This is a genomic window from Mesorhizobium kowhaii (assembly GCF_042431665.1).
GTDB lineage: Bacteria > Pseudomonadota > Alphaproteobacteria > Rhizobiales > Rhizobiaceae > Mesorhizobium > Mesorhizobium kowhaii.
The window spans coordinates 1-108,981 of the sequence record NZ_JBHLYT010000007.1 but is presented as its reverse complement, the minus strand read 5'-3'; the positions used below and the strand labels follow the sequence as shown (position 1 = coordinate 108,981).

Annotated in this window: 117 protein-coding genes and 1 pseudogene (1 of these 118 only partly in view); 70 read left to right on the top strand and 48 right to left on the bottom strand. The window is 62.9% G+C overall.

From position 1 onward, the window contains the following. From ACFFNA_RS09015 to ACFFNA_RS09005, 3 genes are all read left to right on the top strand, one after another. Nucleotides 1–246, top strand: partial view of an HD domain-containing phosphohydrolase gene (locus tag ACFFNA_RS09015; RefSeq protein WP_378917507.1) — the end only. 1,332 nt of this gene lie to the left of the window's left edge; only the last 246 of its 1,578 coding nucleotides appear in the window; the start codon falls outside the window, past its left edge; it ends in the stop codon at nt 244–246. Nucleotides 247–337: 91 nt separating this feature from the next. Next, the gene (locus ACFFNA_RS09010; protein WP_378917505.1) at nt 338–610 is read left to right on the top strand and encodes a hypothetical protein; all 273 of its coding nucleotides are present in this window, start codon (nt 338–340) and stop codon (nt 608–610) included. A gap of 72 nt (nt 611–682) precedes the next feature. Then, the gene (locus ACFFNA_RS09005) at nt 683–1,798 is read left to right on the top strand and encodes a substrate-binding protein (RefSeq protein WP_378917503.1); all 1,116 of its coding nucleotides are present in this window, start codon (nt 683–685) and stop codon (nt 1,796–1,798) included. A 155-nt stretch (nt 1,799–1,953) separates the two neighbouring features. On the opposite strand, the gene ACFFNA_RS09000 is transcribed toward ACFFNA_RS09005, so the two are convergent. Then, nucleotides 1,954–3,336: an FAD-binding oxidoreductase gene (locus tag ACFFNA_RS09000; RefSeq protein WP_378917501.1), complete on the bottom strand. Its 1,383-nt coding sequence runs from the start codon at nt 3,334–3,336 to the stop codon at nt 1,954–1,956. A gap of 220 nt (nt 3,337–3,556) precedes the next feature. Here ACFFNA_RS09000 and ACFFNA_RS08995 point away from each other — a divergent pair, with 220 nt between their 5' ends. Both ACFFNA_RS08995 and ACFFNA_RS08990 read left to right on the top strand, forming a co-directional pair. Then, the gene (locus ACFFNA_RS08995; RefSeq protein ID WP_378917500.1) at nt 3,557–4,102 is read left to right on the top strand and encodes a cupin domain-containing protein; all 546 of its coding nucleotides are present in this window, start codon (nt 3,557–3,559) and stop codon (nt 4,100–4,102) included. Then, entirely contained in the window at nt 4,047–4,565 is a 519-nt protein-coding gene (locus ACFFNA_RS08990) for a helix-turn-helix domain-containing protein (RefSeq protein ID WP_378917709.1), read from the top strand. The genes ACFFNA_RS08995 and ACFFNA_RS08990 overlap by 56 nt, the downstream gene beginning before the upstream one ends. A gap of 124 nt (nt 4,566–4,689) precedes the next feature. Here the strand turns inward: ACFFNA_RS08990 and ACFFNA_RS08985 are convergent, their stop codons facing one another. Beyond that, nucleotides 4,690–5,670 carry a quinone oxidoreductase family protein gene (locus tag ACFFNA_RS08985; RefSeq protein ID WP_378917498.1) on the bottom strand — a complete coding sequence of 327 codons (981 nt, stop codon included), beginning with the start codon at nt 5,668–5,670 and terminating at the stop codon, nt 4,690–4,692. Nucleotides 5,671–5,767: 97 nt separating this feature from the next. On the opposite strand from ACFFNA_RS08985, the gene ACFFNA_RS08980 reads away from it, so the two are divergent. Further along, complete coding sequence (locus tag ACFFNA_RS08980) at nt 5,768–6,181, top strand: winged helix-turn-helix transcriptional regulator (RefSeq protein WP_378917496.1); 414 nt, start codon at nt 5,768–5,770, stop codon at nt 6,179–6,181. A gap of 56 nt (nt 6,182–6,237) precedes the next feature. Here the strand turns inward: ACFFNA_RS08980 and ACFFNA_RS08975 are convergent, their stop codons facing one another. Further along, a complete protein-coding gene (locus ACFFNA_RS08975) occupies nt 6,238–6,843 on the bottom strand; it encodes an NADPH-dependent FMN reductase (protein WP_378917494.1) in 606 nt (201 codons plus the stop codon). Nucleotides 6,844–6,932: 89 nt separating this feature from the next. On the opposite strand from ACFFNA_RS08975, the gene ACFFNA_RS08970 reads away from it, so the two are divergent. Further along, a complete protein-coding gene (locus tag ACFFNA_RS08970) occupies nt 6,933–7,301 on the top strand; it encodes a winged helix-turn-helix transcriptional regulator (RefSeq protein WP_167458361.1) in 369 nt (122 codons plus the stop codon). A 273-nt stretch (nt 7,302–7,574) separates the two neighbouring features. Here ACFFNA_RS08970 and ACFFNA_RS08965 read toward each other — a convergent pair whose 3' ends face one another. Together ACFFNA_RS08965 and ACFFNA_RS08960 are read right to left on the bottom strand one after the other, a co-directional pair. Further along, complete coding sequence (locus tag ACFFNA_RS08965; RefSeq protein WP_378917492.1) at nt 7,575–7,970, bottom strand: acyl-CoA thioesterase; 396 nt, start codon at nt 7,968–7,970, stop codon at nt 7,575–7,577. Nucleotides 7,971–8,060: 90 nt separating this feature from the next. Then, entirely contained in the window at nt 8,061–9,002 is a 942-nt protein-coding gene (locus tag ACFFNA_RS08960; RefSeq protein ID WP_378917490.1) for a phosphoribosylaminoimidazolesuccinocarboxamide synthase, read from the bottom strand. 171 nt (nt 9,003–9,173) lie between these two features. Between ACFFNA_RS08960 and ACFFNA_RS08955 the strand changes: the two genes are divergently transcribed. The 3 genes from ACFFNA_RS08955 to ACFFNA_RS08945 are packed head-to-tail and all read left to right on the top strand — an operon-like array spanning nt 9,174 to nt 12,912. Further along, entirely contained in the window at nt 9,174–10,790 is a 1,617-nt protein-coding gene (locus ACFFNA_RS08955; protein ID WP_378917488.1) for a GMC family oxidoreductase, read from the top strand. Beyond that, nucleotides 10,787–11,998, top strand: coding sequence for a mandelate racemase/muconate lactonizing enzyme family protein (locus tag ACFFNA_RS08950; RefSeq protein WP_378917486.1), 1,212 nt, complete (start codon nt 10,787–10,789; stop codon nt 11,996–11,998). Before ACFFNA_RS08955 ends, ACFFNA_RS08950 begins: the two co-directional genes overlap by 4 nt. Further along, entirely contained in the window at nt 11,995–12,912 is a 918-nt protein-coding gene (locus tag ACFFNA_RS08945) for an NAD(P)-dependent oxidoreductase (protein WP_378917484.1), read from the top strand. Before ACFFNA_RS08950 ends, ACFFNA_RS08945 begins: the two co-directional genes overlap by 4 nt. Nucleotides 12,913–12,992: 80 nt before the next feature. Here ACFFNA_RS08945 and ACFFNA_RS08940 read toward each other — a convergent pair whose 3' ends face one another. Next, complete coding sequence (locus ACFFNA_RS08940) at nt 12,993–13,931, bottom strand: diacylglycerol/lipid kinase family protein (RefSeq protein ID WP_378917482.1); 939 nt, start codon at nt 13,929–13,931, stop codon at nt 12,993–12,995. A gap of 698 nt (nt 13,932–14,629) precedes the next feature. On the opposite strand from ACFFNA_RS08940, the gene ACFFNA_RS08935 reads away from it, so the two are divergent. The 4 genes from ACFFNA_RS08935 to ACFFNA_RS08920 all read left to right on the top strand — a co-directional run bounded on the left by ACFFNA_RS08935 (nt 14,630) and on the right by ACFFNA_RS08920 (nt 17,926). Beyond that, nucleotides 14,630–15,064 carry a DUF4383 domain-containing protein gene (locus tag ACFFNA_RS08935; RefSeq protein WP_095090901.1) on the top strand — a complete coding sequence of 145 codons (435 nt, stop codon included), beginning with the start codon at nt 14,630–14,632 and terminating at the stop codon, nt 15,062–15,064. Nucleotides 15,065–15,071: 7 nt separating this feature from the next. Continuing rightward, a complete protein-coding gene (locus ACFFNA_RS08930) occupies nt 15,072–16,202 on the top strand; it encodes a hypothetical protein (RefSeq protein WP_378917480.1) in 1,131 nt (376 codons plus the stop codon). A gap of 15 nt (nt 16,203–16,217) precedes the next feature. Further along, a complete protein-coding gene (locus ACFFNA_RS08925; protein WP_378917478.1) occupies nt 16,218–17,216 on the top strand; it encodes an alpha/beta fold hydrolase in 999 nt (332 codons plus the stop codon). Nucleotides 17,217–17,404: 188 nt separating this feature from the next. Further along, nucleotides 17,405–17,926: a hypothetical protein gene (locus ACFFNA_RS08920; protein ID WP_378917476.1), complete on the top strand. Its 522-nt coding sequence runs from the start codon at nt 17,405–17,407 to the stop codon at nt 17,924–17,926. 5 nt (nt 17,927–17,931) lie between these two features. Here the strand turns inward: ACFFNA_RS08920 and ACFFNA_RS08915 are convergent, their stop codons facing one another. From ACFFNA_RS08915 to ACFFNA_RS08905, 3 genes are all read right to left on the bottom strand, one after another. Then, on the bottom strand, nt 17,932–18,555 hold the full coding sequence (locus ACFFNA_RS08915) for a hypothetical protein (RefSeq protein WP_378917474.1): 624 nt from the start codon (nt 18,553–18,555) through the stop codon (nt 17,932–17,934). A gap of 121 nt (nt 18,556–18,676) precedes the next feature. Continuing rightward, nucleotides 18,677–20,299, bottom strand: coding sequence for an FAD-binding oxidoreductase (locus tag ACFFNA_RS08910; protein WP_378917472.1), 1,623 nt, complete (start codon nt 20,297–20,299; stop codon nt 18,677–18,679). A 323-nt stretch (nt 20,300–20,622) separates the two neighbouring features. Further along, entirely contained in the window at nt 20,623–20,865 is a 243-nt protein-coding gene (locus ACFFNA_RS08905; RefSeq protein ID WP_111542916.1) for a DUF1344 domain-containing protein, read from the bottom strand. Between the two features lie 441 nt (nt 20,866–21,306). On the opposite strand from ACFFNA_RS08905, the gene ACFFNA_RS08900 reads away from it, so the two are divergent. Continuing rightward, nucleotides 21,307–21,801 (top strand): YegJ family protein, encoded by a 495-nt coding sequence (locus ACFFNA_RS08900; RefSeq protein ID WP_378917470.1) that lies wholly within the window; start codon nt 21,307–21,309, stop codon nt 21,799–21,801. A 6-nt stretch (nt 21,802–21,807) separates the two neighbouring features. On the opposite strand, the gene ACFFNA_RS08895 is transcribed toward ACFFNA_RS08900, so the two are convergent. Further along, on the bottom strand, nt 21,808–22,776 hold the full coding sequence (locus tag ACFFNA_RS08895; RefSeq protein ID WP_378917468.1) for a hypothetical protein: 969 nt from the start codon (nt 22,774–22,776) through the stop codon (nt 21,808–21,810). Between the two features lie 65 nt (nt 22,777–22,841). Beyond that, complete coding sequence (locus ACFFNA_RS08890) at nt 22,842–23,900, bottom strand: CapA family protein (protein ID WP_378917466.1); 1,059 nt, start codon at nt 23,898–23,900, stop codon at nt 22,842–22,844. A 164-nt stretch (nt 23,901–24,064) separates the two neighbouring features. Here ACFFNA_RS08890 and ACFFNA_RS08885 point away from each other — a divergent pair, with 164 nt between their 5' ends. Continuing rightward, nucleotides 24,065–25,321 carry a hypothetical protein gene (locus ACFFNA_RS08885; protein ID WP_378917464.1) on the top strand — a complete coding sequence of 419 codons (1,257 nt, stop codon included), beginning with the start codon at nt 24,065–24,067 and terminating at the stop codon, nt 25,319–25,321. Here ACFFNA_RS08885 and ACFFNA_RS08880 read toward each other — a convergent pair. From ACFFNA_RS08880 to ACFFNA_RS08870, 3 genes are read right to left on the bottom strand one after another with little or no spacing between them, the layout of a single operon-like run. Next, complete coding sequence (locus ACFFNA_RS08880; protein WP_378917462.1) at nt 25,318–26,250, bottom strand: hypothetical protein; 933 nt, start codon at nt 26,248–26,250, stop codon at nt 25,318–25,320. The genes ACFFNA_RS08885 and ACFFNA_RS08880 overlap by 4 nt on opposite strands. Then, nucleotides 26,250–28,952: a hypothetical protein gene (locus ACFFNA_RS08875; protein WP_378917460.1), complete on the bottom strand. Its 2,703-nt coding sequence runs from the start codon at nt 28,950–28,952 to the stop codon at nt 26,250–26,252. The genes ACFFNA_RS08880 and ACFFNA_RS08875 overlap by 1 nt, the downstream gene beginning before the upstream one ends. Before the next feature lie 49 nt (nt 28,953–29,001). Beyond that, complete coding sequence (locus tag ACFFNA_RS08870) at nt 29,002–29,871, bottom strand: protein-L-isoaspartate O-methyltransferase family protein (RefSeq protein ID WP_378917458.1); 870 nt, start codon at nt 29,869–29,871, stop codon at nt 29,002–29,004. A gap of 515 nt (nt 29,872–30,386) precedes the next feature. Between ACFFNA_RS08870 and ACFFNA_RS08865 the strand changes: the two genes are divergently transcribed. The 5 genes from ACFFNA_RS08865 (at nt 30,387) to ACFFNA_RS08845 (ending at nt 37,769) form a co-directional block, all read left to right on the top strand. After that, on the top strand, nt 30,387–32,018 hold the full coding sequence (locus ACFFNA_RS08865; RefSeq protein WP_378917456.1) for a DUF2778 domain-containing protein: 1,632 nt from the start codon (nt 30,387–30,389) through the stop codon (nt 32,016–32,018). Nucleotides 32,019–32,148: 130 nt separating this feature from the next. After that, nucleotides 32,149–35,172 (top strand): excinuclease ABC subunit UvrB, encoded by a 3,024-nt coding sequence (gene uvrB / locus ACFFNA_RS08860; RefSeq protein WP_378917454.1) that lies wholly within the window; start codon nt 32,149–32,151, stop codon nt 35,170–35,172. A 304-nt stretch (nt 35,173–35,476) separates the two neighbouring features. Beyond that, nucleotides 35,477–37,003, top strand: a complete 1,527-nt coding sequence (locus ACFFNA_RS08855) for an ABC-F family ATP-binding cassette domain-containing protein (RefSeq protein ID WP_378917452.1) — start codon at nt 35,477–35,479, stop codon at nt 37,001–37,003. A 111-nt stretch (nt 37,004–37,114) separates the two neighbouring features. After that, nucleotides 37,115–37,501, top strand: a complete 387-nt coding sequence (locus ACFFNA_RS08850; protein WP_378917450.1) for a nuclear transport factor 2 family protein — start codon at nt 37,115–37,117, stop codon at nt 37,499–37,501. Nucleotides 37,502–37,595: 94 nt separating this feature from the next. Next, on the top strand, nt 37,596–37,769 hold the full coding sequence (locus tag ACFFNA_RS08845) for a hypothetical protein (protein ID WP_378917448.1): 174 nt from the start codon (nt 37,596–37,598) through the stop codon (nt 37,767–37,769). A gap of 16 nt (nt 37,770–37,785) precedes the next feature. Here ACFFNA_RS08845 and ACFFNA_RS08840 read toward each other — a convergent pair whose 3' ends face one another. Then, nucleotides 37,786–38,400, bottom strand: coding sequence for a glutathione S-transferase (locus ACFFNA_RS08840; protein ID WP_378917707.1), 615 nt, complete (start codon nt 38,398–38,400; stop codon nt 37,786–37,788). A 238-nt stretch (nt 38,401–38,638) separates the two neighbouring features. Between ACFFNA_RS08840 and ACFFNA_RS08835 the strand changes: the two genes are divergently transcribed. Together ACFFNA_RS08835 and ACFFNA_RS08830 are read left to right on the top strand one after the other, a co-directional pair. Further along, nucleotides 38,639–39,061, top strand: a complete 423-nt coding sequence (locus tag ACFFNA_RS08835) for a VOC family protein (RefSeq protein ID WP_111542907.1) — start codon at nt 38,639–38,641, stop codon at nt 39,059–39,061. A gap of 114 nt (nt 39,062–39,175) precedes the next feature. Beyond that, nucleotides 39,176–39,529, top strand: coding sequence for a DUF1428 domain-containing protein (locus ACFFNA_RS08830; RefSeq protein ID WP_378917446.1), 354 nt, complete (start codon nt 39,176–39,178; stop codon nt 39,527–39,529). 3 nt (nt 39,530–39,532) lie between these two features. On the opposite strand, the gene ACFFNA_RS08825 is transcribed toward ACFFNA_RS08830, so the two are convergent. Both ACFFNA_RS08825 and ACFFNA_RS08820 read right to left on the bottom strand, forming a co-directional pair. Beyond that, nucleotides 39,533–41,167, bottom strand: coding sequence for a tetratricopeptide repeat-containing sulfotransferase family protein (locus ACFFNA_RS08825; protein ID WP_378917444.1), 1,635 nt, complete (start codon nt 41,165–41,167; stop codon nt 39,533–39,535). A gap of 302 nt (nt 41,168–41,469) precedes the next feature. Then, entirely contained in the window at nt 41,470–41,661 is a 192-nt protein-coding gene (locus ACFFNA_RS08820; RefSeq protein WP_111542904.1) for a hypothetical protein, read from the bottom strand. 316 nt (nt 41,662–41,977) lie between these two features. Here ACFFNA_RS08820 and ACFFNA_RS08815 point away from each other — a divergent pair, with 316 nt between their 5' ends. The 6 genes from ACFFNA_RS08815 (at nt 41,978) to ACFFNA_RS08790 (ending at nt 45,103) form a co-directional block, all read left to right on the top strand. Then, on the top strand, nt 41,978–42,184 hold the full coding sequence (locus ACFFNA_RS08815; protein WP_023809797.1) for a cold-shock protein: 207 nt from the start codon (nt 41,978–41,980) through the stop codon (nt 42,182–42,184). Nucleotides 42,185–42,332: 148 nt separating this feature from the next. After that, nucleotides 42,333–42,602, top strand: a complete 270-nt coding sequence (locus ACFFNA_RS08810; protein WP_095090880.1) for a hypothetical protein — start codon at nt 42,333–42,335, stop codon at nt 42,600–42,602. After that, on the top strand, nt 42,599–42,901 hold the full coding sequence (locus ACFFNA_RS08805; protein WP_111542903.1) for a hypothetical protein: 303 nt from the start codon (nt 42,599–42,601) through the stop codon (nt 42,899–42,901). The genes ACFFNA_RS08810 and ACFFNA_RS08805 overlap by 4 nt, the downstream gene beginning before the upstream one ends. Before the next feature lie 41 nt (nt 42,902–42,942). Then, nucleotides 42,943–43,080, top strand: coding sequence for a hypothetical protein (locus ACFFNA_RS08800; protein ID WP_167458359.1), 138 nt, complete (start codon nt 42,943–42,945; stop codon nt 43,078–43,080). A 100-nt stretch (nt 43,081–43,180) separates the two neighbouring features. Next, entirely contained in the window at nt 43,181–43,399 is a 219-nt protein-coding gene (locus ACFFNA_RS08795; RefSeq protein ID WP_111542902.1) for a hypothetical protein, read from the top strand. Nucleotides 43,400–43,549: 150 nt separating this feature from the next. Continuing rightward, nucleotides 43,550–45,103, top strand: a complete 1,554-nt coding sequence (locus ACFFNA_RS08790; protein WP_378917441.1) for an EAL domain-containing protein — start codon at nt 43,550–43,552, stop codon at nt 45,101–45,103. Nucleotides 45,104–45,177: 74 nt separating this feature from the next. Here ACFFNA_RS08790 and ACFFNA_RS08785 read toward each other — a convergent pair whose 3' ends face one another. Further along, nucleotides 45,178–45,588, bottom strand: coding sequence for a Kazal-type serine protease inhibitor family protein (locus tag ACFFNA_RS08785; protein WP_378917439.1), 411 nt, complete (start codon nt 45,586–45,588; stop codon nt 45,178–45,180). A 510-nt stretch (nt 45,589–46,098) separates the two neighbouring features. Here ACFFNA_RS08785 and ACFFNA_RS08780 point away from each other — a divergent pair. From ACFFNA_RS08780 to ACFFNA_RS08770, 3 genes are all read left to right on the top strand, one after another. Beyond that, a complete protein-coding gene (locus tag ACFFNA_RS08780) occupies nt 46,099–46,311 on the top strand; it encodes a cold-shock protein (protein ID WP_006202520.1) in 213 nt (70 codons plus the stop codon). A 347-nt stretch (nt 46,312–46,658) separates the two neighbouring features. Then, nucleotides 46,659–46,871 carry a cold-shock protein gene (locus tag ACFFNA_RS08775; protein WP_013530020.1) on the top strand — a complete coding sequence of 71 codons (213 nt, stop codon included), beginning with the start codon at nt 46,659–46,661 and terminating at the stop codon, nt 46,869–46,871. Between the two features lie 188 nt (nt 46,872–47,059). Continuing rightward, a complete protein-coding gene (locus tag ACFFNA_RS08770) occupies nt 47,060–47,482 on the top strand; it encodes a BA14K family protein (RefSeq protein ID WP_111542899.1) in 423 nt (140 codons plus the stop codon). A 174-nt stretch (nt 47,483–47,656) separates the two neighbouring features. Here the strand turns inward: ACFFNA_RS08770 and ACFFNA_RS08765 are convergent, their stop codons facing one another. The 3 genes from ACFFNA_RS08765 to ACFFNA_RS08755 form a co-directional block, all read right to left on the bottom strand. Further along, on the bottom strand, nt 47,657–48,295 hold the full coding sequence (locus ACFFNA_RS08765) for an MBL fold metallo-hydrolase (RefSeq protein ID WP_378917436.1): 639 nt from the start codon (nt 48,293–48,295) through the stop codon (nt 47,657–47,659). A 220-nt stretch (nt 48,296–48,515) separates the two neighbouring features. Then, nucleotides 48,516–48,833: a hypothetical protein gene (locus ACFFNA_RS08760; protein WP_111542897.1), complete on the bottom strand. Its 318-nt coding sequence runs from the start codon at nt 48,831–48,833 to the stop codon at nt 48,516–48,518. Between the two features lie 145 nt (nt 48,834–48,978). Next, nucleotides 48,979–49,872: a branched-chain amino acid aminotransferase gene (locus tag ACFFNA_RS08755; RefSeq protein WP_378917434.1), complete on the bottom strand. Its 894-nt coding sequence runs from the start codon at nt 49,870–49,872 to the stop codon at nt 48,979–48,981. Between the two features lie 248 nt (nt 49,873–50,120). Here ACFFNA_RS08755 and ACFFNA_RS08750 point away from each other — a divergent pair, with 248 nt between their 5' ends. The 4 genes from ACFFNA_RS08750 (at nt 50,121) to ACFFNA_RS08735 (ending at nt 54,053) form a co-directional block, all read left to right on the top strand. After that, nucleotides 50,121–50,654, top strand: a complete 534-nt coding sequence (locus tag ACFFNA_RS08750; RefSeq protein WP_167392346.1) for a MarR family winged helix-turn-helix transcriptional regulator — start codon at nt 50,121–50,123, stop codon at nt 50,652–50,654. Beyond that, nucleotides 50,641–51,360 carry a response regulator gene (locus ACFFNA_RS08745; RefSeq protein WP_111542894.1) on the top strand — a complete coding sequence of 240 codons (720 nt, stop codon included), beginning with the start codon at nt 50,641–50,643 and terminating at the stop codon, nt 51,358–51,360. Before ACFFNA_RS08750 ends, ACFFNA_RS08745 begins: the two co-directional genes overlap by 14 nt. A gap of 49 nt (nt 51,361–51,409) precedes the next feature. Further along, nucleotides 51,410–52,822: an ATP-binding protein gene (locus tag ACFFNA_RS08740; protein ID WP_378917432.1), complete on the top strand. Its 1,413-nt coding sequence runs from the start codon at nt 51,410–51,412 to the stop codon at nt 52,820–52,822. A 208-nt stretch (nt 52,823–53,030) separates the two neighbouring features. Next, nucleotides 53,031–54,053, top strand: a complete 1,023-nt coding sequence (locus ACFFNA_RS08735) for a glycosyltransferase family 4 protein (RefSeq protein WP_378917430.1) — start codon at nt 53,031–53,033, stop codon at nt 54,051–54,053. 158 nt (nt 54,054–54,211) lie between these two features. On the opposite strand, the gene ACFFNA_RS08730 is transcribed toward ACFFNA_RS08735, so the two are convergent. Next, nucleotides 54,212–54,529, bottom strand: a complete 318-nt coding sequence (locus ACFFNA_RS08730) for a hypothetical protein (protein WP_378917428.1) — start codon at nt 54,527–54,529, stop codon at nt 54,212–54,214. On the opposite strand from ACFFNA_RS08730, the gene ACFFNA_RS08725 reads away from it, so the two are divergent. Continuing rightward, the gene (locus ACFFNA_RS08725; RefSeq protein ID WP_245445667.1) at nt 54,522–55,409 is read left to right on the top strand and encodes a hypothetical protein; all 888 of its coding nucleotides are present in this window, start codon (nt 54,522–54,524) and stop codon (nt 55,407–55,409) included. The two genes, ACFFNA_RS08730 and ACFFNA_RS08725, sit on opposite strands and share 8 nt — an antisense overlap. A 196-nt stretch (nt 55,410–55,605) precedes the next feature. Here the strand turns inward: ACFFNA_RS08725 and ACFFNA_RS08720 are convergent, their stop codons facing one another. The 3 genes from ACFFNA_RS08720 to ACFFNA_RS08710 all read right to left on the bottom strand — a co-directional run bounded on the left by ACFFNA_RS08720 (nt 55,606) and on the right by ACFFNA_RS08710 (nt 57,118). Beyond that, nucleotides 55,606–55,965, bottom strand: a complete 360-nt coding sequence (locus ACFFNA_RS08720) for a tRNA-binding protein (protein ID WP_111542890.1) — start codon at nt 55,963–55,965, stop codon at nt 55,606–55,608. A 26-nt stretch (nt 55,966–55,991) separates the two neighbouring features. Then, nucleotides 55,992–56,492 carry a type III secretion system chaperone family protein gene (locus tag ACFFNA_RS08715; protein ID WP_006202532.1) on the bottom strand — a complete coding sequence of 167 codons (501 nt, stop codon included), beginning with the start codon at nt 56,490–56,492 and terminating at the stop codon, nt 55,992–55,994. A 323-nt stretch (nt 56,493–56,815) separates the two neighbouring features. Continuing rightward, the gene (locus ACFFNA_RS08710) at nt 56,816–57,118 is read right to left on the bottom strand and encodes an accessory factor UbiK family protein (RefSeq protein WP_378917424.1); all 303 of its coding nucleotides are present in this window, start codon (nt 57,116–57,118) and stop codon (nt 56,816–56,818) included. A gap of 164 nt (nt 57,119–57,282) precedes the next feature. Between ACFFNA_RS08710 and ACFFNA_RS08705 the strand changes: the two genes are divergently transcribed. From ACFFNA_RS08705 to ACFFNA_RS08670, 8 genes are all read left to right on the top strand, one after another. Then, complete coding sequence (locus ACFFNA_RS08705; RefSeq protein ID WP_378917422.1) at nt 57,283–57,543, top strand: type II toxin-antitoxin system ParD family antitoxin; 261 nt, start codon at nt 57,283–57,285, stop codon at nt 57,541–57,543. Further along, nucleotides 57,515–57,841 carry a type II toxin-antitoxin system RelE/ParE family toxin gene (locus tag ACFFNA_RS08700; RefSeq protein WP_378917705.1) on the top strand — a complete coding sequence of 109 codons (327 nt, stop codon included), beginning with the start codon at nt 57,515–57,517 and terminating at the stop codon, nt 57,839–57,841. The genes ACFFNA_RS08705 and ACFFNA_RS08700 overlap by 29 nt, the downstream gene beginning before the upstream one ends. Before the next feature lie 81 nt (nt 57,842–57,922). Continuing rightward, nucleotides 57,923–58,777, top strand: coding sequence for a prolipoprotein diacylglyceryl transferase (lgt, locus tag ACFFNA_RS08695; RefSeq protein ID WP_378917420.1), 855 nt, complete (start codon nt 57,923–57,925; stop codon nt 58,775–58,777). Beyond that, complete coding sequence (locus ACFFNA_RS08690) at nt 58,774–59,862, top strand: class I SAM-dependent methyltransferase (protein WP_378917418.1); 1,089 nt, start codon at nt 58,774–58,776, stop codon at nt 59,860–59,862. The genes lgt and ACFFNA_RS08690 overlap by 4 nt, the downstream gene beginning before the upstream one ends. Nucleotides 59,863–59,995: 133 nt before the next feature. Continuing rightward, nucleotides 59,996–60,790 (top strand): peptidoglycan editing factor PgeF, encoded by a 795-nt coding sequence (pgeF, locus tag ACFFNA_RS08685; RefSeq protein ID WP_378917416.1) that lies wholly within the window; start codon nt 59,996–59,998, stop codon nt 60,788–60,790. Continuing rightward, nucleotides 60,790–61,941, top strand: coding sequence for a M24 family metallopeptidase (locus ACFFNA_RS08680; protein WP_378917414.1), 1,152 nt, complete (start codon nt 60,790–60,792; stop codon nt 61,939–61,941). The genes pgeF and ACFFNA_RS08680 overlap by 1 nt, the downstream gene beginning before the upstream one ends. A 43-nt stretch (nt 61,942–61,984) precedes the next feature. Beyond that, nucleotides 61,985–62,599, top strand: a complete 615-nt coding sequence (locus ACFFNA_RS08675) for a hypothetical protein (RefSeq protein WP_111542884.1) — start codon at nt 61,985–61,987, stop codon at nt 62,597–62,599. A gap of 155 nt (nt 62,600–62,754) precedes the next feature. Next, nucleotides 62,755–63,690 (top strand): ribose-phosphate pyrophosphokinase, encoded by a 936-nt coding sequence (locus tag ACFFNA_RS08670; RefSeq protein ID WP_019860650.1) that lies wholly within the window; start codon nt 62,755–62,757, stop codon nt 63,688–63,690. Between the two features lie 36 nt (nt 63,691–63,726). On the opposite strand, the gene ACFFNA_RS08665 is transcribed toward ACFFNA_RS08670, so the two are convergent. Beyond that, complete coding sequence (locus tag ACFFNA_RS08665; RefSeq protein ID WP_378917411.1) at nt 63,727–64,623, bottom strand: SDR family oxidoreductase; 897 nt, start codon at nt 64,621–64,623, stop codon at nt 63,727–63,729. Nucleotides 64,624–64,748: 125 nt separating this feature from the next. Between ACFFNA_RS08665 and ACFFNA_RS08660 the strand changes: the two genes are divergently transcribed. Further along, on the top strand, nt 64,749–65,723 hold the full coding sequence (locus ACFFNA_RS08660) for an AraC family transcriptional regulator (protein ID WP_378917409.1): 975 nt from the start codon (nt 64,749–64,751) through the stop codon (nt 65,721–65,723). A 15-nt stretch (nt 65,724–65,738) separates the two neighbouring features. On the opposite strand, the gene ACFFNA_RS08655 is transcribed toward ACFFNA_RS08660, so the two are convergent. After that, entirely contained in the window at nt 65,739–66,617 is an 879-nt protein-coding gene (locus tag ACFFNA_RS08655; RefSeq protein ID WP_378917407.1) for an AraC family transcriptional regulator, read from the bottom strand. Between the two features lie 154 nt (nt 66,618–66,771). Between ACFFNA_RS08655 and ACFFNA_RS08650 the strand changes: the two genes are divergently transcribed. Both ACFFNA_RS08650 and ACFFNA_RS08645 read left to right on the top strand, forming a co-directional pair. Further along, nucleotides 66,772–68,016: an MFS transporter gene (locus ACFFNA_RS08650; RefSeq protein ID WP_378917405.1), complete on the top strand. Its 1,245-nt coding sequence runs from the start codon at nt 66,772–66,774 to the stop codon at nt 68,014–68,016. Between the two features lie 227 nt (nt 68,017–68,243). Beyond that, a complete protein-coding gene (locus tag ACFFNA_RS08645; RefSeq protein ID WP_378917403.1) occupies nt 68,244–68,993 on the top strand; it encodes an SDR family oxidoreductase in 750 nt (249 codons plus the stop codon). Between the two features lie 69 nt (nt 68,994–69,062). Here the strand turns inward: ACFFNA_RS08645 and ACFFNA_RS08640 are convergent, their stop codons facing one another. Further along, the gene (locus ACFFNA_RS08640; RefSeq protein ID WP_378917400.1) at nt 69,063–69,926 is read right to left on the bottom strand and encodes an alpha/beta fold hydrolase; all 864 of its coding nucleotides are present in this window, start codon (nt 69,924–69,926) and stop codon (nt 69,063–69,065) included. A gap of 152 nt (nt 69,927–70,078) precedes the next feature. Here ACFFNA_RS08640 and ACFFNA_RS08635 point away from each other — a divergent pair, with 152 nt between their 5' ends. Then, on the top strand, nt 70,079–70,507 hold the full coding sequence (locus tag ACFFNA_RS08635) for a MarR family winged helix-turn-helix transcriptional regulator (protein ID WP_378917398.1): 429 nt from the start codon (nt 70,079–70,081) through the stop codon (nt 70,505–70,507). A 222-nt stretch (nt 70,508–70,729) separates the two neighbouring features. Here the strand turns inward: ACFFNA_RS08635 and ACFFNA_RS08630 are convergent, their stop codons facing one another. After that, nucleotides 70,730–72,724, bottom strand: a complete 1,995-nt coding sequence (locus ACFFNA_RS08630; RefSeq protein ID WP_378917703.1) for a putative bifunctional diguanylate cyclase/phosphodiesterase — start codon at nt 72,722–72,724, stop codon at nt 70,730–70,732. Nucleotides 72,725–73,030: 306 nt separating this feature from the next. Between ACFFNA_RS08630 and ACFFNA_RS08625 the strand changes: the two genes are divergently transcribed. From ACFFNA_RS08625 to ACFFNA_RS08595, 7 genes are all read left to right on the top strand, one after another. Further along, a complete protein-coding gene (locus ACFFNA_RS08625) occupies nt 73,031–74,065 on the top strand; it encodes a class I SAM-dependent methyltransferase (RefSeq protein WP_378917396.1) in 1,035 nt (344 codons plus the stop codon). A gap of 165 nt (nt 74,066–74,230) precedes the next feature. Then, on the top strand, nt 74,231–74,872 hold the full coding sequence (locus ACFFNA_RS08620) for a 50S ribosomal protein L25/general stress protein Ctc (protein ID WP_111542875.1): 642 nt from the start codon (nt 74,231–74,233) through the stop codon (nt 74,870–74,872). Nucleotides 74,873–74,895: 23 nt separating this feature from the next. Continuing rightward, on the top strand, nt 74,896–75,636 hold the full coding sequence (gene pth / locus ACFFNA_RS08615) for an aminoacyl-tRNA hydrolase (protein ID WP_378917394.1): 741 nt from the start codon (nt 74,896–74,898) through the stop codon (nt 75,634–75,636). A 200-nt stretch (nt 75,637–75,836) separates the two neighbouring features. After that, nucleotides 75,837–76,940 (top strand): redox-regulated ATPase YchF, encoded by a 1,104-nt coding sequence (gene ychF / locus ACFFNA_RS08610; protein ID WP_111542873.1) that lies wholly within the window; start codon nt 75,837–75,839, stop codon nt 76,938–76,940. 273 nt (nt 76,941–77,213) lie between these two features. After that, on the top strand, nt 77,214–78,188 hold the full coding sequence (gene corA / locus ACFFNA_RS08605; protein ID WP_378917392.1) for a magnesium/cobalt transporter CorA: 975 nt from the start codon (nt 77,214–77,216) through the stop codon (nt 78,186–78,188). A 124-nt stretch (nt 78,189–78,312) separates the two neighbouring features. Further along, complete coding sequence (locus tag ACFFNA_RS08600; protein ID WP_378917390.1) at nt 78,313–78,783, top strand: MaoC family dehydratase; 471 nt, start codon at nt 78,313–78,315, stop codon at nt 78,781–78,783. After that, entirely contained in the window at nt 78,780–79,250 is a 471-nt protein-coding gene (locus ACFFNA_RS08595; protein WP_378917388.1) for a MaoC family dehydratase, read from the top strand. The genes ACFFNA_RS08600 and ACFFNA_RS08595 overlap by 4 nt, the downstream gene beginning before the upstream one ends. 40 nt (nt 79,251–79,290) lie before the next feature. Here ACFFNA_RS08595 and ACFFNA_RS08590 read toward each other — a convergent pair whose 3' ends face one another. The 6 genes from ACFFNA_RS08590 to petA form a co-directional block, all read right to left on the bottom strand. Next, a complete protein-coding gene (locus tag ACFFNA_RS08590; RefSeq protein ID WP_111542869.1) occupies nt 79,291–79,836 on the bottom strand; it encodes an adenine phosphoribosyltransferase in 546 nt (181 codons plus the stop codon). A 9-nt stretch (nt 79,837–79,845) separates the two neighbouring features. Then, nucleotides 79,846–80,991: an alpha-hydroxy acid oxidase gene (locus ACFFNA_RS08585; RefSeq protein ID WP_378917385.1), complete on the bottom strand. Its 1,146-nt coding sequence runs from the start codon at nt 80,989–80,991 to the stop codon at nt 79,846–79,848. A gap of 168 nt (nt 80,992–81,159) precedes the next feature. After that, nucleotides 81,160–81,855, bottom strand: a complete 696-nt coding sequence (locus tag ACFFNA_RS08580; protein ID WP_378917383.1) for an acid phosphatase — start codon at nt 81,853–81,855, stop codon at nt 81,160–81,162. Nucleotides 81,856–81,984: 129 nt separating this feature from the next. After that, nucleotides 81,985–82,857: a cytochrome c1 gene (locus ACFFNA_RS08575; protein WP_111542867.1), complete on the bottom strand. Its 873-nt coding sequence runs from the start codon at nt 82,855–82,857 to the stop codon at nt 81,985–81,987. Nucleotides 82,858–82,884: 27 nt separating this feature from the next. Continuing rightward, nucleotides 82,885–84,186 (bottom strand): cytochrome b, encoded by a 1,302-nt coding sequence (locus tag ACFFNA_RS08570; RefSeq protein WP_111542866.1) that lies wholly within the window; start codon nt 84,184–84,186, stop codon nt 82,885–82,887. A gap of 16 nt (nt 84,187–84,202) precedes the next feature. Further along, nucleotides 84,203–84,763 carry a ubiquinol-cytochrome c reductase iron-sulfur subunit gene (petA, locus tag ACFFNA_RS08565; RefSeq protein WP_111542865.1) on the bottom strand — a complete coding sequence of 187 codons (561 nt, stop codon included), beginning with the start codon at nt 84,761–84,763 and terminating at the stop codon, nt 84,203–84,205. A 260-nt stretch (nt 84,764–85,023) separates the two neighbouring features. Between petA and ACFFNA_RS08560 the strand changes: the two genes are divergently transcribed. From ACFFNA_RS08560 to ACFFNA_RS08550, 3 genes and pseudogenes are all read left to right on the top strand, one after another. Next, a complete protein-coding gene (locus tag ACFFNA_RS08560) occupies nt 85,024–85,299 on the top strand; it encodes a type II toxin-antitoxin system Phd/YefM family antitoxin (protein ID WP_111542864.1) in 276 nt (91 codons plus the stop codon). Beyond that, nucleotides 85,299–85,658: pseudogene (locus ACFFNA_RS08555) on the top strand (type II toxin-antitoxin system VapC family toxin); the annotation flags it as partial. The gene ACFFNA_RS08560 and the pseudogene ACFFNA_RS08555, both read left to right, overlap by 1 nt. Nucleotides 85,659–85,727: 69 nt before the next feature. Beyond that, a complete protein-coding gene (locus ACFFNA_RS08550) occupies nt 85,728–86,072 on the top strand; it encodes a cupin domain-containing protein (protein WP_378917701.1) in 345 nt (114 codons plus the stop codon). A 58-nt stretch (nt 86,073–86,130) separates the two neighbouring features. On the opposite strand, the gene ACFFNA_RS08545 is transcribed toward ACFFNA_RS08550, so the two are convergent. From ACFFNA_RS08545 to ACFFNA_RS08525, 5 genes are read right to left on the bottom strand one after another with little or no spacing between them, the layout of a single operon-like run. Further along, entirely contained in the window at nt 86,131–86,442 is a 312-nt protein-coding gene (locus ACFFNA_RS08545; protein WP_378917380.1) for a DUF6665 family protein, read from the bottom strand. Between the two features lies 1 nt (nt 86,443). Next, entirely contained in the window at nt 86,444–86,911 is a 468-nt protein-coding gene (locus tag ACFFNA_RS08540; protein WP_111542861.1) for a GNAT family N-acetyltransferase, read from the bottom strand. A gap of 4 nt (nt 86,912–86,915) precedes the next feature. Continuing rightward, nucleotides 86,916–88,799 carry an ABC transporter ATP-binding protein gene (locus ACFFNA_RS08535; RefSeq protein WP_111542860.1) on the bottom strand — a complete coding sequence of 628 codons (1,884 nt, stop codon included), beginning with the start codon at nt 88,797–88,799 and terminating at the stop codon, nt 86,916–86,918. A gap of 10 nt (nt 88,800–88,809) precedes the next feature. Then, the gene (locus ACFFNA_RS08530) at nt 88,810–90,693 is read right to left on the bottom strand and encodes an ABC transporter ATP-binding protein (protein WP_378917378.1); all 1,884 of its coding nucleotides are present in this window, start codon (nt 90,691–90,693) and stop codon (nt 88,810–88,812) included. 28 nt (nt 90,694–90,721) lie between these two features. Then, nucleotides 90,722–91,279, bottom strand: coding sequence for a hypothetical protein (locus ACFFNA_RS08525; RefSeq protein ID WP_378917376.1), 558 nt, complete (start codon nt 91,277–91,279; stop codon nt 90,722–90,724). A gap of 284 nt (nt 91,280–91,563) precedes the next feature. Here ACFFNA_RS08525 and ACFFNA_RS08520 point away from each other — a divergent pair, with 284 nt between their 5' ends. Together ACFFNA_RS08520 and soxR are read left to right on the top strand one after the other, a co-directional pair. After that, nucleotides 91,564–92,022 (top strand): tRNA (cytidine(34)-2'-O)-methyltransferase, encoded by a 459-nt coding sequence (locus ACFFNA_RS08520; RefSeq protein WP_378917374.1) that lies wholly within the window; start codon nt 91,564–91,566, stop codon nt 92,020–92,022. 219 nt (nt 92,023–92,241) lie between these two features. Beyond that, on the top strand, nt 92,242–92,712 hold the full coding sequence (gene soxR / locus ACFFNA_RS08515) for a redox-sensitive transcriptional activator SoxR (RefSeq protein ID WP_378917372.1): 471 nt from the start codon (nt 92,242–92,244) through the stop codon (nt 92,710–92,712). An 87-nt stretch (nt 92,713–92,799) separates the two neighbouring features. On the opposite strand, the gene ACFFNA_RS08510 is transcribed toward soxR, so the two are convergent. Next, a complete protein-coding gene (locus ACFFNA_RS08510; RefSeq protein ID WP_013529975.1) occupies nt 92,800–93,057 on the bottom strand; it encodes a hypothetical protein in 258 nt (85 codons plus the stop codon). A 115-nt stretch (nt 93,058–93,172) separates the two neighbouring features. Here ACFFNA_RS08510 and hemF point away from each other — a divergent pair, with 115 nt between their 5' ends. The 3 genes from hemF to ACFFNA_RS08495 all read left to right on the top strand — a co-directional run bounded on the left by hemF (nt 93,173) and on the right by ACFFNA_RS08495 (nt 95,073). Next, entirely contained in the window at nt 93,173–94,087 is a 915-nt protein-coding gene (hemF, locus tag ACFFNA_RS08505) for an oxygen-dependent coproporphyrinogen oxidase (RefSeq protein WP_111542856.1), read from the top strand. Between the two features lie 312 nt (nt 94,088–94,399). Then, on the top strand, nt 94,400–94,660 hold the full coding sequence (locus ACFFNA_RS08500; RefSeq protein ID WP_095091696.1) for a DUF1344 domain-containing protein: 261 nt from the start codon (nt 94,400–94,402) through the stop codon (nt 94,658–94,660). Nucleotides 94,661–94,887: 227 nt separating this feature from the next. Further along, on the top strand, nt 94,888–95,073 hold the full coding sequence (locus ACFFNA_RS08495) for a DUF1059 domain-containing protein (protein WP_111542855.1): 186 nt from the start codon (nt 94,888–94,890) through the stop codon (nt 95,071–95,073). A gap of 62 nt (nt 95,074–95,135) precedes the next feature. On the opposite strand, the gene ACFFNA_RS08490 is transcribed toward ACFFNA_RS08495, so the two are convergent. The 3 genes from ACFFNA_RS08490 to ACFFNA_RS08480 are packed head-to-tail and all read right to left on the bottom strand — an operon-like array spanning nt 95,136 to nt 97,659. Continuing rightward, nucleotides 95,136–96,401, bottom strand: a complete 1,266-nt coding sequence (locus tag ACFFNA_RS08490) for a CCA tRNA nucleotidyltransferase (protein ID WP_378917368.1) — start codon at nt 96,399–96,401, stop codon at nt 95,136–95,138. Continuing rightward, nucleotides 96,398–97,030 carry a CoA pyrophosphatase gene (locus ACFFNA_RS08485; protein WP_111542853.1) on the bottom strand — a complete coding sequence of 211 codons (633 nt, stop codon included), beginning with the start codon at nt 97,028–97,030 and terminating at the stop codon, nt 96,398–96,400. The genes ACFFNA_RS08490 and ACFFNA_RS08485 overlap by 4 nt, the downstream gene beginning before the upstream one ends. Beyond that, on the bottom strand, nt 97,030–97,659 hold the full coding sequence (locus tag ACFFNA_RS08480; RefSeq protein WP_111542852.1) for a DUF1285 domain-containing protein: 630 nt from the start codon (nt 97,657–97,659) through the stop codon (nt 97,030–97,032). Before ACFFNA_RS08480 ends, ACFFNA_RS08485 begins: the two co-directional genes overlap by 1 nt. A gap of 142 nt (nt 97,660–97,801) precedes the next feature. On the opposite strand from ACFFNA_RS08480, the gene ACFFNA_RS08475 reads away from it, so the two are divergent. The 4 genes from ACFFNA_RS08475 (at nt 97,802) to ACFFNA_RS08460 (ending at nt 104,726) form a co-directional block, all read left to right on the top strand. After that, complete coding sequence (locus tag ACFFNA_RS08475) at nt 97,802–98,806, top strand: AAA family ATPase (RefSeq protein ID WP_111542851.1); 1,005 nt, start codon at nt 97,802–97,804, stop codon at nt 98,804–98,806. Continuing rightward, a complete protein-coding gene (locus ACFFNA_RS08470) occupies nt 98,806–99,768 on the top strand; it encodes a DUF58 domain-containing protein (protein ID WP_378917366.1) in 963 nt (320 codons plus the stop codon). The genes ACFFNA_RS08475 and ACFFNA_RS08470 overlap by 1 nt, the downstream gene beginning before the upstream one ends. Continuing rightward, nucleotides 99,765–102,584, top strand: coding sequence for a DUF4159 domain-containing protein (locus tag ACFFNA_RS08465; protein ID WP_378917364.1), 2,820 nt, complete (start codon nt 99,765–99,767; stop codon nt 102,582–102,584). Before ACFFNA_RS08470 ends, ACFFNA_RS08465 begins: the two co-directional genes overlap by 4 nt. A gap of 63 nt (nt 102,585–102,647) precedes the next feature. Next, the gene (locus ACFFNA_RS08460) at nt 102,648–104,726 is read left to right on the top strand and encodes a hypothetical protein (RefSeq protein WP_378917362.1); all 2,079 of its coding nucleotides are present in this window, start codon (nt 102,648–102,650) and stop codon (nt 104,724–104,726) included. A gap of 2 nt (nt 104,727–104,728) precedes the next feature. On the opposite strand, the gene clpS is transcribed toward ACFFNA_RS08460, so the two are convergent. From clpS to ACFFNA_RS08440, 4 genes are all read right to left on the bottom strand, one after another. Beyond that, a complete protein-coding gene (clpS, locus tag ACFFNA_RS08455; protein ID WP_111542847.1) occupies nt 104,729–105,034 on the bottom strand; it encodes an ATP-dependent Clp protease adapter ClpS in 306 nt (101 codons plus the stop codon). Nucleotides 105,035–105,171: 137 nt separating this feature from the next. Further along, nucleotides 105,172–105,537 carry a hypothetical protein gene (locus tag ACFFNA_RS08450; RefSeq protein WP_111542846.1) on the bottom strand — a complete coding sequence of 122 codons (366 nt, stop codon included), beginning with the start codon at nt 105,535–105,537 and terminating at the stop codon, nt 105,172–105,174. A 217-nt stretch (nt 105,538–105,754) separates the two neighbouring features. Further along, nucleotides 105,755–105,988, bottom strand: a complete 234-nt coding sequence (locus tag ACFFNA_RS08445) for a hypothetical protein (RefSeq protein ID WP_111542845.1) — start codon at nt 105,986–105,988, stop codon at nt 105,755–105,757. 39 nt (nt 105,989–106,027) lie between these two features. Beyond that, nucleotides 106,028–106,330, bottom strand: a complete 303-nt coding sequence (locus ACFFNA_RS08440; RefSeq protein ID WP_111542844.1) for a hypothetical protein — start codon at nt 106,328–106,330, stop codon at nt 106,028–106,030. 233 nt (nt 106,331–106,563) lie between these two features. Between ACFFNA_RS08440 and ACFFNA_RS08435 the strand changes: the two genes are divergently transcribed. Next, entirely contained in the window at nt 106,564–107,280 is a 717-nt protein-coding gene (locus tag ACFFNA_RS08435; RefSeq protein WP_378917359.1) for a response regulator, read from the top strand. Next, entirely contained in the window at nt 107,277–108,683 is a 1,407-nt protein-coding gene (locus ACFFNA_RS08430; protein WP_378917357.1) for an ATP-binding protein, read from the top strand. Before ACFFNA_RS08435 ends, ACFFNA_RS08430 begins: the two co-directional genes overlap by 4 nt. Nucleotides 108,684–108,981: the final 298 nt, after the last annotated feature.

The following is a 108,981-nucleotide window of genomic DNA, read 5'->3' as shown; positions in this document are numbered from 1 at the left end:
CAGCAGTCGCGCCGGGTTTTGCCGCGGGCGCTAGCCGGCATGACGCCGCGCGAGATCGAGGTGCTGCGCCTGATCGCCGCCGGGCTCACGGCGAAGGAGGCGGCACGCAAGCTCGATATCTCGCCCAAGACCGCGGACCACCATATCCAGAGCGTCTATTCCAAGATCGGCGTGACCACACGCGCCGCGGCCGCGCTCTATGCGGTCGAGCACGGCCTTATCCGACCGGGCGAAACGCAGGCATAGGGAATCCACCCCATGTGCACCCGCTCCGGGGCGCGCATCGTGATCCTGTCGACGGACCAATGGTGGCCGCGACTGACAAGGAGGAAATCAGATGCTTCTCGCAACGACCAAAGTGGCTGATGTCGACCACTTCATCCGTATCTTTTCGACCAAGGGCGCCGACAAGCGCCGGCTGCACGGCTCGAACGGCGCAACCGTCTTCCGCGACCCCAGCGAGCCCGACCGCGTCTGGGCGATCTTCGACTGGGACGCCGAGGGCTGGAAGAATTTCGTGTCGGATCCGGAGGTGCCCGCGATCCTGCAGGAAGCTGGCCATCTCGGCAAGCCGCAGGCGGCGCTGCTGCTTGGCCACTATGAGGCCTGAGGTCCCGCACTGCGCGCCGTTTGCCGCCCGGCGGCGGCGCGCCCGACGAACCCCCAGATTTGGAGAAATCAAATGGATCCGAAACCCATCAAGATCGGCCTTATCGCCGAACTCACTGGCCCCTTGTCTTTCATGGGCATCGCAAATGCGAACCTCACCACCATGCTGGTCGACGATATCAACGCCAGCGGCGGCTTGCTCGGCCGGCCGCTGGAGCTTGTCATCGAGGATGGCGAAACCATAGACGGCGTCGCCAAGGCAAGAACCGCGAAACTGATAGACGTCGACAAGGTCGATGTGGTCGTCGGCGGCATCTACAGCTCGACCCGCCAGGCCATCAAGAGCGAGGCGGTTACGCGGGGCAGGACGCTCTACATCTACACCGAGCAGTACGAGGGACAGGAAAACGATCCCCTGATCTTCTGCACGGGGCCTGTGCCCGCACAGCAGGTTGAACCGCTGATACCATGGCTCATGAACAGCACCGGCGCGAAAAGGTTTTATTTGCCGTCGGCCGACTACATCTGGCCCCATTTGCTGAACAAGGCCGCGAGCCGGGTGGTGCGCGCCAATGGCGGCGAGATCGTCGGTGAGGAGTATTTTCCGCTGGATACCGTCGATTTCCGGCGGACGGTGCAGCAGATCATGGCGAGCGGCACCGACGTGGTTTTCAACACCATCGTTCCGCCGGGCCTGACACCGTTCCTCGAAGAACTGCACAAGGCCGGTTTCGGCAAACGCGGCGGCAAGATCGTCTGCACCTACTTCGACGAGAACTTCTTCAATCTGGTGCCGTTCGAGCAGATCGAGGGCCTCTACAGCTGCCTCGACTACTACCAGGAACTCGACGATCCGTTCGGTCGCGCGCTCTTGCGCCGCTACAGCGAACGGTTCTCCGGCAGTGCAATGTTGACCGCGGGCAGCGGGTGCACCGGCCACTACCGGGCGATCAGGATGTGGGAAGCGGCGGTGAAGGAGGCCGGCACGGTGGAGCGCGACGCGGTCATCCGGGCGCTCGATCACGCTCGCATAAGCGAGGGACCGGGCGGCCCGGCCGAAATGGTTCCCGGCCAGCACCATGTTCGCATGAACATGTACATCGCGCAGGCGCAGGGCGGTCGATTCCGGGTTGTGAAGAACTTGGGTATGATCGATCCCAACGAGCGCGCGCTTAGCGACGAATTCTAACTAAGCAACGCAGGCTGAATCGGCCTTGGGCGCGGCCGACTATCGCGCGTGCAGGCCAGCGAGCGTCTTGACCAGCCTCATCGTATCGGCCGGGCCCTCGTTGGCCCGTAGCCGATCCGGCACAAGCACGTGGCGGCCTGACGAGCGACCGCCCGTCAGGCCGCCGGCCGGATGTTTTGGTTGACCCGGAAGAGGTTAGTCGGGTCATATTTTTTCTTCAGGGTAGCTAAGCGATCGTAGTTGTCCCCATAGGCCGCCTTGAGTCTTGCATCGCCCTCGTCATCCATCATGAAGTTCGGGTAGGCGCCACCCAGATCGAACGGATGCACCGCCTCCCAATAGGCCTTGGTCCAGCGCGTGACCGGCCCCGCTTTCTGCGGGTTCGGATCGATCCCTGCGATGACCATCGACCATGTCGCATCGCGGCAATTCCAAGCCGTCTCCTCTTTGCCGATGCGTTGGACGGCGCCATCGATTGGATAGAGATGCATGAGCGATAGCTCGCTCGGCGTCTTCGCCGCCTGCTCGAGATGGGCGTCAATCGCCGCGTCAGACAGTGTCTTGACGAAATCGCCCCGCCAATACCACTGCATCCCCTTCGGGTAGAGCCCATCGAACATGCTCTGCACGGCGGGATAGGGCATCGTTCCCATCCAATTGAACCAAGGCGCGGGGAGCGCATCGATGAGCGGGGCTAGCGCCTCTCTACCTCTTTCCTCCGAACCGTTGTAGCAACACATCAGAAGACACATCCGTTTTCCCCAAAACTCTTCGGGGAACGGCGCGCTTGAGAGGATCGTCTTGAGCCCGAGGAAGATCCCGAGTTCCTCGGGTGCGCGCGGCAGGAACTCGCGATAACGCTGCATAATGGTGCGGGCTTGGTCCTGATCCCATGCGATCGGCCCCGCAAAGACCATGTTGACCGGGTGAAGCTGGAACACAAAACTGGTGACGACGCCGAAATTGCCGCCACCGCCGCGAAGTGCCCAGAACAGGTTGGGGTTCCGTTCCTTGCTGGCGGTAATGAAGCTTCCGTCGGCAAGCACGACGTCGGCCTCGATCAGATTGTCGATGGTCAGACCATATTTGCGCGTCAGATAGCCGTGGCCGCCACTCAGCGTCAGTCCAGCGACCCCGGTGGTCGAGATGATGCCCGCCGGTACGGCCAGACCAAAGGCATGGGTGGCGTGGTCGACGTCGCCCTGGGTGCAGCCCGCGCCTACCCGCGCCGTACGGGCATCCGGATCGACGCGCACGCCGTTCATCGCTGACAGGTCGATCACCAGACCGTCGTCGCAGCTCCCTAATCCCGGTCCGTTATGGCCGCCGCCACGTACCGCAACCAGCAAATTGTTGTCGCGGCCGAAATTCACCGCTGCGATCACGTCGGCGACGTCGACACAGCGGGCGATGATCAGCGGCCGCTTGTCGATCATGCCGTTGTAGAGCTTGCGGGCTTCGTCATAGCTGGCGTCGCCGGTGCGGATGACTTCGCCCCGGAGGCTTGCTGCGAATTTGGTGATGTCTTCGTCGTTCATGATATTCCTCCCTACCGAACCTGTCGGCCGATTGATGGACGCTAACCCCATCCCGTGCTCGCGAAAATGTCACATCGTCCAATTCTGTTGCCCGATCGTTCAGAGTAGGAGCGCGCATATGCGCGCTTGCTCATATGGCCATATTGCTGGATAGTTCGGGATGTCTGGCCGAAAAATTCGTCATTAAGGGAGTAGTCGATCGTTTCCGGAGGTGTAGTGCATGGATGTCCTTTCCGATGTGCTCCGAGCCGTTCGTCTCACGGGTGCGATCTATTTCGACGTCGACGCCAGTTCTCCCTGGGTCGGTGAGTCGCCGGGCACGGCCGAGATTGCCGCCGCCATCATGCCAGAAGCGGAGCACATCATTTCGTTTCATGCCGTGATGTCCGGCTCGTGCTGGGCCGCGCTGGGAGACGACTCCGTGCCCCCAGTGCGCTTGAACGCCGGTGATGTCGTGGTCTTCCCCGGTGGTGTTCCGAATGTCTTGAGCTCGTCGCCCGGGGCGCGGGGCGAACCCAACATGGCAATGTATTATCGGCCGATAGACGAGCACCTGCCGTTCGCGGTGATTCATGGTGGTAGAGGAGACGAGCGGACGCGGTTCATTTGCGGGTACCTTGGCTGCGATGCGCGTCCTTTCAATCCCCTCCTCGCCGCGTTGCCGGCCATACTGTGCGCCCGCAAAGCCCGTCGATGGAAGCAGTTGGGTTATCGACCTCTTTCGGCTGGCGCTGGCAGAGGGTGGCAGCGGGCGGGCGGGCGGTGAAACGATCCTCGCCAAGCTGAGCGAGCTGATGTTTGTCGAGATCATCCGCCGTCATCTCGAGACCCTCCCCGACAATTCGCGGGGGTGGCTGTCAGGCCTTCGGGATCCACACGTCGGCGAGGCGCTCCGGCTCATTCACGCACGCCCCAGAGAGGAATGGACTTTGGACCGACTCGCCCGCGAAGTAGGACTCTCGCGCACTGCATTTGCGGGCCGCTTTACCCATTATGTCGAGGTCTCGCCGATGCACTATCTTGCTCGGTGGCGTCTGCAGCTGGCGGGACGCTTGCTCGAACGACCCGATGTGAGCATCGCGCAAGCAGGTGCTGAGGTCGGCTATGAATCGGAAGCCGCCTTCAATCGCGCCTTCAAAAAATTCGTTGGCGTTCCACCTGGTACCTGGCGCAAGGGACGTTCGGCGTTGCTGGAAGCCCAAAGGTTGCCCCCTATCGTCGTCCAATAGGAAAAAATGGCACGGGCGTTCACCTCTCAGTCTGTGTGCCGCGCCAACGTCGCCCCAGAGCTCGAAAGCCCGCTCCTGGCGCAAAGCAGACAAATTCGAGATCGGCTTGCAGGCGACCACACCACTAGGGCATCAGCACAACCTTGCCCGTCGAGCGGCGCTCGTCCAGCAGCCGGTGCGCTTCTCCCGCTTGGTCGAGCGGGAAGCGGCCGCCGATCGCAACGTGCAGCCGGCCGCTCGCCGCCAGCTGGAACAGCTCGGACAGGCTGGCTTTCAGCACGTCGGGGGAGAGCAGCGGCAGCAGCGCGAAACCTCTCAGCGACTGGTTGCGGCCGATCATCGCTTCCAGGTCTGAAGCCCCGAGTGCATAGCGGCCTAGTGCTGCAAACACCAGTTCGCCGCCGGGCGCCAGCGCCTGCAGCGACGCCGCCGTCAGTGCGCCGCCGACGGTGTCGTAGATGATGTCGGCGCCCCCGCCGCCAGTGATGTCGCGGACGCGGGCGGGCCAATCCGGCTTGATATAGTCGACGGCGGCATCGGCGCCGAGCGACAAAGCGAGATCGAGCTTGGCCTTGCCGCCGGCGGCCGCGATCACCTTGCGTGCGCCCTTCAGCCTGGCCAGTTGGACAAGCAACGAACCGACGCCACCCGACGCGGCCGGCACCAGCACCGACTTGCCGTCCGGCGGGCTTTGCCGAAGCAGGTGAAGGGCTGTAAGGCCTTGCACCATCAACGCCGTCGCATCCTCGAACGACAAGGCGTCCGGCAGTGGCACGATCAGATCAGCGTCGATCGTCATCTGCTCGGCATAGCCGCTGTGAGGACGCTGTGACACGAACAGCGGCGCGGCGACGCGGGTTCCCAGCAGCGATGCATCCACCCCGTGTCCAACAGCCTCGACGAAGCCCGCCGCCTCGACGCCGGGGATCATCGGCAGCTGCGGCGTCACCGCGTAGCCATCCCTGCGCATCAGCACTTCGAAGAAATTGATCCCGGCGGCGTGGACGCGAACCAGCACTTCGCCAGCCTGCGGCACCGGCGATGGCAGGTCAACCACCTCAAGCACGTCGGGACCGCCGAAGCGGCTGAGTTGAATGGCTTTCATGGCAAACTCCGATCGCATTGGCATCGGTCACGGTTTGCCACTATCTGCGGAGCCTCGACTACACACTCATTTGTCCCCTGCTGACCAGGAGGTGACCATGGCCAATCTGAGCAAGAGAATGCCCATCAAGAGACTGCCGATGCTGCCGGCGGAACGTGCGCTGAAAGTGATCGCGGGGCGCTGGAAGGCGGTCATTCTCTACCATCTGTTCGATGGCCCGCGACGGCTGTCCGCACTGAAGGCGATGATTTCAGGCATCACCCAGAAAGTGCTGATCCAGCAGCTTCGGGAAATGGAGGAACACGGCCTCGTCAGCCGCGAGATCTTTGCCGAAGTGCCCTCCCGCGTCGAATATTCCGCGACAAGTCTCGGCCTCAGTCTCGAGCCGATCCTGCTGGCGCTCTGCCAATGGGGCCAGCATCACGCCGACGAACTCAACGAGATGGATCGCCTCGCCGATTGCATCATCCGCCCAAGGCCGACGCGGGAGACGCCCGCCTCCCACAATTGAAAAAGGGCGGCGCAAGCGCCGCCCCGAATCCTTGGGAGGATAACTCGAACCGACGGTTAGGCCGCCTTGACTTCCTCGGTGATGGCGTCAGCCTGACGCGCTGCCTTGAGCGCCTTGGCCCACCAGGCGACGTCGTTGACCAGCGCCGTGGCAGCCTGGTTCAGATGCTCGAGGTCTTCGAGCTTCTTCTCGCCCTGGCGGACGGCGAGGAAGTCGCCCCAGGCGATATGGACGGCCGACTTGACCGGCGCCATCTGCAATTCGACCGCGTGCATGCGGAGCTGCTCGACGGCGCGAGCGCCGCCGACGCTGCCATAGCCGACGAAGCCGGCCGGCTTCTTGTTCCATTCGTTGGCGGCGTAGTCGATGGCGTTCTTCAGCACGGCCGTCGGGCCATGATTGTATTCGGCGGCGGTGAAGATGAAGCCGTCATATTCGGCGACCTTCTTCTGCCAGCGCTGTGCAACTTCATTCGTCGACGGCACCCAGGCAGAGGATGCGACCTCGTCGAAGAACGGCAGCGGGAAGTCACGCAGGTCGACGATTTCGACGTTGATGTCGGCATGCGCTTTGGCGATCTTGGCGATCCATTGGGTCGGCACATCGGCGAAACGCGCGGCACGCGTCGAACCGACGATGATGGCGATTTTTAGTTTTGACATGGGGGGGCTCTCCATAAGTAAAGCTGGTATCATTTAGATACCGGCGCTATATGAGATACTGTCAACTCGATGCGCAAGGAGGCACCTTTTTGTTACTGAGGAACCCGCTTAACACCGAAGATTGCCGCGCCGTTTCGGAAATCCTGCAGCGCGTCGGCGACAAATGGACCGTTCTCGTGGTCGGCAAGCTCGGCCAAGGACCGTTGCGATTCAATGAGTTGCGGGCCGCTGTCGGCGGCATTTCGCAGAAGATGCTGACCACCACCTTGCGCGGATTGGAGCGTGACGGCTTCGTCACCCGCACCGTATTCCCAACCATTCCGCCGCGCGTCGATTACGAGCTGACCGAACTCGGCCATGAATTGCTGATCCCGGTCAGCGCACTCGGCGAATGGGCGCGCATCAACACCACGCGCGTGCGGGCAGCACGTGAGAAATTCGACGCCACGCATGCCTGAAGCCTTTGTATTGCAAGGGTTTTCGCCGATGGCTGCGCTAGCGACATTGCATTGCGTCGGCGGCTGTTGATCCGTTTCGGTTCTGGCTTTTTCAGACAGACGCCGTCAGCAGACAAGGCAAAGCCGCAGCGACACCTGCCAGCGCGGCGTTCAGCAATCGTTGACTGATTGTCTTCGTCCCAGTCGCAACCAACACAATCAAAAGACCGTGCGGCGGCCCATTTCGCATCTGCCGCGTGTTCAACCCGGCATGGCTGTGCGCCGAAGCCCCGGTCAGCCTTCCGCCGGAACCGCCTTTGGTTTGCCCTCGCCATCCAGCGCCACCATGACGAAATCGGCATGGGTGACCTTCTCCATCAGGTCGGAGAGGTAGCGCTGCGCCCAGGCCTCGACCTTGAGCATCATAGAGGTGCGGCCGACGCGCTCGACATGGGTGTAGATACACAGCGTGTCGCCGATCTTCATCGGCTTGGCGAACGACATTTCCTTGACCGCCGCCGTCACCACGCGGCCCTTGGCGCGCTCGGCCGCACGGATGCCGCAGGCAAGGTCCATCTGCGCCATCACCCAGCCGCCGAAGATGTCGCCGGCCGCATTGGCATCCGAAGGCATGGCCAGCGTGCGCAGCGTCAGATCGCCGAGCGGCCGTCCATCTGCGTAGTGCACCATGGGGGAAATCCTTCGAGGTCAATTGCCCTCGATCCCGTAGCGTCATGGCGGTGACGCGTCAACGCGCCACCTAATGAAGCTCGCTTGCCGCTAGAAGTAACGCTCGAGGTTCGAACGAATGCGATCCAGGACGCTATGCCCGGAAACGTCAGGAGAGAATTCTCTGCCCGTGATTGCCTCGTAAGCCTGCGCATAGACACGCGATGCCTGTTCGACGATCTCGTCGGGTATGTCAGGAATCGGTTCGCTGTAAGGATCGCACCTTGCCGACACCCACGACCGGATGAAATCCTTGTCGAAGCTCTCCGGCCGGCTGCCGCTGGCAAGGGCTTCCTCATAGCTCTTGGCGATCCAGTACCGGCTGCTGTCCGGCGTGTGGATCTCGTCGGCAAGGATTATGGTCCCGTTCTTGTCGGTGCCGAATTCGTATTTCGTATCGGCGAGGATGAGGCCACGTTCGGCGGCGCGCTGCTGGCCGCGGGCGAACAGCTGCAAGGCGTAACCCGATACGGTGTCCCACTGCGCCTGTGTGAGAAGGCCCTGTTCAAGGATCTCGGCCCTGGACAGAGGCTCGTCATGGCCACCGTGGAGGGCCTTGCTGGTCGGCGTGATGATCGGCTCGGCCAGTTTTTCATTGTCGCGCAGGCCGTCCGGCAGGGTCATTCCATACATGTCCCGATCACCGCGCCGGTACCTTGTCAGGATCGAGGTGCTGGTGGTTCCCGCCAAATAGCCACGCACGACGATCTCGACCGGCAGGATGTCGAGCCGGGTGCCGACGACGACGTTTGGGTCAGGGTATTCGAGAACATGGTTCGGGCAGATATCGGCGGTTTCCTCGAACCAGTACCTGGCCGTCTGGGTGAGGATCTCTCCCTTGAACGGGATCGAGGTCAGGATGGTGTCGAAGGCACTGAGACGGTCTGTGGCGATGATGATGCGCCTGCCGTCCGGCAGGTCGTAGTTTTCGCGGACCTTGCCGCTGTAGTGGCCCGGCAGTTCAGGAATGAAAGCATCAGGAAGGGTGCGCATAGGCCATCGCATAAGCCCTCGACCCCCGGCATATCAAGCAGGATTGTCAGCCTCTCAATTCAAACCAGTGTCGGCAGTCGCTTTTTTCACAACGCATGCCGGAAGGCGCCGCGACTTGGGAGCGCCGCCGCGTCTAGGCTGCAGCCGGATTTCCGGAGCCGCCCACCAATCATGCAGACCTATGACTTCATCATCGTCGGCTCCGGCTCGGCCGGCTCGGTCCTGGCGGACAAACTGTCGGCCTCCGGGCGCTTTTCCGTGCTGGTGCTGGAAGCCGGCGGCACCGACCACCGCTTCTACGTGCAGATGCCGCTCGGCTACGGCAAGACCTTCTTCGATCCGGCGGTCAACTGGAACTACAAGGCCGAGCCGGACCCGGGCCTCGCCGGCAATGCCGACCACTGGCCGCGCGGCAAGCTGCTTGGCGGTTCGAGTTCGATCAACGCCATGGTCTGGATCAGGGGCGCGCGCGAGGATTTCGATGCCTGGGCCGCCGCCGGCAATCCCGGCTGGGGTTATGACGACCTGCTGCCCGTCTTCAAGGCGCTGGAGGACAACCAGGCCGGTGCCGACGCATGGCGCGGTGTCGGCGGCCCGCTGCATGTCACCGACTGTTCGGACGCCGTCCACCCGCTGACCAAGCGCTACCTAGCCGCCGGCCAGCAGGCCGGCCTGCCGCTCAATCCGGATTTCAACGGTGCCGCCCAGGAAGGCGTCGGCGTCTACCAGATCTCGACCAAGAACGGCCGCCGCATGTCGGCGGCGCGCGCCTTCCTGCGCCCGGCAATGAAGCGCGCCAATGTCCGCGTCGAGATGAATGCATTGGTGACCCGGGTGCTGTTCGAAGGCAGGCGCGCCGTCGGTGTCGAATATCTGCAGAACGGCGAGACCAGGACGGCGCGTGCCGGCCGGGAGGTCATTCTGTCGGGCGGCTCGGTCAACTCGCCGCAGCTGCTGCAGCTGTCCGGCGTCGGCCCCTCTGCGCTGCTCAAGGGGCTTGGCATCCCCGTCGTCCATGCCAACGAGAATGTCGGTGCGCATCTGCAGGACCATGTCGGCATCAACTACACCTTCAAGGGCAGGCTGCCGACGCTCAACCAGACGCTGCGTCCCTGGTGGGGCAAACTGCTGGTCGGCATGCAATACATCCTGACGCGCTCCGGGCCGCTGTCGCTGTCGATGAACAATGCCGGCGGCTTCTTCCGCACCGATCCGACTGCGACCCGGCCCAACATGCAGCTTTATTTCCAGGCCTTCTCAACCGTCATTCCGAAGAGCGGCGAGCGCCCGATCCTGACGCCCGACCCGTGGCCCGGCTTTTCTATCGGCCTGTCCAACTGCCGCCCGTCGAGCCGCGGCGAGATCATGATCCGCACCAGCAACCCGCGCGACTATCCCAGGATATCAGCCAATGCCTATTCGACCGAGGCCGATGTCGCCGAGATGCTCGACGCTGTGAAGTTCGTGCGCAAGATCGCCTCGATGCCTGATATGGCCGAGATCATCGAGGAAGAGGTTCTGCCGGGTCCGTCGATCACTTCGGACGCCGATCTGATCCAGGATTTCAGGAAGCGCTCGGGCACCGTCTATCACCCGGTGTCGACCTGCCGCATGGGACCTGATCCCTTGCGCGCCGTCGTCGATCCGCGCCTCAAGGTGCACGGTATCGAAGGCCTGCGTGTCATCGACGCCTCGATCTTTCCCGATAATATCACCGGCAACACCAACGCCGCCTCGATCATGACCGGTTGGAAGGGCGCCGAACTGGTTCTGGAGGACCAAAAATGAAAATCACCGACGTCAAGACCTGGGTAGTCGGCAACCCGCCGCCCGGCATCGGCGGCAAGTATTTCATCTTCGTCAAGCTGACCACCGATGGCGGTGTCGTCGGCTATGGAGAGGCCTACAACGCCACCTTTTCCGCCCATGTCACGGCGAAGATGGTCGAGGACATGGCCGAGCGCTATCTGATCGGCCGCGATCCGCACGACATCGAGAACTTCTTCCGCCGCGCCTATTCGTCCGGCTTCACTCAGCGCCCGGATGTGTCCGGCATGGGCTGCTTCTCGGCGCTCGAAATGGCCTGCTGGGATATCATCGGCAAGGAGGCCAACAAGCCGGTCTACAAATTGCTCGGCGGCCAGGTGCACGAGACCCTGCGCTCCTACACCTATCTCTATCCGCACTCCGGCAGCGTCCACTCCGAGGATGCGCGCGGCAAGAACGTCTACAACGACCCCGATCTCGCCGCAGCCTGCGCGCTCGAATATGTCGAGCAGGGTTTCAACGCGGTCAAGCTCGACCCGGCCGGCCCCTACACCGCCTTCGACGGCCACCAGCCGCGCCTTGTCGACATCGATCTCTCCGCCCGCATGATCAAGGCAATCCGCGAGGCGGTCGGCACCCGCGCCGACATCCTGTTCGGCACTCATGGCCAGTTCACCGCCTCGGGCGCGCTGCGCATGGCGCGTGCCATCGAACCCTACGATCCGCTGTGGTTCGAGGAGCCGGTGCCGCCTGATATGCCGGAAGTGATGGCGCAGGTGGCGCGAGGCACGTCGATCCCGATCGCCACCGGCGAGCGGCTGACGACCAAGTTCGAATTCGCCCGGGTCATCGAGAACCGTGCCGCGACCATCCTGCAGCCAGACCTCGGCCGCTCCGGCGGCATTCTCGAAACCAAGAAGATCGCCGCCATGGCCGAGGCCTACCACATCCAGGTCGCCCCGCACTGCTATTGCGGGCCGATCGTCGGTGCCGCCAACATCCAGCTGGCGGTGACGCTGCCCAACTTCCTCATCCTGGAATCGCTGAAGCAGTGGGACGGTTTTCACGCGACGCTGCTTACGAAGAAGATCGAGTGGCAGGACGGCAACGTCATCCCGTCGAAGGAGCCCGGCCTCGGCGTCGAGCTCAACGAAGCGGTCTGCGACGCGCATCCCTACACCGGCAAGGAACTGCACCTGCAGATGATGCAGACGCCGTTGATGCCGTGAGCGAAAGCTACGCCTTCATCGGCCTCGGCCATCTCGGCGGCAACCTTGCCGCCAACCTGGTCCGCAACGGTTTTGCCGTCACTGTCTTCGACCGCGACCCGGCCGCCGTCGAGCGCCTCGTCGCGCTTGGCGCCACAGCCGCCAACAGTCCCGCCGAGGCTGCCGCCAGAGCCGGCAACGCCATCACCTGCCTGCCCTCGCCCAAAGTCAGCGAAGCGGTATTGGCTGGTCCTGGCGGCTTGCTCGAAGGCCTGCCCGAAGGCGGCACCTGGATCGAGATGTCGACCAACGGCCGCGACGAGATTCTGCGGCTTGCAGCCCTCGCCTCAGTCAAGGGCATAGAGACGTTGGAATGCCCGGTCACCGGCGGCGCGCACCTGGCGGCGGTTGGAAAAATCACAGCGCTGGTCGGTGGCGATGCAGCGCTCTATGCGCGTCATCGCCCGGCCATTGAAGCGATGTGCGCGAAGTCGTTCCTGATGGGTCCGGCCGGCTCGGCGGCGGTGATCAAGGTGATCACCAACATGCTGGCCTTCATCCATCTCGTCGCCGCCGGCGAGGCATTGATGCTGGCCAAACAAGGCGGGCTCGACCTCGCCCAATCCTACCACGCCATCGTTGCCTCCTCCGGCAACAGCTTCGTCCATGAGACCGAAAGCCAGCTCATTCTCAACGGCTCCTACGACATCGGCTTCACCATGGACCTGGCGCTGAAGGACCTCGGCTTCGCGCTCGCCATGGCCGAACAATCCGGCGTGCCGCTCGAGCTTGCCACGCGCGTCAACGCGATTTTTGAGCAAGGCAGAGAAGCCTATGGCGGCGGCGCCTGGTCGACCCAGATCGTCAAGTTGCTCGAAGATACCGTCGGCACCGACCTGCGCGCGCCCGGTTTTCCGGCCAAGCTCGACGTCTGACACCAGTCAGGAAATCAAGCGATTTCAGGGTGTTGGACCCATCGCCGGATTCACCTGAATCGATCTGTTAACGACTTGAATCAGTATCTGAGCGTCAGCGCGCCGGGCAGGATCTCGAAGGTCGCCGGTATGCGTCCCGGCGACTCGCCGTCTATGTCGACCAGCGCGCCGTTCTTCTCGACATCGCCCAGCGGCTCGACCACCACTTTTTTGCCGCGCAGGATGGTGATCGCCGGGTGGTTGCGGTGCCGGCCGCCATAGAGCAGGCGGATGTCCCAGATCAGCTTCAGCTTGCCGGCCGCGCGCAGGATGACGATGTCGAACTGCCCGTCGGCCAGCTCGGCATCCGGCGCGATCATCATGCCGCCGCCGAAGAACTTGCCATTGGCCACCGCCACCAGCGCCATGCGCGCCTCGACCGGCGTGCCGTCGTCGACCGTGATCCTGACATCCTGGAAGCGGTAGCGGATGAACTCGACCACGGTGCGCCACAGGAACAGCGCCTTGGCCGACATCTTGCCCTTGCGCTTGTCGGCATTGACGGCGCGGTCGGTGGCACCCGACAGGCCGAGGCTGGCGATGTTGATGAAATGGCGGCTGGCCAGCGCGCCATGGTCGTCGATGTAGCAGATGCGTCCGGCATCGACCTTCCGAGCCTTGGCCTCGGCGATATGCTTCAGCACCGCATCCATCTCGCGCGGCAGGCCAAGCCCGCGCGCGAAATCGATGCCGGTGCCGCACGGCAAGAGGCCAAGCTCGGTTGTCCTGCGGCCTTCCTCGGACGCCTGCAGCAGCCCGTCGGCCACCTCGCTGGCGGTGCCGTCGCCGCCGGCCGCGATCACCAGGTCGAAGCCGCTCGCCGCAAGATCGAGCGCCAGCCGCTCAGCGTCGCCTTCGGCCTGCGTCTCGCGCAGCTCGAAATCGCCGAAATGCTTTTTCAGCGAGGCGGCGACCTCCGGCCAATGCCGTTTCAGCCGGCCGCCACCGGCAATCGGATTGAGAACCACCCCGACTTTCACGCACACCCTCCCGCAAGGACATCAAGGCGTCCGGCGCCTCGAATCCTTTGCCGGCATTGAAGCCCGCGCCCGCCGGCAGGGCAAGGCCGAATGTCCGCCGCTGCCGCCCATCATGGCGGACCGGAAAATCCCGCTGTCATTGATTGATCCCCGATAATCCCGCTATCCACAGGCCCGCGGCCATTCCCCACAACCCTTACCCGGCGTAAGTTCAACCCATCTCAGGCGGCTACCGATCGCCCAGCCGAAAGGCGAAGTGAAAGGCGGATTTCCTGAGGCCCGTACGGCCCAGAGCGAGAGCAGGCTTGCCTGTTCGAGGGGCGGATGCCGAGACCTACGGGGCCGCGGAAAGCGTGCCAACGCCGACGGCGGACCGATGCTGCCATGAAGGACGGCAAAAACCTTCGATGGTGCGCAGGGCAAAGCCCGCAAGGGCGGAGACCGGCGTGGTCCCGAACGGACGCTGCTCTCGGGTGGCGGACTGGCAGGACCGTCAAAATCAAGGCCGGCATGGCGCGACGACTTTACGGAAGTTGCTGCCGCGACCGTGTCCTGATCTGACAGGGAGGCGCTGGGAGAAATCCCGGCGCCGACTGTCTTTTTGGCTATCCCCTACAATTTTTACGCTGTTTCCGGATAGGGCTGCAACCGGCGCTAAAATCAGCTAACGTTCGGCGTCACTTGAAGGGGGATACTTCATGACGTTGATCCAGAAGCTTGCCGTTGCCTATGCTTTCCTGTTCTTCGGCGTCGTCGCCATCGGCTACATACCGGCGTTCAACGATGCCAACGGCAATCTGTTCGGCCTGTTCTCGCTGCAATGGTATGACGACCTGCTGCACGCCTTCTCCGGCGTCTGGGCGCTTGCCGCCGCCTTCATCTCGCACCGCCAGGCGGTGTTCTATTTCAAGCTGTTCGGCTCGGTCTATCTGTTCGACGGCGTGCTTGGCCTGATCACCGGTTCCGGCTGCCTCGATGCCGGCATCTTCATCAACGGCTTCCGCTCCCTCAACGATATCGAATTCCCGGCCCGCTTCTTCGCCAACCTGCCGCACATCGTCATTGGCGGCTTCGCCGTCTATGTCGGCTTCTGGCTGTCGAAGCGCATACACGACCACTTCGCCACGGCCTGACCCGGCCATGTTCCTGTTTCGCTGGCTGAAGCGCATCGTCAAGACGATCCTGTGGCTGATCGTCATCGTCATCCTGATCCCGATCGTCGGGCTGAGCTATGGCTTCCTGACCACGTCGTCACTCGACAAGGCGCCGCTGCCCGGCATTGCCGATGGCGCACCGCCCAAGGCGCTGGCCGACAAGGTTCGCGCCGAAATCCCCGGCTACCAGCGGCCGGAGGAATCGACCTTCCTCACCTACCCGGAATGGGCGATCGTCTACGCCGCGCGCGAATATGCCGGCTTCGTCGACAAGAACCAGCCGAGCGGCTTTCCCTATTGGTCCTATGTCGGCCGCTTCTGGCAGGACTACGCCATGGTGATCCGCGCCAGTTCTGCCTACAAGTTCAACTTCGCCAACCACCAGATGCTGGTCATCATCGGCACCAGCCACAGCATCGAACATATCCTGCAATGGGCCTATGAGAACACGGTCGGCCGCATCACCGAGGCGACATCAGGCAAGCGCACCGCCGCCGACATCTATCAGGCCAAGGTGGCGGCCGACTATGCCGCTTTCCTCGACCAGGTGCCGTGGTATCAATTTCCCTATGCCGAGAAGCGCGCCGGCCTGTTTGCCGTACAGCCGGCGCCGGGCGACAGCTCCATCCGCACCAGCGAACGCAAGCTTGCCTTCGGCCTCGCCGACACCATCAAGCAGGGCTACGCCGACCTGATCACCAAGGCACTCGCAGCCACATCCCCACCAGCCTTCCTCGATATTCATGTCTGGGCCAAGGGGCCGGTCGGCGAAGCAACGCACAACGAGCCCGACACCTTGCTTGAGCGCGACTACGGCGCCGACGGCACCGTCTTCGTCACCAAGCGCTATCAGGTGTTTACTGAGATGATCCCGCGCCTGATCGACAAGGGCGTCTCCTTCGTCGAGATCGGCGGCAATGACGAGATCATGGTCACCATGCTTTCCACCGATTCGATCGCCGTTCCCGAAGGCATCCGCATCCTGTTCAGCTATCCGCTGCCGGCTGACGCGTCGACGCGCCGCACCGGGCTGACCGTCGCCGTGCGCAAGCTGCATCTGGTGCTACCAGCGCTGATCAAGTCAGGCGCCAAGCTCGAACACGTCTATGACTATTGAGACGATAGCCAGGCAATGCGCAGACTGATCCGCATCGTCGGCTGGCTCGCGCTCACGCTGATCATGCTCATTGTGGTCGCGCTTGTCGGCTTTCGCGGCGCGGCGGCGCTGCGAGAGAACCTGTCACCCGAGGAAGCAGCCCCGGCGGGAGCGCTGTTTGCCACCGTCGATGGCCTGAAGATCCACTATCAGGTCTGGGGACCGCAGGACGGGCCGCCGCTGCTTCTGTTCCACGGCACGGCCTCCTGGGCCGAGACATACCGCGATATCGCCGCGCCATTGGGAGAACAGGGCTTTCGCGTCATAGCGCCCGACATGCCTCCCTTTGGCTATTCGGAAAGACCGGCCGACCAGGATTATTCGCGCGCTGCCCACGCAAGACGCGTACTCGGTTTCGCCGACGCGCTCGGCCTTCGCCATTTCAGTGTCGGTGTCCACTCCTATGGCGGCGGTGGCGTGATCGAAGCCGCCTTCTCGGCCCCGGCTCGAATCGACTCGCTAATCCTGCTCGACGTTGCACTTGGTCTCGGCCGGACCGAGGCGCCGGCCTTGTCGTTCGCATCCTTCCTGAACAGCGACTGGCCACGCCAATTGCTGACCGCTTCGACCTTCACCAACCCGCTTATGGTCGGACCGGGTCTGCGCTCTTTCATTGAGAACGACGACGTGGTCACCGCCGAACGTATCGCGATCTACGCACGGCCACTCAATGTTGAAGGCACCACCAATGCGGTCGGCCATTGGCTGTTCAGCGGCCTGTTCAACGACGAACGAAAATCCCTTGCCGCCAACCCCGCGAACTATCGCACCTTCACGCCGCCCGTTCTCGTCATCTGGGGACGAGACGATACGACCACGCCCCTCGAACAGGGTGAAGAGATTGCCTCGCTGTTTCCCCACGCCGAACTGGCGGTTCTCGATGGCGTCAACCACATCCCGCAGGTTGAACATCCGCACGAAGTGATGCGGCTGATCGCGAATTTCCTCAAACGAATCTCGCCGGCCACCCGATAGATCGACTGTTCGGCACTCCGCCACGCTCATTCCACAATCGCGGCCAAATCCCGCCTTGTTCGCGCGCGATGGATTGTTTGCATGTCGCCCAAAAGCATGCCCACGGGCTCGACCCGAGGTGGAACCGGTTTTGGGACCACGACATGCACCTAAATGGGCTGCCGGGGGCACCTCGAAGGGACAAGACCGTGATCAAGACCGCCCTTGTCGCCATGACCATTGTCGGCTGCGACTGCGACGCCAAGCTTTGCGAATATATCGGCGAGACGCCGGCCAAGTGGTCGACCATCGCCGAATGCGAAGCGGCGATGAAAAGCCAGATGCTGCACGAGCGCAATTTCAACTACCCGCTCATCTCCGGCATCTGCCGCGCGAAGGGCTCGTCGTCCTCAGCGCAACTGGCCGCGACCGCGTCGCGCCCGGAACTGAAGCCCGTCAGCAGGGTCGTTAAAATTGAAAACCCGCTGCCGCCGGAATTGAGCCATCGGCCGAGCGTCCCGGTCGGCTCGCCGACCACGGCCATGGAAGCGGCCGCCGCCCGGCCCGTCGCCTATGAGCAAGTGGTCGATGGCGGAACGGGCGTGCTCTATCGCACGAAGAACGGATACGCCGTGGTCAAGACCGATCTTGGCCGCGCCGTGTCGGCGACCGCCGACATGGCAAAACGGTCGGCCAACTGGCTGGCTGGCCTGGTGCCGAGCAAGCTGTAGGCCGTCTACATCTTCAGCTTGAGGCTCTGCCAGAACTTGTCGATCAACGGCTTTTCGGTCGCCGCGTCCTCGCCGGCAACGCGGGTGATGAACAGCAGCCCCTGATCGGCATGGCCGAAGCCGACGATCTCGAAATCGGCGGTGTCGGTGCGTGTCTTCACCTTGGCGAGAATGCCGGTCAATTCCTTGCCGTCGGCGAGCTTGCGCGTCGTCGGCTCCTGCGTCAGCGCGGCACCAGCCTGCACCGATTCCTTGGTCATCTCCTGCAGCATCAGCTGGTTGAGGAACACCGGATTCATCTTGCCGTATTCCTGCACGACGACGATCGTGCCCAGTGCCGACGCCATCAGATACTGCGTGATGTTTTCGCCGAGATCGGTCTTGGTCACCGAAATGTTGCTCGGATGGACGAAGGAGAAACTGCCGCCGGAAAAGGTGGCGAAGTCGTTGCGCTCGAGCGTCACCTTGCTCTGTTTGCCGCCGGGCAGCGTTACGTTTGTGCTCTCGCCGGGATCGATGTCGACCGTCACGCCGTCGATCGTCAGCTTGAAAGCCTTGAGATCCTCGGCTCCGGCCGGTCCACCGCACAGCGCGATGAGGGTGAGTGCCGCCGCTGATACCATCTGCATTGGTTGTTCTCCTGACTGTCATTGCATGTCGCCCAAAAGTGGCCCCGGTTTTGGGGCAACGACATGCAATCAAACAAATGAGTAAAGGGCGTCGCAGGATTCCGTGTCGACGCGACGCGCTTTACGCCACTCCGCTCAGCGCCTTGATGGCACGGTAGAAGGTCGAGGAAAACAGTTCCGTCGGGTCATATTGCCGCTTCGCCGCCAGGAAGGCCGGCAACTCGGGATAGGAGGCCAGCAACTCCCTGGCGGTGTAATGCAGTTGGTAGGGCAGGAAGAACCGCCCGCCATGCTTGATCGTCACGTCGATCAGCGCCCGTGTCAGCGCCCGCATTTTCGCATTGCCGTCGGCATCGGTCGGCTGGTTGATGTAGAGTACCAGCGAATAGGCCGGCTCCGGCGCGTAGGTCAGCGCGACATCCTCCTTGTGGACGATGCGCACCGAGGCGTTGAGCACCGGCAGCTTCTGGTTGCGCAGGATTTCGCGGGCTTCGGTGATGAACGGATTGTAGGCGGCGCGCGGAATAAAATATTCGTGCAGGATGTCGGTCTCATCCATCAGGTCGTTGAAGAGATAGGGCACCGAATCATGCATCGGGTTGTTGCGGGTGACGAGACAGGCCTCGCCCTCGGCCATGGCTGAAGTGCGCGCCACCGTGCAGCTTTCGAATTTCGGCTCCAGCGTCTTTTCGGTGAACCATTTCAGCTCCTGGAACGGGCTGCCCCATTTCGCCAGATTGATGATCACCCGCTTCAGCCCCACCGAACCCGGCTCGCCGATCTCAGGCTGGTCGGCCGGCGGCTGGTCGGCCACCTTGTCATAGCGATAGACGATCATGTCCTCGAGGAAATTGCCCGGCGCCGTCGACAGATGGCCGTAGAACAGGCCGATCTCCTTGTTCGGCTCCAGCACATCGGCGAAGAATTTTGGGAAATCGTCCGATTTGATGATCTCGCGCGAGGTGCGGTAGACCGTGTTGTCGACGATATCGAGCGTTGCCTCCAGCACCACGCCGAACAGGCCGTAGCCGCCAACGACGTGGCGGAACAGGTCGATGTTCTCGGTTGGCGAGCAGGTTGTCACCGAACCATCGGCCAGCATCACCCGCATCGAGCGGATCGAGCCTCCCACCGAACCGGCCTGGTGGTCCATGCCATGCGCATTGACCGACAGCGAACCGCCGACCGAGAAGATGTCGGTCGACTGCATCGCCTTCACCGCAAAGCGCGGATGTAAGAGATTCTGGATGTCGTGCCAGCGCGCACCCGGTTGCAGGGTCATGGTCTTCGCCGCGGCATCCACGGTGACCTTGTTGAACTTTCTGAGGTCGAGCACCAATGCGTTGTCGTCGAAGGCATGCCCGCCCATCGAATGGCGGATGGCGGCCAGCGAGATTTTCAGCCCGTTGGCGCGCGCGAAGGCCAGCGCCTTGGCGATGTGGTCTTCCTCGCCAACCTCGACCACGCCATAGACCGGCGTCTTCGACAGGCCGCTGGCATCGTTGATATCGCCACCCTTGGCCGACCAGGGCAGCGAAGGATCAAAGGCCGGCGGGCTGGCGATTGGCTTCAGCGGCAGCGCGATGCCGTCGATATCCGCGATGCGTCCGGCGTTCTTCGGTCCCGAAGGCCCTCGCGCCAGCCGCGCCACGGTGGTGCCGCCCCACAGCACCGCGCCGCCGAAGACAGCCGCACCCAGCAGCAATCGCCGCGACAGGCGAAACCCTTTTTGTTCCTCGGCCATGAACACCCCCGTTGGCCAAGGGATAGCGCGGCTCTTTGGCAAAAACCATAGCGGCGCTGTCGGGACCGCGTTCCGCCCAGAGCGATTCCTGGAAAAGTGTGAAACGGTTTTCCCGGGAAAAGCGCGTAGCGCTTTCCCTTAGGGAATTGCGTTAAACAAAGAGATAGAGCGGTTCGGCGTTTCCGTGAAACGGTGAACCGCTCTGGTCGCCTGGTGTTGAGTGGCGAAGACGATGAAAATGGCCGATCCCCGAAGGAACCGGCCAAGAAGTGTAGAACAGGGTCTGAAAAGTTCGGTCAGCAGGTCTGCTGACGCACTCGCGTCTACGAAGCCTTCTTGATGGATGTCACCATGCCGGTCTTGTCATCGACAGTCACCGCCACCTTGGCGCCGACCTTCAGTTTTCCGACAGTCGCGTCCGGCGACAGCTGGTAGATCTTGCCGTCGTCGAGGGTGATCGACTTGGTCGTCGGATCGACCGACTGGATGGTGCCCTGAACGGTCGCGGCATAGGCCGTGCCGAGGAAGGCGAGCAGAGCGACGGTGGTTGCGAGGGTCTTCTTCATCGTTGGCACTCCGTGCTGTTTCGGTTTTCCGGGGCTGCCACCTTGAGAAACGACAGCACCGAACAACCCGAAACTGGACCGGAAAGCTCGGCCCGCGCAAATCACGTTGAGTGATTTTTGCAAACAATATCATAGGCTTAATTCCGACACATTGCTCGCTGTCGATGCAACTTCTGGCCACTTCGGTTTCCCCCAACAAGCGCACTTCCTTCCACGAAAAGAGTCACTTGGCTGATTGTGGCGGGCGGCATTCGATCACCACGCAGCCGCCGCAATCCATCTCGGGCGGCATCACGAAACAGACTCCTGACCGGTCATCGGTACAAATTTTGTTTCAAGGATCAGTTCGATCGCCCCCCAAAGCGGATGAAACTCGCGCTCCGGTTGCAAACCAGGAATGGATGCAGGATGGTGTCGACCGTTGCGATAAAGGGGGCCTCCATGAAGCTTGCAGTCCGGACCATGATAGGCCTGATGCTGGCGTTTGCTCCGGGATTGGCCGGCGCACAAGCCACGGATCCGGGCGACGACAAAACGGTCATCTTTACCCCCGACGATCCCGATATGGCTCTGGCTACCGCGAAGGCGCGCGCCAGACTGGATGAATTCCTCGCCTTGTCCGAGGCTCCTCCCCCTGGGACAGACAGGTTCAAACTGAAGGTCAAGGTGCGGGACGGGAACGTCACCGAACACTTCTGGGTCATACCGTTCCGCCGCACCGAGACCGGTTTTGTCGGTATACTGGCGAACCAGCCGGAAGAAGTGCACACCGTCGTCCTCGGCCAGAATATAGAATTCACCAGGGACGACATTTCCGACTGGGGATACAGAAGCGGTGGGCGTCAGGTCGGTAGCTTCACCGTCTGTGTGATGTTCAAGAAAATGTCGAAAGAAGAAGCAGATTACATGCGCGACAAATACGGCTTCGACTGCTGACAGCGATCAACCGATCTCGTCCTTCGCGCCGATCTTGCGCACCAGCGCCGCCGTCGCCAGCATGGCGCCCATGTCCGCGATCATCGGTGCGACATGCCTGGTGTAGTCGAGCGGCACCGAGATAGCGGGCAACTCGAAGAAATTCTTCGTCTGCGGCAACAGCAGGAAACCGTCGCTGCCGTTGAGCGCGACGCGGGCCGGATCGTCCGGCCAGGTTTCGCCAAGCCATTTCAGTGCCTGCGCCAGGCGGCCGGTCACCAGCGGCCGTGCGGCCTCGATGTTGTCGGTGCGGAATTCATAGGCGGCGTCGAGCTCGGGCACACCGGACGACAAGTCCTGCATCTTGCTGGCGAACATGCCGCGGAAGAAGCCGACGACCGCATTGGTCCGCCGCGTCGCCACCAATATTCCCGGGAACGGCTCGATCGCTTCGAAAGCGACGACGACACCCTTGAAGGCTGTCGATGAACCCTTGCCCGACCCTTCCCGCAGTTCTGCTTCGTAAAGCTCGAACGGAAACTCTTCGTAGCGGCCCGAAACGACATCGTCGAACGACTGCCGGTTGAACGGCCCGACCGCCTCGCGCGGCAGCCGATAGAAAGAGTTCGGCCTCCCTCCATGCTGGTAACGCATATCCGCGATGAAGCCGAAGATGATCGGCAGCAGCGTCTCGCGGAACGATTGCTGCAGCCGCGTCGCCGGTTTCATGGCCTGGAAGTAGAGCAGGATCGAAGCCGCGAAGCCGATGACATAGAGAAACACATGCGGCGTCGAGAACCATTGCTCGTTGGGATCGGCGACCTTGTTGAACAGCCAGGCGACCAGCACCACGAACACCAGCACCAGGCCGACGAACAGCGGCACCCGCCAGCGCACCTGCCGAACCGCCGAAGCCCTTGCCGCCTCATAGGTCTCGATGCCTTTCCGGATGCCGGCCGTGACCGCCTCGCTCGGCATGAAATCCGCTGTTTCCATCGCCACCCCCGCAAGCCTACCTCTGCCGGCGCATGATAGTCGGTTTTGCAGGGGCCGCCAGACGGTTAGGCGGTGACACCGGCTCGGCTTGGGGGAGAGGGAAAGATCGCTCTCAGCCGGCCTTCGACCTTGCCGCGCATTCGCCCCTTCAACCCTTGCACCAGGACCAGTCGCTCATGATCGCCGGTGCGCAGCCGCACGAAGGGATGCAGCCGGTAAGACGCGATCATGCCACGCGTATCGGCATCGGCACTGACATCGACGACGAATATGCCACCGATACGACCGGGCCATGGCTGGCGGGCAAGGGCGGTGCCGAGAAAATCGCCGAGCCCATAAGCGACGATCGTCCTGCCGATCCGCTCCACCGGCTGCACGACATGGGCGTGATGGCCGGCGATCAGACCCACGCCCTGCCCGGCCAGCCGCCTGGCCAGCACCCGCGTCTCGGCCCTTGGAAAATGCCGGAACTCCCAGTCCCAGTGCGGCACCGCGCAGAGAAGATCGACAGCATCGCGCGGCCAATGCGCTGGATCGCTTTCCATCGACACGCGGCCGGCAAACAGGTTTTCATCGGCGTTGCGCCACAGCGTGAAGGCAGCGAAGCCGAATGTCAGCGGCCCGACTTGGGCCGGCATCACCGGACCATTGGCAGCCAGGCCGATGGTGCGGATACCGAGCCGCTTCAGCGCCGCCACCGTCGCGTCGAAACCGGCGACGCCCTGGTCGAGCACATGATTGTTGGCCAGCGACAGCACCAGCTTTTCGCGAGCAATACCCACTGCCGCCAACGCCTCGACCAGAAAGCGCTCGCTCATCGCATGATGCGTGCCGAGTTTTGTTCCCAGCGCCGCACTTGGTCCGTCCACGATCGGGCTTTCGCAATTGCCAATCACCAGGTCGGCGGAGCCAAGCAGCTTTGCGATCGCCGAATCGCAGTCTGGCGCGCCGCGGTTGGCCACCGCCGAGATGTCGCCGATGAACGCGAGCCGCACCGTCTGCTTCGGCGGCGGTGTCATCGTCGACCCGGCCATCGGCGCGAAACCATTGGCATCACCGCCGAGCGAAGGCTTCAGAAAGCGCGGCAGCCAGGACAGTTTGTAGGAAAGCGGATAGTTCGACACGCCTATGCCCAATCGTTTGCCCTGTGTAGACCGTCGGCCTCAAGGGTTGAAGCGCATCCGTCGACAATCGTGCAACGATGGCGGTCTGCCGCCCCGGCGCTGACAGGCGCGGCGCCGCAAATATGTGTATGTTCGCTGGCGCGACCAACGCATGGGAGGAAAAGATGGCACGAATAGCAAGCCTGCTGGCATCCGCTTTCATTCTGCTTGTGCCTTTGTCTTCCGCCTCGGCCGCAATGCCCGAAGCGGCAACCGCCTTGTTCGAGGCCAAGACCGTGGCCGCGCGCGACACGGCCCTGTCGACGCTGGAGGCTGCCGCGCCAAAAGATCCGGCGTCAGCCTACGCGGCCGGCGCCGGCGAGTTCTTCACCGCGCTGGAGCTGCTGGCCAGTGGCCTGCACCGCCATGGTTTCGAAAGCCCGCAATCCATCGTGCTACCGTTGATGCGGCTGCCGGTGCCGGACAATCCCAACCCCGAGCCGCTGACCTATGAGCAGTTCCGCGCCATTCTGGTCGGCTTCCGTGACCGGTTGGAGAAATCCGCCGCCACGCTGGCCTCGGTCCCGGCCAATGCCGATATCGGCATGGTGCTCGACCTCACCCATGTCGGCATTGACCTCAACGAGGACGGCGCGATCACGCCGGATGAGAGCATGGCTGCCATCATAGCCTCGCTGTCGCGCGGCGGCAGCGCGCCGGACGATGCAGCTCCGTCTCTGACCTTCCGCTTCGATCGCGCCGACGGCTATTGGCTGCAGGGCTATGCCGAATTCCTGATGGCGCAGGCCGATTTCTGGCTCGCGCATGATTTCAGGAGCACCTTCGACGGGTCGTTCCACATGCTGTTCCCGCGCGCCAAACTGCCGCTGCAGGACATTCTCGTGCCGCCGAGCAGCGACATGGGCAGCAGCATCTTCTCGTCGGAATGGCGCATCGCCGATTTCATCTCGCTGGTGCATCTGGTCAACTGGCCGGTGGTCGAACCCGAGCGCCGGCAAGCGGCGCGTCGCCATCTGCTCGAAATGATCCGGCTGTCGCGCGAGGACTGGAAGGCGATCCGCGCCGAGACCGACAATGATCGCGAATGGTTGCCCGGACCGCAGCAAAAGGGCGAGAACCCGCTCACCGGCCTCGAAGTCGGCGAGGAGCAGGTCGAGGCCTGGCTCGCCACCTTGACCATGGCCGAGGATCTCCTGGAAGGCCGCTTGCTGCTGCCGCATTTCCGCATCACCGGCAAGGGCATCAACATGAAGCGCTTCTTCGACGAGCCAAAACCCTTCGACCTCGTGCTGTCGATCACCGGCCCGGCCATCGCGCCCTATCTCGAAAGCGGCAAGATCCTGACCAGCGACGATTTCGACCAGATCCAGCGCCAGTTCGGCGGCGTAGGGTTCCTGACCTTTGCCCTGTGGTTCAACTAACGCGGAAAACCTTGCAGCCTGCCAAGCAGCCATTGCAGCGGATTGGCGACGAAAGCACGCGTGACGAAGCTGTCGTGGGCGGCGTCCGAGGCAAGGAGGGCGACGGTGCTGGCTTCGAGGCGACGCGGCGGATCCGAACTGGCGTCGATGCCTTGGCTTGCCAGCAATTGTCGGATCTGCGCATTGCCGGAGGCGGAAGATTGGCCAAAGGCGCTGACGAAGAAGTTCTTCCGGTGGCTTGCGATCCAACCGGCGAAAATGTCGGCCTCGTCAAACACGGCGTCGAGCAGGATGACGCCGAGCAGGCGGCCGCCGATGTCGCCGTTCCTGAGCACGAAGGCTGCGGGATTGTAGCCGCCACTATAGGCGACGAGCACCACCGGCATGGCGTCGAATTTTGCCGCCTTGGCGCCGGTCAACTTGCTCAGTTCTTGCGCCGCCTCGGCCATGAACGTCGCAAAATGGCCTGGCGTCCAGAAATTGCCGGCGCTCGAATCCAGCGCGTTGCTGGCGAATTGCGGCGCCACCAGCACGGCGTTGAGGCCGGACGCTTCGACCTGCGCGACAACCCGCTGGCGGCCGACCACATCGCGCTGCAAGGTCGCGCCATTGCCATGGAAGAACACCACGATGACCGCCGGCTTGGCCGGATCGAAACCTCGGGGCGCCGCCAGCAGCGTGCTGCGGTCGGAATAGGTCTCGTCTTCCCAATAAATGCCGCCGCGTGGCGAGGTGTGGCCGCGCCGGCCGTTGGCCGTCACGTCGAGAAACGGCCCGGAGCCATCCGGCAGCTTTCCCCGATAGGGAAAGGGTGACGTCTTGAACGGCACGATCGTCGATATGGCCTTGTGCAAGCGCGCGCCCTCGCCCGCCGCCGGGAACGCCGCCGCGGCCAGCAGTCCGGCGACGATGGCGCGCCGGTCGGGCATCAGGCCGTCACCAGCCGGATGGCCGGCGCCTTCGACGGTAACAGCACGGCAAAGAACGCGGGGATGGCGATGAGATAGGCGATCGCCGCCCATTGCAGCACGGCGCTGAGGCCGAAGCTGGTGGCGACGATCGGCACGGCGGCCGAGCCAATCACTGAAAAGCAGCCATTGATGCCCCAGGCCCAGACGAACAAATGCTCCTTGCCGAGCCGCGCCAGCCAGGTCATGGCGGTCGCCATCGGCATGCCCATCAGGAAGGCCGGCGGCGATACCAGCAAGAAGCAGAGCAGCAGCCGGGCGGCATAGGGATAGGCGCCGATCCAGTCGAGCACCGGCGACAGGGTGAAGCCGTAGGCCAGCAGCAGCACGCAGATTGCCAACAGCACGACAGGCAACAGCGTGCTGGCGCGGTCGAAGATGCGCGCGGCAAACAGGCTGCCGAGACCGGAAAACACCAGCATCGACGAGATCAGCACCGAGGCCGACACGGTCGGATTGGCGAGCGCCACGGTGAACCGGCTGATCAGCCCGACCTCGACCATGATGTAGCCGAGGCCGAGGCAAGCGAAATAGAGGATGGTGCCGAGCTTGCCGCGCGAGCGCGAGAACACGATGCGCCAGCCAAAGATGACCGGCAGCAGCACCAGGGATGCCGCCGTGATGCAGGCGATGCCGAGTGTCGCCCAGATCAGCAGATAGCCCCAGTCATCCTGGAACAGGTCGAGCCGGTCCAGCGTCAGCGGCAGGTCGGCGACCTTCACATAGGCGGCGAAGTAGGGCTGGTCGTTGCTCAGCGGACGCACGTCGAAGACATAATCGCTGGCAAGCTTCGCCCAGCCGCTGGTCAAAAGCGCGTGCCAGGTCATGCGCTGCTGCGCGGTGGCCGGCAGCACATCGGGCACAGCATTGCCGCCAGCATCGGCGCAGGCATCGAGGGTCGGATCGGCCGGCGTTGTCGGGTCGCAAGCTGCGTTCGGAGCGGTCGGATCGGCCGGCGCCGTCGCATCGGCGGCGGGCTGGGTCAGCGTCGCATCCTGTCCGCTGCCAAAGATCGAGGCGCGATAATCGTCGAGGATTTTTTGTGCCGTCGAGCCGTCATAAGGCATGCCAGGGTAGTAGACCTCCTCCCACGACATCGACTTGGTGTAGTCGCGCAAGGTCTTGATTTCCGCCGCGCTGAAGCCGCCGCGCTTGAACAGCACCGTGGTGGTCGAGAGATAGCTCGACACGGCGAAGATGTCGTTGGCGGCACCTTGCGGATCGAACGTCCGGGCCGCCTCGGCGACGGTCGAATAAAGCTTCAGCACCGATTTCGGCGGCTCTTCCTTGTTCCACAAGGTCACCGACAGCACGCCGCCATCGGCCAGCGCATGCATGTAGCTCCGCATCGCCTCGTGCGTGTAGGCGTATTTCTCCGAGATGGCGAAGCCGCCCGGATTGGACAGGCCGACACTGTCGGCGAGGCTGAGGTCGATGACGTCGTAGCGCTCGCTCGTGTTGGCGAGGAACAGGCGCCCGTCATAGTCGATCACCTTGAGGCGCGGCTCAGCCAGGATATCGCCGGTGACATCCTTCAGCACCGGATCGCGGAACGCCCGCAATGTCATCGGGTTGCTCTCGGCGACGGTCACCGAAGTCGAGCCGGCATTGAGCGCGGCCTGGGTGGAGATACCGCCGCCGAACTGCACGACGAAGGTCTTCGGCTTTTGCTTGATGACATAGGGGTAATGCATCGGCAGATAGCGGAAATAGACCTGCTCGGCCGGCGCCAGGTTGCGCATGATGCCTTCCGGCCCGTCGCCGTCGCGATACATGCCGACATAGGTGTTGGCCGGAACCTCGGGCATGCCGAAGGCGGCATTGTCGCTCAGGCCTGGCGCGAAATGCATGTAGGAGCTGGCATAGACCTGCAGGTCGCCAAACGGCGAAACGCTGCGGTAGATGCGTTTGCCGTCCGGAAAGTTGCGGGCATAGGCGACGCCCTTGTACTGCGACACCGCAATGTCGGGTATGCCAAGCAAGCCGGGCAGCATCAGGTACCCGGCGATCGACAGCGCCGCGACAACCGCGCCGGCGACGACGCTCTTCCAGGCGCCGAAGGCGAAGAACCACAGCAGCGAACCGGCGGCCCACAACAGCAGCGGCACGACGATGATGGTTTCCGGTGCGAACAGATACATCGACACCAGCACGACGACGCCGGCGAGCCCGGAGCCGGTGAGGTCGGCGAAATAGACGCGGCCGAAGGCGGTGCGGCTTTTCAGGAAGACGATGCCGAGGAAGAACGCGCCGGCCAGGAACGGCAGGAGATAGAGCAGGAAGTTGGCCAGCAGCCGCCATTTCTGCTCGGGATCGGAAACCAGGAAGATGGCGTTGAACGGCACCGTCTGGGCAGCGAGGTTGGAAGCGACGGCAAGCGGGCCGACCAGCAGCAACGCCCCCGTGGCGGCCCCTTGCCAGTGCCGGTCGAACCAGTCCTTGCCGGCGAAGATGACGACGCTGGACAGCGAGAAGCCGAGCATGGCGAGGCTGACCACCAGCGAGCCGAAATGCGACCAGCTGCCGACGGCGAACACCCGCATGACGGATATCTGCAGCGTGATGATGGCGCCGGCGATCAGCCCGATTGCAAAATAGTGCGCGAGACGAGGCGCCTCCAGCGAGGCTATGCTTGGTCGAGAGATCGATGCGACGGCTGCCATGCGGGCCTTTTTATCTGGCGGTTCAGCAAGGCCTTACCAAACGGCCAGCTCAGCTGTTATGCGTGCCGACGATCTGGTCGCCTTCCAGCTTGGTGAAGGGCACGAAAGGCACCACCTTGCCATTGTAGATGTCGGAGCGAACGATGTTGAAGGTGCCGTCGGCGAGCTGCTCTTTGATCACCTTGAGTACGTGCTGGGCGCCCGGCGGGCCGACCGGGATGACCATGACGCCATTCGGCTTGAGCTGCTGCAACAGCGACGGCGGAATGTGGTCGATGCCGCAGGTGACGATGATCTTGTCGAACGGGCCGACGCTTTCCCAGCCATAGTAGCCGTCGGCATTGCGGCTGGTGACCGAGCCGAACTCGCTGTAGCCGCGCTCGATCAGCGCGTCGTAGGTGCGGCGGGTGCGCTGCGCCAGCGGATTGATGATCTCGATCGTGTGCACCTTGTCGGTCAGATTGGCCAGATACGCCGACTGGTAGCCGGAGCCGGTGCCGATCTCGAGCACGGATTCGCCGAGCTTGACGTCGATGGCAGTCGTCATGCGGCCGACCAGGTGCGGGCCGGAAATGGTCACGCCATAGCCGATGTCGAGGAAGGCGTGATCATAGGCGCGCGCCAGATTCTGCGGCAGGACGAATTCTTCGCGCGGCGTCAACAGGAAGGCGCGCTTGTTGCGATCGTCCAGCACGTCCTTGTTGAAGACCATGATCTGGAAGCGATCGAACCGCTCGGCCAGCAACTTCGGGTCCTCGCCACGATTGGCCACCATCCACTCGATGAACGACTTTTTGTCGTTCACCGGCACTTCGGCGTTGCGGTCGTAAAGCACCGGCACGTCAGCCTTGACGGCGGCCGGAAGAATGGAAAACGCCGCAGCCCCCGCCGACAGCGCCAAGAAGTCCCGACGCTTCATGGAAAAAGCCTCCAGAAGTGGCCTTTGCCACCCCAAAACCAAGCACTTCAATCCGATTGCACTGCCTCCCAAAACGAGTCAATGGCCGTCGAGAGGCGACCGTCCCGACGGTGAAATTGTGGCCGGCGGGCAACAGTTTTGCCGGTGCTGGCGGCTGATTCGGCAACACTCAATGGCGAGCGCCGTTGTCGCATGACTCGCTGAACGGCCTTTTGGAAAATTAGCAAGAGCTGTTTTGCTTGACTTGGACGGCAAAAACAGGCAGCAAAACAGCATTGGAGGGGCTCCAATACCGCGTTCATGGTCGTGGACAAGCCTTCTAGGGCACAAAGTCCACGTCTCTCGTTTGGTTTTGAGAGGGATTGATTAACCAACTTTGTCCATATTTTGAAGCAATCGGCAACTAACGACAGGCGCGGCAAACGCGTCGGGGACCACCTGGGATCACTCACAGAATGGTCGTCGCGGCTATCACAGCCGCGGACGTGGGAGCCGATTGGAGCAAGATTGGTTGCATGGCGTTCTTGAGTAAAAAAATTGTCGGGGACGGGCGTTGGGACGGCGAGACCGCCTGCGACGCGCCGCGTTCCTCTTCCTTCAACCCTGAACGGATCGTCCGCTGGGTCGCGGTGCCCGGCGTGAGTGCGGCCATTGGCCTGTGGCTGGTCGGCACCATGGCCGGCCTGAGTTCCGTCGGCGCCTCGCTGTCGGCGACATCAGGTGGCCTGCCGCAGACGCTTTCGATGCCGCGGTCGCTTGCCCTTGCCGATCCTCTGAAGCAGCGTTTCCTGACATCTTCGGCGCCGTTCGTGCTGGCCAATGCCAATGGCGGCGCGCAAGCGCTGCATGACCATGCCGTGCAATGCGGCGCCAACTGCTTCAAGCTGGCCGGGGGGAGCCCGCAAGCGGAGAAATCCGCTCGCCTCGTGGCGCAGGCAAAGCCAGCCCCGATGGTCGTAAAATCGAAATCGCAGGAGCGTTTCGAACGCATGGAGGCGTCGCTGTCGCCGACCAGGCTCGCCGCGGCCTTTGCCGGCGCCGGAAAACCGGTCGTCGCGGCCGACGCATCCGCGCACCCGGTCATTTCTGCTGTCGCGCCGCAAATTGCCGAGGCTTCGCTGGTGCCATCCGTCAAGGTCATGGCCAGCCTGTCGGATGACATGCCGGCTCCCGCGGCGGAGCGCTTCGCCCGGATGGATACCGGCTCCGCGGTCGTGCAGACGGCACCGCAGCCGAGGGGCTTTGCCCAGTCGGATGGGGAGACGCCAGACAACGCGCAGTTGGCGCTTGCCCTCGTCCAGTCGCTGCCAGTCGACGACGAGACGTTCGCCTCACCGCTGCCGATTGAGGAATCGTCGGCCGATGTAGCGGTTTCGCCGGTTGAAACCCAACAGGAACAGCCCGGCGATGCCGCCTCGCTGCCGGATGCGCTGACCGACGACGTGCCATTGCCGACCCGGCGCCCGCAATTGGACGCCCCGCAACAGCCCAAGGTCGTACAGCCGTCGAAGCCCGTCGTTGTGCAGCAGTCGAAGCCCGTCCAGCAGCAGAAACCGGCACGTGAGACGGTTCAGCAGGCCCAGCCGTCCAAGCCGGCGCGGCAAGGCAGACCGGCCGATGGCGGCGAGGTGCTGGCCTATGCCAAGCCGGACACCCCTTCGGGCGGCCTCGGCCAGGCATTCAGGAACCTGTTCAACGGGCCAGGAGGCTCCAGGAGCGGAGCCGGCAACGGCGTCGCCGTCTATGATATCAGCGCAGGAACCGTCTACCTGCCGGACGGCCAGCGGCTCGAAGCGCATTCGGGGTATGGCGCCATGGTCGACCAGCCACGCTATGTCGATAAGAAGGATCGCGGGCCAACACCGCCTAACACCTACAATCTGTCGCTGCGCGAATCGCGTTTCCACGGCGTTGAGGCCATTCGTCTGACGCCTGTCAGTGGCGGCAACAAATATGGCCGCGATGGCCTGCTCGCCCATAGCTACATGCTGCGCGGCGGCCGCGCCGAATCAAATGGCTGCGTCGTTTTCAGGGACTACGGCCGCTTCCTTGCCGCCTTCAAGAAGGGCAAGGTCACCCGCCTGGTCGTGGTGCCGCGCCTGAACGGATCGCCGACGCGCGTGGCGGACAACGCGCGCGGCGCCTGATCCCTGGAGAGGCACGTGGCTGTGCCTTCCCGCTTCCTCCTGACAGCCTTCTGTCAGGAGCCGCATCCGGCGAAGCGCCTCCCTCCATCCCACTCTTTCCATTTTGGCCAGGAAATCCCATATTCGGGACATGGCCAAATCCCCCGATGAAAAAACGCCGCCGACGGCGAATGACGACCGCGCCGCGCCGAAGCGGCGCAGTCCGCTGACCGATTTCCTCGACGCCTCGGAGCCGCTGCACAAAGACGGCTTTGCCGAGATGCCGCAGGCCGAACTGTCGGGCACGCCGCTGACCGGTTCGATCGCCGATTGGGCCGAGCAGATCGAGCAGGAGGCCGAAAAGGAAGGACGTCTCGTCGGCAAGGGCGACGGCGGCAAGGCGCCGAAGCCATCGAAAAAGATCCCCGAGCGCTCAACCTCCCCGGGCCGCAGTTCGCGCGGTACCTCGATGGGTGGCGCGGCGACAGCCAGGGAACGCACCGCAGCCGGCCTGAACCCGGTCGCCGGCCTCGATATCTCGCTGGAAGACGCAGAGACGATGGCCTCCGGCAGCGTCACCGCCACCGTGGCCGCGCTGTCGGCGCTGATCGAATCCGGCAATCCCCTGCACAAGGACGGCGTGCTGTGGACGCCGCACCGCCCTGCCCGCCCGGAAAAATCCGAAGGCGGCATAGCCATCAAGATGGTGTCGGATTTCGAGCCGGCCGGCGACCAGCCGACCGCCATCAAGGATCTGGTCGAAGGCGTCGACAACAGCGATCGCACCCAGGTGCTGCTCGGTGTTACCGGCTCGGGCAAGACATTCACCATGGCCAAGGTGATCGAGGAGACGCAGCGCCCTGCGCTGATCCTGGCGCCGAACAAGACGCTGGCCGCACAGCTCTATTCCGAGTTCAAGAAATTCTTCCCCGAAAACGCCGTCGAGTATTTCGTCTCCTATTACGACTACTACCAGCCGGAAGCCTACGTCCCGCGCACCGACACCTTCATCGAGAAGGAATCCTCGATCAACGAGCAGATCGACCGGATGCGCCATTCGGCGACGCGCTCGCTGCTCGAGCGCGACGACGTCATCATCGTCGCCTCGGTGTCCTGCATCTACGGTATCGGCTCGGTCGAGACCTATACGGCGATGACCTTCCAGATGCAGATCGGCGACCGGCTCGACCAGCGCGCTCTACTCGCCGACCTCGTCGCCCAGCAGTACAAGCGGCAGGACATCAACTTCGTGCGCGGCTCGTTCCGCGTGCGCGGCGACACGATCGAGATCTTTCCAGCCCACTTGGAAGATCGCGCCTGGCGCATCTCGATGTTCGGCGACGAGATCGAGCAGATCACCGAGTTCGACCCGCTGACCGGCCAGAAGACCGGCGAGTTGAAGAGCGTCAAGATCTACGCCAACTCGCACTATGTGACGCCGCGCCCGACCCTCAACCAGGCAATCAAGTCGATCAAGGAAGAGCTCAAGCACCGGCTGGTGGAACTCGAGCGCGCCGGCCGGCTGCTCGAAGCACAACGGCTGGAACAGCGCACCCGTTTCGACCTGGAAATGCTGGAGGCGACCGGCTCCTGCGCCGGCATCGAGAACTATTCGCGCTATCTCACCGGCCGCCAGCCGGGCGATCCGCCACCAACACTGTTCGAGTACATTCCCGACAACGCGCTGGTCTTCATCGATGAAAGCCACGTCACCGTGCCGCAGATCGGCGGCATGTATCGCGGCGACTTCAGGCGCAAGGCGACGCTGGCCGAATACGGCTTCCGCCTGCCGTCCTGCATGGACAACCGGCCGCTGCGCTTCGAGGAATGGGACGCCATGCGCCCGCTCTCCGTCGCCGTCTCGGCAACGCCGGGCGGCTGGGAAATGGAACAGGCCGGCGGCGTCTTTGCCGAGCAGGTCATCCGCCCGACCGGCCTCATCGATCCGCCGGTCGAAGTGCGCCCGGCCAAGAGCCAGGTCGACGATGTCGTCGGCGAGATCCGCGACACCACCAAGGCCGGCTACCGCACGCTGGTGACCGTGCTGACCAAGCGCATGGCCGAGGACCTGACCGAATATCTGCACGAGCAAGGCATCCGCGTGCGCTACATGCACTCCGACATCGACACGCTGGAGCGCATCGAGATCCTGCGCGACCTGCGCCTCGGCGCCTTCGACGTGCTGGTCGGCATCAACCTCTTGCGCGAGGGCCTCGACATTCCCGAATGCGGCTTCGTCGCCATTCTCGATGCCGACAAGGAAGGTTTTTTGCGTTCGGAAACCTCGCTGATCCAGACCATCGGCCGCGCCGCCAGAAACGTCGACGGCAAGGTCATCCTCTATGCCGACCAGGTCACCGGCTCGATGGAACGGGCGATGGCCGAGACCAGCCGCCGCCGCGAAAAGCAGATGGAGTGGAACGCGGCCAACGGCATCACGCCGGAATCGGTCAAGTCGCGCATCTCGGACATTCTGGACTCGGTCTACGAGAAGGACCACGTCCGCGCCGACATCTCGCAGTTCACCGACAGCGCCGGCGCCATGATGGGCAACAATCTCAAGGCCCATCTCGACGCCATGGACAAGCAGATGCGCGACGCCGCCGCCAATCTCGACTTCGAGAAGGCGGCCCGCATCCGCGACGAGATCAAGCGGCTGCGCGAGATGGAGCTGTCGATCTCCGAAGACCCGCTGGCGAAGTACGCGGACATGGAAAGCCCGGTTTCGGGCCGTGAAAAGGGCAAGCACAACAAGGGCCGCGCCATCCACCGCACGGCCGACGACAAGGGAAACATCCCTGTTGCGGCGGTCAGCAAGCCGAAAGAGAGTGCACAGGATCGCGTCAAATCCGCCCTGTTCCGCAAGCCGTCGCTCGACGCCATGGGGCCGGGCACCGACATGCCGACACCCGCCGGCGCCGTGTCGCGTTCGCTGTTCAAGAAACAGTCGGCCGAAGAGGCGCACGGTTCCGACTTCGGCATTCCCGGCGACTCGACCAAGCCGCTGTTCAAGAAGAACTCGCTTGATGAGATGACGGTGCGGCGGACCGAGACACCGATCGAAGGCGACAAGCCGGTCAAGCGCGAGCGCGCCGGCATTGGTTCCTACGAGGATCCGGGCGACGCCCGCCGAGAAAAGCGCCGGCCGGGCAAGACGGGCAGGCCGGGGCGGTAGCGATCCTTCGCGCCCCCGGCAGCCTTGCCATCGGCCCCGCCTTTGGTGTAGTCAATCCCCACACTCGAACGTCTTGAAAGGAGGGCTCACGTGTTTGCGTTTTTTCGTCACCATCGTCAGCGTGGCCCGATTTCTGCCCTGCGAGCTTGCTTGCAGGGCTGACCAGGGACGGTCCGGGTTTTTCCCGCTTCGATTTTTTTGGTCTGCCCTTCGTGGTGTTGCAACGCCGAGCCTGATGGCCAGCACGCGCACCGTCAAAGTGCATTGAACCGGAGTTTTCTCCGGCAAGACCAGAGAAATCAAAATGGCCCTGATCAGCCTCAAATCCCTCGGCGTCACCATGAGTGCGCCGCTGTTTGCCAATCTCGACCTGACCATCGGCACCGGCGACCGGCTCGGCATCGTTGCCGCCAACGGCCGCGGCAAGTCGACCTTGCTCAAATGCCTGACCGGCGAAATGGAGCCGACCTTTGGCGACATAACCCGCACGCGCGGCCTGCGCGTCGGCCATGTCGAACAGTCCGTTGCCACAGCCCTTCTCGACCGAACGTTCCACCAGGTGGTGGCCGACGCCTTGCCGCCCGAGCAGGCCGAAAGCGAGCTGTGGCGCGTCGATGTGGTTCTCGATTCACTCGACGTGCCCGAGCCCATGCGCGAACGGCAAATGCAGGCGCTGAGCGGCGGTTGGCAGCGGCTGGCACTGATCGCCCGCGTCTGGGTCACCGATCCGGATGTGCTGCTGCTCGACGAGCCGACCAACCATCTCGACCTGGCCAGGATCAGCCAGCTTGAGACCTGGCTCAACACGCTGCCGCGCGAAGTGCCGGTGGTGACCGCCAGTCACGACCGCGCCTTTCTCGACGCCACCACCAACCGGACGCTGTTCCTGCGCCCGGAACAATCGCCTGTGTTTGCCCTGCCCTACTCCAGGGCAAGGCAGGCGCTCGACGACGTCGACGCCTCGACGGAGCGCAAGTTCCAGCGCGACATGAAGGTGGCGCAGCAATTGCGCCGGCAGGCCGCCAAGCTCAACAACATCGGCATCAATTCCGGCAGCGACCTTTTGACAGTCAAGACCAAGCAGCTCAACCAGCGGGCGGAGCGCCTGGAAGAGGCGGCTGCTCCGGCCCATCGCGAGAAGTCGTCCGGCGCGATCAGGCTCGCCAATCGCGGCACCCATGCCAAGGTGCTGATCACGCTCGAGGACGCGGCGGTGGAAACCCCTGATGGAACGCTGCTGTTCAGGACCGGCAAGCGCCACATTTGCCAGGGCGATCGCATCGTCCTGCTCGGCCGCAACGGCATCGGCAAATCGCGCTTCGTCACCCTGATCCGCAACGCCATCCTCGAAGCGGATACGGTGCAGAACGTGAAGGTGACGCCGTCGACAGTGCTCGGCTACAGCGACCAGGCGCTGTCGGGCATCAGCGGCGACGACACGCCGCTGGCGATGGTCTCGCGCCGCTATGATGTCGGCGAACAGCGCGCCCGCTCGCTGCTCGCCGGGGCCGGCGTCGGCATCGACATGCAGGAGCGCCGGATCGACGTGTTGTCCGGCGGCCAGAAGGCGCGGCTGATGATGCTGGCGCTCAGGCTCGCCAACCCCAATTTCTATCTGCTCGACGAGCCGACCAACCATCTCGACATCGACGGCCAGGAAGCGCTGGAAGCCGAGCTGCTGGCGCATCAGGCAAGCTGCGTGCTCGCCTCGCACGACCGCTCCTTCATCCGCGCCATCGGCAACCGCTTCTGGCTGATCGAGAAGCGGCGGCTGACCGAAGTCGAGGACCCGGAGGATTTCTTCCGCTCGGTGGCCGAGGGCACCGGCTGAAGAAACGCCAAGCGTCCGCCGGGCCGGCATTCGAGTTCTGCCGGCCACACTTCCCCGCTGGCCGAAAAAGGCGCATCCTGAGGTTTCGCAAACCGAGGGAGGATACCGGTCATGCGCGGGGTGGACGTCGTCAAGAACCTGTATGATGCTTATGCAAAACGCGACATCGAGGGCGCGCTGGTCGACTGCGCCGATGATATCGTCTTCCGCTGGGTCGCCGAACCGCAGGCACCTTTCATCGCGGCAGGCAACGGCAAGCAGGAGTTCCTTGCCCGCCTCATGGCGCTGGACAGTGATTTCGAGTACCGGAGCTTCGTCCCGGTGGACATCGTCGACGGCGGCGACAGGATTGCGGCGCAGGTCGAAATCCATTTGACGCGCAAAACCACCGGCCAGGAGCTTCTCATGCGTACCGCTGATTTCTGGACGGTCCGCGACGGCAAGATCGTCGAGATGGTGGAATATTACGACACGGCGCTGGCCGCCTCGGTCATCTGAAGAAAAATTTCGACGACCTGTCGGGTCGCCTGAACCTGCCACGTCCTTGGGATGCCGACACAATGATGCCGGCTTCAATCAAGGAGAAAGCATCATGTTCACCCTGTCATCCATAGGCCGCGTCGCCACCCGTTACGCGCAGGCTCGCGCTCGCCATCGCAGTGAGCGCGCCCTCCTGTCCTTGCCGATCGAGCTGCGCAAGGACATCGGCTGGCCCGAAATCGTCATCGACCCGCAGAACGGCCCTCGTATCTGCAGAGCACCCTGACCGAGGCGGCCGCTGGTCAATCATGCGTATCGCCCGAAAGCGGCGTCGCCTGCATCGACGCGCGCCTTTCGAAAGCCTCGAACCAGTGCGTGAGCACCGCCCGCGAGCGAAAGGGCGGAAGGTGACGGAACGCCATCCAGGACAGCGTGGTGGCCAGGGCTGTATGGCCGACATGAAGCGGCGCTTCGTCGTCCAGAGCGCTTTCGATCCAGTCGTAGCTTGCCTCGATCTTTTCCCGGTATCCTTCGGCAAGAGCACCATAACGCAGCTGTTCGGGTCTCCTTTCCGTCTCCCAGCGCAAGGCAATGCCCGTCTGCGCTAGGCCCTGAGCGACCGACTGCAGCCGCAACGCCTGCCAGCGCGTCTCGCCGTCTTGCGGCAGCAATTTGCGGCCGCCATGCAGTGTGTCGAAGTAGGCGCAGATGACATCGGAATCGAAGATCGGCGACGCACCGGGCCGCAACAGCACCGGCACCTTGCCGAGTGGATTTTCGGCGTAGACGCTGGCATTGCGCAAGGTCGGGCTGGTCTCGTGATGAATAACCTCGAGCCGATCGGCAATGCCGACCTCGTGAGCGAAGACGAGCGCCTTGCGCGCAAAGGGCGAATGGGTCTGGTAATAGAGGATCATTGTCGTCCCAGGGGGTGAGGAAGCCACGTAGCCCACCAGTTCTATGCTGCGAGCCGCGAGAATTGCGCTCTGATTGAGCCCCGCCGACGCAAGTTCATTTCACGACTCCCGCTCAAACCACCGGCTACCAGGTCTGTGCGGGCGGCTTGCGAAAAATTTCCACGGCCCTGTAGGATCGCCGTCACCTCATGCGTCCTATGGTTCGCAAGGCTAAGCCAAACGCAAAGAGGAGCAAGATATGACTGATCAGACCCCCGTTCAGCCCGCGGCGAAAGTGCTCGGCGGATTGACCCCCTATCTGCAGGTGGACGGCGCCTTCAAGGCCGCCGAATTCTACAAGAAGGCCTTCGGCGCCGAACAGGTCTTTGCCTATCCGGCCGACGAACAGGGCCGCACCATGCACATCCATCTTCACATCAACGGCTCGACGCTGATGCTGGGCGACGCCTATCCCGAGCACGGCCACCCGCATCAAAATCCGCAGGGCTACACCATGCAGTTGCACCTCCAGGACGACACCATCGAAACATGGTGGAAGCGCGCCATCGAGGCCGGCTGCGAGGAAGTGGTGCCGCTGCAGGTGATGTTCTGGGGCGACCGCTGGGGACAGATGCGTGACCCCTTCGGCGTGGCCTGGGCAATGAACGCCCCGGTGAAGTAAGTTTTTTCAGCGAGCAGCAATGCCCCTTGCCGCCGGCGGGGGGATGATGCGCTCACCTGCGCCGGGTTGCATCCCTGCCGGCCCGGCGCTCGATTTCAGCAAAGGAGACCCACAATGTCCTATGTCGATGGCTTCGTGGTTGCGGTGCCCAAGGCAAAACTCGACGACTACAAGAAGCTCGCCAACACCGCCGGAATCGTCTGGATGGAGCACGGTGCGCTCGCCTATGCCGAATGCGTCGGCGACGACGTGCCGTATGGCGAGGTCACCTCTTTCCCGCGTGCCGTGCAGGCCAAGGACGACGAGATCGTCGTCTTCTCCTGGATCGTCTACGAATCGCGAGAAAGCCGCGATGCCGTCATGGCCAAGGTGATGGCCGACCCGCGCATGAAACCCGACTGGGCAACGATGCCGTTCGACGGCAAGCGCATGATCTTCGGCGGCTTCAAGCCGTTCATGGAGCTGTAGGCGTCAGTCCAACTTGTCGAGCAGCGGCTTCAGCCGATCGCCATAGCGCTTCCACAGATCGACCGAGCCCTGATACATCGGCTGGCGCACCTGCGCGGCGGAAGCCGTGCGCACCGGCCGGTCGGTCTCGTGGAACGACAGCACCGCATCGTTCCATGGCAGGCCGAGATGGGCGATCAGCGCCCGCGTCTGCCCTTCCTGGTCGGCGACGAAATCCTCATAGCGCACATCATGCACCACCCCAGGCAGCACCGTATGCCAATGCGCCATGATGTCGGTGTAGAGGTTGTGGAAATCGGCGAGTTCGCCGAGGTCGTAGCCGTAGCGATGGCTGTCGCCGCGGAAATGCACCTTGTAGATCGACAGGCACGTCGCCGCCGCGTCGCGGGCGCAATGGACGATCTTCGCTTTCGGCAACATCAGATGGAGGAAGCCGACAAGCAGGAAGTTGCCCGGCATCTTGTCGGTGACATGCTTGAAGCCGGGATAGCGGGCGTGCAGCATGTCGAGATAGGCCTCGCCGGCCTCGGCAAAAGCCTTGTCGGGCATGTCGGCGATGCCAGCCGGAAAGCCGCCCTTCATGGTCAATGGAAACTGCTTGCCCACCGCCGTCTTCAGGATGCTGAGCTCGCCGGCGCCATAGACCTGGGGATGGCTGGCGATGATCTGCTCGACCAGCGTCGTGCCGGAGCGCGGCATGCCGACGACAAAGATCGGCGTGTCGTCGGTAATTGAGCTCGGCTTGTGTTTTTCGAAGAAGCCGGCATCAAAGGTTGCCTTCATGGCCTCGAATTCGGCGCGCGTCCTGGCCGCATCGTAGTCGATGCCCTTGCGGCGGATCGCATTGCCTTCGGCGAAATAGTCGAAGGCCCTGCCATAATCCTTCAGATCGTCATTGGCCTTGCCGAGACCGAAGGACAACTGCATGCGCGCCAGGCTGTCCTGCGGCGTCTTGGCATGCTGGGCTTCCATGCTGGTCAATTCGCTGTCGCGCTCCTTCTGGCGCTTGACCTGCGTCAGCATCAGCCAGGCTCTCGCCATGCCGGGGTCGACCGCCAGCGCCTGCCGGAAAAGATCGACCGCTTCGTCGAGCTTGCCCTTTTCCATCAGCCCGACGCCCAGCCCGTGCAGCAGGTCGGCGTCCTTCGGCCTGATGGTCAGCGCCTCGCGGAAGACGGCAAGCGCCTCGTCCAGACGACCGGCTTCTTGCAGCGTTTCGGCAAGTCCGATGCGCGCGCGGACATGGAACGGATTGCGTCCGAGGGTACCGCGATAAATGTCTTCGGCGCCCTCGAACTGGCCGAGCTGCTTCAACGATGAGCCGAGATTGTCGCGCGCCGCCAGTTGGTCGGGCCGCAGCGTCACTGCCTTGCGAAAGCAGTCGACGGCAGCAGCGACCTGGCCGAGATCGCGCAACACTGTGCCGAGATTGTTGAGAAAATCCGGATTGCCGGGCTGCAACCGCACCGACTGCTCGATGAGATCAACCCCTTCGGCGCTGCGCCCGGTCTGGTGCAGCAACAACCCAAGGAAGTGCGCAGCGGCGGCGTGATTGGCCTTTTGCGCCAGCACCTGCCGGTAGATCGCCTCGGCCTCTTGCCGGCGCCCGGCCTGGTGCAGTTGCAGCGCCTGCTGCACATGCTGATCAAGCCCCAGCGGTGGCTGTCCTCCAGCGCCAGATCTGGCTCCCGCGCCCGCCGCTCTTCTCTGATCTCTGTTAATGAGAAACCTGCCGTGTTTGTCCGCCGGCCGCGATCTACAGCAATTCCAGGAAAAGTGTGAAACGGTTTTCCCGGGAAAGCGCATGGCGCTTTCCCTTGGGAATTGCGCCAAAACAAAGAGATAGAGCGGTTCGGCGTTTCAGTGAAACGATGAACCGATCTAGGCCATCGGCGCATCAGGTTCAAGGCTTCGCTTGGTATCCGTCAGTGTAGAAGCGATCAAATCAACCGGTTGGTCTCCGCAACCTGCCTGGCACGACGGAGCGTTCCATCGGTATCGGCGACCCTTCGCTTTGCCGCTTCGTCACTTCTGATGGTCAGCCGCGGCGACAGGATGGGCTTTGCCATCACTGGTTTAACCAATGGCCCGACCGTGACTGCGGCTCCTGCCGATGTTGTTTCAGAAATCATGAGGTATCGTCCTTCCATGCATAAATAAAATTAAAATACCGGGAGAAATGTTCCCGCCTCTCTTCAAGCAATTTTTGAAATCGCTGGATTTGTATCATCATTTTTTTGAAAGTTACAGCGAGCAATTTTCTGAGCGTAATCCGATTTTCTTTTAAATTGCCTTGATTAAATTGAGACAAAGGCCTATCTGTTCAGGATCGTTTTGGGCCAGAATTGGCATCTCGCGGCGTCAGAGGTTCTCGACCCGCCAATCTCATTCCAAATCATCGATATTGGCCGCGGTTCGCGACCATTTCTCATTCCTCGAAAGACCCACATGAACACCGGAACCGTAAAGTTCTACAATGGCCAGAAGGGTTTCGGCTTCATTCAGCCGACCGATGGCGGCAAGGACGTTTTCGTCCATGTCAGCGCGCTGGAGCGCGCCGGCTTCCCTGGCCTCGCTGAAGGCCAGAAGCTGCAGTTCGAGTTGGAGCGTGACACCAAGGGCCGCGAGTCGGCCGCCAATTTGCAACTGATCTGATCCGGCCGAATTCGATGAACGCTGACCACGGATGTACTGGCAGCTCTCGAAAGCGGCTTATTTCCAGCGATTGCGGGAAATAGGAAAGCGGGGCTCGTCCCCGCTTTTTTGCTTTCAGGGACCGCTGCGGAAGCATCAAGGCAAGACAATGACGGACCGCACCACCCACTCCATCGCGCATTTCGCGGCACCCTTCGTGCTCGGCGGACTGGAAGGACAGCTGCCGGCCGGCGACTACGACATCGATCACGACGAAGAGGTGATCGAGGGCATGTCGCGGCTTGCCTGGCGCCGCGTCGCCACCTTCATCCATTTGCCGGCAAGGGCAGTGAAAAACCCGACCACCAGCCAGCTTGTCGCCATCGATTACCTCGAACTCGAAACAGCGCTGAAGCGCGACAGGGAGAATGCAGCATGATCCGTTTCCAGCAGAATGCGCGCCCGCGCACCGACACGCCCGCGCACCAGTTTGCGATCGGTCAGACTGTCCGCATGAAGAGCCGCACCGGCCTCGTCCAGAAAACCGCGGAACTGTTCCAGATCAAGAGCAGGCTGCCGGTTAAGGACGGCTCGCCGCAATACCGCATCCGCAGCGAGCAGGAGACCCATGAGCGGGTCACCACGGAAGACAATCTCGAACCGGCCGACAACCCGGTTGTGGCCAACAACCCGGTTGTCTCTGACAACTCGGTTGTTAGTGATAACCCGGTCGTCTGAGCGCCCAGCAAAGCCAAGCCAACACACACCAGGAGCACGACATGTCCAAGGGTCAACAGCGAAGCAATCGCGAAACACGCAAGCCGAAGAAGGACAAGGTCGTGGCCAAGCCCGCCTCCCCGTTCGGCTCTGCTGTCAAGCAGGCAGAGAGCAGCCTGAAGCCGAAGTCGAAGGGCTGACGCCCAGGGGCGCTTCGTGCGCCCTCTCCGTCGCCCTGCGTGAGGCGACGGACCGATTAAACAGGCCCGCGCAACGCTCTGCCGCACCACGGAGGCGCGCTTGAACTTCGTCATCGAGTTCTACCGGTCGCGCGACGCCGACGAAGCCACGCTCGACAAGGTATCGCTGGAAGCGCCGAACCTGCGCGCCGCCCTGCAGGGTGCCACCGCGCTGTTCCATACGCTGGCCATGCCGCAAATCCCCGATCGCCTGCGCATTTCCGACGACAATGGCAGCGAGCTCTACGCCGGTCCGGCCGACGGGGCGTATCCAGCTTAGAGGAGCGGTGCTTGCCGCATGGTCCCATTAAAGTTCATGTAAGGTCGACGCCGTAAGATCGGCCGAACCGGGCGGCTGCCGCAATTGGTGGCCCGCGAGATCGCGGGCGCCCCATTGCAATCGCCGCTCGCGTCCGAAGGCAGGAGGCGTATGGACAGGTCGCGCATCATCGTGACGGCGGTGGTGTTGGCCTTGCTTGGCGCCATCGTGCCCATCGCGGCAATGTTTCACCTTTCATGGATCCAGGCGGTCCAAAAGGAACACGAACGGCTGCAGCTGTTCGCCAGCCGCGCCATCGCCAGGGCCGACATCTCGCGCGGCGATGCGACGGCCGCTTTGCTGCAGATCGATCAGTTCACCGGCATCCACTGTTCGGCGGACCACATAGCCCGCATGCGGCAACTCACTATCAACACACGCTCGACCGAGGAGATGGGCTATTTCGAAAATGGCCTGCTCAAATGCTCGTCATGGGGACTGACCGAAGGGCGCGTTGCTCAAACCGTCCCGGATTTCACCACCAGGGACGGTATTGCCGTCACCGCCCGCATGCAGCCGGTGATGAGCGAAGGTCATTTGCTGATGGCACTGCGATACAAGGACCACAATGTTCTTGTCGATCCGGTACGCTTTGTCGACGTCATCGTCGATCCCGGCGTCCAGCTCGCGCTGACGACGGAAACGGGCATCCTGCTCGGTGCGCTGAACGGCCCGGATCCCGCCCGCATCGAGACGATCATCGCCGGCCCCGACGAAGGCATCGATGACGATCTCCTGTTTGCCACCGCGCGCGGGACGGGCTGGATCGCTGTCGCCGCCGAGCCGAAAAGCCAGATTCTGGACAGCGTTCGCCAGCAGCGGCTTCTGCTGCTCCCGCTCGGTGCTTTCATGGCCGCCTTCATCATCGGCATGGTTGTCTGGCTGTCGCGACGGCGGCTTTCACCGTTGGGAGAATTGCAGATCGCGGTGCGCAAGCGCGAATTCATCGTCCACTATCAGCCGATCGTCGAACTCAGGACCGGCAATTGCATCGGCGCGGAAGCGCTGGTGCGCTGGAAGCGACCGAACGGTTCCCTGGTCCGGCCCGACCTCTTCATTCCGCTGGCGGAAGAGAGCGGCCTGATCACGGCGATCACCGATCAGGTCATTGCGCTCGTTGTCTTCGACCTGAACAGGCTTCTGGTCGCCGATCGTTCCATCCACATCGCCATCAATCTCAGCGCAACCGACGTCAGCACGGCGCGGGTTCTACCGGTTATCGAAAAGGCATTGCAGCACACCGGCATAGAGCCCCAGCAGATCTGGCTCGAGGCGACGGAACGCGGTTTTGTCGATATCAACTCGGCGCGTTCGACCGTCGTTCGTGCCCGCGAACTTGGCCACGCAGTGGTGATCGACGACTTCGGCACCGGCTATTCCAGCCTGTCCTATCTCGAGGGGCTGCCGCTCGATGCGTTGAAGATCGACAAGTCGTTCATCGACACGATCAGCACGAATTCCGCCACCAGTTCCGTCACCCCGCACATCATCGGCATGGCCAAGACGCTGAAGCTGAAGATCGTTGCCGAAGGCGTGGAAACGCAGGCACAAGCCGATTACCTGGTGGAACACGACGTTGAATATGGCCAGGGCTGGCTTTTCGCCAGACCCATGCCCGCGGCCGAGTTCATCGCCTATTGTCGGCAGGCGAAGGCGCCGGCGTAGAGGCGAGCGCTACCTGCCAGCAGGCAACACCTGCCTTCTCCCCTTGCGTGGGAGAAGGCAGAAAACCGGCCCTGTCAGCACGGTCCGTCGTCAACGACGCGATAGTCCGCGGCGCGGGCTTCGCAGGAATTGGGAAAGGTGCGCAGTTCGTCATGCCGGCGCGCGCACACGGGAGCATATTCGCGGGTGCAGAACGTCTGCTCTTCGCCGCCACCGCCACTGCCGCCGTCGCGGCACGGACCGTCGCGCACAATGCGGTAGCCGGCCCGGTCGGCAAGGCAGGCATTGGCGAAGGTCTGGCGGTCGCCGCCGCGCCGGGCGCAGACCGGCTCGTACTGCCTGCTGCAATATTGCGGTTCGGGCCGTGGCGGACGCGGACGCGGCCCTGGTCCCTCATCGACGACGACGGTGCAGGCGGCAAGAATTGCCGACAGGAACAGGATGGCAAAACCTTGCCGCGAAAAGATTGCCGCCAGAAACTTCATGTTGATCTCTCCCTCGATCCCGTCCCCGGAAGACGATCCTTGCCATTCCCTTGCCAAATGCAACCCCGTTCGCAGCCTCCCCGCTGGGAAACGATGCGTGGAGCCATGGCACCCATCAGCCCCATCTCGCTGGCGGCCACGACATCTGGCCCATTCGTGGCCGCGCTCTGGGCCGATGACCGAGCCGGCAACCAAGCCTATGTCGAGCCGCATCGATGCTCAGGTCAGTCGATCCATGCGTCGGGATGCGCCCAGAGCGGCGGCCCGCGGCGCTATCTTGCAACCTTCACGTTTCCGTGCGATAAATTCCGTGTTCGGGCATTTGCGACCCGGAGAGCGGAACGTTTTGGACGACCTTTCCCCGATACTGTGAATCTCTGACGGCCCCGTTTTCGGCGGGGGGTTTGACCATGCGCCAATGCATGACTGCCGAAGCAACCACCGGGACTTGCCCATTGCGCCAGGCGGCGGGCAGGACCACCAGACTGAACGGGTGAAGGAGTTTCCCCAATGGCCCAGACCGGCACCGTTAAATTCTTCAACGCGACCAAAGGCTTCGGTTTCATCACGCCCGACGGCGGCGCCAAGGATGTGTTCGTCCATATTTCCGCGATCGAGGCCTCCGGCCTGCGCACGCTCGTCGACGGCCAGAAGGTCACCTTCGACGTCGAGCCGGATCGCATGGGCAAGGGCCCCAAGGCCGTCAACCTCCGCGCTGCCTGAGCCATCGGCACGCCGAGCGTCTCTGACGCACGACGGAGGCTCCAATGCCTGGACCTGGCTTGGAGAGGGATTTGAATTTTTGAAAAGGCGCGGCGGTTTTCGTCGCGCCTTTTTCGCGCCGCGCGTTCTGCCCAATGCATGTCGCACAAAAGCGCGCGGAGGTTTTGAGTCAACGACATGCATAAAAACAAAGACTTAAAAGCGCGTCGTCTGAATCCCTTCAAACGCGACGCGCTTTAGGGGCCCGCAAAACTTTCTCTTGCCGATGGCGCTAAAATAAAGGACAAATTTCCATTCGGGCATCTGCCGGCCCGAGACTGGACTTTATGGGATCAAAGGAGCTTCCCATGCCGCAGACCGGCACCGTCAAATTCTTCAACCATGCCAAAGGCTTCGGCTTCATCACGCCCGATGATGGCGCGAAGGATGTTTTCGTCCATATTTCAGCCGTGCAGGCATCGGGTCTTCCTGGTCTTGAGGATGGCCAGAAAGTGTCCTTCGACACGGAACCGGACAAGCGTGGCAAGGGCCCGAAGGCCGTCAACCTGTCGGTCGGCTGAGCCGGCTTCAGACAGGCGGCGGGCCGGCTGGATAGCCCCGCTCCCTTGAGGGGTCTTTGACGCTTGTTTTGATATTGACGCGTCGAAATCCGTTCAGCCCCCATTCAGCCACGGTCGCATATTAGTCTTTGGTAAAGCCGGACCGCATCCCCCGGAAACTGCACGGGCCGGTTACGAAGGAGACCGACATGAACCGAATTTTCAAGACCGCCGTCCTGTCCGCTGCCGTGGTCGCCACCACACTCATGACCCTGCCCGCCGCCAACGCGGGTGACTGGCGCCATCACGGCCATCACGGCGACGGCGACGCGATTGCCGCCGGCGTGCTCGGCCTTGCCGCCGGCGCGCTGATCGGTGGCGCGTTGGCCAATGACCGGCCGCCCCCAGACGATTATTACGATGACGGTTACTACGATCGCGACGTAGTGGTGCGCCCGGCACCGGTCCGCCGCTACTATGCGGAGCCGAGGGTTGTCTACAATGAAGGCTACGCCGAGCCGTGGACGCGTGGCTGGTATGACTATTGCTCGGACCGCTACCGTACCTTCAACTCCCGCACCGGCACGTTCACCGGCAATGACGGCGAACAGCATTTCTGCACGGCGAACTAAGATCAAGGGCTTCCCTGCCCCAAACAAAAAGCGCTGACCGCGAGGCCAGCGCTTTTTGTTGTTGGGCTTGACGTCCAAGATTTCTCTTGAGGTCGGCGCTACCCCTCATCCGCCTGCCGGCACCTTCTCCCCGTGAAGCACGGGGAGAAGGGATTGGCTGCAACACAGGCGCCCTTAAGTCAGAAAGGGGTTGGTCCGGCGCTCCTCGCCGAAGCGTCCGCCGGGACCGTGGCCGCAGACAAAGCCGATGTCGTCGCCGAGCGGCAGGAGCTTATCCTTGATCGAGGCGATCAGCGCCGCGTGGTCGCCGCCCGACAGGTCGGTGCGGCCGACCGAGCCACGAAACAGCACGTCGCCGACATGGGCGAACTTGGCCGCGCGGTTGTAGTAGACGACATGGCCAGGCGCGTGGCCGGGGCAATGCAACACCTCGAACACATGCGAGCCGAACGACACGGTGTCGCCTTCGGTGAGGAACCGGTCGGGCACACAGTTGCGCGCGCCGGCGATGCCGTAACGCCTGCCCTGGTTTTCCAGATTGTCGAGCAACGACTTGTCGGCCTCATGCGGCCCGATGATGTCGATGCCGAGCGCCTCCTTCAACTCCATGGCGCCGCCGGCATGATCGATATGGCCATGCGTTAGCCAGATCGCCCCGGCGGATATCGCATTGTCCTTCAGCACCGCCAGCACCTTGTCGATGTCGCCGCCCGGATCGACGACGACACCATGCTTGTCGTCCATGTCGAACAGGATGGTGCAATTCTGCTGGAACGGTGTGACCGGCACGATGCCGGCATTGAGCTGACCCATGATTGTCCTTTCGCTATTCCAGCGTGATGTAGAGCAATTCCAGGAAAAGTGTGAAACGGTTTTCCCGGGAAAAGCGCGTAGCGCTTTCCCTTAGGGAATTGCGTCAACTAAGAGACAGTGCGGGCGAAGGCCGTCCACTCCTCGAAAAGACGACAGTCAGTAGCTCAAAAAAGAAATGGGCGGCCGAAGCCGCCCAATCAAAACGCCTAGACCGAATGGCTTACTTCTTCATGGCGCCCATGACCGCGCCGAGAATGCCGGTCAGGATCGCGCCGCCGCCGGCGCCGCCGACGATGTTGTTGAGGTTCAGCGCGCTGCCGAGACCGCTCGTTGCTGCTGCCGCAGCCGCCGGATCGACCGCGCCACCACCAAGCAGGCTGCCGAGGATCGCCGCACCGCCGACGCCGCCAATGGCGCCACCCAGGATTTTGGGAAGCTGACCCATCGCCGCCGTCTTGAGCGCCGCACCGACCGCCTGACCACCGATGACACCTGCAATCACCTGTATGATGATCGGAAGAAGCGTGTTCATGTCCATATGATTAGTCCCTCCATAGCTGCCAGCCTCCCGGGCCGACACCATCATGAGACGCTGAATTGGACGAAAGTCAAATGCAGAAACGCTTAAATAAAAGGGGCGGCCCTAAAACCGCCCCTGCTTGCTGGAAAAGCTGTGACTTTCGTTATTCTGCTGCGATCGCGTGATTGGGCTGAACCGCCGCAGAATAGTCGTTCATAAGGTTCTTGGCGATTTCGCCGACCTCGAATCGGTAAGATCCGATCTCCGAAACCGGCGTCACTTCCGCCGCGGTCCCGGTCAGGAAGCACTGCTCGAAGCCCTCGAGTTCTTCCGGCATGATGGCGCGTTCGATTACCTCCAGACCGCGATCCTTGGCCAGGCCAATGACCGTGCGGCGGGTGATGCCGTCGAGGAAGCAATCGGGCTTGGGCGTGTGGATCTTACCGTCCTTGACGAAGAAGATGTTGGCGCCGGTCGCTTCGGCAACCTGGCCACGCCAGTCGAGCATCATGGCATCGGCATAGCCCTTGGCCTCGGCGGCGTGCTTGGACATGGTGCAGATCATGTAGAGGCCGGCGGCCTTCGACTTGGACGGCGCCGTGCGCGGGTCGGGCCGGCGCCATTCCGCAACGTCGAGGCGGATGCCCTTCAGCTTCTGCGCCGGATCGAAGTAGCTCGGCCACTGCCAGATGGCGATGGCGCAGTTGATACGGTTGTTCTGCGCCGAAACGCCCATCTGTTCGCTGCCACGCCAGGCGATCGGCCGGACATAGGCGTCCTGGAAACCCTGCTTCTTCAAAAGCGTGGTGGAAGCATCGTTGAGCTCGGCCACCGAATAGGGAATCTTGAAGCCAAGCAGGCGCGCCGATTCATGCAGGCGCTCGGTGTGTTCGTTAAGCTTAAAGATCTCGCCGCCATAGGCGCGCTCGCCCTCGAAGACGGCGCTGGCGTAGTGCAGGCCATGGGTCAGCACGTGGATCTTGGCGTCACCCCATTGGACGAACGCGCCATTCATCCAGATGAAGCCGTCCAGTTGATCGAAGGGAACGGATGCCATGGTAACCTCCCGCGGGCGGCAGCCCGCATAGTGTTGTATCGTTGTGTGTTTCGTGTCGGCCGCGCAAAGCGGTCTTTATGCTGGAGCGTAGGCGGATAATTGCGCTCTGGCAAACTCAGGAAGTTCCGGAAAAACCGGCCTCTCTTGCCTTTTCGTTCGCAATCCGCCCAAAAGCTTGTCAAAAATTACCATTGCAGGGAAATTACGTCAATAGTACTGACATAATCTCTCTTTCAAGCGGAGAAAAGATGACGGATCGAAGCCACGCAGCCGGGAAACCGATCAGGACGGCGATCACCGACGAGGACGGCATCGACTTCGCCATCATCGAGCTGCTCTTCTTCGCCTATCGCGACTTCACCTCCGATCCGGATCAGATCCTGGCCGATTACGGCTTCGGCCGCGCCCACCACCGGGTGCTGCATTTCGTCAACCGCAGGCCGGGCCTGACGGTTGCCGAACTGCTCGACGTGCTGAAGATCACCAAACAGAGCCTGGCGCGGGTGCTCAAGCAATTGATCGACACCGATCATGTTGTGCAGTTGCAAGGTCCGCGCGACCGCCGCCAGCGCGAGCTCTATCCGACAGCCAAGGGCCGCGCGCTGGCGCTGGCGCTGGCGCGGCCACAGTCGCGCCGCATCCATGCTGCATTGGGAGATTCCGGGATAACCGAACGGACCCTGGTTGAACGGTTCCTCGAAGCGATGGTCAATCCGGAACTAAGAGCGCAGATCGACGTTGGGTCCGCAAAAATGTCAGGGAAAAGCCATGGAGAGCACTGAAAGGGTCGATCACGCGGCCGCACCGGACGACGACGCGCCGCACTTGCTTGTCGTCGACGACGACACCCGCATCCGCAATCTTCTCAAGCAGTATCTGACCGAAAACGGCTTTCGCGTCACCGTCGCCGGCAATGCCGGCGAAGCCAGGCGCAAGCTTGCCGGCCTCGACTTCGATCTTCTGATCCTCGACGTGATGATGCCCGGTGAAACGGGCGTCGACCTGACCAAGTCGCTGCGCGCCGAAAAGAACGTGCCGATCCTGATGCTGACGGCGCTGTCGGAAACCGACAGCCGCATCAGCGGGCTCGAGGCCGGCGCAGACGACTATCTGCCGAAACCTTTCGATCCGCGCGAGCTGATCCTGCGCATCAACAACATCCTGCGCCGCGGCGGCCCGACGACAACGCCCAAGGTCGAGCAGCTGGTCTTCGGCCCCTACACGTTCCAGATCGCCAGGCGCGAATTGAAGCGCGGCGGCGAGGCACTGAAGCTGACTGACCGCGAGCAGGAGATCCTGGCGATCTTCGCCGCGCGGGCAGGTGAGACGATACCCCGCCACGAGCTTGTCGGCGACGATTCGGAAGTCGGCGAGCGCACCATCGACGTCCAGATCAACCGGCTGCGCCGCAAGATCGAGCGCGATCCGTCCAATCCGGTCTGGTTGCAGACCGTACGCGGTATTGGGTATCGCCTCAGCGTGGAATAGAATGCCGCCTGCGGCCGGCTGAACGGTTGCGGGCAAGCGAAAAGAGCGAATGGCAACCACGGAACTGCAACAGCCGGGCAATGGCTTGAGCGCACGCGCCGCGCGCACGCTGAAGGCGGTGCCGCGTGCCTGGAACCGGTTCTGGCGCCTTGTTTCGCTCTATATGCCGAAGCGGCTCTATGCCCGCTCGCTGATCATCGTCATCGCTCCGATGATCCTACTGCAATCGGTCGTCGCCTTCGTCTTCATGGAACGCCATTGGGCAACCGTAACGCAGCGTCTGTCGCAGGCCACCGTGCGCGACATCGCCGCCATCATCGACATGATCGAGACCTATCCGCACGACACCGACTACGCCAACATCATCCGCATCGCCCAGGACCGCATGCAGCTGAAGGTCGACCTCTTGCCGCCCGACCCGCTGCCCGCGCCGGGTCCCAAACCCTTCTTCTCGATCCTCGACGACGTTCTCTCGGCCGAAATCACCCGCCAGATCAACCGCCCGTTCTGGATCGACACGGTCGGCAATTCCAACATCGTCGAGGTGCGCGTCCAGCTTGAGAACAGGGTGCTGCGCGTCTTCGTGCGCCGCAGCCAGGCCTATGCCTCGAACACCCACATCTTCCTGATCTGGATGGTCGGCACCTCGCTGGTGCTCCTGATGATCGCCATCCCCTTCCTGCGCAACCAGATCCGGCCCATCCTGACGCTCGCCGAAGCCGCCGAGAGCTTCGGCAAGGGCCGGCCGATGCCGCGCGATTTCCGGCCGCGCGGGGCCGAGGAGGTTCGCCGCGCCGGCTTTGCCTTCATCCAGATGCGCGAGCGCATCGAACGCCAGATCGAGCAACGCACAGCCATGCTGACCGGCGTCAGCCATGACCTGCGAACCATTCTCACCCGCTTCAAGCTGCAACTGGCGCTGGCCGGCGGCAAGGCCGAGACCAAGGCGGCGCTCGACCAGGACATCGACGATATGCAGTCTATGCTCGAAGGCTACCTCGCCTTTGCCCGTGGCGAGGCTTCCGAGGATGCCGGACGGTTCGATCTCGAGGCCTATTTCCAGAAGCTCGACGAGGAAGCCGGACTGCGCAAGCGCAAGCTGTCGACGACGCTTACGGGCGACCGCGATGTGCATGTGCGGCCGAACGCTTTTGCTCGGCTGCTGTCCAACGTCATCGGTAACGCCTTCCGCTATGCCAAGACGGTGGAGGTCAACGCCACCCATGGCCGCGGCTCGCTGCTGGTCACCATCGACGACGACGGCCCGGGTATTCCAGCCGACAGGCGCGAAGACGTATTCAAGCCCTTCGTGCGGCTCGACGAGGCTCGCAACCTCGATGCAAGCGGCACCGGGCTCGGCCTGTCGATTGCCCGCGATATCGCCCGCAGCCATGGCGGCGACATCACCCTCGATGACAGCCCGCTCGGTGGCCTGCGCGCCGTCATTAAGGTTCCGGCCTGATCGGCGGACGAGAGGGGCTTCATCCGCCCGTCATGAAACCATGGTGAAGAGCGCGCATGAAGCGCGCGACCTCCATTGATTCGGCCTTGCCGCCTCACTTCGATCCCGTGCCCGCCCGGGTGCGCCGGAGCGAAGCGAGAGCAGCAAGCTGGTCGCCGCTTAGGCATCGTCTCAAGGCAACCGTCGACCTTTCGAGCAAAGGGCCGCCATGCGCATATTGATGGTCACCGACGCCTGGCGCCCACAGGTCAATGGCGTCGTCCACACGCTGGAACGGCTGACCGAAACGCTGAAATCCTTCGATGTCGCGGTGGATTTCCTGACGCCCAACATCTTTCGCACGCTGCCCTTGCCGACCTACCCCGACATCCGGCTGGCGCTGACCACGCCCGGCCATGTCGCGCGCCTGATCGAAGCCGGCAAGGCGGACCACATCCACATCGTCACCGAGGGACCGCTGGGCATCATGGCGCGGCGCTATTGCCGCAATGCCGGCCGGCCGTTCACCACCAGCTATCACACCCGCTTTCCCGAATATCTGAGCGCCCGCCTGCCGGTGCCGGAAAGCTGGGCCTATCGCTGGCTGCGCGATTTCCACAATTCCGGCCAGGGCACGCTGGTCGCCACGCAGTCGCTCGCCGACGATCTTGCGGCGCGTGGCTTCAACAAGCTCAAGCCTTGGACGCGTGGCGTCGACACCGACCATTTCCGGCCGGACAAAAAGAAGGATCTCGGCTTCCCGGGACCGATCTTCCTCTGCGTCGGCCGTGTCGCCATCGAAAAGAACCTCTCGGCCTTTCTCGACCTCGATCTGCCCGGCAGCAAGGTGGTCGTCGGCGAGGGTCCGGAACTGGCCAAGCTGAAGGCGAAATACCCGCAAGCGCATTTCCTCGGCCATCGTCCCAATGACGAACTGGCTGAGATCTACGCCTCGGCCGACGTCTTCGTCTTCCCCAGCCGCACCGACACGTTCGGCAACGTCATCATCGAGGCGCTGGCCAGCGGCACGCCGGTCGCCGCCTATCCGGTAACAGGGCCGATCGACATCGTCGGCGACGGCTTTGGCGGCGCGGTGTCGACCGACCTGCGCGAGGCGGCGCTCGCCGCCCTCAACGTCGACCGCGCCGAGGCGCGCGAGCGCGCCATGCGCTACAGTTGGAAAGCCTGCGCCGAAATGTTTCTCGACACGGTCGAGGAAGCACTTGGCACGACGCGGAAGCTGGCGGCCTAAGAAATATCGCGGGCTTAGAATGGATCCAGGTCAGGCCGAGTTGAGAATGGTGGGCTCCGAGAACCAGAGCGGAGCATACTTCTGGGTATGTGAGCAGCGGAAGCGCAAGAGGCCGCCAATGGCAAACCGGCCTCAGCTGGATGTATTGTAAACTGGCGTCAGCCCTCGGCGATGCGGATCGGTGGCAGTTGTGTGGCCTCTTCAATGCCGCCCACTCGTGCATTTCTCTCAGAAAATCCGGAACTTCGACAACTTGCCAATGCCCTTGGACAAGTCTTCCGCGTGAAGTTGTTGAGATGCACCGGAGATCCTGCCCCGGCGAGCTTTGACCCCTGCGAGCGCGCTCCTTGCGAGAGCTTGTGCGACAGTTCCTTGCGGTGCATTATTCTGCGTGTGTAGTTCACTGCGGGATTGACGCCGATTTCTACGCTGGAGGAGTTGCCTGCCGTATCGCCGAAGCGTCGTGTCTTGCGCATCAGCAAGACCGTTGCGAGGGTGTTCGACTATTGCCGTGCGAATGCCTGGCCACTTTTCGTGGCCGCCTGGTTTCCCTGCTTTCTGACGACGCTCTGTCTGGCGGTGCTTGCTCTTATTCTTTTTGCCGATCCGGGGCAGGCGCCCACCTGGCTTCTATCGCGAGGCTTTGATCCCACGACTTGGCTTTCCGCGATTGTTGCCGCGCCGTTTTCGGCGATGGTCTTTGCGTTCGTTCTGGACCGCATGGCAAACGCGCCCGAGCACGGCCGTGTCGTTGTTCGGCGCGGCATTGAAAGTGTTAAGCGCTTCGCGATCCCGGGCCTGCGCTTTGAGCTCGGCCAGCGGATTCTTCTGGCTGCGTTGCTTCTCGCGGCCATCCAGCTTCTTTGCGGCTTTGCGGTCGCCGGCGAGCACAGACTGCTTGTTGCCGGCCTGCTGGCCACACGTGACCTACCGCTCAGCCCTGAGGACGTCGCGCCTTGGACGTCGGCGATGGGAGTCTTCAACGTGTTCGCGGGTGGTTTCGTACTTGTCTGGACATATCTCTTTGTCGGCGATTTCCTCTGGACGGGATCGTTTGATCCGATCGGATGCTGGCGTGCGCTCGACGGCAATCATCTGCGTTTCGTCGCCATAATGTTCATCGTTCTCGCAATAGTCGCCATACTCAAATATGGGCTGGTCCTGGCCGGAGGCTTGATCCTAATTCCCGCGGATGGTGCGTCACCTTCCTTCTTAAACCTTATGCTGATGCATTTCGGACTCGCATGGCCGTTCGACGTCCTGCATCTCGTGCTCTCAGCTGCAACGGTCGGAACCATTCTCGGCGCGTTTCGGCCCCCAGGTATCGCTTCAATTCGGCCGGCTGCGGCACCATGATGGCGGCTGCCGGGGTTTCCTGGCCGTGCTGAGCTCGGCGAGGTTCTTTTGAGCACGCCGGGCCAAGTTGCATCTGGCAAGAAAAGATCGAGCCAGGAGATGACGGAACCGGAGGGGATCCAAAATCAGGTCGATTTTGATCAATCTGCTGGCTGGGATGGAGACCAATGCGGATGAAGGAAGCCCGCTCGTCAATTTAAAACAGCCGACCCCCGTCGGGCACCTTCCGCTCGATGGCGCCGAGCACCACGGCGCCCTCCTCGTCGGGAAAGCCGAGAGTCAGCACTTCCGACATGAACGGGCCGATCTGGCGCGGCGGGAAATTGACCACCGCGAACACCTGTCGGCCGATCAGCGTCTCGGGCACATAGTATTTGGTGATCTGCGCCGAGGATTTCTTGATGCCGATGTCGGCACCGAAATCGATCTTCAGCTTGAACGCCGGCTTGCGCGCCTCGGGAAACGGTTCGGCCTCGACGATCGTGCCGGCGCGGATGTCGACACGATCGAAGTCGGCAAAACTGATCTCGGGCTTGCGCTCGCGGCTCGAACTCATCTCTGTCTTGTTTGCCTTACCGTGACTCAGGCGTTGCCGTAGGTCTCGAACAGCACGCCGGCCAGCGCGTCCTTGGCCGAGGTTCCCGACCAGACGACGAACTGGAAGGCCTGGAAATAGCATTCGCAGGCTTCCAGCGCCGACGAAAGCAACACTTCGACCTGCTGGCTCGACGGCTCGACCCCACCGGCCAGCAGCAGCGATTGGCGGAACATGATCGCGCCCTCCTGCTCCCAGAGGTCGAAATGGCCGAACAGCATCTGCTCGTTGATCAGCGAAAGCAGCCGCATCACTTCCAGCGCGCGGGCCTCCGGCACCTTGATGTCGAAGGCGCAGGCCAGGTGCAGCGCCTCGAAATCCTCCATCCACGAGAAGGAGACGTGATAGTCGGTCCAGCTGCCGGCAACCGAGATCGAGATCTCGTCATCACCTGCCCGCTCAAAGGACCAGTCGTTGTTGTGGGCCACCTGCTCGATAACATCCACCGGATGGATTTCGCGGGAGAATTCGAGTTCGAGAAGTTCCATGGAATGCTTCCTGTCGTTCTGAGGAGCGCCGCCACACGCTCCGCGGGAGGGCACACACAACGAACAATCTTGTCTAGAACTCGGACGGCCAGGACTTCTCGACACAAAGACCCCAGACCGGACCCCACCGCCCGGCCACATGACCCTGCTCCGAATCATGCAACAAATTCAGTCTATTGATCGGGAGTCGCGTGAACAGCCCAATTTTTCGCACTGCGTCATTCGCATGTGGAAAGCCGCTGTCACAAAGATTCATGCAACGCTGTTAAGCGATTCACGGCAAAGCGCTTTTCAGGATCGGGCTATGTGGAAAAGTTTAATGATTATTTTTTTGCGCGGGGCTTTGCCGTCGCCGCCGGTGCGGCCTGTCCGGTCATTTCGGCAAGCTTCGCCTCGAGCGCCTCGATACGTTCGGCAAGGCGGGTGTTTTCTTCCCGGGCCTTGGCGGCCATCTCGCGCGCGGCTTCGAACTCTTCGCGCTGCACCACGTCCATGGTGTTGAGGATGCGTTCGGCCTGGCCCTTGAAGGCGGTCTCGACCTCGCGGCGCACGCCTTGGGCGGCGCCGGCGGCATCGGTCATCAGCTTGGCGAATTCATCGAGAATGCGGTTCGGTCCGGTCGACATGGCAAATCCTCGCTTGGACAATTTGACGTAGTGGTGCTGTGCGCAGAATGCAAGAACGTTGAAGCCTGCTGCGGCATCAAGTCGGGTGCGTCCTAACCAAAATCCCTGGCAAGCGTGATCAATAACTATTATTGTTCTAGGATGGTTTTGCAGGAGAGACCGTCATGGCCATTAGTGCAGATCTGGGTAGCCGTCTCGAAGATATCGTAAACCAGCTTGTCAGCACCGGTCGCTACAATTCGAAGAGCGAAGTGCTGCGTGAGGGCGTTCGCCTCGTCGAAGAGCGGGAGAAGCGCCTTGCCGCCCTCGACGCTGCCCTCGCAGAAGGCATTTCCGATGCCGACGCCGGTCGGGTGAAGCCCGGCGACGAGGTGCTGGACAGGCTCGAGGCCAAATATAAGGCAATGGCAAAGAAGAACGGGTGAAGCGGCTGTCTTCACCCGTCGGGCTGAAGCAGACCTTGCAGCCATTGGTGACTACATCGCGCGACACAATCCGTTTCGCGCCGTGACATTCATTCAGGAATTGCACCACGATTGCATGGAATTGCGCACCATGCCGGAGCGGTATCCGCTCTTTGAGCGGCATCGATCCTCAGGCATTCGTCGGCTCGTCCACGGCAATTATCTGATTTTCTATCGCGTTAGAGCTGACACCGTGGAAATATTGCACGTCCTGCACGGTGCAATGGATATTGGAACGATCCTGTTTCCCGACGACTGACGGCAACCGCCTTGCCTTGACCCTGCCAAAACCCTGCCGCATGGTCCGCGCCCAAACGCGATCGCAACCGAGAGTTCCCCGTTGAACGACTATTTCCTGCTGCCGCTGGCCTCCTTGCCCTTTCCCAACATCAACCCGATCCTCATCCAGATCGGGCCGCTGGCGGTGCATTGGTACGGCGTCGGCTACATCGTCGGCATCCTGTTTGCCTGGTGGTACGCCAAGCGGCTTGCCGCAAATACGACGCTGTGGCCGAACGGCGTCCTGCCGATGAAGCCGGAGGACCTCGACGATTTCATCGTCTGGGCGGCCATCGGCGTCGTGCTTGGCGGCCGCACCGGCTACGTGCTGTTTTACGACCTGCCGCGCTATATCGCCCACCCGCTCGATATCTTCGCGGTCTGGCAAGGCGGCATGTCGTTCCATGGCGGCCTGCTCGGCGTCATCCTCGCCATGACGCTGTTTTCCATCAAGCGCGGCATCCGCACCTGGTCGCTGTTCGACGTTGTGGCCGCCGGCGTGCCGGTCGGCCTCGGCCTGGTGCGCGTCGCCAACTTCATCAATTCCGAGCTCTGGGGGCGCCCCACCGATGTGCCGTGGGCGATCGAGTTCCCCAATGGCGGGCCGTTTGCCCGCCATCCGAGCCAGCTCTACGAGGCCCTGCTCGAAGGTTTGGTGCTGTTTCTGGTCCTGCGCATTCTCACCCATTCGCGCCTCAAGCTGAAGACGCCGCGCTTCGTCGGCGGCGCCTTCATCTGCGGCTATGGCCTGTCGCGCATCTTCGTCGAGTTCTTCCGCGAGCCCGACCAGCAGCTCGGCTATCTCCTCGGCACCAACTGGTTGACCATGGGCATGATCCTGTCGTCGCCGATGGTGCTGGCCGGCATCTGGGCGATGATGACCGCCAAACCGGTGCCACAATCGCAGCCGGCATGACACGACTGAAGACCCGTATCGTCGACCTGATCGAGGCGTTGGGCCCGCTTCCGGTCAACGAATACATGGCGCTGTGTCTGTTCGACCCCGAGGACGGCTACTACACGACGCGTGAGCCCTTCGGCGCGGCCGGCGACTTCATCACTGCGCCCGAGATCAGCCAGATGTTCGGCGAACTCGTCGCCGTCTGGCTCTACCAGGCCTGGCTGGCAGGCGACCAGCCGCTGCCGGCCACCATCGCCGAGATCGGTCCCGGCCGCGGCACGCTGATGAAGGACATGCTGCGCACGCTGTCGCGGCTTGATCCTGATCTGGCCAATGGCGCCACCTTCGCCATGATCGAGACCAGCCCACGCCTGACACAGGTCCAGCAGCAGACGCTTGGCGCGACGCCCTTGGCGATCGGTTGGCACGAAACCATCGACACACTGCCGCGGCAGCCGCTTTTCATCGTCGGCAACGAATTGTTCGACGCTGTGCCCATCCGCCAGTTCGTCCGCGCCGGCGCCGGCTGGCGCGAGCGCATGGTCGGCCTTGACGAGACCAACGAGCTGCGCTTCTTCGCCGGCGCCGGTTCGGTCGACCCGACGCTGCTGCCTGATGACGCCACCGACGCACCGCAGGGTGCGATCGTCGAGGTCGCGCCGGCACGAGCAGCCCTGATGGCGGCGATTGCCGAACGCATAGCCAGGCATGGCGGCGCCGGCCTGTTCATCGACTACGGCCATCTCCAGCCAGGTGTTGGCGACACGCTGCAGGCCTTGCGCAGGCACGATCACGAAGATGTGCTGGCCAATCCCGGCGAGGCCGACCTGACGACCCATGTCGATTTCGCCGCCCTTGCCGCAACCGTTCGCGCGCATGGCCTCGACGCCCATCTGTCGACGCAGGGCGACTTCCTTCTCGACATGGGCATTCTCGAGCGTGCCGGCCGGCTCGGCGCCGATGCCGACCAGGCGGTGCGCGACAAGATCGCCGACGATGTCGAGCGTCTCGCCGGCGCGCAAGCCATGGGCGGGTTGTTCAAGGTGCTTGCCGTGCTGCCGCGCGGCGTGGCCGTCCGGCCTTTTGCCACGGCGGATTGACTTTTCACTGCTGCCCCTCCCAATCTCCCGTCCGGCAAGGAGCGTTCGGACCGCCGGCCGAACTCTGCCCCGCCTTCTTGTCGACAAAGCACTTCTTCTTGACGAAACCGCCCACACGGACAACAACGCCCGCATGCTGAATCAGACCAAACCGGATCCCGTTCGGTCGCCCCTGCTGGACAAGGCGCAGGCGCAAGGCATCCGCCACGGCTATTTCACCCGCGTTGGCGGAGTTTCCAGCGGCATCTACCAGGGCCTCAACATCGGCACCGGATCGAATGACGACCAGGCGCTGGTCGCCGAGAACCGCAGCCGCGTCGCTGCCTGGATGGGCGTGCCGGCAAGCCATCTGCTGACCGCCTGGCAGATCCATTCGCCCGATGTCACCATCGTGAGCGAACCCTTTGCCGGCGAGCGGCCAAAGGCTGATGCCATCGTCACCGACCGGCCGGGCATCGCCATCGGCGCCTCGACCGCCGATTGCGGCCCGGTGCTGTTCGCGGATGCGCAGGCGCGCATCATCGGTGCCGCACACGCCGGCTGGAAAGGCGCCTTCACCGGCGTGCTGGAAAACACCATCCTCGCCATGGAAGGCCTTGGCGCCAGCCGCGAAAACATCGTTGCCGTGCTCGGCCCCTCGATCGGCCCTGAAAACTATGAGGTCGGGCCGGAATTCGTCGCCCGCTTCGTCGAGGCCGACGCTGAAAACATCCGCTATTTCGCCCCCTCCGCCAACGCCGGCCATGCGATGTTCGACCTCAACCGCTACACGGTCGACCGGCTGGCCAAGGCCGGCGTGACGGCCGAGGGCCTCGGCCGCTGCACCTATGCCGAGGAAGATCTGTTTTACTCCTACCGGCGCACCACGCACCGCAAGGAGCCTGATTACGGCCGGCAAGTTTCGGCAATTGTTTTGGAGAGGCAATAATGGCGCTGCATTTTGAACGTTCGGAATTTGATGCGCGGCGCGACCGGCTGATGATCGAGATGGCCGAGAAGAAGCTCGACGCCATCCTGCTGTTCGCGCAGGAAAGCATGTACTGGCTGACCGGCTACGACACGTTCGGCTTCTGCTTCTTCCAGTGCCTGGTGGTGAAGGCCGACGGTTCGATGGTGCTGTTGACCCGCTCGGCCGACCTGCGCCAGGCGCGCCAGACCTCGATCATCGACGACATCGTCTTGTGGACCGACCGCAATGGCGCCAATCCGGCGGTCGACCTGCGCAACCTGCTCAACGAGCTCGACCTGCTCGGCGCCCGCATCGGCGTCGAATACGACACCCACGGGCTGACCGCCTACAATGGCCGGCGGCTGGACGAACAGCTGCAGACCTTTGGCCAGATCGCCGACGCGTCCGGCATCGTCGGCCGGCTGCGCCTGTTCAAGAGCCCGGCCGAAATCGCCAGGGCCGAGAAGGCCGCCAATCTCTCCGACGACGCGCTCGACGCGGCCTTGCCGCTGATCAAGCAAGGCGGCGACGAAGCGCTGATCCTGGCAGCCATGCAGGGCGCGATCTTTGCCGGCGGCGGCGACTATCCGGCCAACGAGTTCATCATCGGCTCCGGCGTCGATGCGCTGCTGTGCCGCTACAAGTCCGGCCGACGCAAGCTCACTAAGAACGACCAGCTGACGCTCGAATGGGCCGGCGTCTTCAACCACTACCATGCACCGATGATGCGCACGGTGCTCACCGGCAAGGTCTCGAAGCGCCATCAGGAGCTGTTCGACGCCGCCCGCGCAGCACTTCTGGCCGTCGAGAAGGCAATGACGCCGGGCAACAGCTTTGGCGACGTGTTCGACGCCCATGCCCGCACCATGGAGGCACACGGCCTGACCAAGCACCGGCTGAACGCTTGTGGCTATTCGGTCGGCGCCCGCTTCACGCCGTCCTGGATGGACATGCCGATGTTCTATCAGGGTAATCCCGAGCCCATTGCGCCGAACATGACGCTGTTCGCCCACATGATCATCATGGATTCCGACACCGAGACGGCAATGACGCTTGGCCGCACCTACCTGACCACCGAATCCCAGCCGAAGCCGCTATCCCGCCATGATCTCGACTTGATCGTACAGTGAATCCACAATGGGAGGCGTTCTTCGCCAAGGAGTTAGAAGGCAAATGAGACGATCGCATGTGACGACCGTGTCATTGCTTGTGGCATTGGCTCTTGCCGCCTGCACCAATGCAAAGGACGTTCTCGAACCGTCTGCGATCACCCCGCCGGCGACCTCGACGCCGTCGACGCCAGCCACCCAGGGCGCCGTCCCTGCCCCGTCGCCCGCCGACCCCGCCACGACCATTACGAGCGCTCCCGCAACCGCCACCACTCCGGTCACGCCAGCCCAAAGCGCTGCCATCCTGTCGAAGACCCGTTTGCAGATCGCGCCGATCGTCGGTGCTTCGGTGGAAGCCGCGACGCCGCTGACGGCGGAACTGCAGACGCGCGCCAGGCAGCGCGGCATCACGCTTGCCGGCAGCGCCGACCAGACCGCGACCCATGTGCTCAAGGGTTATTTCTCGGCGATGTCGGAAGGCAAGGACACCACCGTCATCTATGTCTGGGATGTCTACGACCCGGCCGGCAACCGGCTGCACCGCATCAACGGCCAGCTGAAGGCGCCGTCGGTCAATGGCGGCGACAGCTGGAAGGCGGTCTCGCCGGCCACCATGCAGGCAATCGCCGACCAGACCATCGATCAGTTCGCGGCGTGGCTTGGCGGCAAGGCGGGCTGAGGTGTTGCTCGCTGGCGATGGCGCGAGGCTTTCTTGAGATTAGCCGGCGGATTCCCGATCTCGGCGCTTGCAATACCGGCGCGGGCCGCTAAAAGCCCGGTTAAAGGGCGCAGGAGAGTCTGTCTGGCCTCTCTATCCTCCACCAGGAACGGTGCATGAAACTCTTCGCGGGCAATTCCAACAGGGTGCTGGCCGAAGCGGTCGCCCGCTATCTCAACATCCCGCTGGGCAAGGCCAGTGTCAGGCGCTTCGCCGACCAGGAAATCTTCGTCGAAATCCAGGAAAATGTGCGCGGCGAGGATGTCTTCATCCTGCAGTCGACATCATTCCCGACCAACGATCACCTGATGGAACTGCTCATCATGATCGATGCCTTCATGCGCTCGTCGGCCAAGCGCATCACGGCGGTGATTCCCTATTTCGGCTACGCCAGGCAGGACCGCCGCGCCTCCGGCCGCACACCGATCTCGGCCAAGTTGGTCGCCAACATGATCACCCGCGCCGGCGTCGACCGCGTTTTGACGCTCGACCTGCATGCTGGCCAGATCCAGGGCTTTTTCGACATCCCGACCGACAATCTGTTTTCGGTGCCGGTTATGGCCCGCGACGTGAAGGCGAAATACAAGCAGCTCGGCAATGTCGTGGTGGTATCGCCCGACATCGGCGGCGTGGTGCGCGCTCGTGCGCTGGCCAAGCGCTTCGACGCCCAGCTGGCCATCGTCGACAAGCGCCGCGAGCGTCCGGGCGAATCGGAAGTCATGAACATCATCGGCGCCGTCGCCGGCAAGGATTGCCTGCTGATCGACGACATCGTCGATTCCGGCGGCACGCTGTGCAATGCCGCCGATGCGCTGCTGGCCAACGGCGCCACCAGCGTCACCGCCTACATCACCCACGGTGTCCTGTCGGGCGGCGCCGTCGCTCGCATCAGCGGCTCGAAGCTGCAGGAACTGGTGATCACCGATTCCATCCAGCCGACCCAAGGCGTGCTCGACGCTCCCAACATCCGCGTCATCTCGATCGCCGACCTGATGGGCGAAGCCATTTCGCGCACGGCGACCGAGGAATCAGTATCGAGCCTGTTCGACTAGAACAAGCCGCGAGCGGCACGTTCGCCTCGAACCGCCTCAACCTTCGAAATAGCTGGGGCGGTCGAGGTCGGCAATCAACCCCGGCTGCTTCGGCTGCCATCCCAGCACCTGTCTTGTCTGTTCACTCGACGTCGGCCAGTCGAGACCAAAGAAGTGGCTGAGGAAGCCGAAATGGTCGGCTGCTTCCTCGCGGGTTTTGGACACCACCGGCAGATTCAGGCGGCGGCCAATGATCTCGGCGATCTCCCGCGTCGGCACGCCCTGGTCGGCGACGCCGTGATATCGGCCTCCGCCGGCCCCCTTCTCAAGCGCCAGCCTGAAGAGCCTGGCGGCGTCGAGCCGGTGCACCGCCGGCCAGCGGTTCACCCCGTCGCCAATATAGGCCGAAACGCCCTTTTGACGCGCGATACCGATCAGCATGGGAACGAAGCCGTGATCGCCGTCACCGTGGACCGAGGGTGACAGACGAACCGCCGAGGCACGCACCCCGCGCACCGCTAGCGCTTCGGCCGTCACTTCCGACGAGCGGGGGTAGGAGGCTGACGGAGGAACAGGCGCGTCGTCCTCGCTCGCCATGCGGCCGGCCGGCGTCAGCAGCGCCAGCCCGGAGGTGACCAGCAAGGGCCGCTCGGAGCCTTCGAGCTCCGCGCCGAGCGCTTCGATGGCGCGTCGGTCCGTCTCGCAATTCGCCGCGAATTTCGAGAAGTCATGATTGAAGGCGGTATGGATCACACCATCCGATTGGGCCGCACCGCTGCGCAGGCTTTCCAAATCCTCGATATCGCCGCGATGTGCCTCGGCGCCTGCAGCGACGATCGACCTGGCGCCGGCATCCGAACGAGCAAGACCGAGCACCTGATGGCCCGCTCCAATGAGCTCCCGCACAGCCGCCGAACCGACAAAGCCGGTGGCACCGGTCACAAATACACGCATCGCGATTTCTCCTTTGTTTTGGTCAAGGCCGTATGAGCAGCCCGTTGCCGAAGGAGATACGGGATTGAGGGAATACGATCTATGCTGTAAAGTCCGTATTATCTTCGCAATCGTCCGGAATGCCCATGGATCCGCTCTCAGACGTGCTGTCGCTGCTGAAGCCTCGCAACTACCTGTCCGCCGGCCTGGAGGCCGGTGGCGACTGGTCGATCCAGTTCCCCGACCAGCAGGCGGCCATCAAATGCGGTGCCGTGGTGTCGGGCCAATGCTGGCTGTCCGTGGACGGCGTCGCGGATGCGGTCCGGCTGGAGACCGGCGACTGTTTCCTGCTGCCGCGCGGCCGGCCCTTCCGCCTTGCCAGCGATATGGACCTGCCGCCGGTCGACGCCCGCACCATCTTTTCCCCCGCCCGCACCGGTGGCGTCACCTCGCACAATGGTGGCGGCGATTTCCTTCTCGTCAGCAGCCGCTTCGCCCTGTCCGGGGACCATGCCGGCATCCTGTTGCGGATGCTGCCGCCCATCGTCCACATCCGCAGCGACTCCAATCATTCGGCGCTGCGCTGGCCGGTGGAGCGGATGATGCAGGAATTGCGCGAACGGCGGCCGGGCGGCTTTCTCATCGTCGAGCATCTCGCCCACATGATCCTGATCGAGGCCTTGCGCCTGCATATGGCGGAGGGCTTGAGAGGCGGCGTCGGCTGGCTGTTTGCGCTGGCCGACAGACAGATCGGCGCGGCGATCGGCGCCATGCACGACGATCCGGCGCATGGCTGGACCTTGCAGGCTCTGGCCGAGCGCGCCGGCATGTCGCGATCGACCTTTGCGCTGAAATTCAAGGCCATGGTCGGCGCTTCGCCGATGGACTACCTGACGCGTTGGCGCATGCTCTTGGCCGGCGACAGGCTGGCGAGTTCCAGCGATCCTGTTTCCATCATTGCGCTCTCGCTCGGTTATGAATCCGAAAGCGCCTTCAGCACCGCCTTCAAGCGGGTCATGGGCTGTTCGCCACGGCAACACGGCCGTGGCCGGCCACAGGCTTCCGCCTCACATGGCGAGGAGATCATCTGCACCGGCCTGCCCGAGCCGGTCGCGGGTTGAAAGGCCAAGCCGAAATCATGGGCTTTCCAGTCGAAGCGAACCGCTTGGCCGACGGACGCCTTCGCCGCTGTCGCGCGCGCCGCGCATATAACCGCGCGGTGACGCGCCCAGCATGCGCTTGAACATGGTGATGAAGGCCGGCACGCTGTCATAGCCGAGATCGAGCGCCACCCTGGTGATCGGCTCGCCATCGGCCAGCCGCGGCAGTGCTGCGAACAGGCAGGCCTGCTGGCGCCATGTCGACAGCGACAGGCCGGTCTGGCGCTGGAAGGCACGGGTGAAGGAACGGCGGCTCATGCCGGCGGCATCGGCCCACTCGTCGATCGTCGCATGCGGCGAAGGTGCCGCCACGAAGCGCCGGCAGAGCGCCGCCAGCCTGGTATCGGACGGGAACGGCAGGCCGAGTGGCCGCTCCGGCAGGGTCGGGATTTCATGCAGCAGGAGGTTCATGATCAGCCCGCCACGTCCTTCCAGCACACCGCCTTGCGGCAGCTTCTCGGATTCCACGATCAGGCTGTGCATCAGGTCGGTAACGCCGACCACGCGCAAGCCTTCCGGCAGCCCGGGAATAGCCTGCGGCATGACATAGACCGAACGCATTGAGACATCGCCCAGCATCTCGACGGAATGCTCGGTGCCGGCCGGAATCCACATCGCGTGATCGGGCGGCACCATCCAGCGCCCATGCCGCGTCGTCACCAGCACGACGCCAACCAGCGCGTGCAGCAGCTGGCTGCGGCTGTGGCGGTGTTGCGGCACATGATAACCGTCTGGATATTCGGTCGGCAACGCCACCGCCGGGCCGACCGCTTGCTCCAGCCATTGCCAACGGCTTTCGTGCAATTCACCGAGATCGGCATTGCCGGCGTGAAAGATTTCCCTGCCATGTGGCATCAGCTAATGGCCCACTTGCGAAACTATTGGACCAAACCACGAAAGAAGTCGCCCCGCAAGCAGCTTATAAGGCAATCGTCCTAAGGCGGCCTGCAGCAGCGTCCGCCAAATCTGCCCGCGGGCGTGCCCGCCAAAAAAGACCACGGAGCCTACCTTGACCGATACGACAGCCGCCAGCGTCGCGCCACCAGCGACCGCCAGTCACGCTTCAGCCCAGGCGACGGCCTTCACCGTCATCCTGGCGGTGAGCTTTTGCCATTTCATCAACGACATCATGCAGTCGCTGCTATCGGCCATCTATCCCTTATTGAAAGAGAATTACGGTCTCGATTTCTGGCAGATCGGCCTCCTGACCTTCACCTTCCAGGTGACCGCGTCGCTGCTGCAGCCGATGATCGGCATGGTCACCGACAAGCGGCCGATGCCCTATTCCCTGCCCTATGGCATGGCGTCGTCACTGATCGGCCTGGTCGTGCTCGCCCATGCAGGGCACTATGCGCTGCTTCTGATCGGCGCTTCGCTGATTGGCATCGGCTCGGCGATCTTCCACCCGGAATCCTCGCGTATCGCCCGTTTCGCGTCCGGCGGCCGCTTCGGCCTGGCGCAGTCGCTGTTCCAGGTCGGCGGCAATTTCGGCCAGTCCATGGGGCCGCTGCTGGCGGCCTTCATTGTCGTGCCGTTCGGCCAGACCAGCATCTCATGGTTCGCCGTCGGCTCGCTGATCGGCATCATCGTGCTGTGGCAGGTCGGTGGCTGGTACAGCCGCCTGCGCGCCGCACAGGGCAACCGCAAGACGGCAAGCTTCGTCTCGCCCTTTCCGCGCCGCAAGGTGATGTGGGCATTGGCGGTGCTGACGCTGCTGGTGCTGAGCAAGAACGCCTACATCGCCAGCCTTGCCAGCTACTACACCTTCTATTCCATCCATAAGTTCGGCGTTTCGGTGCAGATGTCGCAGGTCATGCTGTTCCTGTTCCTCGGCGCCTCGGCGCTGGGCATCCTGCTTGGCGGCCCGTTTGGCGACCGCTATGGGCAGAAAGCGATGATCTGGTTCTCGATCGTCGGCGTGCTGCCCTTCACGCTGGCCCTGCCCTACGCCAACCTCGAATGGACGATGGTGCTGACGGTGCTGATCGGCCTGATCCTGTCGTCGGCCTTCTCCAACATCGTCGTCTTTGCGCAGGAGTTGGTGCCGGGACGTGTCGGCATGATCGCCGGCATCTTCTTCGGCTTCGCCTTCGGCATGGGCGGCATCGCCGCCGCCGTGCTCGGCGTCGTCGCCGACATGAAGGGCATCGAGTTCGTCTTTCAGATCTGCTCGTATCTGCCGCTGCTCGGCCTGCTGACGGTGTTCCTGCCGAACATGAAGGAAGCGAGGAAGGTGGAGGCGGCGATCCGCTAAAATCAGCTGGTGTTCAGGATTGACATGAGGGCGTGGCAGCTGCCACGACCTCAATGGTTCTTTTCGTCATACGCCGGGTGAAAGGCCTGTTATTGTTCGAAACGCCCGCGACAAATGGCGCTGACGGCAAGGCTGCGTCATCGAACGCCTTCACGTTGAATATACGGTACCGGGCTCAGCGCGGCCGATCGATGCGCAGCGCTCCGAGTCGGGAAAGGCAATCTGTTATGTCCAGACTTAAAGGCAAGGCCGCGCTGATTACGGGTGGCACCAGTGGAATCGGCTTGGTGACGGCGCGACGTTTCATTGAGGAGGGCGCGCGCGTCGCCATCACCGGCACCAATGCGGGCCGTCTCGAGGAGGCGCGCAACATCTTGGGCGGCGATGTGCTTATCATCGCCGCCGACGCCGGAGATGCCGCCGCCCAAAGCGACATTGCGGGGCGGATCGGGGAAACCTTCGGCAAGCTCGACGCTCTCTTCCTCAACGCCGGCATCGCCGATCTGCGCCCGCTTGGCGACTGGACCGAGGCAGCGTTCGACAGGAGCATCGATGTCGATCTCAAGGGGCCGTACTTCCTGGTCAAGGCGCTCGTTCCCCTGTTTTCGAACCCGTCGTCGATCATCCTCAGCGGCTCGGTCAACGCGCATATGGGAATGGCAGGAACGCATGTCTATTCGCTGGCCAAAGCCGGCATGATTTCGCTGGCGCGAACGCTGTCTGGCGAACTGATAGGGCGCGGCATTCGCGCCAATGTGATCAGCCCGGGCCCGATCGACACACCGCTCAATGACAAACTTGGGCTGGATCCGGCAGCGGCGAAGGCCCGCGCGAAGGCGGTGGTCGGCCTGGTGCCTGCGGGCCGCTTCGGAACCGCCGAGGAAATTGCCAATGCGGTGGTGTTTCTGGCCTCGGACGAATGCCCGTTCATGGTCGGTGCGGAAATGCTGATCGACGGCGGCTTGAGCATCGCCTGAAATCGGCAGAGCCTTACACAAATGCACCCGCCTGATGGCGGGTGCTTTCGTCTGTGACGTCGAAATATCCTAGGCCTTGAAGAAGGCCAGCAGGTCGGCGTTGATGATGTCGGCATGGGTCGTGGCCATGCCGTGCGGGAAGCCCTTGTAGACCTTGAGCTCGCCCTTCTTGAGCAGCTTGATCGTCAGCAGTGCCGAGTCGGCGATGGGGACGATCTGGTCGTCGTCGCCATGCATGACCAGCACCGGCACGTCGATTGCCTTCAGGTCCTCGGTAAAGTCGGTCTCGGAGAAGGCCTTGATGCAATCGTAGTGCGCCTTGGTGCCGCCCATCATGCCCTGGCGCCACCAATTGTCGATGATCCCCTGCGAGACTTCGGCGCCCGGACGGTTGAAACCGTAGAACGGACCGGCCGGAACGTCGCGGAAGAACTGGGCGCGGTTGGCTGCCTGGGCGGAGCGGAAGCCGTCGAAAACCTCGATCGGCAGGCCGCCGGGATTGGCCGGAGTCTTGAGCATGATCGGCGGTACCGCGCCGATCAGCACTGCCTTGGCGACACGACCACCCGAGCCGTACTGGGCGACGTAACGCGCCACCTCACCGCCACCGGTCGAATGGCCGACATGGATGGCGTCCTTGAGGTCCAGATGCGCCGCCAGTGCCGCGACATCGGCGGCGTAGGTGTCCATCTCGTTGCCGATATCCGTCTGGGTCGAGCGGCCATGGCCGCGGCGATCATGGGCAATGACGCGGTAGCCCTTGGACAGGAAGAACAGCATCTGGGCGTCCCAGTCGTCGCTGCTCAATGGCCAGCCATGATGGAAGACGATCGGCTGACCGGTTCCCCAGTCCTTGTAGTAGATCTGCGTTCCGTCCTTGGTGGTGATCGTGCCGCTGCCGGAGCCGGGCTTGGACTGCGAGGCTTGGTTCATCTCAATCTCCTTCGATTGTTGTCGCGATAAACAATATCGCGATATTTATATGACTAGCGCAGCTCGAACCGCTTGTCCAATGGAAATATGTATCGCGATATCATTTTTCGTGGTATGGAATTGGTGCCTGTGTCGGCAAGAAGGAATGCGCCGTGCCTCTCCCATTGGACAATCAGCTCTGTTTTACGCTCTACGCCACCAGCATGGCAATCAATCGTACCTACAAGCCGATGCTGGACGAGATGGGGATCACCTACCCGCAATATCTCGTACTCAATGCGCTGGGCGAGGCCGACGGCATGTCGGTCGGCACCATCGCCCACAGACTCGCTTTGGAATCGAGCACCGTCACGCCGCTGGTGAAGCGTATGGAGCAGGCTGGGCTCGTGACCCGCCGGCGCAGCCGGGTCGACGAGCGCCAGGTGCAGGTCGATCTGACCGCAGATGGGCGCGCGCTGCTTGTCCAGTGCAACTGCCTGAATGAGACCTTGATCGAGCGCTCGGGCATGACGCTGGCACAGCTTGATGCCCTGAACCGGCAGATCCGGGCGCTGCGCGACGCGTTGACCGGCGACCGATAAGCCCCGGATGCCGGAAAGCCGGAAGCGGGTGCGGTGATCAGGTGAAGTTTGTTAGACTTAGGCTTTTGACCAAACAGCGGCCTAGTGCATGTCGCTCAAAAGTGGCCCCGGTTTTGAGACAACGACATGCATACAAACAAAGACTTAAAGCGCGTGGCGTGAATCCGTTTCGACACGACGCGCTTTAAGCCAAAAGCCGCAATGCCGCCGCCCGCACCGTCGTCATGCGGACTTGAGGACAGTGAATGTGCGTTTGCGGAGGGTCCGCTTTGCCTGGAAACTAACGGCGGGAGCGGGACGGCCGACATGAAAGCCCTGGACCTTGTCTATGCCGAATTCGCGCATAAGGGCCATCTGCTCGTCCGTTTCCACCCCTTCGACCAGGATTTTATGGCCGCGATTTCGGACCAGGGTAATGATGTCCTGGAGCATTGCCTTGCCGCTCGGGGTGCCGCAGTCGTGAAGGAACGAGCGGTCGATCTTCACCGTATCGAAATCGATTAGACGAAGCCACGAGAGGCCCGCGAAGCCCGTCCCAAAGTCATCAAGCCATATCTTGATGCCGAGCAGCTTCAGGTCGCTGATGCAGCGAAGAATGTCCGAATGCATCTCCATCTCCAGTCCTTCGGTGATTTCGAAGGCCAGCCTGCTGCCGGCTACGCCGGTCTCGCCCAAAATGGTCGCGACAGACGTTGCGAAGCCAGGTGTCTTGAGCTGAATTGGAGAGACGTTGACACTGACGACACGGACGTGGTCGTCCGCCAGGAGCTCAGCGCACACGGTCCTTATCGCCCAGCGCCCGAGTTCCAGGATAGCGCCGGTTCGTTCCGCGACGGGAATGAACAGGCTCGGCGGAACCGATGTGCCATCCAGCATTTTGAGGCGCATCAGAGCCTCTACGGCTTCAACTCGGTCCGATTTGACATCTTGGATAGGTTGATAAACGAGTGAAACGAGATTCTGACCGATGGCGATCTTCAGCAAAGCCGCGATGTTCTCACTTTCGTCGCTGCTCTGGGGATCGGTCGGATCGAACAGCCGAGCACAATTTCGACCACCGGCTTTTGCCAGATAGAGCGCGCGATCGGCCTCGTGGATGATCTTCTCCAGCTTGGCACCAGTCTGCGTCCTGGTGAACGCAGCGCCAACGCTCACTGTCACAATCGAGACACCGTCTCGCCGCAGCTCGTGGGTAAGCGCCAGGTTCTCCACCGTGCTGCAAATGGCTTCCGCGAGATCCAAGATCTGCTCTTTTTTCTCCACGCGAGCCAGGACAATGAATTCTTCACCGCCGTAGCGGCCGATCGAGCCATTGTACTGCTTGATCATTTCGCTAAGGGCATTTGCGACATGGATCAGGCAACGGTCGCCTTCTTGGTGGCCGTAGCAGTCATTGAACTTTTTGAAGAAGTCCACGTCGATGAGGATCGCCCCAAAACTGGTGCCGACCCGTTGCCAGTCGCTCCAGTAATCCCGCAGCTTCTCGTCGATCGCCCGCCGATTCTCCAGACCTGTAAGCGGATCGGTCCGCGACAGTCTCAGCAGGGCCTTGCCTCGTTCGGTCGCCTCGTTGTGCTGAATTCTGGCTTCCAGGGCGTTCAGGAAGACGTTGTAGCGCTCCTCATTCAGTTTCCAGTTCACATATGAGGTGAATGTGAAGCAAGAAATGTAGAAAGTTCCAAACACCAGCTTGTATGTCAGCGTAGAAGGCACAAAGTAATTTACGATATACAATATGCATAAGATTATAGTGGAAGTTATAATGGATACTTTGAATCTAAACGTGAAAAAGAGATTGGCACTCATCATGAAGATGGTGCCGAAGACCATATAATAAGAGACGCTTTCCTTGTCCGCACCCATAACCGCTGGGGACAACCAGCCGACATAGCCAAAGATAATGGCCCCGGCGCAAGTCATGTCGAGCCATTCCGTTCCGACGCCCCGGCGAAGCTGCTCTTCCAGGATTAAAAGCGCAGTCAGTCCAACCGCGAAGCGCGCCGTGATCGTATAGACGGCCACATCTGGAATCAGCAGCAGATCCGTTGCCGAAAACAGCAGATAGATGGCAACGGCCATCCAAAGCCCGGGCCTGGCTTCCCCTCTTCGCGTCGTTTGGGCTTCCGTCCGGTAAAGGCTGCGAAGCTCGTCGGACGCCAGTTCGTAACGCGGTTCGTACGGTTCCGCATCAGCCGCTTCGGCCAATACGGATGCCACGCGTTCGTCCATCACAACGAACCCCGTTTGAAGAGGATCCTGTATTCCGAACTCATCTCTAGCTTCTGCCCTCACGCAGGCCGGCTCCTTGGGGCGCAACAGCGATTGCGACGCCGGGCAAACAAATGCAATCGGGCAAGACAAGTTTCCGTTAACTCGAACGCGGAATCCGACCCAGAAGCTGTCTAACGAACTAACATGGTTTGCGGGAAATTAATCATACCGCTAAAATGCGTCCGACCCGGCATTGGCAAATGGAGCATTCTACGCAATAAGTTAACTGACTGTTAACTATGGAGTGATGGGTTGCAAACCGTGTTTGATGGCAAAAGCCTGATTACTGCCAAGATGATCGCCGGCAGTCTCCGCCGAGGAAAGCTCGAGCATCATGGCGAAGAGTTCGAAAACGCCCGCGTAGAGCTTGCGCTCATTCTCCACGCGACACACCAGCAAATCGAACAACGCAAGGACCCCGCCGAGATCATTCGTCGGCTGATGTCGTACCTCAACGCGACGCGTTCCAAGGTTCATCCCGACGTTTGGCAAGCATTGATACCGGTGGTGCAGAACCACCCGGTCCTGGAGTACTTTCTCGAGGATCCGCTCACGCGGTGGTCCTTCAGCAAGCCCAGAGGTTATTCTGGCGACGCGGAGTTGCTCGACTACATCTATTGTGATCCGCACGTGGCCGAGACCGTGGCAAACGCCTCGGAGATCGGCAAGGCACTCTATACCCATACCCAGGACGTACCGTCATGCGTCGCGGCACGGGAACGGCGCGATCTTTTGACCCGATATGTCGATGAGACTGCGACCAAAACCGGACCGCAAACCGAGGTCCTGGCGATCGCGGCCGGCCATTTACGGGAGGCCAATCGTTCCGCCGCCTTGGCGGAGGGCCGTCTCAAGCGCTGGGTTGCGCTCGACCAGGATCCTCAAAGCGTTGGATTGATCGCGCGCGACTTCCAGGGCACCGCGGTCGAGGCCATCGACGGCTCGGTGCGGACCGTGCTCACGAGGGGCCACAAACTTGGCAAGTTCGACTTGATCTACGCCTCTGGACTTTACGACTACCTTGCGCACAACGTCGCCGTAAAACTCACGAAGACTTGCCTGCAGATGTTGAAGCCGAACGGGACATTCCTGTTCGCGAACTACGCGGAGGGCAATCCTGACGCCGGGTACCGGGAGACGTTCATGGACTGGGTGTTGCTGCTGCGATCGGAGGTCGATATGTGGAACATCGTCAATGCCAGCGTCGACCGCAACGCCGTCGATGCGCAGGTGTTCTTCGGCGAGAACCGCAACGTGCTGTACGCCGTCATCGAAAAGCGCGGCTAGCCTTTGGCTTGCACCTCCGGCCGCCTTCCGCTATAGAGCCGCCACCCGCGTAGACACCCTTGGAGGCAACGCGGCGGAAAGCCGCCTCACCCGGCGGCTTTCGACGTTTACGGCCAAGCACGTTGCCGGCCGCGAACGCTCCAGAACAAACCGAAAGGAAATGCCATGAGCCACGACACTTACGAGCTCAAGGCCGAAGCACGCGAACAGGTCGGTAAGGGGTCCGCCCGTGCAGTTCGCCGCAACGGTAAAGTGCCTGCAGTAATTTATGGTGACAAGCAGCCTCCCCTGGCTATCGCGCTCACCTACAAGGACATCTACTACAAGATCCATGGCGGCGGGTTTCTGACCACGATCGCCACGATCGATGTCGACGGCAAGAAGATCCAGGTCCTGCCGAAGGACTTCCAGCTCGACCCGGTCAAGGATTTCCCTGTCCATGTCGACTTCCTGCGCATCGGCAAGGACACCCAGGTCAATGTCGACGTGCCTGTCCACTTCATCAACGAGGACAAGTCGCCCGGCATCAAGCGCGGCGGCGTGCTCAACATCGTGCGTCACGAAGTCGAGTTCCACTGCCCGGCCAATGCGATCCCGGAATTCATCACCGTCGATCTCACCGGCGCCGACATCGGCGATTCGATCCACATCTCGGCGGTCAAGCTGCCGGCCGGTGTGAAGCCTGTCATCTCCGACCGCGACTTCACCATCGCGACGGTCGCCGGCTCGTCGGCGATGAAGCCGGAGACGGAAGTCACGGCTGAAGTGGCGACCCCTGAAGCGGCGCCTGCCGCCGAAGAGAAGTAACTCTTTCACGCCCGGAGCAGGCGATGCTGCTGTTTGCAGGTCTCGGCAATCCGGGCGCGAAATACGCCAATAACAGGCACAATGTCGGTTTCATGGCGGCGGACGCAATTGCCCGCCGCCATTCCTTTTCGCCCTGGTCGAAGAAGTTCCAGGGCCTGATTTCTGAAGGCACGCTCGGCGGCGAAAAGATCGTCCTGATCAAGCCGCAGACCTTCATGAACCTGTCCGGCCAATCGGTTGGCGAAGCCCTGCGCTTCTACAAGCTCGGCCCTTCGGCGCTAACTGTCTTCTATGACGAGATCGACCTTGCCGCCGGCAAGCTGCGGGTCAAGGTCGGCGGTGGTTCCGGCGGCCACAACGGCATCCGCTCGCTCGACCAGCATGTCGGCAAGGACTATCGCCGGGTGCGCATCGGCGTCGGCCATCCCGGCGTCAAGGAAATGGTGCACGGCCATGTGCTCGGCGATTTTGCCAAGGCCGACCACGAATGGCTGGACGTGCTGCTCGACTCGATCGCCGACGACGCCGGATTGCTGGCCAAGGGCGACGACAATTCCTTCATGAACCGCGTGACGCTGGCTTTGCGCGACAAGCTCGTGCCAACCGGCGACGATGACGGCCCGCCGCCCAAGGCGCCGAAGGCCCAGAGCCCAAAAGGCCAAAGTCACGTCCGCCAGGCTCGCCCGCAGCAGCCGGCGGTCAAGCTGCCGGAAAGCGGCCCGATGGCCGCGATGCTGAAGAAACTCTTCGGCAACAAGGACTGAGCCCAATGTGTGCCGCCTCGGTTTTGGGGCAACGACATGCATAAAACGACATGCATAAAATAAAGACCTAAAGCGCGTCGCCTGAATCCGTTCAACGCGACGCGCTTTAGGAGCATGCGGCGTTACAGGGCTTGACGATCATCGACCCTATCGCCCATAGCCCTGATCAAATTTCGATTTCCCGATAGGACCGGACAAAAATGGGTTTCAAATGCGGCATCGTCGGCTTGCCCAATGTCGGCAAGTCGACGCTTTTCAACGCGCTGACCAGGACGGCGGCGGCGCAGGCCGCCAACTATCCGTTCTGCACCATCGAACCGAACACCGGCGAGGTGGGGGTGCCCGACCCGCGCCTGCAGAAGATTGCGGCGATCGGCAAGTCAAAGGAGATCATCCCGACCCGCATCTCCTTTGTCGACATTGCCGGCCTGGTGCGCGGCGCCTCGAAGGGCGAAGGGCTGGGCAACCAGTTTCTCGCCAACATCCGCGAGGTGGACGCCATCGTGCATGTGCTGCGCTGTTTCGAGGATGACGACATCACCCATGTCGAGGGCCGCATCGATCCCGTCGCCGACGCCGAGACCGTCGAGACCGAGCTGATGCTCGCCGACCTCGACAGCCTCGAGCGCCGCATCGCGCAATTCCGCAAGCGCGCCGGCAGCAAGGACAAGGAAGCGACGACCGTGCTGCCGATGATGGAGGCAGCGCTCGAGCTGCTGCAAGCCGGCAAGCCGACCCGCGTCCTGCTCAATGGCATCTCGGCGGAAGACCTGCGCATCCTGCAGGGGTTGAACCTTTTGACCTCGCACCCGGTCCTCTACGTCTGCAACGTCGCCGAGGCTGACGCAGCCACCGGCAACGAGCACACCAGGGCCGTCGAAAAGATGGCTGCCGCGCAGGGCGCCCGCACCGTCGTCATCTCGGCCGCGATCGAGGCCGAAGTCGCCCAGCTCTCCGATGAGGAAGAGATGGAATTCCTGTCCTCGCTCGGCCTCGACGAGCCCGGCCTGAACAAGGTCATCCGCGCCGGCTACGAGCTGTTGCACCTCATTACCTATTTTACCGTCGGGCCGAAGGAGACGCGCGCCTGGACCGTGCACAAGGGCGACAAGGCACCGCAGGCGGCCGGTGTCATCCACACCGATTTCGAACGCGGCTTCATCCGCGCCCAGACCATCGCCTACAACGACTTCATCACGCTGGGCGGCGAAGTAGCGGCCAAGGAAGCCGGTAAGGCGCGCGACGAAGGCAAGGAATATGTCGTCCAGGACGGCGACATCATGCTGTTCAAGTTCAACACCTGACTTCGTGAAGGTCACGCCGCCTGGGTGCAGCCGTCCCTCGATCGCGATGGCGTCCCTGGGGTCGATCCCGGCAAGCTCTCCCGGTACCGGTTTCTCGACGAGTTTTTCTGAGCCGCCAGGGCTATTCGGCCCGGCGGTTGCTTGTCTTGATTTTGTCACGCCACAGGTCTAAGCGGCAGGCGCACGGTCGGCGCACGCGCTGAAGAACCGTGCAATCCGACACGACGCGTCAATCTGAACGCACCCTTTGGCCCCAGCAAGGGAGACCCGGCGATGATCAAGGCCTTCGTCGTGGACAATGACCGCCTACGCGTCATCGATGATCTCCTGGCAAACAGCGAGAACGTCGTCTGGGCCGATCTGCTCAACCCGACCAGGGAAGAGGAATTGGCGATCGAGAGCTGGCTCGGCATCGCCATTCCGACACGCGAGGAGATGGAGGAGATCGAGATTTCGAGCCGCCTCTATGTCGAGGACGGCGCCTACTTCATGACCGCCACCCTGCCTGCCCAGACCGAGATAGACGACCCCCTGATGTCGCCGGTCACCTTCGTGCTCGCCGGCACCAGGCTGATCACCGTGCGCTACCACGAACCGAAGGCGTTCAAGACCTTTCCATTGCGCGCCGAAAAGGTGGCGACCGGCTGCACCAGCGGCGACACCATCCTGATCGGCTTGCTGGAGGCGATCGTCGACCGCCTCGCCGATATCCTCGAACGCGCCGGCCGCGACATCGAGACGATCTCACGCGATATCTTCGAGGCGCGGTCGACCAAGGTTTCCAAACGCAATCGCGACTTCCAGGAGCTCTTGAAAGCCATCGGCCGCAAGGAGGACATCGCCTCCTCGATCCGCGACAGCCTGATCTCGCTGCAGCGCCTCGCCGGCTTTTTCGCCCATGCCTCGACCCGGACCAAGATGAGCAAGGACACCAAGGCGCGCATCAAGACGCTGTCGCGCGACGTGCTGTCGCTTGCCGACCACGCCACCTTCCTGTCGCAGAAGATCAGCTTCCTGCTCGATGCCACGCTCGGCATGATCTCGATCGAGCAGAACGCCATCATCAAGATCTTCTCGGTCGCCGCCGTCATCTTCCTGCCGCCGACGCTGGTGGCTTCGATCTACGGCATGAATTTCGATGTCATCCCGGAGTTGAAGTGGGAGTTGGGCTATCCCTTCGCCGTTGCCATGATGATCCTGTCGGCGATCCTGCCCTTCTGGTATTTCCGCCGCCGCGGCTGGCTCTGACCCGTCCGCCAAAGGCCATACAGCCACGACGTGGCGCTATAGAAATCTCTTGACCAAACGGCGCCCTGCCTGCATCCGGAAACCCCGATCCGAAATCGTGGGTCTATGAACCGGATTCCAGACCATGACCGCAATAACCTGGGCCTATGAGGATTTCGTCGAGGGTGCCTCGTTCGACCTCGGCACGAAAGAGGTAAGCGCGGCCGAGATCATCGAATTCGCCAGCGAATTCGACGCGCAGCCGATGCATCTCGACGAGGAAGCCGGCAAGGCCAGCATCCTGGGCGGCCTGTCTGCTTCGGGTTGGCACACCTGCGCCATGTTCATGCGCATGCTGTGCGATGCCTTCCTGCTGGACTCCACCTGCCAGGGCGCGCCCGGCGTCGATCAGGTCAGATGGAAGAAGCCGGTTCTGACCGGCGACACGCTTACCGGCAGCCTCGTCGTTGTTGCCAAGCGCCCTTCCAAATCGAAGCCGCAACTCGGCTTCGTAACGATGCGCAGCGAGCTGTTCAACCAGCGTGGCGAAAGCGTCTTCGAGCTTGAGAACTCGGTCATGTTCCTGCTGCGCGATGCCGCGGGGAGCCCAGCATGACATTGGACGAATTCTTCCGCATCGGCACCACCGTCACGCTGGGCTCGCACACATTCGAGCCCGAGGCGATCAAGGCGTTCGCCAGGAAATACGATCCGCAGGTTTTCCATGTCGACGAGGAGGCCGCGAAGAAGAGCGTGCTCGGCGGGCTCTGCGCGTCCGGCTGGCACACCGCCGCGACCTGGATGAAACTCAATCTGGAAAACCGCATGGACGCCGAAGTCGCCGCGTGGAGTGGGCCCGGCCCGGTGCCGGAATTCGGCCCCTCGCCCGGCTTCAAGAACCTGAAGTGGCTGAAGCCGGTCTATGCCAGGCAAACAATCACCTTCACCCGTACGGCACTTTCCCACCGCCCGATCGCCTCACGCCCCGGCTGGCGGCTGCTGGCGCTGCGTTCGGAAGCCTTCGATTCGACCGGCGACAAGGTGCTGGAGTTCGAAAGCGCCGTGCTGGTGAAGGTGGAGTAGCAAGCCCCTTCCTTCCCACAGGGGGAGAAGGGAAAACCACTCAATGCCCTTCAAACCCGATCAGCGTCCTCACTGGCACGCCGAGCGCTTCCAGCTTGGCGCGGCCGCCGAGATCCGGCAGGTCGATGACGAAGCAGGCGGCAAGGATGTCGGCGCCGATCTGGCGCAGCAGCTTGACCGCCGCCTCCGCGGTGCCGCCAGTGGCGATCAGATCGTCCACCAGGATCACCTTCTCGCCCGGAGAAACGCCGTCCTTGTGCATCTCCATCTCGTCCAGCCCGTATTCCAGGCTGTAGGCGACGCGCACAGTCTCGAAAGGCAGCTTACCCTTCTTGCGGATCGGCACGAAACCGGCCGAGAGCTGATGAGCGACGGCGCCGCCAAGGATGAAGCCCCGCGCCTCGATGCCGGCGATCTTGTCGATCTTCTGGCCGGCATAGGGATGCACCAGCTCGTCGATAGCGCGGCGGAAGGCGCGCGCATTGCCGAGCAGCGTGGTGATATCGCGAAACAGGATGCCGGGCTTGGGATAGTCCGGAATGGTGCGGATCGCGGCAAGCAATGTGTCTTCGAGGGAGGATTTCATGGTTCGAGATTACCTGAAACGGAGATTCTTGCGCGACAATTGTTCGATCGAACTGCAGCCCATCAGCTTCATGCCGCGTTCGATCTCGACCCGCATCTGTTCGAGCGCCCGTTCGACGCCTGGCTGGCCGGCCGCCGCCAGCGGGAACAGGTAGTAGCGGCCGACGCCGACCGCCTTGGCGCCGAGCGACAGCGCCTTCAGCACATGCGTGCCACGCTGCACGCCGCCATCCATGATGACGTCGATCTTGTCGCCGACCGCATCGACGATCTCGGCAAGCTGGTCGAACGCTGCCCGCGAGCCATCCAGTTGCCGGCCGCCATGGTTCGACAGGACGATGCCGCTGCAGCCGATCTCGACGGCGCGTTTGGCATCCTCTACCGACATGACGCCCTTGAGGCAAAACGGGCCCGACCACAGCCTGACCATCTCGGCGACATCGTCCCACGTCATCGACGGGTCGAGCATTTCGGTGAAGTAGCGGCTGATCGACATGGTGCCACCGCCCATGTCGACATGCTCGTCCAGCTGCGGCAGCTTGAACCCCTCATGGGTGAAATAATTGATCGCCCATGCCGGCTTGAGCGCGAACTGCAGCATTCCGGCCAGGTTGAGCTTGAAGGGAATGGCAAAGCCGGTGCGTTTGTCGCGTTCGCGGTTGCCGCCGGTGATGCTGTCGACGGTCAGCATCATCACTTCGACGCCAACCTCCTTTGCCCGCTGCATCATCGCCCGGTTGAGGCCGCGATCCCGGTGGAAATAGAACTGATAGACCTGCGGGCCGCTGCTGATCCTGCGCGCCTCCTCGAGGCTGATGGTGCCAAGCGAGGAGACGCCGAACATCGTCCCGTATTTGGCGGCGGCCTTGGCGACCGCCCGCTCACCCTGATGATGGAACAGCCGCTGCAAGGCGGTCGGCGAGCAATAGACCGGCATCGCCAGTTTCTGGCCCATCACCGTCACCGACATGTCGATCTCGCTGACGCCGCGCAGGACGTTGGGAACCAGGTCGCAGGTCTCGAAGCTTTCGGTGTTGCGGCGATAGGTGACCTCGTCGTCGGCCGCGCCGTCGATGTAGTTGAAGATCGGCCCCGGCAGCCGTTGCTGCGCCATCCGGCGGAAATCGGAAAAATTGTGACAGTCGTTGAGGCGCATCATCGATTCCAAATGCCATATCGGGGCCACCGTTCCTGCGTCGAATATCAACCGGAAGTCTTCGTGCCAACGGCCTAATTGCCGGGCTGCCTCCCGAGCCCTGGCCGCGAGCACAAAAAGGGGCGCCCGAAGCGCCCCTCTGGTCGAAAATCGACTGCTGACGAAAGATTACATGCCGAGATCGGAACGAAGCTCGGCCTTGGCCACGTCGTATTCGGCCTTGAAGTCGTCCCGGTTGAGCAGGACCGCGGCGATGACGCTGCCCGAAATCTTCCCCATCTCGACATCGGAGGCGTAATGGATGCCGCCGACCTCACGATTGTGGGCGTATTCAGCCGCGCGCGCCATGATCTCGGCGCGCTTTTCCGGGACCATATCGGACAGGATGATGCCCATCATAGTGCCGACGGTCGCGTGGCCCGAAGGCCACGAACCGGAGCTGGACAGCTTGACCGCCGGCTTGACAAGGTCGCTGAGTTGGTGCGGACGCGGACGCTTCCAGACATCCTTGGCCGGATCGACAACGGCGCCTTCGGTGGCCACCACACGATCGAAGAAAGCGCTGAATTTCGGCAGCGTCTCCTTGTTGAATTTCGGCCCCATGACGTTGGCGAAGCGCCAGACATTCTCCTCGGCGTCGGCAACGGCGCTGGCCACCATCTCGGGCGTGCGCGTCACCTGCAGCGTCAGCACCTCGCCGAGTTCGGCCTTGGTCTGCGCCGAATCGTTTGCCGGCGGCGGCGGCAGGATCATCGTCAGGTCGACATCCTTGTTGGTGACGAAGGGCTGGGCGTCTTCCGCGTGGGCGGCGGAACCGATGACCAACAGCAGAAGGCCTGCCGCGAGCGATGCATATCTTTTCATGGGTGCGATCCTTTGATGAGAGCGGCACAGGATCGCCAGACGCAGTGACGGCCATGTGACACCACCGGTCTCCGCAAATGCAAAAGGGCGCCTTTCGGCGCCCTTTTGTGATCACATGGCTGTGTGCGGTTAGTGCGCCACGCCTTCCCATACCTTGCGCTTGGTGAGATAGACCAGCGCGCCGAACAGGAGCAGGAACACCAGCACGCGAAAACCGGTCTTCTTGCGGTCTTCCATATGCGGCTCGGCTGCCCACATCAGGAAGGCCGACACGTCGCGGGAATACTGGTCGACGGTCTGCGGCGAGCCGTCATCATAGGTCACCTGGCCGTCGGAAAGCGGCTTGGGCATTTTCAGTGAAACGCCGGACATGAAGTACGGGTTGTAGTGGGTGCCCTCCGGAATGACCATGCCGGCAGGCGGCGTCTCGTCGTAGCCGGTCAGCAGCGAATGGATGTAGTCCGGCCCGCCCGCGGCATACTGGGTGAAGATGTCGAAGAAGAACTGCGGAAAGCCGCGCTCGACGCCGCGCGCCTTGGCCAGCAGCGACATGTCGGGCGGTGCGGCACCACCATTGGCGGACGCCGCTGCCTGCTCGTTGGCAAACGGCGCAGGGAAGTGATCAGACGGCTTGCCGGGACGGTCGAACATGTCTCCGGCATCGTTGGGGCCGTCATGGATGGTGTACTCGGCCGACAGCGTCTTGATCTGCGCATCGGAATAGCCGAGGTCCGACAGCGTGCGGAATGCCACCAGATTCATCGAGTGACAGGCCGAGCAGACTTCCTTGTAGACTTTCAGGCCGCGCTGCAACTGCCCCTTGTCATAGGTGCCGAACGGGCCGGCGAAGCTCCAGCTGATTTCCTTCGGCTCATCGATCGGAAAATGCGTCGGCGCGGCCGCGTTGTGTGCCTCTTCGGCTGCGATCGCCCAAGTGCCTGCGGCCCCAGTGCCGGCGGCCACAAGGCCGATCAGCGCCAGCGAGGTGAGAATCTTTTTCATGCCAAATCCCCTTAGATTCTCTACCGCTCAGCCCTTGGTCTCTGGTGCGGCCGTGGCGCCCGCCGGATGTCCGCCGCCGCCCTTGTTCTTCTCGAGCACAGCCTCGGTGATCGAATTCGGCAGCCGCCGCGGTGTCTCGATCAGCCCGAGCACCGGCAGCGCAACCAGGAAGAAGGCGAAGTAGAACAGCGTCGCCATCTGCGCCATGAACACATAGCTGCCTTCCGCAGGCTGCGAGCCCAGCCAGCCGAGCAGGATGGCATCGGCCACGAACAGCCAGAAGAACAGCTTGTACCAGGGCCGATAGACAGCCGAACGCACCTTCGAAGTGTCGAGCCATGGCACCAGGAACAGCATGACGATGGCGCCGAACATGCAGATCACGCCGCCGAGCTTGGAATTGATCGGCCCGATGTTGAACGTGATGGCCCGCAGGATCGCGTAGAACGGCAGGAAGTACCATTCAGGCACGATATGCGCCGGTGTCTTCAGCGGATTGGCCACGATGTAATTGTCGGGCGCCATAAGGAAATTCGGAATGTAGAAGACGAAATAGGCGAAGAAGAACAGGAACACGATCATGCCGAACGCGTCCTTGATGGTCGCGTAGGGGGTGAAGGCGACGGTGTCGGTCTTCGACTTGACCTCGATGCCAGTCGGGTTCGACTGGCCGACAACATGCAGCGCCCAGACATGCAGCACGACGACGCCGGCGATCATGAACGGCAAGAGGTAGTGCAGCGAGAAAAAGCGGTTCAGTGTCGGGTTGTCCACGGCGAAGCCGCCGAGCAGCAGCTGCTGGATCCATTCGCCGACCAGCGGGATGGCGCTGAAGAAGCCGGTGATGACGGTGGCGCCCCAGAAGCTCATCTGGCCCCACGGCAGCACATAGCCCATGAAGGCCGTCGCCATCATCAGGAGATAGATGATACAGCCGAGGATCCACAGCAGTTCGCGCGGCGCCTTGTAGGAGCCGTAGTAGAGGCCACGGAAGATGTGGACATAAACGGCGACGAAGAAGAACGAGGCGCCTGTGGCATGGAGATAGCGCAACAGCCATCCCGAATTCACGTCGCGCATGATCTTCTCGACCGAATCGAAGGCGAGACTGGTGTCGGCCGCATAGTGCATGGCCAGCACGATGCCGGTGATGATCTGCGACACCAGCATGATCGCCAGGATACCGCCGAAGGTCCAAGCATAGTTGAGGTTGCGCGGCACCGGATAGGCGATGAAGCTGTCATAGACCAGCCGCGGCAGCGGCAAGCGGGCGTCGAACCAGCGTTCGATACCGGTCTTGGGCGTATAGGTCGAGTGTCCCTCGCTCATCGAAATATCCCCTGCCTCAACCGATAAGGATCTTGGTATCGGAAATGAATTTGAATACCGGCACTGCCATGTTCTCGGGCGCCGGGCCTTTGCGGATGCGGCCGGCCGTATCGTATACCGAGCCGTGGCACGGGCAGAACCAGCCGCCGAAATCGCCTTCCTGGCCGAGCGGAATGCAGCCCAGATGGGTACAGACCTGGACCATCACCATCCAGGCTTCCTTGCCGGGCGTGGTGCGGTTGGCGTCGGTCGCCGGCGCATCGGCTGGAAGGTTGGCGTTGCGGGCGATCGGATCCTTGAGGTCTGTCAGTTTGACCGCCTCGCCGTCCTTCATCTCCTGCTCGGTGCGGTTGCGCACCACGACAGGCTTGCCGCGCCACTTGACGATCAGCGACATGCCCGGCGTCAGCGAGGCGACATCGACCTCGACGGAAGCCAACGCCAGCGTCGAAGCGTCGGGGCGCATCTGGTCTATGAACGGCCATGCGAAGGCACCCGCGCCGACCACAGTGGCCATGCCGGTGGCGACGTAGAGAAAATCACGACGATTGGGATCCTGGGTGTCGGTTGCGCTCACGGGTGCCTGATCCTTTCGCCTCTTCCGCGCCGGTGGCTGAGCCTTGTTCCCCGCTCAATTGCGCCAACCCGACAGCGCATGGCGAACAGGCTTGCGAATTCCTCCGGCATTTGGACTTCGGTTTATGCGTGAAGCCCGTTTTTGTCCAGACGGGTGAAGGCACAAGGGCAGATTGTCGCGGGCGTTCCGCACAGCGATAAATTTGACGGGCTTGGCTAATTGTAGCAATATGTCTACATCTTCTCGACGGAGGTGCTGAAATGAACATCTCGACGAAGACGATCACCATCATGTCGAGCCGTGAATTTAACCAGGACACGGCGCACGCCAAGCGGGCAGCAAGGAACGGACCGGTTATCATCACCGACCGTGGCAAGCCTTCTCATGTACTGATGTCGATGGAAGAATATCAGCGGCTGGAGAAGAAGCCGAGAAGCCTCGCCGAAGCGCTTGCCGACGATCGTCCCGAAGCGGATTTCGACTGGGAGCCGCCTCGCCTCGAAGGACCGTTTTTCAAGGTACCCGAACTCGATTGATGTTCATTCTCGACACCAATGTCGTTTCGAATCTGCGCCGCCGGGACAAGGCCGACCCCAACGTGTTGGCCTGGGCGGAGAATCACGACATCGCCGGTTTTTTCATGTCGGTGATTTCGATCCTTGAGCTCGAAATCGGGACGTTGCTTTTGGCAAGGAAGGACGCAAGGCAAGCCGCGATCTACCGCGAGTGGTTGGACCGGACACTCATTCCGGAATTCGACGAACGGATCCTGAGTGTGGACACGGCCATCGTCGTGCGTTGCGCGAACCTCCACGTTCCCGACCCCAGGCCGGAACGCGATGCTCTCATCGCTGCCACCGCGCTCGTCAACAACTTGACGGTTGTGACCCGCAATACGAAGGATTTCGAAGGCACCGGCGTGAAACTGTTCAATCCCTGGATATCGGCGAAGGGTCAGATGGCCCTGGCACATGTCATAGACCGCGACACATGGGCTGTTCGCTCCGACCGCTGGAAGGGCGAGCTGCAATGCGGCGCCTACGGCTCCAACTCCTGCCTGATCTTCAACTATCTGCCTGATGTCGGCGGCGGCCCGCGCCTGCACACGCATCCCTACGCAGAGATCTTCATTATCCGCCAGGGCACCGGCCTGTTCACCGTCGGCGACAAGGAGATCGAGGCCTCCGCCGGCCAGATCGTGATCGTTCCGCCCAACACGCCGCACAAATTCACCAATCTCGGCCCGGGCCCGCTGGAAACGACCGACATCCACGAGAACGGCACGTTCATCACCGAATGGCTGGAGTGACCATGATCCCGAAAAGCGGGAACCGGTTTTCGCTGGAGATCATGGTCAAGCAAAAGAGCTATTTCGCGCCAAGCCTGGCCAGAACCGCCTTGGGGATGTTGTATTCGCGGATGACCGCGTCGTGCTTTCGCAAGCCGCACAGTTCGCGCTGGATGAAATAGCCGTGCACCGCTTCGGCCGCCTCCTTGAGGAGCCGGGGGCGCAGCTGCTCATCGCCATTGTTGCGCAGCGTCGCCAGCGTCTGCTCGACCCGCTGGCCGGCGCGGCCGAGTGCTGCCGCCTTCTCGGCGAGGATTTCATGGCCGAGCGCGTCGAAGGCGGCTTCGGCAGCCGAGGCGCCGGCGAGATGAGATGGCGGACGCAGCGACATTTCAGCCCCCTTTCCCAAAAATCATGCGGTGTGTGACGAATTCTTCGCCTATCACCGGCTGGAAGCCAAGCCGCTCATAGAAAGCGAAGGCTTCTTGCGGCGCGCGGGTGTTCAGCACAGCGAAATAGTCGCGCGCCCTGTCGATGACGGTCTCGACCAGCATGCGGCCAAGGCCGGCGCGGCGGTGACGCGCACTAACGAACAGGTGCCGGACCCGGCCCTGGCCCCTGCCCTCGAAATAGGGATCGACGTTCAGCCCGCACACGCCGGCGAGTTCCCGGCCATGCCATGTCCCGTACAGCGCCTCGCCCCGCTTCAGGAACTTGTTGCGGCCGCTTGCCCAGCCATCCGCCAGGCGCACCAGCATCCAGTAGCCTTCCAGCCGGCTCTCCTCCTTCAGCGCGTCGAAGGCCGGCATGGTTGGCCGGAGCCGCTTGAGCACATAGCTCACCTCCGCCGATCCACCCATGCCTTCACTCCGCCGGCCGCGTCTCTTCGAGCACGCTGTCCTCGTGATAGAGGAAGCCGCCGGACTGCCGCTTCCACAGCCGCGCATAGAGCCCATCAAGCGCCACCAGCTCGTCATGCGTGCCTTGCTCGACGATGCGGCCACCGTCGAGGACCACCAGCCGGTCGAGCGCGGCGATGGTCGACAGCCGGTGAGCGATGGCGATGACCGTCTTGTTCTCCATCAGCCGCGTCAAATTCTCCTGGATCGCCGCTTCGATGTCCGAGTCCAGCGCCGAGGTCGCCTCATCGAGGATCAGGATCGGCGCGTCCTTGAGGAAGACGCGGGCGATCGCCACGCGCTGGCGCTGGCCGCCCGACAGCTTGACGCCGCGCTCGCCGACAAAGGCCTCGTAGCCGGCGCGGTCCCGGTTGTCGCGAAGGCCCAGGATGAATTCGTGCGCCTCGGCTTTCCTGGCCGCCGCGATCACTTCGGCGTCGGTCGCGTCAGGCATGCCAAGCTTGATGTTGTCGCGCAGCGAACGGTGGAACAGTGCGGTGTCCTGGCTGACGACACCGATATTGGCGCGCAGCGAATTCTGCGTGACACCAGCGACGTCCTGGCCATCGATGGTAATGGACCCGCTTTCCAGATCGTAAAGCCGCAGGATCAGATTGGCGAGCGTGGTCTTGCCGGCGCCGGACGGTCCGACCAGCCCGACCTTCTCACCCGGCCGCACGACAAGGTCGATGCCATTGAGCACGCCGAACCCCTTGCCGTAGTGGAACTCGACGTTCTTCACCTCGATGCGCCCGCCGGCTACCACGAGTTCCTTTGCGCCGGGCGCATCGGTGAGGCCGAGCGGCTGCGAGATCAGCGCCTTGGAGTTTTCCAGCACACCGAGGTTACGCAGGATGCCGTTGAGCTGCATCATCAGCCGGCCGAGCAGCATGTTGAGCCGCAGCACCAGCGACAGCGTGAAGGCGACCGCGCCAACGGTGATCGAGCCCTCGACCCAGAGATAGACGGCAAAGCAGCCGATCGCCGTGATCATGATGCCCGACAGCGTCGTCAGCGCCATGCGCACGCCGGTCAGCCGACGGGTGAAGGGGCGCAGCGCGTCGAGATAGATGTCGAAGCCGTTCTTGATGTAGCGGTCGTCGCCATCGGCCGAGAACAATTTCAGCGTCTGCACGTTGGAATAGGAATCGACGATGCGGCCGTTGATCATCGAGCCGGCCTCGGCGGTTTCCTCGGCGTGCTTGCGGATTGCCGGCACATAGAGCTTGGCCAGCCAGCCGAAGGCGGAAATCCAGATCACCACCAGCAACGCCAGCCTGAGGTCCAGCCCGGCCACCAGTGCCAGCGTCGTCACCGTATAGACGAGCATGAACCAGACGACCTCGATGAAGCTTTCCATCAGGTCGCCGGTGGCCTGGCCCGCCTGCCAGACCTTGGTGGCGATGCGGCCGGCGAAATCGTTCTGGAAGAAGGCGTAGGATTGGCGCGACACATGCCGGTGCGCCTGCCAGCGCACCAGATTGTAGAAGCCGGGCGTGATCGTCTGTTCGTCGACCAGCGCCGACAGGCCAACGACGATGGTGCGGATGACCAGCACCACCGCGATCATGAACACAAGTTCGGAGCCGGCGGCATTCCACAGCGCGTGCCAGCTGCGCTCGCCGGGAAGCTGGTCGAGAATGTCGACCAGCCGCCCGACGAAGTAGAACAGGCCAGCCTCGACCAGCGGCGCGATACCGCCGATGACCAGCATGGCGAAAAAGGCGAACTTCGCCTGACCGACATAGTGCCAGAGAAAACCGCCGACGCTGGTGGGTGGCCGAAGATTCGCCGGCTCCCTGAACGGATAGACCCAGTTCTCGAACCAGCGATAGACGGCAGTCATCATGCGGCGGCCATCATTCTGCGGCTTGCCCCTTTGCAAGTGCGTCATTGGCGGCATCGGCCGGGCCGTCCTCGAGCAGGAACCCGCCCGACTGACGCTGCCAGAGCTGCGCGTAGAGCCCGCCCTGGGCGACGAGCTCCTCGTGCGAACCTTCCTCGATGACGCGGCCCTTGTCCATCACCACCAGCCTGTCCATCGCCGCGATGGTCGACAGCCGGTGCGCGATGGCGATGACGGTCTTGCCTTGCATGAGCTTGTAGAGATTCTCCTGGATGGCCGCCTCAGCTTCGGAATCGAGCGCGGAGGTCGCCTCGTCAAGGATAAGAATCGGTGCGTCCTTCAACATAACGCGAGCAATGGCGATGCGCTGCCGCTGGCCGCCGGACAATTTGACGCCGCGATCGCCGACGTGAGCATCGAATCCCTTGCGGTCCTTGGCATCCGAAAGCCCGGCGATGAAGTCCAGTGCCTCGGCGCGCCGTGCCGCCTCGACAAGCAACTCGTCGCTGGCATCGGGCCGGCCATAGAGGATGTTCTCGCGCACCGAACGATGCAGCAGCGAGGTGTCCTGCGTGACCATGCCGATCTGCGCGCGCAGCGAATCCTGCGTCACGCCAGCGATCTCCTGGCCGTCGATCAGGATCTTGCCACTCTCCAGGTCGTAGAAGCGCAGCAGAAGGTTGACCAGCGTCGACTTGCCGGCGCCCGAGCGGCCGACAATGCCGACCTTTTCCCCGGGCTTCACCGTCAGCGACAGGCTCTCGATGACACCTTTCTGCTTGCCATAGTGGAAGCGGATGTCGTCGAAGCGGATCTCGCCCCTGGTGACGGCGATATCCTTCGCCCCCGGCCGGTCCTCGACCAGGCGCGGCAACGAGATCGAGGCGATGCCGTCCTGCACCGTGCCGATGTTCTCGAACAGGCCCGACATCTCCCACATGATCCACTGCGACATGCCCCACATCCGGAGCACCAGCCCGATGACCACGGCAACCGCGCCGATCGTCACCGCCTGGCCCAGCCACAGCCACAGCGACAGTGCGGTGACCGAGAACAGCAGCAGCGCGTTCAGGATATAGAGGACGCCATACAGCACCGTCACCAGCCGCATCGACCGGTAGACCGTGTCGAGGAAGCCGGCCATGCCCTCCTTGGCGAAGGATGCTTCGCGGCGAGCATGGCTGAACAGCTTGACCGTCTGGATGTTGCTATAGCTGTCGACGACGCGGCCGGTCATGGTCGAGCGTGCATTGGCCTGTTCTTCGCCGACCTTGCCCAGCCGCGGGATGAAATAGCGCAGCAGCAGGACATAGCCGACGAGCCAGACGACAAGCGGCGTTGCCAGCCGCCAGTCGGCCGAGCCGACGATGAACAGCATGCCGAGGAAATAGACGATGACGTAGTTCAGCACATCGATCAGCTTGATGACGCATTCGCGCACGGCGAGCGCCGTCTGCATCAGCTTGGTGGCGATGCGGCCTGCAAACTCGTCCTGGTAGAAGCTCATCGATTGCTTGAGCAGGTAGCGGTGCACCTGCCAGCGGATGCGCATGGGATAGTTGCCCATCAGCGTCTGCTGGTTGAGCAGCGAATGGAGCCACACCGTCCCCGGCAGCGCGAACAGCACGATGAACGCCATGCCGGCGAGCTTCCAGGCTTCCGTCTGCAGGAAGGTTTCGCGATTCTGCCCCGACAGCCAGTCGACGATGCGGCCGAGGAAGCCGAACATCCACACTTCCGCGATGGCGATGGCCGTCACCAGCACCGCGTCGAAAAGGATATAGGGCCAGGCGCCGCGTGTGTAATGCACGCAGAAGGCTACCAGCGTCTTGGGCGGCTCGACCGGTTCCGCTGCGGGGAACGGATCGAGCCTTTTTTCAAACCAGCCAAACAACATAGATCATGCTCACAAATCTGTTTTCCGCTTACGCGGCACGCGAACGTACGATGTCCCCGGAACGCATGGCGTCGTGGGCCGACAGGCCTGAATCATCCGGACCGTCGGCCTTGCTTTGCGCAATATAGGGGCTCGCGACCTTTTCGCCGACAGGCTCTTTTGCTGATCCTGACGGTGCGGTGTCGACAAGTCGGATCTTCGCGCCAGGTCGGATCAGCCGGATCATCCGGCGCACCAGCGACGGCCGGCTGTGATCGGGAACCGCGCGCGAGAAATCGACATCCGGCAGCATGCCGCGATGCGGCCGACGGCGAACTTCGGCATGAACCGCCGACGAATAGGTTTCGCCGATCAGCAGCGCCCAGGTAGCCCTTTTCTGGTCGTGCAGGCTCCTTGAGCCCGGTATTCTGTAGGGATCGAACATCGGCCCGTCCTCCGTGTGAAAATAGAGACAAAAAGGCGAATCCATATCGTCCGCCGGCATTCGGCCGGAGGCATGGATTGCGTCGGTCGAGACATGACGGCGAGCGTCGGTCTGGACACGTTCAGGTGGGGCGTTCAGCCCCTTTGACAGTTTGAAAAACATCGCAGGATTCCTTCGAGAGCCGAAAAAGCGTTTCGGCGGGAATCGGTGCGATCAAGTCTTAGAGAGTCAGGAGAATCGTCGTACCGAAACCGCCGTGGGGCGTACAAGCCCACAAGAGGGGCGCTGGATGTGCATGGTCATCATGAATTTCCCCTCCATCGGTTCGGATTGACAATGGACCTGACATACCCGACTTCGCAGAAAATGGCCACCCGCAGGTCCAGCAATTTCCAAAACCGCGAGCCCGCTGTGGCCGATCTGCCACTTATTAGAAGGACGCGGAAATGAACGACCGTCTCCGCATCGCGCTCTACCAGCCTGATATCGCCGGCAACACCGGAACAATCCTGCGCTTTGCCGCTTGCCTCGGACTTGGTGTCGACATCATCGAACCAGCCGGCTTTCCGCTCTCCGACCGGGCGCTCAAGCGAGCCGGCATGGATTACCTCGAAATGGCCGATCTGACCCGGCATGTCGACTGGCACGCCTTCGAGGACTGGCGCAAGGCCGGCACGCGCCGGCTGGTGCTTCTGTCGACCAGAGCCGCGGTTCCCTACACGAGCTTCACCTTCGCCAGTGGCGACATCCTTTTGTTCGGCCGCGAATCCGCAGGCGTGCCGGATCCTGTCCATCAGGCGGCGGATGCGCGGCTGACCATCCCCATGCAAGGTGCGGCGCGCAGCATCAACGTCGCGCTTTCCGTCGCCATGGTGGCGGGCGAAGCCATCCGGCAACTCGGGTAAAGCAATTCCAGGAAAAGTGTGAAGCGGTTTTCCCGGGAAAAGCGCATAGCGCTTTCCCTTGGGAATTGCGTCAAGACGCTCTATCGGCTTGCCGTCTCCCGTCATCTTGACCCAGGCGCACATCGCCTTCTCCTTCGTTTGCACATCCTGGGTTTCTTCGCTACAAGCTCAACTTAACTTGAGGTCAAGCGGAAAAAATTGGGGGCGGAAAAGTCAGGAATGGCACCGGCAACGGAATTGACGGTCGGCCAGGTGGCCATGCGCAGCGGGGTGGCGGTGTCGGCGCTGCATTTCTATGAGGCGCGCGGCCTGATACGCAGCCACCGCACATCGGGCAACCAGCGCCGCTACGGCCGCGACGTGCTGCGGCGGGTGGCGATCATCAAGGTCGCGCAGGAGGTCGGCATCTCGCTGGCCGAGCTCGGCGCCGCCTTGGCATCCCTGCCCGAGGGCCGCACGCCGACGCGCGACGACTGGAACCTTTTGTCGACCGCCTGGCGCGACGGGCTCGATCGCAAGATCGCCCAGCTGAAGAAACTGCGCGACGGGCTGACCGACTGCATCGGCTGCGGCTGCATGTCGATCGACAAATGCCCGTTGCGGAACAAGGGCGACCGGCTGGCAAGGGAAGGCACCGGCGCGAGAAGACTGGTTCATCCTTCTCCCCGTTCACGGGGAGAAGGTGCCTGAACGAAGGGGCAGCGCCGACGTTGAAGGTTTGCGCCGCCCCTCACCTGCCTGCCGGCATCCTCTCCCCGTAAACGGGGCGAGGAAATCCTAGTCCGCCGCCGGCAACCGCCTGATGGTGAACTCGATCAGGTCGCCCGGCCGCTCGAACCAGCTTTCGATCTCGGTCCAGTAGGCCTGCTTGGGAAAGCGCTCGAACCATTCCTTGGCCTTGAGGCGCGCATCGGAGCGCGGCAGCACGAACGTCTCGCGCAGGAAACCGTCGCGCGGCATGCGCACGCGCTCAGCCCGGCTTTGGTCGAGCCTTTTCTTCAGGCCATCCAGCGGTGGTCTTGCCGGGGTGCGCACGAAACAACTCCTTGCACCGTAATGACACTTGACCCTTGCCTCTAAGAGATTAGGGATCGCGCCGGCAAAAGACGAGTCATTTGTAGGGCTAGCCGCCCGCAACCGGAGACGGCACTTGGAACGACCTGAAATACCGGCAGGCCTGCCCGCCGACATCGAACAGAAGAAGATGAAGGCGCGCCTGTGGTTCGAGGCGCTGCGCGAACGCATCTGCAGCGCCTTCGAGCAGATCGAGCAGGATCTTGGCGGTCCGCTGGCGTCGTGGTCGCCAGGTCGTTTCGAAAAGACGCCTTGGGAGCGCGATCAAGGCAAGGGCGGCGGCGGTACCATGTCGATGATGCATGGCCGCGTCTTCGAGAAGGTCGGCGTCCACACCTCGACGGTCTATGGCGAGTTCTCACCCGAATTCAGGAAGCAGATGCCCGGCGCCGAGGAAGACCCGCGCTTCTGGGCATCTGGCATTTCGCTGATCGCGCACCCCTGGAACCCCAACGTTCCGGCCGTGCACATGAACACGCGCATGGTTGTCACCTCGCGCCAATGGTTCGGTGGCGGCGCCGATTTGACGCCGGTGCTCGACCGCCGCCGCGCCCAGGACGATCCCGATACCATCGCCTTCCATCGGGCAATGCAGTTCGCTTGCGAGAAGAGCCCCGAGGTCGCCGACTATCCGAAATTCAAGGCCTGGTGCGACGAGTATTTCTATCTGCCGCATCGCAACGAGCCGCGCGGCACCGGCGGCATTTTCTTCGACTGGCTGCATTCAGGCGAGGACAAAGGCGGCTGGAATGCCGATTTCAACTTCGTCCAGGATGTCGGCCGCGCCTTTCTCGTCGTCTACGGCCACCTCGTGCGCGCCAACTTCAACGAGAACTGGACCGATGGCGACCGCGACGAACAGCTCATCCGCCGTGGCCGCTATGTCGAATTCAACCTGCTTCACGATCGCGGCACCATCTTCGGCCTGAAGACCGGTGGCAATGTCGCGTCGATCCTCTCCAGCCTGCCGCCCGAGGTCCGCTGGCCGTAACAAAATGGTGAGCGCGATGTGAGCCCCATTGATGTCCCATTTGCTCTAAATGGGCATGGAATGTGGCACGCGGCGCTTCGAATAATTTCTTTTTCGTCTAATAGGCGCTTGAAAAGACTGGCCTATTTGTTGCGCCGGGTCGGGAAGCGCCGGCGGTTCGCCTGACCGCAATTCCAGGAAAAGCGTGAAACGGTTTTCCGTCCGGAATTGCGTCAGGACAAAGCGAGCCGCGACCCGACGCGACCGGACGGCCCAGACGATGCGGGACATCTTCGTCAAAAGGATACCCGCCTTTTCCAGGAGTACTTCGCAATGCGTAAGATCATTGTTTCGGCTGCCGCCGCTGCCCTTCTCGCTTCCGGTTCGGTGGCATTCGCCGCCGTCAAGCACACCACCGGAACGATCAAGACTTTTGATGCAACGGCCATGAGCCTTGTCCTCGATGACGGATCGTCTTTTACGCTTCCCAAGACCTTCAAGGATCCTGGCCTGCAGGTCGGTGAAAAGGTTCGCGTCTCATGGGAGATGAGCGGCAAGAACAAGGTTGCCGAGGCCGTCAAGATCGCAAAGTGACGGCCTGCCTTCCACAGCAGGACGAGACAATGTCTGGTCCTGTTTCGGGGTAGCGTAAGAGGGCGGAGCAGCGCTGCTCCGCCTTTTCGCCGTTGACTGCAACCAATGCCACCCCATCTGTGTTATGCTGTCCCCCGCTTGCGGCACCGAGATCCAATCCTGGATTTGGACCATGAGCCAAAAAAGTACCGGAGCCTCAGGCTCCACGGAGGAAAAGGAGAAATCCAATGAAGGAATTTCACTGCGGGTCGCTCGTGCCCGGCTGTGACTGGCACACGCGTGCCGGCGAGGAGGCCGAGGTCATGCGCCGTGCCGTCGAGCACATGCGCGAGACGCATGGCGAGGCGGTCATCCGCGAGACGATGATCGAGGCGATCCGCTCGCGCATCGAGAAGACCCGCGACGCGGCGTGATACCAGCAATTCCAGGAAAAGTGTTCAGCGGTTTTCCGTCTGGAATTGCGCTGACAAATACTCTACCCGGCCTTCAAGGCTTCCGCGGCGCGTTCAAGCAGCGCGCCGCGATCGGGCGCAAATCCCGCTTCGACCCATTCCGTCTCAAGGTTCTTGAGGATTTCGCCAAGCTTCGGCCCTGGAGTTGCGCCGAGCGCGGTCAGATCGGCACCTTTTAGCGGAAACAACGGCTTTTCCCATTTCAGAGCAAAGGCAAGCAGACGCGAAAAGCCGCCGGCTTCGAGCAACGCGTCATTGTCCTCGACAGCGCGCACCCGCGCTGCTGCAAGCGACAGCCGCAGACGGTCGACAAACCCTCGCCGGTCGCCACGATAGAGCCGCTTTGCCAGCTCGCCCTCGGTCGTCTTCGGCTCGACGGCGGTGGCAAGCGCCCAGTGGCGCAGGCGATCCGCTTCGGCAGTCGAAAATTTGAGCCGCTCGGCGAGCGTCTTCATGCGCGCGGCATCCGGCGGCACGATCGCTTCCAGCCTGAGCAACGGATCGGGTGCCCAGCCCAGATCCTTCTCGGCCTTGGTCAGCCCGTGGATCGCATCGATGCCCCATTTCTCGCTTTCCGGCAGCGCGGCGGTCAAGACGCTGGCCTGCCGCATCCAAAGCAGCGCCCGCGAGGGATCAGGCGCCGACAACAGCTTCTTCAGTTCCGACCAGATGCGCTCGGCCGAAAGCTGGGCCAGCCCTTCCTTCAGCCGGGCACAGGCTTTCAGTCCCTCGGCATCCGGCCGGCCATCGCCATACCAGGCGAAGAAACGGAAGAAGCGCAGGATGCGCAGATAATCCTCGCGGATGCGCGCTTCCGCATCACCGATGAAGCGCAGCCGGCGCGCCTCGATGTCGGCGATGCCGCCGACCAGGTCGATGACAGCGCCGTCGGCCTCGGCATAGAGCGCGTTGATGGTGAAATCGCGCCGCTCGGCGTCAAGCTTCCAGTCGCGCCCGAACGAGACCTTGGCGCGACGGCCATCGGTCTCGATATCGGCGCGCAAGGTGGTGATCTCATAGGGCTTGCCGCCCGCGACCACCGTGATCGTCCCATGCTCGATGCCGGTCGGCACCGCCTTGAAGCCTTCCGCCTCGGCGCGGCGAATGGTTTCCTGCGGCAGACACGTGGTGGCGATGTCGATGTCGGCGACCGGCTGGCCCATCAGCGTGTTGCGTACCGCACCACCGGCAACACGCGCCTCTTCACCGCCTTGCGCCAGTGCGGCAAGCAGGCGCTGCAGATGCTTGTCGCCGAGCCAGTCGGCCCTGCCCGCGATCGAGACACTCACGCATAGAGCCTTTCGTACAGCGTACGGATGATGCCGGCGGTGACGCCCCAGATGCGCCGATCGCCATAAGGCATGTCGTAGAAGAACCATTCGAGATCGTTCCACATGCGGCTGTCGCGCTTGTGGTTGGCCGGGTCCATCAGGAAACGCAGCGGCACTTCGAAGGCGGCATCGACCTCGTCGACATTCAAGGTGAGCTGGAAACCCGGACGCACGATGCCCAGCACCGGCGCGATGCGGTAGCCGCTGCCGGCGACATAGTCGGGCATGCGGCCGATGACCTCGACGCGATCCGGGCCAAGGCCGATTTCCTCGAAGGTCTCGCGCAACGCCGCCGCTTCGGGACTGGCATCGGTCGCATCGATGGTGCCGCCGGGAAAGGCCACTTGCCCCGAATGATTGCGCAGCTTTTCGGCCCGTTTGGTCAAGAGAACCGTCGCGTCGCCCTCATGATCGACCACCGGGATCAGCACCGCGGCATCGCGGAGTGCCTTGCTTTGGTTGAGGCGCGGATGGCCGGGATTGAAGCGATGATCGCCATAGTCGTCGCCGGCATGCGCATCCGGCTGCGCGGCAAAGCGCGCGCGAAAGTCCGCTGAGGAAAACGGCGCCTGCGACACCTGGTCCATCACGCGCTCAGCCGCTTCAGCTGGTCCGCCGGCATGATCGGAAAGACCGCACCCTTGGAGCGCACGGCGAACATGGTCTTGCCGCCGATCTCGATCTCCTCGCCATGCCCGACCAGCTCGTACATCACCGGCCGCGCCACCAGCGCTTCCAGCCTGCCGCGCACCAGCACATAGGGCTTCAGTCCGCCAGTCTCGCTCTCGTCGACAAAGCGCAGCGGCCGCTCCGGCCCGGCCTCGACGACATCGCCGACATTGGTGCGGAAGGTGATGATCTGTGCGTCGCCGCTGCCCGAAACATCCATCTCCACGGCGATGAACGGCGCATCGGCGACGCGGATGCCGACCCGTTCCACCGGCGTCACCAGATAGGTCCTGCCGTCCGCATCCTTGCGCAGCACCGAGGAAAAAAGCTGCACCAGCGGCATGCGCCCGATCGGCGTGCCCAGATAGAACCAGGTGCCGTCGGCCTTGATCTCCATGTCGAGATCGCCGCAGAAGTCGGGATTCCAGCGCTCGACCGGCGCCGCGCCCTTGCCGGCACGGGCGGCGCGCGAGATCAGCGCCTCGAGACCGCGCGCTTCGGTGGCGGTCGTAAGGCTTTGTTGGCGATGTTCGGAGTGATCCGTCATGGTCACGAAATAGTCACTGTTGTTCCGCTTGTCAGCCTAAGTCTGTGATTTAAGTTCGAACATGGGCGCCACGCGAGGCCGAATCGCGGCAAACTATGCTATGGTGCGGGCCGGTATTTCCAACCACAAGGATCGATGCTGCATGAGCGTGATGGTCAAGGAAAGCCCGATCAGCGAAACCGATATGATCGCCGAGGCCGAAAAGGCGCTGGCCGACATCTCCCGGATCCGCGACGGGGTCGGCCGGGTCATCTTCGGCCAGGAAAGCGTCGTCGAGCGCACGCTGGTGGCGCTGCTGGCCGGCGGCCATGCGCTGCTGGTCGGCGTGCCGGGCCTCGCCAAGACCAAGCTGGTCGAGACGCTGGGCGTCGTGCTCGGCCTCGATTCACGCCGCATCCAGTTCACGCCCGACCTGATGCCGTCCGATATCCTCGGCTCCGAGGTGATGGAGCAGGACGAGTTCGGCAAGCGCTCCTTCCGTTTCATCTCCGGGCCGATCTTCGCCCAGCTTCTGATGGCCGACGAGATCAACCGCGCCTCGCCGCGCACCCAGTCGGCGCTGCTGCAGGCGATGCAGGAATACCACGTCACCATTGCCGGCGCCCGCCATGACCTGCCGGCGCCCTTCCATGTGCTGGCAACGCAGAACCCGCTGGAGCAGGAAGGCACCTATCCCCTACCCGAGGCCCAGCTCGACCGCTTCCTGATGCAGGTCGACATCCTCTATCCGGAAATCGAGGCCGAGCGCCGCATCCTTCTGGAAACCACCGGCATCGAGGACGCGAAGGCGCAGAACGTGCTGCAGCCGGTGCGGCTGAAGGAAATCCAGACGCTGATCCGCCGCATGCCGGTGCCGGAAAGCGTCGTCGAGGCGATCCTGACGCTGGTGCGCTCGGCGCGTCCCGGCCAGGGCAATGCCGAGACCGACAAGCATGTCGCCTGGGGCCCCGGTCCGCGCGCCAGCCAGGCGCTGATGCTGTGCACAAGGGCGCGCGCACTTTACGACGGGCGGCTGGCGCCCTCCATCGACGATGTCCGTGCGCTGGCCGAGCCGGTGCTGCAGCACCGCATGGCGCTGACCTTCGCCGCCCGCGCCGAGGGCACCAGCGTGCGCGACGTGGTGGCGAAGCTGGTGAAAGGGATTTGATGGCGCGCATCGGCGAGGTCCAGGCTCCGGCAGCGACGCGCGACGCGCTCGCCCGTGGCCGGTTGCGAGCCTCGCTGGTGCCCGACCTGCTGGTCGAGGCGCGCCGTATCGTCAACTCCGTGATCGCCGGCTGGCACGGCCGCCGCAAGCGCGGCATCGGCGAGAATTTCTGGCAGTTCCGGCCCTATGTCGAAGGCGATTCCTCGCGCATCGACTGGCGCCGCTCGGCCCGCGACGATCATACCTATGTGCGCGACCGTGAATGGGAAGCCGCCCATACGGTCTGGCTGTGGGCCGACCCCTCGCCGTCGATGCTCTACAAGTCGACCGGCGCCAGCGTCTCCAAGCAATCGCGCGCGCTGGTGCTGGCGCTGGCCATGGCCGAGCTGTTGTCGCGCAGCGGCGAGCGCATCGCCTGGCCGGGCCTCACCGATCCGTTCACCGCCCGCAACGGCGCCGAGCGCATCGCCGCCCAGCTCATGCACGCCGGAGAACTGCCGGCAAAACCCGACCTGTCCGACATCCGCCGCTTCTGCGACATCGTCATCGCCAGCGATTTCCTCGACCCGGTCGAGGAAACAATGGCCTGGCTCGACGTGCTCGCCCGCCATGGCGTGCGCGCGCATCTGATCGAGGTCGCCGACCCGGCCGAGGAAACCTTTCCCTATGCCGGCCGCACCGAATTCACCGATCCCGAGACCGGCGACAAGCTGACCGCCGGCCGCGCCGAAATGCTGGGCGATGAGTACCGTCTGCTCTACACCGCCCGCCGCCACGAACTGGCCGCCTGGTGCAAGCGGCTCGGCTGGAGCTTTACCGTCAACCACACCGATCGGCTGGCTTCCGACGCGCTGGTGCGCCTGCACATGGCGATGACCGCCGATGGCGGTTATGCCGGGCTGGCCGGAAGCGGCCGGGCAGGGCTGACCGGAAGCGGTCATGCCGGAAAGGTCAGCGCATGAGCTGGCTGCCGCTCTCCTTTGGCGCCCCCATGGTGCTGTGGGGCCTGCTGGCGCTGCCGGTGATCTGGTGGCTGTTGCGGCTGACGCCGCCCAAGCCGCAGACCGAGATCTTCCCGCCGCTGAAAATCCTGGCGCGCGTGCTGAAGCGCGAGGAGACGCCGCATCAGAGCCCGTGGTGGCTGACGCTGCTCAGGCTGCTGATGGCCGCACTCATCGTCGCCGCCCTTGCCGAGCCGGTCTTCAACCCGCGCGAGAAACTGCCGGCCGAGGGGGCGGCCCTGGCGTTGGTCATCGACAATGACTGGGCAAGTGCCGCCGACTGGAACAAGCGCGTCGCCACCGCCGAGCGGCTGATCAACGACGCCGGCTCGAACGGCGTGCCGGTCGTCATCGCCTTCACCGCCGAAAAGCCCAATTCGGAAATCGGACCGTTCGATGCCGCCGCCGCCCTTGACCGGCTGCGCGCCGCCAAGCCGCGGCCGATCCCGACCGACCGGCCCGCCGTCTATGCCCGCGTCGCCGGTGTGCTGGACACCTTGCCCGGCGCCAGCGTCGCCGTGCTTGCCGACGGCCTGGCGGCGAAGGGCGACGAGGCCGCCTTCAACACGCTGTTGTCGAAAAATGCCGCCCGTGTCGTCTGGGCCAGTTCCGACCGGCTTTCGCTGACCGGCCTGACTGCCGCCGACAACCAGGTCGATGGCTTTGCCCTGACCGCCATCCGCGCGCCGGGCGACCCGGCTCCGGCGCAAGTCACCGCCGGCGCCTTCGACGACAAGGGCCGCCGCATCGCCGATGCGACGCTGACCTTCTCCCCAGGCGAAACCACCGCGACCGGCACCATGGCGGTGCCATTCGAGCTGCGCAACGACTTCGCCTCGATCGCGCTCGATGGCGAGCGGCAGGCCGGTGCGGTCCGTGTCTTAGACGAAAGCTCCAAGCGCCGTCGCGTCGGGTTGCTGTCGCAGGCCGAGGCCGACCAGGCGCAGCCGCTTTTGTCGCCGCTCTACTACATCAGGCGCGCGCTGCAGCCCTTCGCCGATCTTGTCGAACCCTCCAGCGCCGACCTCGCCGACGCCATCCCGCAGATCCTCGACCAGAAGCCGGCGATGATCGTCATGGCCGACATCGGCACTATTCCCGCCCAGGTCCGGCAAAGGCTGGTCGACTGGGTCGACAATGGCGGCACGCTGGTGCGTTTCGCCGGCTCGCGGCTGGCCGCCGCCGGCAATGACGACGACCTGCTGCCGGTCCGCCTGCGCACCGGCGAGCGTTCGCTCGGCGGCGCGCTGTCATGGACCTCGCCGCAGCCGGTCACCGAATTCCCCAAGGCCGGCCCGTTCGCCGATCTTGCGCCGCCCACCGAGGTCACCGTCACCAGGCAGGTGCTGGCCGAGCCGACGCCCGACATCGTCGAGCGCACCTGGGCCGCACTCGCCGACGGCACGCCGCTGGTCACCGGACTGAAGAAAGGCAAGGGCACGCTGGTGCTCTTCCACGTCACACCCGAGGCGACCTGGTCGAACCTGCCGATCTCCGGCAGCTTCGTCGAGATGCTGCGCCGCATCGTGCAGCTGTCGCGCAACCAGGGCGCGGCGATCGCCAATGCCGAAGCTGCCGCGACCTCGCTGGCGCCTTACCGCATGATCTCAGCCGACAGCACACTGGTGCCGCCGACGCCGGATGCACGGCCGCTGGTGCCGGGTCCCGCGCTGGTGGTGACCTTCGAGAACCCGCCCGGCCTCTACGGCTCCGAGACCGGCGTCTTCGCCCACAATTTGCTCGATGCCGCAAGCACGCTGGCGCCGCTGGCGCGCCCGCAAATCACTATTCCGGTCACATCAATCCAGTATGCCTTTGACGAATCGCGCAACCTGAAGGGCGCGCTGGTCGCGACCGCCCTGGTGCTGATGCTGCTCGACACGCTGGCGGTGTTCTGGATGGGCGGCCTGTTTACCCGCCGGCCGCGCCGAGCCGGTGGCGTGGCCACCACCGCCGCGATCCTGATTGCGCTCGGTGCACTGTTCGGCCATGCCGATCCTGCCCGCGCCAACGACGCCAAACCGGGCGACGAGGTCGCCATCGAGGCGATATCGAAGACCCGCATCGCCTATGTGCTGACTGGCGTGCCGGGCGACGATTCGATCAGCCGCGCCGGGCTCGAAGGCCTGACCCGCTTCCTGGTCGAGAAGACGGCGCTGGAACCCGGCGCGCCGGCCGGCGTCGACATTTCGAAGGACGAGCTGTCGTTCTATCCGCTGATCTACTGGCCGATCGATCCGGCCGCACCAATGCCGAGCCAGGCCGCGATCGCCCGCATCGACGCCTATATGCAGCAGGGCGGCACGGTGCTGTTCGACACCCGCGACCAGTTCGCCAACGGCATCGGCGCCGATTCGACCAGCCCGGCGACAGAGCGGCTGCGCGACATCCTCGGCAACCTCAACGTGCCGCCGCTGGAGCCGGTGCCGTCCGACCACGTGCTCACCAAATCCTTCTTCATCCTGCCCGAATTTCCCGGCCGCTTCAGTGGCAGCCCGCTCTGGGTCGAGGCCTCGCTCGACGCCAGCAATGCCGAGAACCGGCCGGTGCGCACCGGCGACGGCGTCTCGCCGATCATGATCACCGCCAATGATTTCGCCGGCGCCTGGGCGGTCGACGAGAATGGCGATCCGCTGCTGCCGACCGTGCCGGCGGACCCGATGCAGCGGATCTACGCGCTGCGCGCCGGCGTCAACATCATGATGTACATGCTGACCGGCAACTACAAATCCGACCAGGTGCACGTGCCCATACTGCTCGAACGGCTGGGGCAGTAGGATGACGTTCCTTGCTGCGCTCCCTACGCGGATCGACCCTCCCCACACGGGCGAGGTTAACGCATGAACTGGTCGATCTCGCTCGAACCGCTGATCTCCTGGCCATTGCTGGCCGTGGTGCTGGTGCCGCTGGCGCTGCTGGCGCTCATCGGCCTGTGGTTTCGCCAGCGTGGCGCCATCTTCCGCTTCGTCGCCCTGCTGGCGCTCGCCGCCGCCCTGTTCAACCCGGTGTTCCTCAACGAGGAGCGCGAGCCGCTGAAAAGTGTCGTCGCCCTGATCGTCGACCGCAGCCAGAGCCAGGACATCGGCGACCGCACCAAGCAGACCGACGAGGCGCTGGCCGGGCTGCAGCAGCGTCTTGGCCGCTTCAAGCAGTTCGACGTGCGCGTCGTCGAGGCCGGCAAGTCGCAAGCCGCCGAGGAGCGCACGGAAACACGGCTGTTCGGCGCGCTCGAAGGCGCCTTCCGCGACGTGCCGCCGTCGCGCATCGGCGGCGCCATCATGATCACCGATGGCGAGGTGCATGACGCACCCGCAGGTAGCCCCGATTTCAACGCGCCGCTTCATGCCCTGATCACCGGCAACGACCACGAGAAGGATCGCCGCATCCGTTTCGAGAACGCGCCGCGCTTCGGCCTTGTCGGCAAGCCGCTCGACATGACCTACCGCGTCATTTCGACGGAAAAAGAGACCGGCCCGGTCGATGTGCGCGTCTCGGTCAATGGCGAGCAGGTCGCGGTCGAGCATGCCACCGTCGGCCAGGCCATGCCGCTGCAGGTGACCATTCCGGGCGCCGGCCGTAACATCGTCGAGCTCGCCATCGACCGCGAGCCGGGCGAACTGACCGACACCAACAACCGCGCCATCGCCCTCATCGACGGCATCCGCGAAAACCTGCGCGTGCTGCTCGTCTCCGGCGAGCCGCATGCGGGCGAGCGCACCTGGCGCAATCTGTTGAAATCCGACGCCTCGGTCGATCTCGTCCACTTCACCATTTTGCGGCCGCCGGAAAAGCAGGACGGCACGCCGATCAACGAATTGTCGCTGATCGCCTTCCCGACCCGCGAGCTGTTCGTGGAGAAGATCAAGGATTTCGACCTCATCATCTTCGACCGCTACCAGCACCGCGACGTGCTGCCGATCCTCTATTACGACTACATCTCCGAATATGTCGAAAAGGGCGGCGCCCTGCTGATCGCTGCCGGTCCCGAATATGCCGGCGAAAGCTCGATCGCACGCACGCCGCTGATGTCGGCCTTGCCGGCGATGCCGACCGGCGAAGTGGTCGACAAGGCCTTCTATCCGCGCCTCACCGAACTCGGCCAGCGCCACCCGGTGACCCGCGGGCTCGACGGTTCGGCCACCGAGCCGCCGCACTGGAGCCGCTGGTTCCGCACCATCGGCGTGCAGAATCCCGAAGGCGAAGTGGTGATGAAGGGCGCCGACAACCGGCCCCTGCTCTTGCTCGACCGCAAGGGAGAGGGCCGCGTCGGCATGCTTCTGTCCGACCAGGGCTGGCTGTGGGCGCGCGGCTTCGAAGGCGGCGGCCCGCATGTCCAGCTCTACCGGCGCATTGCGCACTGGCTGATGAAGGAGCCCGAGCTCGAGGAGGAGCGGCTGACCGCCGACGGCCGCGGCATGGTGCTGGAAATTCGCCGCCAGACGATGGCCGATGATCCTGGTTCCGCGCAGATCATCACCCCCTCCGGCAAGACCTTGACGGTCAAGCTCGAGAAATCGGAGCCCGGCGTCTTCCTTGGCAGCGTCGAGACCAGCGAGATCGGCCTCTACCAGGTCGCCAATGGCGACTTGACCGCGCTCGCCCATGTCGGACCGGTCAACGCGCCGGAATTCGCCGACGTCATCTCCACCGAAAACCGCCTGAAGGCGCCGGCGGAAGCCACCGGCGGCAGCGTGCGCCGGCTGGCATCATCCTCGGTCGTTGGCAGCGACGTGACGCTGCCTTCGGTCGTGCCCGTGCGCTCGGCAGGTGACGCATCTGGCAGCGACTGGATCGGCCTGCGCACGACCAACGACAGCGTGCTCAAGGCGGTCTCGCGCGTACCGCTGTTCGGCGGCTTCCTCGGCCTCGGCCTACTGCTGCTGGCAATGGGTTCGATGTGGTACCGCGAGGGGCGGTAGGACTACTCCTCCGGCTCGGTCGTGAACAGCAGCGGATAGCCCTTGGCCTTGCCGGCATCGGTGGCCCGTGTCGCCTTGGTCTCGGCGACATCCTTGGTGAAGACGGCAACGACACAGACGCCGCGCCGATGCGCCGTGATCATCACCCGGTGCGCCTGGTCCTCGCTGAGCTTGAACTCGCCCTTCAGCACCGTCACCACGAATTCTCGCGGCGTGAAATCGTCATTGATCAGGATGACCTTGTAGAGCTTTGGCCGCTCGGTCTGCGGCTTGACCTGGGTACGCGGTTTTGTGGTGATTTCAGGCATCCGAACCGACAATTTGCGTAAGCGACCTGGCTCGCATTCTGACACCGGCGAAACCGGCAGTCTATTTTGATTGACGCGCAAACCGGTGTCCGGCGGGCGCCGCCATTCACAACTATGTGGGAAGTGTCGGTTGCCGTTCAACGGCCCTGGCGGCCGAACATGCGGCGGCTGGGAACCTGCCGCGCGGCTGTGACGGACGGCATATCGGGCCGAAGGCGGTTTCCGCCCGCATCAGCCCGGCGTTCCAGCCATGCCGCGATCGGCCACGCGACGACGCAGAGCAGTGTTGTGCCGGTGAGCACGATCAGCAGCCAGGTCTGTGCCGGTGTGATGTAGTCCCAGTTGGTGGAAATCGCCGGTGCGAACAGCGAAGGCTCAGTGCGTCCGCTGGCCGGATCGGGCACCGGGCTGGCGGTGAGCAGGATCAGAACCCTGGCGGCGCCGGTGACAACCAGGCCGCCGAGCACCATCGAACGCAGAGTGGACGAAAGCCGCTTCTTCATGCGGACTGCCCTACACGGCCGGCATTGCAAACGGGTTAAAGTCGGTCAAGGCGGAAGCTGCCGGCACCGGGCTTCGGCCAAACATTGGTAGGGGCCTATCCGTCCGCTTCATCGCCGATATAGAGGCTTCAGCGGCTCGGATAGGAAGAAGGCCGCTCCAGCCGAAACCAGCTGGAGCGGCCTTGTCATTAGGCAGGCATGTTATGCCGGACCTGGATTAAGCCTTCGGGGCGTCCTTCTTGACGGCCTTCTTCGGAGCCTTCTTGTGCTTCTTGACGGTCTTCTTGACGACCTTCTTCGGAGCAGTCTTGGCCGGAGCGGCGGTAGCCGGAGCGGTGGTCGTCGAAGCAGCCGGAGCAGCGGTCGTGGTGGCAGCGGCGTTGCCGAGAGCCGGCATCGCGAAGGCGAGAGCGACGGCGAGACCGGTTGCGGAGAGGATGGACTTTTTCATGGCTTCATTTCCTTTTTTAGCGGGTCGAGTTTTCGAGCGTCACTGAACCGGGTCGTTCGGTGTCACTCCAAGCAGCTTCAAAGCGTTGGCGAGCATCCGGATGCCCTGTGCCTGTTTCTTGGCGGCGCAGTACCGGTTACCCTTTCTCTGAAGTGCCTTTGCCGCGGTGACCTGCGTTGCCGCGGCATGGGTTTCGAGGGCTTCATCGAATTGGTGGCTGAGATTGGCGCACCGTTCGCTCCGGGTGGTGAGCGTCACCTTTGCGTCCGATTGTTCGACAGCGGCAGTGACCAGGCAAATGCCCAGCAACGCACCCAACAAACTGATCGACAACCTTGGCATCGGTTTATCCGTAAACCCGGAGACTAGCGTCGCAGCCGATGACCTGACCGCCACGAGACCAGTTATGCCTTTGAATTTTTTCAGGAGTTTTTCTGAACTGTAGAATTTTGTTTCTGGATTGTGTCTGAGAAAGCCGGTGTGAACGCATCATCGCCACTGGCCAACATATGGCCTGAATTCTATCGTGTGGGTTGCGACAGAAGGGCTTGGCAATCAACAATGACAGGGCTGCTGTGAAATCCGACGCACACATACTGATCGTCGACGACGACAAGGGCATCCGCGACCTGCTGCAGGAATTCTTCCAGAAGCGGGGCCTGCACACCTCGGTTGCCGCCGACGGCACCGAGATGGAGACCATCCTGCGCCGTACGCAGGTGGATCTCATCGTCCTCGACGTGATGCTGCCCGGCAAGAGCGGGCTGGAATTGTGCCGCGACCTTCGCGCCCAGTATTCGACGCCGATCATCATGCTGACCGCCGTCACCGAGACCACCGACCGCGTGGTCGGCCTGGAGATGGGCGCCGACGATTATGTGCCCAAACCGTTCGACCCGCGCGAGCTTCTGGCGCGTATCCGCGCCGTGCTGCGGCGCAACGGCGCCGCCGAGCCGAAGCGCGCCACCACCAAGCAGATCTATCGCTTCGCCGGCTGGACGATGGACTGTTCGCGGCGCCGGCTGATCGCCCCCGACGATGTCAGGGTCGAGCTGACGATGGCGGAATTCAACCTGCTGCAGACCTTCGTCAAGAGCGCGCAGCGTGTGCTGACCCGCGACCAGCTCATCGAACTGTCCGGTGGCGACAGCGACTATTCCTTCGACCGCAGCATCGACATCCTGGTCAGCCGGCTGCGGCGCAAGATGGAAGACGACCCGAAAACGCCCAAGCTGATCCTCACCGTGCGCAGCGGCGGCTACCAGTTCCTGCCCGAGACGACCTCCGAATGAGACGGTTCCTGCCGCAGACCTTGCCTGTCTGGGTGCTGCTGATCGTCATCGCCGGCCTGCTGATCAGCCAGGTGGCGACCCTCTATATCGTGTCGCGCGACCGCGCCGCCGCCAATGGCGTCGTCGACCTCTATCGCCTCAACGACCGCGCCTTCTCGCTGGTGCAGCTCATGCATGACGCCAGTCCGGAGCAACGCAAGGCGACGGCGACCGGCCTGTTCAATGCCACCTACGCGCTCACCGTCACGGACACGCCGGCGGTCACCTCGTCGATTGCCGGCGACGACGAACTGGCGGAACTGGAAGACATCCTCGTTGGCCGGCTGTCGAAATTCGGCATCACCGATGCGCGGGTGCGACGCGACCCGGCGACGCGCGAGGCCGACGACGCCACCGGCATGGCGCCAGGACCTGATATCGGCCAGGTCGAGCGCGACCTCCTGGTGCTGGCCGCCAACTTCGCCCAGAGCGACAAGCTGACGGCGTCGCTGCGCTTCGCGGACGGCCAGTGGCTGAATTTCACCGAGCCGATCACGCCCGTCGGCCCGATCCTGAGCTTCGACAGCCTGCCGCTCTATTCGCTGATCGCGGGCCTGGTGGTGATCATGTCGATCTGGTCGCTGCGCCGGCTGACGGCGCCCTATAGGATGATGGAAACCGCCGTGAACCGAATCGGCAAGGATCTGAAGAGCCCGCCGATCACCGAAAGCGGCAGCCGCGAGGTGCGTGCCGCCGCCAAGGCGATCAACGCCATGCAGGCGCGGTTGCGCGAATATGTCGAGGACCGCGAACATCTGGCGGCAGCGCTGGCACATGATCTGCGCACCCCGATGACGAGGATGCGCCTGCGCCTGGAGCTGTTGCGCAAATCGGCGGTTCGCGAGGCGCTGGCGCACGATCTCGCCGATGTCGAGAGCATCGCCAGTTCGGTGATCGACTTCGCCACCTTCGAGGTGACGGAGGAAAAGAGCGAACGCATCGACTTCTGGTCGCTCGTGGAGTCGATCGCCGACAGCTATGACGACGTCTCGTTCGACGACGACACCCGCTCGCGTGCCCTGATCTGTATGGCGCGGCCGGTCGCGCTCAGGCGCTGCGTCACCAATCTGATGCAGAACGCGATCACCTACGGCAAGAAGGCGCATATCAGCCTGCGCCGGTCGGAAAACATGATCCTGCTTACCATCCGCGACGAAGGGCCGGGCATACCACAGGCGCAGATCGACGCCGTGTTCGGCTCTTTCGTGCGCCTCGAACAATCCCGCAACCGCCAGACCGGCGGTCTCGGCCTCGGCCTGACCATTGCCCGCAACATCGCGCGGGCCGCCGGCGGCGAGGTCCGCCTGTCCAACAACCCGGGCGGCGGCCTGCTGACCGAGCTACGCCTGCCGCTGGCGGCCTGACGCAGTCGCCTCGAGGTGCCGGCCTTGTTTTGCCGTTTTCAACGGATGACGGCGATCTTCCATGCCAGCAGGGCAACTATTGCTGCTACGCTGGAGAGGGTCGCCCAACCATGCCGCCCGAATGCATGCAGGACAAGAACTGCCAACGCGGCAGTGATCGCTGCGAGCGTCCCTTCGATATAAAAGAGCTGATTTGCACTTGTATGGGGATGTTTTTGTCAACGGTCTTTTTTGCGTCCATTCATTGGCCTCGTTTGCGTTTAGGGCAGCTGCTCCATTCACGACAGAAGCAGCCGCC

What these genes read in the sequence shown, in the direction of transcription:
- ACFFNA_RS08765 (WP_378917436.1), bottom strand. Translation starts at nt 48,295, where the DNA reads ATGGGTCAGCTCAATGCCGGCATCGTGCCGGTCACACCGTTCCAGCAG.
- ACFFNA_RS08755 (WP_378917434.1), bottom strand. Translation starts at nt 49,872, where the DNA reads ATGGCATCCGTTCCCTTCGATCAACTGGACGGCTTCATCTGGATGAAT.
- ACFFNA_RS09005 (WP_378917503.1), top strand. Translation starts at nt 683, where the DNA reads ATGGATCCGAAACCCATCAAGATCGGCCTTATCGCCGAACTCACTGGC.
- ACFFNA_RS08525 (WP_378917376.1), bottom strand. Translation starts at nt 91,279, where the DNA reads ATGTTTTTCAAACTGTCAAAGGGGCTGAACGCCCCACCTGAACGTGTC.
- ACFFNA_RS08540 (WP_111542861.1), bottom strand. Translation starts at nt 86,911, where the DNA reads ATGGGTGGATCGGCGGAGGTGAGCTATGTGCTCAAGCGGCTCCGGCCA.
- ACFFNA_RS08995 (WP_378917500.1), top strand. Translation starts at nt 3,557, where the DNA reads ATGGATGTCCTTTCCGATGTGCTCCGAGCCGTTCGTCTCACGGGTGCG.
- clpS (WP_111542847.1), bottom strand. Translation starts at nt 105,034, where the DNA reads ATGCCTGAAATCACCACAAAACCGCGTACCCAGGTCAAGCCGCAGACC.
- ACFFNA_RS08675 (WP_111542884.1), top strand. Translation starts at nt 61,985, where the DNA reads ATGAGACGATCGCATGTGACGACCGTGTCATTGCTTGTGGCATTGGCT.
- ACFFNA_RS08790 (WP_378917441.1), top strand. Translation starts at nt 43,550, where the DNA reads ATGGACAGGTCGCGCATCATCGTGACGGCGGTGGTGTTGGCCTTGCTT.
- ACFFNA_RS08910 (WP_378917472.1), bottom strand. Translation starts at nt 20,299, where the DNA reads ATGGCCGAGGAACAAAAAGGGTTTCGCCTGTCGCGGCGATTGCTGCTG.
- ACFFNA_RS08640 (WP_378917400.1), bottom strand. Translation starts at nt 69,926, where the DNA reads ATGAACCAAGCCTCGCAGTCCAAGCCCGGCTCCGGCAGCGGCACGATC.
- ACFFNA_RS08895 (WP_378917468.1), bottom strand. Translation starts at nt 22,776, where the DNA reads ATGGAAACAGCGGATTTCATGCCGAGCGAGGCGGTCACGGCCGGCATC.
- ACFFNA_RS08655 (WP_378917407.1), bottom strand. Translation starts at nt 66,617, where the DNA reads ATGCCACATGGCAGGGAAATCTTTCACGCCGGCAATGCCGATCTCGGT.
- ACFFNA_RS08955 (WP_378917488.1), top strand. Translation starts at nt 9,174, where the DNA reads ATGCAGACCTATGACTTCATCATCGTCGGCTCCGGCTCGGCCGGCTCG.
- ACFFNA_RS08530 (WP_378917378.1), bottom strand. Translation starts at nt 90,693, where the DNA reads ATGTTGTTTGGCTGGTTTGAAAAAAGGCTCGATCCGTTCCCCGCAGCG.
- ACFFNA_RS08965 (WP_378917492.1), bottom strand. Translation starts at nt 7,970, where the DNA reads ATGGTGCACTACGCAGATGGACGGCCGCTCGGCGATCTGACGCTGCGC.
- ACFFNA_RS08670 (WP_019860650.1), top strand. Translation starts at nt 62,755, where the DNA reads ATGAAACTCTTCGCGGGCAATTCCAACAGGGTGCTGGCCGAAGCGGTC.
- ACFFNA_RS08840 (WP_378917707.1), bottom strand. Translation starts at nt 38,400, where the DNA reads ATGATCCTCTATTACCAGACCCATTCGCCCTTTGCGCGCAAGGCGCTC.
- pth (WP_378917394.1), top strand. Translation starts at nt 74,896, where the DNA reads ATGCTGCTGTTTGCAGGTCTCGGCAATCCGGGCGCGAAATACGCCAAT.
- ACFFNA_RS08480 (WP_111542852.1), bottom strand. Translation starts at nt 97,659, where the DNA reads ATGACGGATCACTCCGAACATCGCCAACAAAGCCTTACGACCGCCACC.
- ACFFNA_RS08710 (WP_378917424.1), bottom strand. Translation starts at nt 57,118, where the DNA reads ATGTCGACCGGACCGAACCGCATTCTCGATGAATTCGCCAAGCTGATG.
- ACFFNA_RS08915 (WP_378917474.1), bottom strand. Translation starts at nt 18,555, where the DNA reads ATGCAGATGGTATCAGCGGCGGCACTCACCCTCATCGCGCTGTGCGGT.
- ACFFNA_RS08770 (WP_111542899.1), top strand. Translation starts at nt 47,060, where the DNA reads ATGAACCGAATTTTCAAGACCGCCGTCCTGTCCGCTGCCGTGGTCGCC.
- ACFFNA_RS08885 (WP_378917464.1), top strand. Translation starts at nt 24,065, where the DNA reads ATGGCACGAATAGCAAGCCTGCTGGCATCCGCTTTCATTCTGCTTGTG.
- ACFFNA_RS08880 (WP_378917462.1), bottom strand. Translation starts at nt 26,250, where the DNA reads ATGCCCGACCGGCGCGCCATCGTCGCCGGACTGCTGGCCGCGGCGGCG.
- ACFFNA_RS09010 (WP_378917505.1), top strand. Translation starts at nt 338, where the DNA reads ATGCTTCTCGCAACGACCAAAGTGGCTGATGTCGACCACTTCATCCGT.
- ACFFNA_RS08960 (WP_378917490.1), bottom strand. Translation starts at nt 9,002, where the DNA reads ATGCGCACCCTTCCTGATGCTTTCATTCCTGAACTGCCGGGCCACTAC.
- ACFFNA_RS08805 (WP_111542903.1), top strand. Translation starts at nt 42,599, where the DNA reads ATGATCCGTTTCCAGCAGAATGCGCGCCCGCGCACCGACACGCCCGCG.
- ACFFNA_RS08535 (WP_111542860.1), bottom strand. Translation starts at nt 88,799, where the DNA reads ATGATGACTGCCGTCTATCGCTGGTTCGAGAACTGGGTCTATCCGTTC.
- ACFFNA_RS08875 (WP_378917460.1), bottom strand. Translation starts at nt 28,952, where the DNA reads ATGGCAGCCGTCGCATCGATCTCTCGACCAAGCATAGCCTCGCTGGAG.
- ACFFNA_RS08935 (WP_095090901.1), top strand. Translation starts at nt 14,630, where the DNA reads ATGACGTTGATCCAGAAGCTTGCCGTTGCCTATGCTTTCCTGTTCTTC.
- ACFFNA_RS08750 (WP_167392346.1), top strand. Translation starts at nt 50,121, where the DNA reads ATGACGGATCGAAGCCACGCAGCCGGGAAACCGATCAGGACGGCGATC.
- ACFFNA_RS08845 (WP_378917448.1), top strand. Translation starts at nt 37,596, where the DNA reads ATGTTCACCCTGTCATCCATAGGCCGCGTCGCCACCCGTTACGCGCAG.
- ACFFNA_RS08975 (WP_378917494.1), bottom strand. Translation starts at nt 6,843, where the DNA reads ATGTCAAAACTAAAAATCGCCATCATCGTCGGTTCGACGCGTGCCGCG.
- ACFFNA_RS08475 (WP_111542851.1), top strand. Translation starts at nt 97,802, where the DNA reads ATGAGCGTGATGGTCAAGGAAAGCCCGATCAGCGAAACCGATATGATC.
- ACFFNA_RS08980 (WP_378917496.1), top strand. Translation starts at nt 5,768, where the DNA reads ATGGCCAATCTGAGCAAGAGAATGCCCATCAAGAGACTGCCGATGCTG.
- ACFFNA_RS08580 (WP_378917383.1), bottom strand. Translation starts at nt 81,855, where the DNA reads ATGAAAAGATATGCATCGCTCGCGGCAGGCCTTCTGCTGTTGGTCATC.
- ACFFNA_RS08745 (WP_111542894.1), top strand. Translation starts at nt 50,641, where the DNA reads ATGGAGAGCACTGAAAGGGTCGATCACGCGGCCGCACCGGACGACGAC.
- ACFFNA_RS08705 (WP_378917422.1), top strand. Translation starts at nt 57,283, where the DNA reads ATGGCCATTAGTGCAGATCTGGGTAGCCGTCTCGAAGATATCGTAAAC.
- ACFFNA_RS08715 (WP_006202532.1), bottom strand. Translation starts at nt 56,492, where the DNA reads ATGGAACTTCTCGAACTCGAATTCTCCCGCGAAATCCATCCGGTGGAT.
- pgeF (WP_378917416.1), top strand. Translation starts at nt 59,996, where the DNA reads ATGCTGAATCAGACCAAACCGGATCCCGTTCGGTCGCCCCTGCTGGAC.
- ACFFNA_RS08590 (WP_111542869.1), bottom strand. Translation starts at nt 79,836, where the DNA reads ATGAAATCCTCCCTCGAAGACACATTGCTTGCCGCGATCCGCACCATT.
- ACFFNA_RS08720 (WP_111542890.1), bottom strand. Translation starts at nt 55,965, where the DNA reads ATGAGTTCGAGCCGCGAGCGCAAGCCCGAGATCAGTTTTGCCGACTTC.
- ACFFNA_RS08735 (WP_378917430.1), top strand. Translation starts at nt 53,031, where the DNA reads ATGCGCATATTGATGGTCACCGACGCCTGGCGCCCACAGGTCAATGGC.
- ACFFNA_RS08680 (WP_378917414.1), top strand. Translation starts at nt 60,790, where the DNA reads ATGGCGCTGCATTTTGAACGTTCGGAATTTGATGCGCGGCGCGACCGG.
- ACFFNA_RS08830 (WP_378917446.1), top strand. Translation starts at nt 39,176, where the DNA reads ATGTCCTATGTCGATGGCTTCGTGGTTGCGGTGCCCAAGGCAAAACTC.
- ACFFNA_RS08485 (WP_111542853.1), bottom strand. Translation starts at nt 97,030, where the DNA reads ATGGACCAGGTGTCGCAGGCGCCGTTTTCCTCAGCGGACTTTCGCGCG.
- ACFFNA_RS08545 (WP_378917380.1), bottom strand. Translation starts at nt 86,442, where the DNA reads ATGTCGCTGCGTCCGCCATCTCATCTCGCCGGCGCCTCGGCTGCCGAA.
- ACFFNA_RS08850 (WP_378917450.1), top strand. Translation starts at nt 37,115, where the DNA reads ATGCGCGGGGTGGACGTCGTCAAGAACCTGTATGATGCTTATGCAAAA.
- ACFFNA_RS08930 (WP_378917480.1), top strand. Translation starts at nt 15,072, where the DNA reads ATGTTCCTGTTTCGCTGGCTGAAGCGCATCGTCAAGACGATCCTGTGG.
- ACFFNA_RS08440 (WP_111542844.1), bottom strand. Translation starts at nt 106,330, where the DNA reads ATGCCAAGGTTGTCGATCAGTTTGTTGGGTGCGTTGCTGGGCATTTGC.
- ACFFNA_RS08810 (WP_095090880.1), top strand. Translation starts at nt 42,333, where the DNA reads ATGACGGACCGCACCACCCACTCCATCGCGCATTTCGCGGCACCCTTC.
- ACFFNA_RS08855 (WP_378917452.1), top strand. Translation starts at nt 35,477, where the DNA reads ATGGCCCTGATCAGCCTCAAATCCCTCGGCGTCACCATGAGTGCGCCG.
- ACFFNA_RS09000 (WP_378917501.1), bottom strand. Translation starts at nt 3,336, where the DNA reads ATGAACGACGAAGACATCACCAAATTCGCAGCAAGCCTCCGGGGCGAA.
- ACFFNA_RS08775 (WP_013530020.1), top strand. Translation starts at nt 46,659, where the DNA reads ATGCCGCAGACCGGCACCGTCAAATTCTTCAACCATGCCAAAGGCTTC.
- ACFFNA_RS08570 (WP_111542866.1), bottom strand. Translation starts at nt 84,186, where the DNA reads ATGAGCGAGGGACACTCGACCTATACGCCCAAGACCGGTATCGAACGC.
- ACFFNA_RS08465 (WP_378917364.1), top strand. Translation starts at nt 99,765, where the DNA reads ATGAGCTGGCTGCCGCTCTCCTTTGGCGCCCCCATGGTGCTGTGGGGC.
- ACFFNA_RS08870 (WP_378917458.1), bottom strand. Translation starts at nt 29,871, where the DNA reads ATGAAGCGTCGGGACTTCTTGGCGCTGTCGGCGGGGGCTGCGGCGTTT.
- ACFFNA_RS08665 (WP_378917411.1), bottom strand. Translation starts at nt 64,623, where the DNA reads ATGCGTGTATTTGTGACCGGTGCCACCGGCTTTGTCGGTTCGGCGGCT.
- ACFFNA_RS08865 (WP_378917456.1), top strand. Translation starts at nt 30,387, where the DNA reads ATGGCGTTCTTGAGTAAAAAAATTGTCGGGGACGGGCGTTGGGACGGC.
- ACFFNA_RS08835 (WP_111542907.1), top strand. Translation starts at nt 38,639, where the DNA reads ATGACTGATCAGACCCCCGTTCAGCCCGCGGCGAAAGTGCTCGGCGGA.
- ACFFNA_RS08740 (WP_378917432.1), top strand. Translation starts at nt 51,410, where the DNA reads ATGGCAACCACGGAACTGCAACAGCCGGGCAATGGCTTGAGCGCACGC.
- ACFFNA_RS08520 (WP_378917374.1), top strand. Translation starts at nt 91,564, where the DNA reads ATGAACGACCGTCTCCGCATCGCGCTCTACCAGCCTGATATCGCCGGC.
- ACFFNA_RS08815 (WP_023809797.1), top strand. Translation starts at nt 41,978, where the DNA reads ATGAACACCGGAACCGTAAAGTTCTACAATGGCCAGAAGGGTTTCGGC.
- ACFFNA_RS08595 (WP_378917388.1), top strand. Translation starts at nt 78,780, where the DNA reads ATGACATTGGACGAATTCTTCCGCATCGGCACCACCGTCACGCTGGGC.
- ACFFNA_RS08760 (WP_111542897.1), bottom strand. Translation starts at nt 48,833, where the DNA reads ATGGACATGAACACGCTTCTTCCGATCATCATACAGGTGATTGCAGGT.
- ACFFNA_RS08495 (WP_111542855.1), top strand. Translation starts at nt 94,888, where the DNA reads ATGAAGGAATTTCACTGCGGGTCGCTCGTGCCCGGCTGTGACTGGCAC.
- ACFFNA_RS08575 (WP_111542867.1), bottom strand. Translation starts at nt 82,857, where the DNA reads ATGAAAAAGATTCTCACCTCGCTGGCGCTGATCGGCCTTGTGGCCGCC.
- ACFFNA_RS08690 (WP_378917418.1), top strand. Translation starts at nt 58,774, where the DNA reads ATGACACGACTGAAGACCCGTATCGTCGACCTGATCGAGGCGTTGGGC.
- uvrB (WP_378917454.1), top strand. Translation starts at nt 32,149, where the DNA reads ATGGCCAAATCCCCCGATGAAAAAACGCCGCCGACGGCGAATGACGAC.
- ACFFNA_RS08730 (WP_378917428.1), bottom strand. Translation starts at nt 54,529, where the DNA reads ATGCGCAAGACACGACGCTTCGGCGATACGGCAGGCAACTCCTCCAGC.
- ACFFNA_RS08900 (WP_378917470.1), top strand. Translation starts at nt 21,307, where the DNA reads ATGAAGCTTGCAGTCCGGACCATGATAGGCCTGATGCTGGCGTTTGCT.
- ACFFNA_RS08780 (WP_006202520.1), top strand. Translation starts at nt 46,099, where the DNA reads ATGGCCCAGACCGGCACCGTTAAATTCTTCAACGCGACCAAAGGCTTC.
- ACFFNA_RS08950 (WP_378917486.1), top strand. Translation starts at nt 10,787, where the DNA reads ATGAAAATCACCGACGTCAAGACCTGGGTAGTCGGCAACCCGCCGCCC.
- ACFFNA_RS08985 (WP_378917498.1), bottom strand. Translation starts at nt 5,670, where the DNA reads ATGAAAGCCATTCAACTCAGCCGCTTCGGCGGTCCCGACGTGCTTGAG.
- ACFFNA_RS08820 (WP_111542904.1), bottom strand. Translation starts at nt 41,661, where the DNA reads ATGATTTCTGAAACAACATCGGCAGGAGCCGCAGTCACGGTCGGGCCA.
- ACFFNA_RS08800 (WP_167458359.1), top strand. Translation starts at nt 42,943, where the DNA reads ATGTCCAAGGGTCAACAGCGAAGCAATCGCGAAACACGCAAGCCGAAG.
- corA (WP_378917392.1), top strand. Translation starts at nt 77,214, where the DNA reads ATGATCAAGGCCTTCGTCGTGGACAATGACCGCCTACGCGTCATCGAT.
- ACFFNA_RS08905 (WP_111542916.1), bottom strand. Translation starts at nt 20,865, where the DNA reads ATGAAGAAGACCCTCGCAACCACCGTCGCTCTGCTCGCCTTCCTCGGC.
- ACFFNA_RS08560 (WP_111542864.1), top strand. Translation starts at nt 85,024, where the DNA reads ATGAACATCTCGACGAAGACGATCACCATCATGTCGAGCCGTGAATTT.
- ACFFNA_RS08460 (WP_378917362.1), top strand. Translation starts at nt 102,648, where the DNA reads ATGAACTGGTCGATCTCGCTCGAACCGCTGATCTCCTGGCCATTGCTG.
- ACFFNA_RS08445 (WP_111542845.1), bottom strand. Translation starts at nt 105,988, where the DNA reads ATGAAAAAGTCCATCCTCTCCGCAACCGGTCTCGCCGTCGCTCTCGCC.
- ACFFNA_RS08645 (WP_378917403.1), top strand. Translation starts at nt 68,244, where the DNA reads ATGTCCAGACTTAAAGGCAAGGCCGCGCTGATTACGGGTGGCACCAGT.
- ACFFNA_RS08620 (WP_111542875.1), top strand. Translation starts at nt 74,231, where the DNA reads ATGAGCCACGACACTTACGAGCTCAAGGCCGAAGCACGCGAACAGGTC.
- ACFFNA_RS08600 (WP_378917390.1), top strand. Translation starts at nt 78,313, where the DNA reads ATGACCGCAATAACCTGGGCCTATGAGGATTTCGTCGAGGGTGCCTCG.
- ACFFNA_RS08585 (WP_378917385.1), bottom strand. Translation starts at nt 80,991, where the DNA reads ATGCGCCTCAACGACTGTCACAATTTTTCCGATTTCCGCCGGATGGCG.
- ACFFNA_RS08925 (WP_378917478.1), top strand. Translation starts at nt 16,218, where the DNA reads ATGCGCAGACTGATCCGCATCGTCGGCTGGCTCGCGCTCACGCTGATC.
- ychF (WP_111542873.1), top strand. Translation starts at nt 75,837, where the DNA reads ATGGGTTTCAAATGCGGCATCGTCGGCTTGCCCAATGTCGGCAAGTCG.
- ACFFNA_RS08500 (WP_095091696.1), top strand. Translation starts at nt 94,400, where the DNA reads ATGCGTAAGATCATTGTTTCGGCTGCCGCCGCTGCCCTTCTCGCTTCC.
- ACFFNA_RS08430 (WP_378917357.1), top strand. Translation starts at nt 107,277, where the DNA reads ATGAGACGGTTCCTGCCGCAGACCTTGCCTGTCTGGGTGCTGCTGATC.
- ACFFNA_RS08785 (WP_378917439.1), bottom strand. Translation starts at nt 45,588, where the DNA reads ATGAAGTTTCTGGCGGCAATCTTTTCGCGGCAAGGTTTTGCCATCCTG.
- ACFFNA_RS08660 (WP_378917409.1), top strand. Translation starts at nt 64,749, where the DNA reads ATGGATCCGCTCTCAGACGTGCTGTCGCTGCTGAAGCCTCGCAACTAC.
- ACFFNA_RS08470 (WP_378917366.1), top strand. Translation starts at nt 98,806, where the DNA reads ATGGCGCGCATCGGCGAGGTCCAGGCTCCGGCAGCGACGCGCGACGCG.
- ACFFNA_RS08450 (WP_111542846.1), bottom strand. Translation starts at nt 105,537, where the DNA reads ATGAAGAAGCGGCTTTCGTCCACTCTGCGTTCGATGGTGCTCGGCGGC.
- soxR (WP_378917372.1), top strand. Translation starts at nt 92,242, where the DNA reads ATGGCACCGGCAACGGAATTGACGGTCGGCCAGGTGGCCATGCGCAGC.